General features: G+C 74.2%; 90 protein-coding genes, 1 tRNA gene and 2 pseudogenes (1 of these 93 running past the window's edge). 31 read left to right on the plus strand and 62 right to left on the minus strand.

The window, feature by feature from the left end; all coding sequences use genetic code 11:
* Positions 1–340 carry the 3' end of a restriction endonuclease subunit S gene (locus GCU60_RS08335; protein WP_239520746.1) on the plus strand. The gene continues 833 nt to the left of window position 1, outside the view, so only the last 340 of its 1,173 coding nucleotides appear in the window; its start codon lies beyond the left edge, outside the window; its stop codon occupies positions 338–340.
* A 9-nt stretch (positions 341–349) separates the two neighbouring features.
* On the opposite strand, the gene GCU60_RS08340 is transcribed toward GCU60_RS08335, so the two are convergent.
* Positions 350–1,789: an HNH endonuclease signature motif containing protein gene (locus GCU60_RS08340; protein ID WP_163204121.1), complete on the minus strand. Its 1,440-nt coding sequence runs from the start codon at positions 1,787–1,789 to the stop codon at positions 350–352.
* Positions 1,790–2,051: 262 nt separating this feature from the next.
* Between GCU60_RS08340 and GCU60_RS08345 the strand changes: the two genes are divergently transcribed.
* Complete coding sequence (locus GCU60_RS08345; RefSeq protein ID WP_163204123.1) at positions 2,052–5,468, plus strand: DEAD/DEAH box helicase family protein; 3,417 nt, start codon at positions 2,052–2,054, stop codon at positions 5,466–5,468.
* A gap of 13 nt (positions 5,469–5,481) precedes the next feature.
* Here the strand turns inward: GCU60_RS08345 and GCU60_RS08350 are convergent, their stop codons facing one another.
* Positions 5,482–6,399: a 5'-3' exonuclease gene (locus GCU60_RS08350; RefSeq protein ID WP_163204282.1), complete on the minus strand. Its 918-nt coding sequence runs from the start codon at positions 6,397–6,399 to the stop codon at positions 5,482–5,484.
* A gap of 76 nt (positions 6,400–6,475) precedes the next feature.
* Between GCU60_RS08350 and GCU60_RS08355 the strand changes: the two genes are divergently transcribed.
* Genes GCU60_RS08355 through GCU60_RS08365 form a run of 3 tightly spaced genes read left to right on the plus strand, consistent with a single transcriptional unit; the run spans position 6,476 to position 10,288 of the window.
* The gene (locus GCU60_RS08355) at positions 6,476–7,621 is read left to right on the plus strand and encodes a M24 family metallopeptidase (protein WP_345770482.1); all 1,146 of its coding nucleotides are present in this window, start codon (positions 6,476–6,478) and stop codon (positions 7,619–7,621) included.
* The gene (locus tag GCU60_RS21550) at positions 7,596–8,072 is read left to right on the plus strand and encodes a winged helix-turn-helix transcriptional regulator (RefSeq protein WP_163204125.1); all 477 of its coding nucleotides are present in this window, start codon (positions 7,596–7,598) and stop codon (positions 8,070–8,072) included. Before GCU60_RS08355 ends, GCU60_RS21550 begins: the two co-directional genes overlap by 26 nt.
* Positions 8,073–8,119: 47 nt before the next feature.
* Entirely contained in the window at positions 8,120–10,288 is a 2,169-nt protein-coding gene (locus GCU60_RS08365; protein WP_163204286.1) for an intein-containing Rv2578c family radical SAM protein, read from the plus strand.
* A gap of 7 nt (positions 10,289–10,295) precedes the next feature.
* On the opposite strand, the gene GCU60_RS08370 is transcribed toward GCU60_RS08365, so the two are convergent.
* Positions 10,296–11,150, minus strand: a complete 855-nt coding sequence (locus tag GCU60_RS08370) for a hypothetical protein (protein ID WP_163204127.1) — start codon at positions 11,148–11,150, stop codon at positions 10,296–10,298.
* Between the two features lie 215 nt (positions 11,151–11,365).
* Here GCU60_RS08370 and GCU60_RS08375 point away from each other — a divergent pair, with 215 nt between their 5' ends.
* Together GCU60_RS08375 and GCU60_RS08380 are read left to right on the plus strand one after the other, a co-directional pair.
* Positions 11,366–12,517, plus strand: a complete 1,152-nt coding sequence (locus GCU60_RS08375; RefSeq protein ID WP_163204129.1) for a glutamate--cysteine ligase — start codon at positions 11,366–11,368, stop codon at positions 12,515–12,517.
* A 76-nt stretch (positions 12,518–12,593) separates the two neighbouring features.
* Positions 12,594–13,451 (plus strand): lysophospholipid acyltransferase family protein, encoded by an 858-nt coding sequence (locus tag GCU60_RS08380; RefSeq protein WP_163204132.1) that lies wholly within the window; start codon positions 12,594–12,596, stop codon positions 13,449–13,451.
* Between the two features lie 18 nt (positions 13,452–13,469).
* Here GCU60_RS08380 and GCU60_RS08385 read toward each other — a convergent pair whose 3' ends face one another.
* Both GCU60_RS08385 and GCU60_RS08390 read right to left on the minus strand, forming a co-directional pair.
* Positions 13,470–13,997, minus strand: a complete 528-nt coding sequence (locus tag GCU60_RS08385; protein WP_163204134.1) for a GNAT family N-acetyltransferase — start codon at positions 13,995–13,997, stop codon at positions 13,470–13,472.
* A gap of 38 nt (positions 13,998–14,035) precedes the next feature.
* Positions 14,036–14,596, minus strand: coding sequence for a dihydrofolate reductase family protein (locus GCU60_RS08390; RefSeq protein ID WP_163204137.1), 561 nt, complete (start codon positions 14,594–14,596; stop codon positions 14,036–14,038).
* A 199-nt stretch (positions 14,597–14,795) separates the two neighbouring features.
* On the opposite strand from GCU60_RS08390, the gene GCU60_RS08395 reads away from it, so the two are divergent.
* The 4 genes from GCU60_RS08395 to GCU60_RS08410 all read left to right on the plus strand — a co-directional run bounded on the left by GCU60_RS08395 (position 14,796) and on the right by GCU60_RS08410 (position 19,820).
* Complete coding sequence (locus GCU60_RS08395; protein WP_163204139.1) at positions 14,796–16,310, plus strand: amidohydrolase; 1,515 nt, start codon at positions 14,796–14,798, stop codon at positions 16,308–16,310.
* Positions 16,311–16,848: 538 nt separating this feature from the next.
* Positions 16,849–18,483 (plus strand): apolipoprotein N-acyltransferase, encoded by a 1,635-nt coding sequence (lnt, locus tag GCU60_RS08400; RefSeq protein WP_345770483.1) that lies wholly within the window; start codon positions 16,849–16,851, stop codon positions 18,481–18,483.
* A complete protein-coding gene (locus tag GCU60_RS08405) occupies positions 18,480–19,253 on the plus strand; it encodes a polyprenol monophosphomannose synthase (protein WP_163204141.1) in 774 nt (257 codons plus the stop codon). The genes lnt and GCU60_RS08405 overlap by 4 nt, the downstream gene beginning before the upstream one ends.
* Before the next feature lie 63 nt (positions 19,254–19,316).
* Complete coding sequence (locus GCU60_RS08410; protein WP_163204143.1) at positions 19,317–19,820, plus strand: FxsA family protein; 504 nt, start codon at positions 19,317–19,319, stop codon at positions 19,818–19,820.
* Between the two features lie 50 nt (positions 19,821–19,870).
* Here the strand turns inward: GCU60_RS08410 and GCU60_RS08415 are convergent, their stop codons facing one another.
* The 5 genes from GCU60_RS08415 to GCU60_RS08435 form a co-directional block, all read right to left on the minus strand.
* The gene (locus GCU60_RS08415; protein WP_163204146.1) at positions 19,871–20,215 is read right to left on the minus strand and encodes an RNA polymerase-binding protein RbpA; all 345 of its coding nucleotides are present in this window, start codon (positions 20,213–20,215) and stop codon (positions 19,871–19,873) included.
* A gap of 200 nt (positions 20,216–20,415) precedes the next feature.
* Positions 20,416–21,171, minus strand: coding sequence for a thymidine kinase (locus GCU60_RS08420; protein ID WP_163204148.1), 756 nt, complete (start codon positions 21,169–21,171; stop codon positions 20,416–20,418).
* Entirely contained in the window at positions 21,168–22,520 is a 1,353-nt protein-coding gene (locus tag GCU60_RS08425; RefSeq protein ID WP_163204150.1) for an MFS transporter, read from the minus strand. The genes GCU60_RS08420 and GCU60_RS08425 overlap by 4 nt, the downstream gene beginning before the upstream one ends.
* A 52-nt stretch (positions 22,521–22,572) precedes the next feature.
* Positions 22,573–23,475 carry a lysophospholipid acyltransferase family protein gene (locus tag GCU60_RS08430; RefSeq protein WP_345770484.1) on the minus strand — a complete coding sequence of 301 codons (903 nt, stop codon included), beginning with the start codon at positions 23,473–23,475 and terminating at the stop codon, positions 22,573–22,575.
* A complete protein-coding gene (locus GCU60_RS08435) occupies positions 23,460–24,236 on the minus strand; it encodes a glycerophosphodiester phosphodiesterase (protein WP_345770485.1) in 777 nt (258 codons plus the stop codon). The genes GCU60_RS08430 and GCU60_RS08435 overlap by 16 nt, the downstream gene beginning before the upstream one ends.
* Before the next feature lie 153 nt (positions 24,237–24,389).
* Between GCU60_RS08435 and GCU60_RS08440 the strand changes: the two genes are divergently transcribed.
* Positions 24,390–24,797 (plus strand): hypothetical protein, encoded by a 408-nt coding sequence (locus tag GCU60_RS08440; protein ID WP_239520735.1) that lies wholly within the window; start codon positions 24,390–24,392, stop codon positions 24,795–24,797.
* Between the two features lie 13 nt (positions 24,798–24,810).
* On the opposite strand, the gene GCU60_RS08445 is transcribed toward GCU60_RS08440, so the two are convergent.
* Positions 24,811–25,047, minus strand: a complete 237-nt coding sequence (locus tag GCU60_RS08445; protein ID WP_163204152.1) for a hypothetical protein — start codon at positions 25,045–25,047, stop codon at positions 24,811–24,813.
* A gap of 531 nt (positions 25,048–25,578) precedes the next feature.
* A complete protein-coding gene (locus GCU60_RS08450) occupies positions 25,579–26,661 on the minus strand; it encodes a DNA glycosylase AlkZ-like family protein (RefSeq protein ID WP_163204154.1) in 1,083 nt (360 codons plus the stop codon).
* Between the two features lie 73 nt (positions 26,662–26,734).
* Between GCU60_RS08450 and GCU60_RS08455 the strand changes: the two genes are divergently transcribed.
* The 3 genes from GCU60_RS08455 to GCU60_RS08465 all read left to right on the plus strand — a co-directional run bounded on the left by GCU60_RS08455 (position 26,735) and on the right by GCU60_RS08465 (position 28,027).
* Positions 26,735–27,325: a hypothetical protein gene (locus GCU60_RS08455; RefSeq protein WP_163204156.1), complete on the plus strand. Its 591-nt coding sequence runs from the start codon at positions 26,735–26,737 to the stop codon at positions 27,323–27,325.
* 80 nt (positions 27,326–27,405) lie between these two features.
* Positions 27,406–27,768 carry a VOC family protein gene (locus GCU60_RS08460; protein ID WP_345770486.1) on the plus strand — a complete coding sequence of 121 codons (363 nt, stop codon included), beginning with the start codon at positions 27,406–27,408 and terminating at the stop codon, positions 27,766–27,768.
* Between the two features lie 70 nt (positions 27,769–27,838).
* Positions 27,839–28,027: a hypothetical protein gene (locus GCU60_RS08465; protein WP_163204160.1), complete on the plus strand. Its 189-nt coding sequence runs from the start codon at positions 27,839–27,841 to the stop codon at positions 28,025–28,027.
* 125 nt (positions 28,028–28,152) lie between these two features.
* On the opposite strand, the gene GCU60_RS08470 is transcribed toward GCU60_RS08465, so the two are convergent.
* Positions 28,153–28,749 (minus strand): antibiotic biosynthesis monooxygenase, encoded by a 597-nt coding sequence (locus GCU60_RS08470; RefSeq protein ID WP_163204162.1) that lies wholly within the window; start codon positions 28,747–28,749, stop codon positions 28,153–28,155.
* Between the two features lie 124 nt (positions 28,750–28,873).
* On the opposite strand from GCU60_RS08470, the gene GCU60_RS08475 reads away from it, so the two are divergent.
* A complete protein-coding gene (locus tag GCU60_RS08475; protein WP_345770487.1) occupies positions 28,874–29,578 on the plus strand; it encodes a M50 family metallopeptidase in 705 nt (234 codons plus the stop codon).
* A 153-nt stretch (positions 29,579–29,731) separates the two neighbouring features.
* On the opposite strand, the gene GCU60_RS08480 is transcribed toward GCU60_RS08475, so the two are convergent.
* A complete protein-coding gene (locus GCU60_RS08480; protein ID WP_163204164.1) occupies positions 29,732–32,092 on the minus strand; it encodes a glycosyl hydrolase family 65 protein in 2,361 nt (786 codons plus the stop codon).
* A complete protein-coding gene (locus tag GCU60_RS08485; protein ID WP_163204166.1) occupies positions 32,089–32,832 on the minus strand; it encodes a beta-phosphoglucomutase family hydrolase in 744 nt (247 codons plus the stop codon). The genes GCU60_RS08480 and GCU60_RS08485 overlap by 4 nt, the downstream gene beginning before the upstream one ends.
* 206 nt (positions 32,833–33,038) lie before the next feature.
* On the opposite strand from GCU60_RS08485, the gene GCU60_RS08490 reads away from it, so the two are divergent.
* The gene (locus GCU60_RS08490) at positions 33,039–33,584 is read left to right on the plus strand and encodes a YbhB/YbcL family Raf kinase inhibitor-like protein (protein WP_163204168.1); all 546 of its coding nucleotides are present in this window, start codon (positions 33,039–33,041) and stop codon (positions 33,582–33,584) included.
* An 18-nt stretch (positions 33,585–33,602) separates the two neighbouring features.
* Here GCU60_RS08490 and GCU60_RS08495 read toward each other — a convergent pair whose 3' ends face one another.
* Positions 33,603–34,427 (minus strand): GNAT family N-acetyltransferase, encoded by an 825-nt coding sequence (locus tag GCU60_RS08495; protein WP_163204170.1) that lies wholly within the window; start codon positions 34,425–34,427, stop codon positions 33,603–33,605.
* Between the two features lie 74 nt (positions 34,428–34,501).
* On the opposite strand from GCU60_RS08495, the gene coaA reads away from it, so the two are divergent.
* Positions 34,502–35,503 carry a type I pantothenate kinase gene (coaA, locus tag GCU60_RS08500; RefSeq protein ID WP_345770488.1) on the plus strand — a complete coding sequence of 334 codons (1,002 nt, stop codon included), beginning with the start codon at positions 34,502–34,504 and terminating at the stop codon, positions 35,501–35,503.
* Positions 35,504–35,709: 206 nt separating this feature from the next.
* On the plus strand, positions 35,710–35,913 hold the full coding sequence (locus GCU60_RS08505; protein ID WP_163204171.1) for a DUF5999 family protein: 204 nt from the start codon (positions 35,710–35,712) through the stop codon (positions 35,911–35,913).
* A gap of 54 nt (positions 35,914–35,967) precedes the next feature.
* Here the strand turns inward: GCU60_RS08505 and gcvP are convergent, their stop codons facing one another.
* The 12 genes and pseudogenes from gcvP to GCU60_RS20235 all read right to left on the minus strand — a co-directional run bounded on the left by gcvP (position 35,968) and on the right by GCU60_RS20235 (position 48,274).
* Complete coding sequence (gene gcvP, locus GCU60_RS08510) at positions 35,968–38,964, minus strand: aminomethyl-transferring glycine dehydrogenase (protein WP_345770489.1); 2,997 nt, start codon at positions 38,962–38,964, stop codon at positions 35,968–35,970.
* Between the two features lie 193 nt (positions 38,965–39,157).
* Positions 39,158–39,733, minus strand: a complete 576-nt coding sequence (locus GCU60_RS08515; RefSeq protein WP_104527461.1) for a MerR family transcriptional regulator — start codon at positions 39,731–39,733, stop codon at positions 39,158–39,160.
* Between the two features lie 201 nt (positions 39,734–39,934).
* Entirely contained in the window at positions 39,935–40,426 is a 492-nt protein-coding gene (locus GCU60_RS08520; RefSeq protein ID WP_163204175.1) for a bifunctional nuclease domain-containing protein, read from the minus strand.
* Positions 40,427–40,540: 114 nt separating this feature from the next.
* Entirely contained in the window at positions 40,541–41,269 is a 729-nt protein-coding gene (locus GCU60_RS08525) for a MerR family transcriptional regulator (RefSeq protein ID WP_163204300.1), read from the minus strand.
* 79 nt (positions 41,270–41,348) lie between these two features.
* Positions 41,349–41,864: an oxoglutarate dehydrogenase inhibitor Odhl gene (gene odhI, locus GCU60_RS08530; protein WP_163204177.1), complete on the minus strand. Its 516-nt coding sequence runs from the start codon at positions 41,862–41,864 to the stop codon at positions 41,349–41,351.
* Between the two features lie 259 nt (positions 41,865–42,123).
* Positions 42,124–42,546 carry a glycine cleavage system protein GcvH gene (gene gcvH / locus GCU60_RS08535; RefSeq protein WP_163204179.1) on the minus strand — a complete coding sequence of 141 codons (423 nt, stop codon included), beginning with the start codon at positions 42,544–42,546 and terminating at the stop codon, positions 42,124–42,126.
* 88 nt (positions 42,547–42,634) lie between these two features.
* Positions 42,635–43,435: a DUF881 domain-containing protein gene (locus GCU60_RS08540; RefSeq protein ID WP_163204181.1), complete on the minus strand. Its 801-nt coding sequence runs from the start codon at positions 43,433–43,435 to the stop codon at positions 42,635–42,637.
* Entirely contained in the window at positions 43,432–43,764 is a 333-nt protein-coding gene (locus tag GCU60_RS08545; protein WP_163204183.1) for a DUF1290 domain-containing protein, read from the minus strand. Before GCU60_RS08545 ends, GCU60_RS08540 begins: the two co-directional genes overlap by 4 nt.
* Before the next feature lie 4 nt (positions 43,765–43,768).
* Entirely contained in the window at positions 43,769–44,677 is a 909-nt protein-coding gene (locus GCU60_RS08550) for a DUF881 domain-containing protein (RefSeq protein WP_163204185.1), read from the minus strand.
* Positions 44,674–45,273, minus strand: coding sequence for a CDP-alcohol phosphatidyltransferase family protein (locus GCU60_RS08555; protein WP_345770490.1), 600 nt, complete (start codon positions 45,271–45,273; stop codon positions 44,674–44,676). Before GCU60_RS08555 ends, GCU60_RS08550 begins: the two co-directional genes overlap by 4 nt.
* Positions 45,274–45,489: 216 nt before the next feature.
* The gene (locus GCU60_RS08560) at positions 45,490–47,562 is read right to left on the minus strand and encodes an elongation factor G-like protein EF-G2 (RefSeq protein ID WP_163204187.1); all 2,073 of its coding nucleotides are present in this window, start codon (positions 47,560–47,562) and stop codon (positions 45,490–45,492) included.
* A gap of 184 nt (positions 47,563–47,746) precedes the next feature.
* Positions 47,747–48,274: pseudogene (locus GCU60_RS20235) on the minus strand (DUF2243 domain-containing protein).
* A 55-nt stretch (positions 48,275–48,329) separates the two neighbouring features.
* Between GCU60_RS20235 and GCU60_RS08570 the strand changes: the two are divergent.
* The gene (locus GCU60_RS08570) at positions 48,330–48,530 is read left to right on the plus strand and encodes a hypothetical protein (protein WP_163204189.1); all 201 of its coding nucleotides are present in this window, start codon (positions 48,330–48,332) and stop codon (positions 48,528–48,530) included.
* A gap of 164 nt (positions 48,531–48,694) precedes the next feature.
* Here the strand turns inward: GCU60_RS08570 and GCU60_RS08575 are convergent.
* The 5 genes from GCU60_RS08575 to GCU60_RS08595 all read right to left on the minus strand — a co-directional run bounded on the left by GCU60_RS08575 (position 48,695) and on the right by GCU60_RS08595 (position 52,413).
* Positions 48,695–48,768: transfer RNA gene (locus tag GCU60_RS08575), tRNA-Pro, on the minus strand.
* 85 nt (positions 48,769–48,853) lie between these two features.
* Positions 48,854–50,200 carry a ribosome biogenesis GTPase Der gene (gene der / locus GCU60_RS08580; protein ID WP_163204191.1) on the minus strand — a complete coding sequence of 449 codons (1,347 nt, stop codon included), beginning with the start codon at positions 50,198–50,200 and terminating at the stop codon, positions 48,854–48,856.
* A complete protein-coding gene (gene cmk, locus GCU60_RS08585) occupies positions 50,197–50,886 on the minus strand; it encodes a (d)CMP kinase (protein WP_163204193.1) in 690 nt (229 codons plus the stop codon). The genes der and cmk overlap by 4 nt, the downstream gene beginning before the upstream one ends.
* A 29-nt stretch (positions 50,887–50,915) precedes the next feature.
* A complete protein-coding gene (gene aroH, locus GCU60_RS08590) occupies positions 50,916–51,278 on the minus strand; it encodes a chorismate mutase (RefSeq protein ID WP_163204195.1) in 363 nt (120 codons plus the stop codon).
* A gap of 130 nt (positions 51,279–51,408) precedes the next feature.
* The gene (locus GCU60_RS08595; RefSeq protein ID WP_163204197.1) at positions 51,409–52,413 is read right to left on the minus strand and encodes a helix-turn-helix transcriptional regulator; all 1,005 of its coding nucleotides are present in this window, start codon (positions 52,411–52,413) and stop codon (positions 51,409–51,411) included.
* 125 nt (positions 52,414–52,538) lie between these two features.
* On the opposite strand from GCU60_RS08595, the pseudogene GCU60_RS22065 reads away from it, so the two are divergent.
* Together GCU60_RS22065 and GCU60_RS21555 are read left to right on the plus strand one after the other, a co-directional pair.
* Positions 52,539–52,847, plus strand: a pseudogene (locus GCU60_RS22065) (DUF664 domain-containing protein); the annotation flags it as partial.
* Positions 52,738–53,034 carry a DUF664 domain-containing protein gene (locus tag GCU60_RS21555; protein WP_345770494.1) on the plus strand — a complete coding sequence of 99 codons (297 nt, stop codon included), beginning with the start codon at positions 52,738–52,740 and terminating at the stop codon, positions 53,032–53,034. The pseudogene GCU60_RS22065 and the gene GCU60_RS21555, both read left to right, overlap by 110 nt.
* A gap of 46 nt (positions 53,035–53,080) precedes the next feature.
* Here GCU60_RS21555 and GCU60_RS08605 read toward each other — a convergent pair whose 3' ends face one another.
* The 5 genes from GCU60_RS08605 to GCU60_RS08625 form a co-directional block, all read right to left on the minus strand.
* Entirely contained in the window at positions 53,081–54,157 is a 1,077-nt protein-coding gene (locus GCU60_RS08605) for an ABC transporter ATP-binding protein (protein WP_163204199.1), read from the minus strand.
* A 99-nt stretch (positions 54,158–54,256) separates the two neighbouring features.
* Complete coding sequence (locus GCU60_RS08610; RefSeq protein ID WP_163204201.1) at positions 54,257–55,759, minus strand: alpha-N-arabinofuranosidase; 1,503 nt, start codon at positions 55,757–55,759, stop codon at positions 54,257–54,259.
* Positions 55,759–56,811, minus strand: coding sequence for an acetylxylan esterase (locus tag GCU60_RS08615; RefSeq protein ID WP_163204203.1), 1,053 nt, complete (start codon positions 56,809–56,811; stop codon positions 55,759–55,761). The genes GCU60_RS08610 and GCU60_RS08615 overlap by 1 nt, the downstream gene beginning before the upstream one ends.
* Positions 56,811–59,156, minus strand: a complete 2,346-nt coding sequence (locus GCU60_RS08620) for a glycoside hydrolase family 3 N-terminal domain-containing protein (protein WP_163204205.1) — start codon at positions 59,154–59,156, stop codon at positions 56,811–56,813. The genes GCU60_RS08615 and GCU60_RS08620 overlap by 1 nt, the downstream gene beginning before the upstream one ends.
* A gap of 123 nt (positions 59,157–59,279) precedes the next feature.
* A complete protein-coding gene (locus GCU60_RS08625) occupies positions 59,280–60,551 on the minus strand; it encodes an endo-1,4-beta-xylanase (protein ID WP_163204207.1) in 1,272 nt (423 codons plus the stop codon).
* Positions 60,552–60,689: 138 nt separating this feature from the next.
* On the opposite strand from GCU60_RS08625, the gene GCU60_RS08630 reads away from it, so the two are divergent.
* From GCU60_RS08630 to GCU60_RS08645, 4 genes are all read left to right on the plus strand, one after another.
* Positions 60,690–61,958: an extracellular solute-binding protein gene (locus GCU60_RS08630; RefSeq protein WP_204261682.1), complete on the plus strand. Its 1,269-nt coding sequence runs from the start codon at positions 60,690–60,692 to the stop codon at positions 61,956–61,958.
* 7 nt (positions 61,959–61,965) lie between these two features.
* Positions 61,966–62,949 carry a carbohydrate ABC transporter permease gene (locus GCU60_RS08635; RefSeq protein WP_163204211.1) on the plus strand — a complete coding sequence of 328 codons (984 nt, stop codon included), beginning with the start codon at positions 61,966–61,968 and terminating at the stop codon, positions 62,947–62,949.
* A 37-nt stretch (positions 62,950–62,986) separates the two neighbouring features.
* Positions 62,987–63,823, plus strand: a complete 837-nt coding sequence (locus GCU60_RS08640) for a carbohydrate ABC transporter permease (RefSeq protein WP_163204213.1) — start codon at positions 62,987–62,989, stop codon at positions 63,821–63,823.
* A gap of 108 nt (positions 63,824–63,931) precedes the next feature.
* The gene (locus GCU60_RS08645) at positions 63,932–65,011 is read left to right on the plus strand and encodes a LacI family DNA-binding transcriptional regulator (protein ID WP_204261683.1); all 1,080 of its coding nucleotides are present in this window, start codon (positions 63,932–63,934) and stop codon (positions 65,009–65,011) included.
* Between the two features lie 15 nt (positions 65,012–65,026).
* Here the strand turns inward: GCU60_RS08645 and GCU60_RS08650 are convergent, their stop codons facing one another.
* Positions 65,027–65,875: a pseudouridine synthase gene (locus tag GCU60_RS08650; protein ID WP_163204215.1), complete on the minus strand. Its 849-nt coding sequence runs from the start codon at positions 65,873–65,875 to the stop codon at positions 65,027–65,029.
* Positions 65,876–65,989: 114 nt separating this feature from the next.
* On the opposite strand from GCU60_RS08650, the gene GCU60_RS08655 reads away from it, so the two are divergent.
* On the plus strand, positions 65,990–66,421 hold the full coding sequence (locus GCU60_RS08655; protein WP_163204217.1) for a DUF4175 domain-containing protein: 432 nt from the start codon (positions 65,990–65,992) through the stop codon (positions 66,419–66,421).
* 7 nt (positions 66,422–66,428) lie between these two features.
* Here GCU60_RS08655 and scpB read toward each other — a convergent pair whose 3' ends face one another.
* From scpB to ald, 6 genes are all read right to left on the minus strand, one after another.
* A complete protein-coding gene (scpB, locus tag GCU60_RS08660; RefSeq protein WP_345770491.1) occupies positions 66,429–67,268 on the minus strand; it encodes an SMC-Scp complex subunit ScpB in 840 nt (279 codons plus the stop codon).
* The gene (locus tag GCU60_RS08665; protein WP_163204219.1) at positions 67,265–68,182 is read right to left on the minus strand and encodes a segregation/condensation protein A; all 918 of its coding nucleotides are present in this window, start codon (positions 68,180–68,182) and stop codon (positions 67,265–67,267) included. Before GCU60_RS08665 ends, scpB begins: the two co-directional genes overlap by 4 nt.
* Before the next feature lie 24 nt (positions 68,183–68,206).
* A complete protein-coding gene (locus GCU60_RS08670) occupies positions 68,207–68,725 on the minus strand; it encodes a hypothetical protein (protein WP_163204221.1) in 519 nt (172 codons plus the stop codon).
* Positions 68,722–69,627 (minus strand): ParA family protein, encoded by a 906-nt coding sequence (locus tag GCU60_RS08675; RefSeq protein ID WP_163204223.1) that lies wholly within the window; start codon positions 69,625–69,627, stop codon positions 68,722–68,724. Before GCU60_RS08675 ends, GCU60_RS08670 begins: the two co-directional genes overlap by 4 nt.
* A gap of 211 nt (positions 69,628–69,838) precedes the next feature.
* The gene (gene xerD, locus GCU60_RS08680; protein ID WP_163204226.1) at positions 69,839–70,750 is read right to left on the minus strand and encodes a site-specific tyrosine recombinase XerD; all 912 of its coding nucleotides are present in this window, start codon (positions 70,748–70,750) and stop codon (positions 69,839–69,841) included.
* Positions 70,751–70,800: 50 nt separating this feature from the next.
* Positions 70,801–71,916: an alanine dehydrogenase gene (ald, locus tag GCU60_RS08685; protein WP_163204227.1), complete on the minus strand. Its 1,116-nt coding sequence runs from the start codon at positions 71,914–71,916 to the stop codon at positions 70,801–70,803.
* A gap of 228 nt (positions 71,917–72,144) precedes the next feature.
* Between ald and GCU60_RS08690 the strand changes: the two genes are divergently transcribed.
* A complete protein-coding gene (locus tag GCU60_RS08690; RefSeq protein WP_163204229.1) occupies positions 72,145–72,753 on the plus strand; it encodes a hypothetical protein in 609 nt (202 codons plus the stop codon).
* A gap of 71 nt (positions 72,754–72,824) precedes the next feature.
* On the opposite strand, the gene GCU60_RS08695 is transcribed toward GCU60_RS08690, so the two are convergent.
* Genes GCU60_RS08695 through steA form a run of 8 tightly spaced genes read right to left on the minus strand, consistent with a single transcriptional unit; the run spans position 72,825 to position 83,255 of the window.
* Complete coding sequence (locus GCU60_RS08695) at positions 72,825–73,430, minus strand: NUDIX domain-containing protein (RefSeq protein ID WP_163204231.1); 606 nt, start codon at positions 73,428–73,430, stop codon at positions 72,825–72,827.
* Positions 73,430–75,166 carry a CTP synthase gene (locus GCU60_RS08700; RefSeq protein WP_430537413.1) on the minus strand — a complete coding sequence of 579 codons (1,737 nt, stop codon included), beginning with the start codon at positions 75,164–75,166 and terminating at the stop codon, positions 73,430–73,432. Before GCU60_RS08700 ends, GCU60_RS08695 begins: the two co-directional genes overlap by 1 nt.
* The gene (locus GCU60_RS08705; protein WP_163204233.1) at positions 75,150–77,513 is read right to left on the minus strand and encodes a hypothetical protein; all 2,364 of its coding nucleotides are present in this window, start codon (positions 77,511–77,513) and stop codon (positions 75,150–75,152) included. Before GCU60_RS08705 ends, GCU60_RS08700 begins: the two co-directional genes overlap by 17 nt.
* On the minus strand, positions 77,510–78,655 hold the full coding sequence (locus GCU60_RS08710) for a glycosyltransferase (protein ID WP_163204236.1): 1,146 nt from the start codon (positions 78,653–78,655) through the stop codon (positions 77,510–77,512). The genes GCU60_RS08705 and GCU60_RS08710 overlap by 4 nt, the downstream gene beginning before the upstream one ends.
* A complete protein-coding gene (murJ, locus tag GCU60_RS08715) occupies positions 78,648–80,276 on the minus strand; it encodes a lipid II flippase MurJ (RefSeq protein WP_163204238.1) in 1,629 nt (542 codons plus the stop codon). The genes GCU60_RS08710 and murJ overlap by 8 nt, the downstream gene beginning before the upstream one ends.
* Positions 80,273–81,130, minus strand: a complete 858-nt coding sequence (locus tag GCU60_RS08720; RefSeq protein ID WP_163204240.1) for a hypothetical protein — start codon at positions 81,128–81,130, stop codon at positions 80,273–80,275. Before GCU60_RS08720 ends, murJ begins: the two co-directional genes overlap by 4 nt.
* Positions 81,127–82,071, minus strand: coding sequence for a copper transporter (locus GCU60_RS08725; protein WP_163204243.1), 945 nt, complete (start codon positions 82,069–82,071; stop codon positions 81,127–81,129). Before GCU60_RS08725 ends, GCU60_RS08720 begins: the two co-directional genes overlap by 4 nt.
* Entirely contained in the window at positions 82,068–83,255 is a 1,188-nt protein-coding gene (gene steA, locus GCU60_RS08730) for a putative cytokinetic ring protein SteA (protein ID WP_163204245.1), read from the minus strand. Before steA ends, GCU60_RS08725 begins: the two co-directional genes overlap by 4 nt.
* A 166-nt stretch (positions 83,256–83,421) precedes the next feature.
* Here steA and GCU60_RS08735 point away from each other — a divergent pair, with 166 nt between their 5' ends.
* The gene (locus tag GCU60_RS08735; RefSeq protein ID WP_163204247.1) at positions 83,422–84,423 is read left to right on the plus strand and encodes a TetR family transcriptional regulator; all 1,002 of its coding nucleotides are present in this window, start codon (positions 83,422–83,424) and stop codon (positions 84,421–84,423) included.
* 48 nt (positions 84,424–84,471) lie between these two features.
* Here GCU60_RS08735 and GCU60_RS08740 read toward each other — a convergent pair whose 3' ends face one another.
* The 5 genes from GCU60_RS08740 to GCU60_RS08760 are packed head-to-tail and all read right to left on the minus strand — an operon-like array spanning position 84,472 to position 89,117.
* Positions 84,472–85,185 (minus strand): methylase, encoded by a 714-nt coding sequence (locus GCU60_RS08740; protein ID WP_163204248.1) that lies wholly within the window; start codon positions 85,183–85,185, stop codon positions 84,472–84,474.
* 60 nt (positions 85,186–85,245) lie between these two features.
* On the minus strand, positions 85,246–87,033 hold the full coding sequence (gene recN, locus GCU60_RS08745) for a DNA repair protein RecN (protein ID WP_345770492.1): 1,788 nt from the start codon (positions 87,031–87,033) through the stop codon (positions 85,246–85,248).
* Positions 87,008–88,084 (minus strand): NAD kinase, encoded by a 1,077-nt coding sequence (locus GCU60_RS08750; protein WP_345770493.1) that lies wholly within the window; start codon positions 88,082–88,084, stop codon positions 87,008–87,010. The genes recN and GCU60_RS08750 overlap by 26 nt, the downstream gene beginning before the upstream one ends.
* The gene (locus GCU60_RS08755) at positions 88,081–88,878 is read right to left on the minus strand and encodes a TlyA family RNA methyltransferase (RefSeq protein WP_163204250.1); all 798 of its coding nucleotides are present in this window, start codon (positions 88,876–88,878) and stop codon (positions 88,081–88,083) included. The genes GCU60_RS08750 and GCU60_RS08755 overlap by 4 nt, the downstream gene beginning before the upstream one ends.
* A complete protein-coding gene (locus GCU60_RS08760) occupies positions 88,878–89,117 on the minus strand; it encodes a hypothetical protein (protein WP_163204016.1) in 240 nt (79 codons plus the stop codon). The genes GCU60_RS08755 and GCU60_RS08760 overlap by 1 nt, the downstream gene beginning before the upstream one ends.
* 197 nt (positions 89,118–89,314) lie before the next feature.
* Between GCU60_RS08760 and GCU60_RS08765 the strand changes: the two genes are divergently transcribed.
* The gene (locus tag GCU60_RS08765; protein WP_239520736.1) at positions 89,315–89,632 is read left to right on the plus strand and encodes an SCP2 sterol-binding domain-containing protein; all 318 of its coding nucleotides are present in this window, start codon (positions 89,315–89,317) and stop codon (positions 89,630–89,632) included.
* An 11-nt stretch (positions 89,633–89,643) separates the two neighbouring features.
* On the opposite strand, the gene GCU60_RS08770 is transcribed toward GCU60_RS08765, so the two are convergent.
* Positions 89,644–90,762 (minus strand): HAD-IIA family hydrolase, encoded by a 1,119-nt coding sequence (locus tag GCU60_RS08770; protein ID WP_163204254.1) that lies wholly within the window; start codon positions 90,760–90,762, stop codon positions 89,644–89,646.
* A complete protein-coding gene (locus GCU60_RS21010; RefSeq protein WP_163204256.1) occupies positions 90,759–91,184 on the minus strand; it encodes a tetratricopeptide repeat protein in 426 nt (141 codons plus the stop codon). Before GCU60_RS21010 ends, GCU60_RS08770 begins: the two co-directional genes overlap by 4 nt.
* 108 nt (positions 91,185–91,292) lie before the next feature.
* Between GCU60_RS21010 and GCU60_RS08780 the strand changes: the two genes are divergently transcribed.
* Positions 91,293–92,603 (plus strand): DUF1015 family protein, encoded by a 1,311-nt coding sequence (locus GCU60_RS08780; protein ID WP_163204258.1) that lies wholly within the window; start codon positions 91,293–91,295, stop codon positions 92,601–92,603.
* Between the two features lie 19 nt (positions 92,604–92,622).
* Here GCU60_RS08780 and GCU60_RS08785 read toward each other — a convergent pair whose 3' ends face one another.
* Together GCU60_RS08785 and GCU60_RS08790 are read right to left on the minus strand one after the other, a co-directional pair.
* Positions 92,623–92,982 (minus strand): single-stranded DNA-binding protein, encoded by a 360-nt coding sequence (locus tag GCU60_RS08785; protein WP_163204260.1) that lies wholly within the window; start codon positions 92,980–92,982, stop codon positions 92,623–92,625.
* Between the two features lie 98 nt (positions 92,983–93,080).
* A complete protein-coding gene (locus GCU60_RS08790; protein WP_163204263.1) occupies positions 93,081–94,079 on the minus strand; it encodes a tetratricopeptide repeat protein in 999 nt (332 codons plus the stop codon).
* Between the last annotated feature and the right edge of the window lie 847 nt (positions 94,080–94,926).

Genomic DNA, 94,926 nt, shown 5'->3' on the forward strand with positions numbered 1-94,926 from the left:
TCCTGACGACATCCCGTTGGCCATCAATACGAAGCACCTCTGTGCCATCACGGTCGACCGCCAAGCGATCCACCCAGAGTTCCTACGGGCTTGCTTCCTGTGGCATCCGGAATCCAGGCGGCACCTGAGCTCGCACACTAAGGGTGCGGTGATGGACGGCCTCAACATGGGAATCATTAAGTCGATGCCCCTGCCGCTTCCGCCGCTCAGTGAGCAGGCGGCGTTCGTCGCGAAAGCGCGCCTAATCGCCGAGCAGAAGCAGGCCATGGCCGAGCGTGTTAGTCGCTTTGGTCAGCTTGCAAAGTCGCTTCAGGCGCGGGCGTTCTCGGGGCAGCTCTAAATCGCCCGGCTACTCGCGGAGGATCGGCTCTCCGGGCGCATAGCCGACGATGATTTCAGTGCCGTCCTCGCGGTAGGTGCGCCAGCGCTTCTCCACCGGGTCCCAGGCGATGGAGAAGCCGTGGTGGACCTTGGTGTGGTGGCGTTCGCAGAGCAACGCTGTGTTGGTCACCGATGTCTCACCGTGGCCGGCAATCCACTCCTGGACATGATGGGCGTCGCACCACCAGGTAGGAGCCGAGCAGCCGGCGAAGATGCAGCCGCCGTCGCGGGCGTCGGACGCCTTGCGGATGTGGGCGGGCACCAGGCGCTGCGATCGGCCGATGTTCAGCGGCATGCCGTCGGGGCCGAAGAGCACCCGGGTGATGATCGAGTCGCAGGCCAGCTGGCGGGCCACCACGTTGGACACCCGCTGGCCCGACCCGAGGCGCGCGGCGCCCGCGATCACGTCCGGGTCGAGCAGGTCCTCCGCGGAGACGGTGGCCGCGACCTGCGCGTGGTGCTTGCGCAGCATCGGGGTGTCGGCGGCGGCCAGCGCGTTGTCGGCCAGCTGGACGAGGGCGTCGGCCATCTGCTGAGCGTGGCTGCGGTCGTCGTCAGCCACCCGGCCCGCCTGCTGGTAGGCGGTGAGTGCGGTCGCCACCTTTTCGTAGCCGGCGGCGTCGAGGCGGCCGTGGATGGTCCCGCCACCCTCGGCGCCGGCCGAGGGGGAGAGGTGCAGTTCCCGACGTCGAGTGGGGTCGGGTTCGGGCCCGTCGGGATCGATCCAGTCCAGCATGCGCGCGACCACGGCAGGCAGCGTCTCGGGATGATCGCCGGTCGCGCAGGCAAGGAGCGTCGCGTCGACGCCGTCCTCTCCGTGGACTTCCACGCCGAGCTCGGCCGCGGCGGCCAGCCGGGCCGGGGTGGCGACCTTGGCCACGACCGCGGTCTGGTCGGGGGTCACCCGCCCGGCACGGGCGGCCTCGGCCCACCGCGGCAGGTGCTCCAATGTTCGGCCGGCCCGCGTCAGCCGGGCGGCCGTGGCGGTGGAGACGTTCAGGTGCCCCGACATCCACTGCTTGATGGTCTTGTGCCCGTCGAACTCCGCGGCCTGGGCGGACTCGGCGGCCCGAACGGTCTGGGCCACAGCGGTCTCGATGACGTTCTGCAGCCGGGTCAGCCCGCGGAGCCGGGCCAGCACCGCCGGCGCCTGGCCGGCAGGCGATCCGTCGACGGGGACCGCACCGGCCAGCCCGAGCGCGCCGGCGAGGACTACGGCGACGTCGTCGGGCAGCTCCATCGACGACTGCCGGGCCGCTTCGCGCTCGGCGCCGCGGGCGGCCCGCGCCTCCGTGCCCCGAGCCGAGGCCGCCTCCCGGCCGGCCGCCACGTGCGGAGCCGACACCGGGGCACCGAGCCGGAAAGTTTCGGCGTCCGGGAAGGGGACGAAGCCGTCGTCCAGGCCCATGATTCCCTCCTTCCGACCGCCGCACCGTCTCGAACGTGCGTTCGAAGTTTACCGCGACGGACTGCCCCCGGCAACCCGAAAGCGCAGCTCAGCGCCCTGTTCTTACCGGGTGGAAGCGGCTCTCCGAGCCGGGTCGTCTCGCCCTCCCGGGCGAGCGAGGCGCCGCGATCAGGGCCCCAGTCGGCGTAGATCTCCTAGAGTGACAACTCGGCCACGCACCGACGTCCGCGGCCGCTGGCCGACGGGGATCGGGGGAGGCGCAGTGAGCAACTTCGGATTCCTGCATGCCGAGTGGCCGGCGGTCCACGCCGACTGCGTGCGCGCCGAGTCCTACCTCGCCACTGACCCGCGTTCGGCCTGCTTCTACGCCCGCCGGGCGGTCGAGCAGCTGGTCGGTCACATCTACGCCGTCGATCGGCTGCCCGTGCCGTACCGCGACGACCTGGCCGCACGCATCGCGGATTCCGCGTTCGCCCGCAACGTCCCGCTGGGCATCACGAACAAGCTCACGCTGATCCGCAAGCTCGGCAATACCGCCGTCCACGACCAGCGGCCGATCCCGCCGCAGGCCGCACTGGACGCCGTCCGCGAGCTGTTCCACGTCGTGGTGTGGACCGCGCAGCGGTACTCGCGCGTCCCCGCGGAGACGCCGGTCGCCGCCCGGTTCGACCCTGCTGCAGCCCAGCGCGCCGCCCCGCTCACCCACGCCGACGTCCAGAAGCTGGCCGAGAAGTTCCGGCAGCAGGACGAGGAGTACGCCCGTCAGCTGCGCGAGCGCGACGACCTCGCCGCTGCGCAGGCCGCCGAGATCGAGCAGCTGCTCCAGCAGATCGCCGCCGCGCAGGCGCAGCACACCCTCGCCGACACCCACGACTACGACGAGGCCACCACCCGCACCGCGCTCATCGACGAGCTGCTCCGGGAGTCCGGCTGGCAGCTCAGCGAGGCGCGCGACCGTGAGTACCCGGTCACCGGGATGCCCACCGGATCCGGCAACGGGCGCGCCGACTACGTCCTCTGGGGCGCCGACGGTCTGCCGCTCGCCGTCGTCGAGGCCAAGCGCACTAGCACCGATCCCAACACCGGGCAGTACCAGGCAAAGCTCTACGCCGACGCCCTGCAGACGATGCACAGCCAGCGACCGGTCATCTTCTGGACCAACGGTTACGAGACCTGGCTCTGGGACGACGTTGCAGGCTATCCGCCGCGCCGCGTGCAGGGCTTCCGCACCGCCGACGAGCTCGCCTTGATGGTGCAGCGGCGCAGGGCCCGGGAGCCGCTCGCCGATACCCCGATCAGCGACACGATCGTCGAGCGCCCCTACCAGCAGCGGGCCATCCGCGCCGTCGGCGAGGCGTCCACGGCCAGGCAGCGCGCCGCGCTGCTGGTCATGGCCACCGGCTCCGGCAAGACCCGCACGGTGATCGCCCTGGTCGACCAGCTGGTGCGCGCCGGCTGGGCCAAGCGCGTGCTCTTCCTCGCCGACCGGCAGGTGCTGGTCAAGCAGGCGGCCAACGCCTTCCGCGAGCACCTGCCCAACGTCGTCACCGTGAACCTGCTGGAGGAGAAGTCCGCCGACGGCCGGGTCTTCGTCTCGACCTACCCGACGATGCTGAACCTGGTCAACGTCACCGACGGCGGACGGCGACTGTTCGGTCCCGGCCACTTCGACCTCGTCGTCATCGACGAGGCACACCGGTCGGTCTACCAGAAGTACCGGGCCCTGTTTAGCTGGTTCGACGCGCTCCTCGTAGGCCTCACCGCCACACCCAAGGACGAGATCGACCGCAACACCTACTCGCTGTTCAACCTCGAGGACGGCGTCCCCACCGACGCCTACCCGCTCGACGAGGCGATCGCGGACAAGTACCTGGTCCCGCCCCGGGCCCTGTCGGCACCGACCGCCTTCCTGCGCTCCGGCATCCGGTACGCCGACCTGTCGGAGGACGAGAAGGACGCGTGGGACGCCCTCGACTGGGGCAGCGACGACGGCACCGTCCCCGACGCGGTCGACCCCGAGGAGCTCAACCGCTTCCTGTTCAACTCCGATACCGTCGACAAGGTGCTCGCCACCCTGCACGAGCGCGGCCTCAAGGTGGCCGGTGGCGACCGGCTGGGCAAGACCATCGTCTTCGCCAAGAACCAGGCGCACGCGGAGTTCATCAAGCAGCGGTTCGACGCGCAGTACCCCGGCTACGGCGGCGACTTCGCGGCGGTGATCACCCACGCAGTGACCCGGGCAACCCACCTGATCGACCAGTTCGCGCAGCCCGAGAAGGAACCGCACGTCGCCATCTCCGTCGACATGCTCGACACAGGCGTCGACGTCCCCGAGGTCGTCAACCTCGTCTTCTTCAAGCTGGTGCGCTCCTCGAGCAAGTTCTGGCAGATGATCGGCCGCGGAACGCGGTTGCGCCCCGACCTCTACGGGCCCGGCATCCCCAAGACCGAGTTCCTGGTGCTCGACGTCTGCGGCAACCTTGAGTTCTTCAGCGCTGGCCTGCCCGGAACCCGGGGGTCGGTGCAGAAGTCGTTGACCCAGCGGCTGTTCGAGGCTCGCCTCGGCCTCGTCGCCGGGCTGGACGCGCGGATCGGCCCCGAGGCCGACCTTCCCGAGGTGGGGGAGGGGGAGCAGACCGTGCCTGGCCTGCGCGTGGACGCGGCCTGGGCGATGCACGAGATCGTCCTCGGCATGAACGTGCACAACGTGCTCGTCCGCCCGGCCCGCCAACAGGTGGAGACCTACTCCGACTGGTCGGCCTGGCGACGCCTGGACCAGGCCAAAACCGAAGAGATCGGCCGGCACCTGGCCGGGCTGCCCTCGTCACGGGCCCGCGACGACGAGGGCGCCAAGCGCTTCGACCTCCTCCTGCTGCGGTGCCAGCTAGCCCGCTTGGACGACGACGCACCGACCTTCGAGCGCATGCGCGCGCAGGCGCAGGACATCGCGGCTGCGCTGCTGTCGCAGACGGCGATCCCGTCGGTCAAGGCCGCGGAGCAGCTGCTCGCCTTGCTGGACGACGACGAGTGGTGGGTCGACGTGACGCTGCCGATGCTGGAGACGGCGCGACGGCGCGTGCGCGGTCTGGTGCGCTTCGTGCCACGGGAACGACGCGCCGTCGTCTACACCGACTTCGCCGACGAGACGGGTCCGGTGACCGACGTCGAACTGCCCTTCCTGACCCCCGGCACGAACCTGGAGCGCTTCCGGGAGAAGGCACGGGCCTACCTCCGCCAGCACGAGAACCACCTGGCGCTGCGGCGGCTCCGGAACAACCACCAGCTCACCGACTCCGACCTCGTCGCGCTGGAGGAGATGCTGCTGGCGTCCGGCGCCGGGACCCGCGAAGACCTGGACCGGGCGCGCGAAGCGGCGGAGGGACTGGGGCTCTTCGTGCGCTCGTTGGTGGGACTCGACCGGCAGGCCGCGGAAGCGGCGTTTGCCGAGTTCTCCCGCGGCGCGGGCTTCACCGCCAACCAGCTCCGATTCGTGCAGCTGATCGTCGAGCACCTCACCTCGAACGGCGTCATGGAACCGGGGCGCCTGTTCGAGTCGCCGTTCAGCGACGCCGCCCCGCACGGTCCGCAGGCACTCTTCGACGACGACCAGGTGAACGGGATCGTCGCGGTGCTGGCCGACGTCCGCCGCCGCGCGACCCCCGAGGCGACGGTGGCCTGAGAAGCGAGCCGCCTCAGCCGAGGACGTCTTGTGGCCACCCCAGAGCCGCGCCCAGGCGGCTGAGCGAGGACTGCAGGCCGTGCCGCTCGGCCAGCATGGCGAGCGCGTCGGGCTCGGCGGGGGAGCGGGGGAGGGTGCCCTCGACCGCGGGCATGTCGATGTCCGTGGCGACGGCGACCACCACGGGCGCCGCGTCGAGGTAGTCGGTGGCCGCGTGCAGCTTCTTCAGCACCGCGGCGGTCAGCGGCGGCTTCGGGACGACGGTGCGCGCGACGGCCGCCCGGATGCCGCCGAGGTCGCCGAACTCGTTGATCAGCGCCGCGGCCGTCTTGGCGCCGACGCCCGCCACGCCGGGCAGCCCGTCGCTCGGGTCGCCGCGCAGCACCGCGAAGTCGGCGTACGCGCGGCCCGGGATGCCGTACTTCGCGGCGACGGCGGCCTCGTCGACGAACTCCAGGTCGGAGATGCCCCGGGCGGTGTAGAGGATCCGCACGCCGCGGGCGTCGTCGACCAGTTGGAACAGGTCGCGGTCACCGGTGACGACGTCGACCGGCCCGCGGGCGCGGGTGGCCAGCGTGCCGATGACGTCGTCGGCCTCGTAGCCCGGCGCACCGACGCGGGCGATCCCGGCCGCGGCGAGCACCTCGATCAGGATCGGCACCTGGGGCCCCAGCTCGTCCGGGGTCTCCTCGCCGCCCTCCGGGGCCACCCGGTGCGCCTTGTAGGACGGCAGCGCCTCGACGCGGAACGCCGGGCGCCAGTCGTCGTCCCAGCAGGCCACGAACCGGTCGGGGCCGTGGGTGGTCACCAGCCGGGCGGTCATGTCGAGGAAGCCGCGGACGGCGTTGATCGGCCGCCCGTCCGGCGTGGTGACACTGGTCGGCACGCCGTAGAAGGCCCGGAAGTACAGCGACGCGGCGTCCAGCAGCATGGTGCTCACGACGGCGGACGGTAGCCGCCCGGCAACGCGTGCGGGGGATCGCGGGGCGGCTGGCTAGTCTGCGGTTGTGGGAAACCCGACCGCTTCCGGCCCGCTGGTGACCGTCGATCGCGTGCACGCCGCCCGCTCGATCGCCGCGGAGCTGGGCGTGGACCTCCTCGTGCTCACCCCCGGCGCCGACCTGCGCTACCTCTGCGGCTACGACGCCCACGCGATGGAGCGCCTGACCGCCCTCGCGGTGCCGCGCACCGGTGAGCCGTTCCTGGTGGTGCCCCGGCTGGAGGCGCCGATGGTGGACGCCAGCCCGGCCGGCGCCCTCGGCCTGGAGCTGCTGGCCTGGGACGAGACCGACGACGCGTTCGCCCTCCTCGCCGGCGCGGCGACGGCGCGGCTGGGCTCCTCGCCCATCCGGGTCGCCGTCGGCTCGCGCACCTGGGCCGAGCACACGCTGGGGGTGCAACGTGCGCTGCCCGGTTCCGTGCTCGAGCTGGCGAGCCCGGTGGTCGACCGGCTGCGCATGGTGAAGACCCCGGCCGAGGTGGAGGAGCTGGCGCTGGCCGGCGCGGCCATCGACCGGGTGCACGCGCGGATGGGGGAGTGGCTCCGGGTGGGGCGCACGGAGGCCGAGGTGGGCGCCGACATCGCCGCCGCGATCCTCGCCGAGGGGCACGTCGGGGTGGACTTCACCATCGTCGGGTCCGGCCCCAACGGGGCCAGCCCGCACCACGAGCTGTCGGACCGCACGGTGGAGGCCGGCGACGTCGTCGTCGTCGACATCGGCGGGGAGACGGCGACCGGCTACCGGTCGGACTGCACCCGCACCTACGTGGTCGGCGGGAGCGCATCGGCCGACGTCGCGGAGTGGTACGGCGTGCTGCACGCCGCCCAGCTGGCGGCGACGGCGGCCGTGCGGCCGGGGGTCACGGCCGAGCAGATCGACGCCGCGGCCCGGGAGGTCATCGCCGACGCCGGGTTCGGCGAGTACTTCATCCACCGCACCGGCCACGGCATCGGCCTCGACTCCCACGAGGCGCCCTACATCGTGGCGGGCAACGACCTGCCGCTGGAACCCGGCATGGCGTTCTCCGTCGAGCCGGGCATCTACCTGCCCGGTCGCTGCGGCGCCCGCATCGAGGACATCGTGGTCTGCACCGACGACGGCGTCCGCGTCCTCAACAACGGCCCCCGTGAGCTCGTCGAACTCCCCGGCTGAGGCCGGGGGAGCCGCCGCCATCGACGTCGACCGGGCGCTGATGGCGACGCTGGCCCGCGACGGGCGGGCCAGCTTCACCGAGCTCGCCGAGCGGGTCGGGCTGTCGGTGTCGGCGGTGCACCAGCGGGTGCGCCGGCTGGAGCAGCGCGGGCTGATCACCGGCTACCGGGCGACGCTGGACGCCACGCAGCTCGGGCTGCCGCTGACCGCCTTCGTGTCGATCACCCCGACCGATTCCCAGACCGACGACGCTCCGGCTCTGCTGGCGCACCTGTCCGCGATCGAGGAGTGCCACGCGGTGGCCGGGGTGGAGAGCTACATCCTCAAGGTGCGGGTGGCCTCGCCCGACGCCCTGGAGGCGCTGCTCAAGGAGATCCGCTCGGCGGCCAACGTCACCACCCGGACGGCGGTCGTCCTCTCGACCTCCTACGAGGACCGCCCACCGATCTGAGCCGCGGCGGGGTGGACAACCGTTCGAACACATGTTCGGATGGGTGCATGCGGTGGGAAGCGCAGCGGCTCGACCTCGAGGACACCTCGGCGCTGCCGGGCATGCCGACGATCCGCGGCCTGCTCCGCAGCGTTCAGGTACCGGAGTTCCCCGGGTTGACCTTCCACGAGGTCCGGTCCAAGAGCGCGCTCAACGCCGTTCCCGGTGATTCGGCCATGCCGTTCCCGTACACGATCAACCCGTATCGGGGCTGCAGTCATTCGTGTGTCTACTGCGTGTCAGGCGATACCCGGGTATTGATGGCCGACGGTACCCAGTGCCGCATCGCGGACCTCCGGGTCGGCGACCGCATCATCGGAACGGAGAAGCGCGGGACGTACCGCCACTACGTGACGACGGAGGTGCTGGCTCATTGGTCCACGGTCAAGCCGGCATTCCGGGTGGCGCTCGGGGACGGGACGGAGATCGTGGCGAGCGGGGATCACCGCTTCCTCACCGGACGCGGTTGGAAGCACGTCACCGGTTCGATGAGCGGTGCGGACCGGCGACCCTTCTTGACCACCAACGACACGCTGCTCGGCTTCGGCCGGTCCTCCGTCGATGTCCCGAAATGCGCGGAGTACCGCAATGGGTACCTGACCGGCATGGTGCGTGGGGACGCCCACGTGAAGACCTACCGCTATCAGCGGCCCGGCGGGGCGCATGGAGACGTGCACCGGTTTCGGTTGGCGCTGGCGGACCCTCAGGGGCTGGCGCGCAGTCGGCAGTACCTCTTGAAGGAAGGGGTGCCCACCGTCGAGTTCGACTTCTCACCTGTGACGAGCAATCGCCGCGCGATGCGAGCCATCCGCACGTCGGCCGCCGCCGCCGTCCAGCGGGTCAGAGAACTCGTCGAGTGGCCGGAGAAACCCTCCGATGCGTGGCGCCGCGGCTTCCTCGCGGGAATCTTCGATGCGGAAGGAAGCCGCAGTCGAGGAGTTCTCCGGATCAGCAACGCCGATGACAATATGCTCGCGTACACCCAGGATTCGTTCTCTGCATTCGGCTTCGATTCGGTCCTCGAGGATCCGGGCTTGGCCAATCGCGTCAGGACCGTGCGTCTCCGAGGGGGCCTTCGCGAGCATCTCCGATTCATCCACCTGGTCGACCCGGCCATTCGACGCAAGTGCGGACTGGAGGGCATCGCGGTAAAGAGCGACGCCGACCTCCGCGTCCGCAGCATCGAAGATCTCGGTGTCGAGATGCCGATGTTCGACATCACCACGGGCACCGGTGACTTCGTCGCCAACGGCGTCATCAGCCACAACTGCTTCGCGCGCCGCACGCACGAGTGGCTGGAGTTCGACTCGGGCAGGGACTTCGACACCCAGGTCGTGGTGAAGACCAACCTCGTCGACGTGCTGCGCAAGGAGCTGGCCCGCGCGTCGTGGCAACGGGAACACGTGGCGCTCGGTACGAACACCGATCCGTACCAGCGCGCCGAGGGCCGCTACCGGCTGATGCCCGGCGTCATCACAGCGCTGGCGGACTCCGGCACCCCGTTCTCCATCCTGACGAAAGGCACCCTGCTCCGCCGGGACGTCCCGCTGCTCACGAAGGCGGCCGGACAGGTCCCGGTCGGGCTGGGCGTCTCCATGGCCATCTGGGACGACGAGCTGCACGCCGCCCTGGAACCGGGCGTCCCCGCGCCCCGCGCCCGCCTCGACCTCGTCCGCGCCCTGACCGAGGCGGGCCTGCCGTGCGGGGTGTTCCTCGCCCCCGTCCTGCCCGGGCTCACCGACGACGAGGCGAGCCTCGACGCGGCCATCGGCGCGATCGCGGCCGCCGGGGCCACCGGCGTCACCGTCATCCCGCTGCACCTCCGCCCCGGCGCCCGCGAGTGGTTCATGGCCTGGCTGGCCGGTGCGCACCCCGAGCTGGTCCCGCGCTACGAGCGGCTCTACGCGCGTCGCGCCTACGTGCCGGCGGAGTACCGCAGCTGGCTCTCCCGGCGCGTGGCGCCGCTGCTGGCGCGGCACGGCCTGGACCGCCGCTCGGGCGGCGCCGCGCGGCAGATCGACGGGCCGATCGCCACCGGGGTGCCCGGCGACGAGGAGGTCGGCTTCCCGGACGGCAGCCTGCCGACCGGAGGCCTGCCCGGCGTCCGCCCTCCCTGGGCACCGCGACCAGAACCCCAGCCGCCCGACGAGGTGCCCGAGCAGCTGAGCCTGCTGTGAGCGCCGGTCAGCCGGCGAGGCGGCCGGCGCGCGCGGTCCGGGACACCGTGCGCTCCGCCCGCACCACACCGCGGGCGGAGACCGGGGGAGCGCCGGCCGCCAGGGCCAGCCGCCGGTAGGAGTCGTAGGAGAGCCGGCGGTAGTCCGCTGCGAGCTGCTCCACCGCCTCACGGCGCGAGGGCGTGACAGTGGCACGCAGGTGCCCCACCGTGCTGCGCACGTGCTTGGTGAACGTCGCCTGCAGCGCCTGGGAGGACAGCCGGCCGCCGATGCGCGAGTCCAGCCCAGGACCACGGCGCAGCGCGGGCAGCACCCAGGGGCTCGCGGCCAGCGCCGGGAACCGGTCCCGGCAGGCCTCCCACGCGTGCCAGGCCGTGAGCGCTCCCGGCACCGCCCACTCGCCGTCGTCGGTGGAGAGGAGCAGCCGCCGGGACGTGACGCGCACCTGGTCCCGCCGCAACGACCGGAAGACCCCGACCGGGGCCGGCCACCCCAGGGCCAGGGCGCACCACGCGACCGAACGGAGGTGCTCCGGGTCGTCGCCGCGCAGCTGGGTCAGCGGGCGGAGGTCGAGCGCCACCGGGTCCGGCTCCGGCGTCGCGGGCAGCGGGAGCGCCAGGCCGCCGTACCGGGCGACCTTGCTGTAGAGCGCCACGGTGGCGGGCTTCCACTCGCGGACCTGCGCGACGGCGTCCAGCCCACCGGCCGCCAGGTCGTCGGGACCGAGGTCGAGTTCGAGTGCGGCGTCCACCAGCCGGCGCCACTGCGGTTCGTAGCCGGAGGGCGGGGTGATCCGGCTCCACGCCGACGGCGGCGGAGGGGCCGGCATCTCGGGCAACGGCTGCTGCCAGGCACGTGCCATGGACGAATACTACCGTTATCCCCAACAACAATGCGATCCCTGCTTGGCGTCACCTGCCGAGAGCAGAGTCACGGGCGCCCTGCGGGCGCCAGCAGCAACGCCGGGGGGCTTCCCCGGCGCCGGGCCGGCACCGGATGAGCGGGATCTCAACCCACGGGGTGAGCCCGCTGCCCGCACGACTGCGCTCCGGTCCCGCACTCGCAGATCATGGACGCGTGCGAACCGTGGGCGTCGAGGAAGAGCTGCTGGTCGTCGATGCGACCGGCCGCCCGGTGCCCAAGGGGCCGGAAGCCCTGGCCATCGCCGCGCGGACCGGCGAGGGCGAGGACGTCGAGCAGCACGACCGCGCCGAGCGCGGGGAGGCCGACACCCCGGACACCGCGCACCTCATGCCGGAGCTCAAGGCGCAGCAGCTCGAGCTCGGCACCGCCGTCTGCGGAACGCTCGACGAGGTGGGACGGGAGCTCCGGTACTGGCGGAGTCGCGCCGATGCCGCGGCGACCGCTGTCGGCGCCCGCGTCGCGGCGCTGGCCACCTCGCCGGTGGCCGTGGAGCCGGTGCCGACCGAGGGGGAGCGGTACGCCCGCCTCGAGGCCGCCTTCGGGCAGACCGCCCGGGACGTGCTCACCTGCGGCTGCCACGTGCACGTCTCGGTCGAGGACGACGAGGAGGGCGTGGACGTCCTCAACCGGATCCGCGTCTGGCTGCCGGTCCTGACGGCGATCAGCGCGAACTCGCCGTTCTGGCGCGGCAACGACACCGCCTACGCCAGCTTCCGGTCCCAGGTGTGGCACCGGTGGCCCTCCGCCGGCCCGAACGGCCCGTTCGCCGATGCCGCGGACTACCACCGGCTGGTCGACGACGTCCTCGCCACCGGGACGGTCCTGGACACCGGCATGGTCTATTTCGACGCCCGCCTGTCTGCCAAGTGGCCGACCGTCGAGGTGCGCACCGCCGACGTCGTCCTCCGGGTGGAGGATGCCGTCACCCTCGCCGGCCTGGTCCGCGGCCTGGTGGAGACGGCGGCGCGCGACGCCCGGGCCGGTGGCGCCGCACCGGACATGCGCCCGGAGGTGCTGCGCCTGGCCGCGTGGCGGGCCGGCCGCTCCGGACTGGCCGACGACCTGGTCCACCCGCGCACCGGGCGCCCCGCCCCGGCCGCCGACGTCCTGGGTGACCTGCTGGAGCACGTCCGCCCCGCGCTGGCCGACGCCGGTGACGAGCGGGTCGTCGACGGCGGCCTGACGGCGCTGCTGGCCCGGGGCACCGGCGCCGACCTGCAACGCCGCGTGCACCAGGAGACCGGCGAGCTCACCGCGGTGGTGCGCGCCGCCGTCGCCGTGACCAACGGCGAGGACCCGAGCTGACCGCAGGCGGCCCCACGGGTCACCCGGCAGTGCGCCGGGGCGGCGGGCGGCAGGGGCACCCGCTAGATTCCGCGCCATGCACACGGTGAGCTGGCGAGACGTGGTCCGGCCAGGGCTGTACGGCCCGAGACCCGATCCCCGCGACCGGCCCTACCGGTTCGTCATCCGCATCGCGCTGGTCGTGTTCCGGCTGTTCCGCTTCCGGTTCGACGTCCGCGGCTCGCAGCACGTGCCGGTCACCGGTGGCGCGATCATCTGCAGCAACCACGTCAGCTACTTCGACTTCACCTACCTCGGGCTGGCCGCGCTGCCCCAGCACCGCCTGGTCCGGTTCATGGCCAAGAAGGCGGTGTTCGACAACGGCGTGGCCGGACCGTTCATGCGCGCGATGCGACACATCCCGGTCGACCGGAAGGCCGGATCGGCCGCCTTCGAGGCGGCGGTCCGCGCCCTCAAGGACGGCGAGGTCGTCGGCATCTTCCCCGAGGCGACGATCAGCACCAGCTTCACCGTGAAGGACCTCAAGGCCGGCGCCGCGCGCATGGCCATCGACGCCGGCGTGCCGATCATCCCGGCTGCGGTCTGGGGCGGGCACCGGGTCGCCACCCGGAACCGCAAGGTCGCGTGGCGGCGCGGCATCCCCGTCACCGTGATCGTCGGGGACCCCCTCGTCCCGCAGCCGGGCGAGAAGATCCCGGCCCTGATGCAGCGGACGCGGGAGGCGATGGAGGCGCTCCTCGACGAGGCGCAGCGCACCTATCCCGACCAGCCGGTCGACGGTGAGGGCTGGTGGCAGCCGGCCCACCTGGGCGGCACCGCCCCCACGCCTGCCGAGGCAGCCGTCGGCGACGCCGCCCGGGCGGCCGGCGAGGTGGTGAAGAAGCGCCGGAAGTCGCCGCTGCAGCGGGTGACCAGCCGTCTGCGGCGCCGCTGAGGCGTCGCACCGCAGCGGTCAGTCGACGACGTCCGGCGCCATGAGCCGGAAGGCCTCCAGCTCGACGCCGTACCACCGGCACATGCGGCCCAGCGGCTCCATGCCCAGCCGCCGGCACACGCCCATCGAAGCCTCGTTGCCCGGCCGCACGACGGCGTAGACCTCGGGCAGCCCCAGGCCGAAGGCCCGGTCGATCACCGCCCGGGCCGCCTCGGTCGCATAGCCGTGGCCCCACGAGTCGGGGTGGAGGTGCCAGCCGATCTCGACCTCGCCCACGCCGTGGGGCAGGGGCTTGAGCAGCAGCGTCCCGCCGGGCACCCCGTCGGGCCGTTCCACCGCCCAGCAGCCGAAGCGCTCATCGGTCCGGTGGACGCCCTGCCAGCGGGTCACCAGCTCCGGCAGCGAGACGGTCGGCGGCCCGCCGAGCCAGCGCGTGACCTCCTCCCGGCCGTAGATGTCGGCCAGGCGCGCCAGGTCGGCAGGGGAGGTGGTCCACGGGCGCAACCGCAGCCGGCCGGTGCACAGCAGCTCGCCTTCGCCTCCCATCCGGAAGGGCTACCGCCGGACCCGCACGGCAAACATGCTCAGGGGCGGCCGTGGCGCAGCAGCACGACGCCGTTGCCGAAGGCCCGGGTCTCCAGCAATCGCAGCGGGGTCCGCCGATCCGTCGGCGGGAACATCGGCCGGCCCCGACCGATCAGCACAGGGTGGACGTACAGCCGGTACTCGTCGACCAGGTCGTGCTCGGCGAACGCAGCAGCCAGGGTCGCGCCACCCACGATCACCGGTCCGTCCAGCCGCGCCACCCGTGCCCGCACCTCCTCGGGGACGACGTCCCGCAGCAGCTCGGCGTTCGGCCCCACGCGCTGCAGGGTGCGGGAGAAGACCACCTTGGGCGTCTCCCGCCAGATGCCGGCGAAGTCCCGCTCAGCGGCCGAGGCGCCGGGGTCGTCGTCCGCCGTCGGCCAGTGACCCTCCATCAGCTCGTACACGACCCGCCCCTCGTAGAAGGCCGCGGCGGCGCGCAGCTCGTCGTTGAAGTGGCTGTGCAGCTCCTCGTCGACCACGTGCCAGTCGATCTCGCCGTCCGGACCGGCGATGAAGCCGTCGAGCGAGAACCCCATGTGCACCACGACGTAGCCCATGACCGCCGAGGATGCACCGTCCCGGTCGCCGGGGGAACCCGGTCGGCGCCGGGGCGGGTCCGGAGACGTGGTCTTCTTCTCCCGCACCCGCCTGCCGGCGGGGCCTGGACCGAGCGAGGGAGTGACCGGGGACGTGACGACGCGAGCAGGGAACGACTTCCCGTCGGGGGCGCACCACGGCGGTCCCGGGGGAGACGGCATGAGCATGGTGATCACCGACGTCACCGTGGGCGACCGGCCCGGTCGGGCGTTGCTCGTGGAGAACGGGCGGATCGCCTGGCTGGGCGCGGCGGCCGACGCGCCGGGCGCAGACCGGGTGGTGACGGGGGAGGGGGCGCTGCTCACCCCGGCCTTCGTCGATGCGCACGTGCACGCCACGGCGACGGGGCTGGCGCTGACCGGTCTCGACCTCCACTCGAGCCTGAGCGTTGCCGACGCCGTCACCGACCTCCGAGCGCACGTCGACCGCTCGACCAGCGGGATCGTCCTGGGCACCGGCTGGGACGAGACCGGCTGGCCCGAGCGGCGCGGGCTCACCCGCCACGACGTCGACGCGGTCGTGGGGGACCGCCCGGCGTACCTGGCACGGGTCGACGTGCACTCGGCCACGGTCTCCACGGCGCTGCTGGACCGGATCCCGGGCATCGCCGAGCTGCCCGGCTTCTCGACGGACGGGCGGCTGCGGCTCGACGCCCACCACGCCGCCCGGCAGGCCGCCTACGGCTCGGTCGACGCCGTCCAGCGCCGGGCGGCGCAGGAGGCCACCCGGGCGGCAGCTGCCGCGTTGGGCATCGGCAGCCTGCACGAGATGGCCGGCCCGGAGGTCTCCTCGGCCGAGGACCTGCGGGAGCTGCTGGCGCTGGCCGCAGGCAGCCCGGGCCCGCGGGTGCTCGGCTACTGGGGTGAGCTGTCCGAGCGCGGTGGGCTGGACCTGGTGCGCGAGCTCGGCCTGGCCGGCGCGGGCGGTGACCTGTTCTGCGACGGCGCCTTCGGCTCGCACACCGCCGCCCTGAGCAGTCCCTACAGCGACAGGCCCGACACGGCGGGCGCGCTGCGGTTCGAGACGGCGTCCCTCGTGGCGCACGTCCGGGACTGCACCGTCGCCGGGATCCAGGCGGGCTTCCACTGCATCGGCGACGCCGCCGTCGGCCAGGTCCTCGACGCCGTGGGCGCCGTCGTCGACGAGCTGGGTGTCGCCGCCGTCCGGGCCTGCCGGCACCGGCTGGAGCACCTGGAGATGGTGACCGGCGACGTCATCGACCGGATGCGCGCGTGGGGCATGGTGGCCAGCGTCCAGCCCGCGTTCGACGCGGCCTGGGGCGGGGACGCCGGCATGTACGCCGAACGGCTCGGCCGAGAGCGGGCCCTGGCCACCAACCCGTTCGCCGATCTGGCCGAGGGGGAGGTCGTGCTGGCGCTGGGCAGCGACGCCCCCGTGACGCCGCTGGACCCCTGGGGTGGGGTGCACGCCGCCGTCGACCACCGGACGCCGGCCTCCGGGCTGCGACCCTTCGACGCCTTCGACGCCGCCACCCACGGCGGCTGGTCCGCCGCGCGCAGCGAACACCCGGCCGGCCCCCTCGCCGTGGGGGCGCCGGCCGACCTCGCGCTCTGGGCGACGACGGATGGACTGTCCCGGGTGCTCGCCGACCGGGGCCGGCCGGAGTGCCGACTGCTGGTCGTCGACGGGCTCACGGTGGGCGGGCAGCCGTGAGCTCCGACCGCCGTCCGACCGGGAACGGCGAAGAGTAACGATCCGGTCACACTCCGACTCTCAGCCCTCGAAGGTCTCGATTCCGCCGGGGTGCACTTCTTACAGTGCCTGGAGTTCCTGACCGGGCGCACCGCTGGTGCTCCTCCGGACGGGCGCGTCCGGTCCGCCTGGCCGGCGCCGGCGGCCGCGTGCCGCCTGCGCCGCACCTGGCACAGGAGGAGCGGCGGGCCGTCGGGGGAGTGCGTGCGGGCATCCCGGTGGAGCCCGCGTGGACCCGCGCCATCAGACAACGGTCGCGCCGCTCGCAGCCAGCGAGCGGCCGTCCGGCCCGAAGGCGCGCCGCCCGCGTGGTGCATCCGCCGGCGCTCCTCGGTCACGGGTCGCGGTCCGTGCGGGCACGTCGGCGTACTCCGCCGCCGGGCCGGGCCGGAATGGGATGCTGGGTCGGGACCGCGCACCACCGGCGGTCCGGACCCCGCCCGAGCGGTGCGGGGAGGATCCGCCCCGTCCGGGCGCGGCAGCATCCAGGAGGCAGCGCGTGCCTGCAGGCAGAGGCGGGCCGGCGACGGGCACCCTGCCGCCCCCCACCGTCCCCGGTGGGGACAGCGGGGTCACGGAGTCCCCGGTCCCGCGGCGCTCGCGCGCCCTGCCGTGGCGCACCCTGCTGGCGGTCGTCGGCGGGCTCGGCACGATGCTGGCGTTCCCCGGTCCCGCTCTCGTGCCCCTCGCCGTCCTGGGTCCCATGGCGCTGGCGCTGGCCGTGCACGGGCAGCGCGTCCGCGCGGGGCTGTGGCTGGGCCTGGTCACGGGCCTCGCCTTCTTCGTCCCGCTGCTGTCGTGGACGGGTACCTACGTCGGCGCCTTCCCGTGGCTGGCGCTCGCCGTCGTGCAGGCGCTGTACCTCGCTCTGCTGGGCGGCGCCGCCGCCCTGATCAGCCGGCTGCCCGGCTGGCCGGTGTGGACAGCGGCGCTGTGGGTCGCCCAGGAGGCGCTCCGCGGTCGCGCGCCCTTCGGCGGCTTCCCCTGGGGACGCCTCGGACTGAGCCAGACGGAGGGGCCGCTGCTGTCCCTGGCCGCCTACGGCGGGGTGCCGCTGGTGAGCTTCGCCGTCGCCCTCACCGGGACGCTGCTCGCCGCGGCCGTCCTGGGGCTGGTCCGCACCGGTCGGGCCGGGTGGATCCGGGTGGCCACCACGGGGCTGGCCGCCGCGGTCGCCGTCCCGCTGGTCGGCGCGCTCGCCTGGCTGCCCCTGCCAGGACCGTCGCTCACCGCGGGCGGCCCGACGGCCACCGTGGCCGTGATCCAGGGCGACGTGCCCCGTGCCGGCCTGGACTTCAACGCCCAGCGCCGGGCCGTGCTGGACAACCACGTGCAGCGCACGCTGGAGCTCGCCGCGGCGGTGGACGCGGGGGAGCAGCGGCAACCGGACCTGGTCCTCTGGCCGGAGAACAGCTCCGACATCGACCCGTACACCAACGCCGACGCCGCGCGGCAGATCGACCGGGCGGCAGCGACCATCGGCGTCCCCATCCTCGTGGGCGCGGTGGTCGAGGGGCCGGGCCGCAACGTCAGCAACACCGCCATCGTCTGGGACCCCCAGAACGGGCCGGGCGACACCTACGTCAAGCGCCACCCCGTGCCGTTCGCCGAGTACATCCCCTACCGCGGCTTCTTCCGGTTCTTCAGCGACAAGGTCGACCTCGTCCGCCGGGACTTCGCCGCCGGCGACGAGGTCGGCCTGCTCGACGTCGGCGGGGTCCGCGTCGGTGACCTGATCTGCTTCGAGGTCGTCTACGACGGGCTGGTCGCCGACGTCGCCGACGCCGGGATGCTCGTGGTCCAGACCAACAACGCGACCTTCGGCTACACCGCCGAGAGCGAGCAGCAGCTGGCGATGAGCCGGGTGCGCGCGGTCGAGCACGGCCGCACCGTCGCCATCGCGGCCACGAGCGGCATCTCGGCCGTCGTCGCGCCCGACGGGACGGTCGTGCGCTCCTCCGAGCTGTTCACCCCGGACGTGTTCGTGGAGGAGATCGCTCAGCGCAACAGCCGCACGGTGGCCGCCCGGCTGGGGTCGGCGCCGGAGTGGCTGCTGACGGCCCTGGGCGTCGGTGCGCTGCTCGTGGTGGCTCGCCGCCCGCTCGCCCGGCGCCGGGCGGGCGAGACCGCATGAGCGAGCGCGTCCTGGTCATCATCCCCACCTACGACGAGGCGGAGAACGTCGAGCGGATCCTGCGGCGCCTGCACGACAGCGTGCCGTCGGCGCACGCCCTCGTGGTGGACGACGGATCACCCGACGGGACCGGGCAGATCGCCGACCGGCTGGCCGCCGCCGACCCCCGGGTGCACGTGCTGCACCGCGCGGCCAAGGCCGGCCTCGGGCGGGCCTACGTCGCCGGCTTCGGGTGGGCCCGCGAGCACGGGTACGACGTGCTGGTCGAGATGGACGCCGACGGCTCGCACCCGCCGGAGCAGCTGCCCCGGCTGCTGGACGCCCTCGCCGACGCCGACCTGGTGCTGGGTTCCCGGTACGTCGACGGTGGCCGGGTGGAGGACTGGCCGGCCCACCGCCTGCTGCTCTCGCGCGTGGGGAACCGCTACACCCGCTGGGCGCTGCGGCTGCCGCTGCAGGATGCCACCGGCGGGTTCCGGGCCGCCCGGGCCGAGCTGATCGACCGGCTGCCCTTCGATCAGGTGTCCAGCGAGGGCTACTGCTTCCAGGTCGACTGGGCGTGGCGTGCGCAGCGGGCGGGTGCCCGGATCACCGAGGTGCCCATCACGTTCACCGAACGGGCGTACGGCCGGAGCAAGATGAGCAGTTCGATCGTTGGAGAGGCATGGGCACGGGTGACCGTGTGGGGCGTGCAGGACCGGCTGGCCGGCTGGCTGCCCGGGAGGGTCGCCCCTCCGGTCTCGGGCCCGGACGGCGACACCCGTCGCTGACCGGGGGCTCCGGACTCCCGGCCCTGCGACGGAGAGGCGGAACGACCATGAGGAGGAACCGACGTGGCTGACCTGGTGCGCCGGCGGCTGCGGCTGGTGGTGGGGCTGACCGCCCTGGCCGAACTGGTGGTCTTCGTGCTCGTCGCCGCCTGGATCGGGGTGGGGGCCACGGTGCTCGCCACGCTGGCCACCAGCGCGCTGGGCTTCGTACTGCTGGGGCGGCAGGGCACGCGCGCGCTCACCGACCTGCGCGAGCGGGCGCGGACCCGCCGGTCGCCCGGGGCCGAGCTGGGCAACGCCGGGCTGATCGCCGTCGGCGGCCTGCTGATGGTGCTGCCGGGCTTCATCGGCGACGTCGTCGGGCTGCTGTGCCTGCTGCCGGGCACGCGGGGGCTGGTGCGCCGGGCGCTGGGACGCCTGGTCCTGTCGCGGCTGCCCGACCGCATGCGGGGACCGGTGCGCGTCCAGAGCGTGCGGACCGCCCAGATGCCGGGCGACGACGTCCCGGGGGAGCGGCGGCCCGTCATCGAGGGCGAGGTCCTGGGCGATCCGCACCGGCGCCCCTGACGCAGAACGGCCCCGGTGGGATCCACCGGGGCCGTTCCGTCATCCGTGCGTCAGCTGGCGCGGGTACGCCGTCCGCGCAGCACCTCGAGGCGCTCGGCGAGGACCTCTTCGAGGTCCTCGACGCTGCGGCGCTCGAGCAGCATGTCCCAGTGGGTCCGCGGAGGCTTGACCTTCTTGGGGGCCGGCTCCGAGCCACCGACGAGCTTCGCGGCGGACCCGTCGAACTTGCACTCCCACGTGTCGGGGAGCTCGGCGTCGTCCGCGAACGGCACCGTGAACAGGTGGCCGGAAGCGCACCGGTACTCGGCGTACTGCCGCTCGATCGGAGCGGTGTTCCGCTCGGTCTCGTAGCTGACGCTGCCCAGTCGGCTGCCGCGCAAGGAACGCTCACCCATGGCACACCGTCCTCTCGTCTTGTGTCGGTCGGGACTCGACGTCCGATCGCCCAGGGGCTTACCCAGTGATCGGGGAGTCAGAGAGATAAACGACGAAAAAGGCGGAGAGATTCCGCCGAATCGGCTGCTCATCATCGCATGGGGTCAGATTCGGGGCTCCGGCGGCCCCTGAGCGCCCCCCGCAGGGGTGAGTCCCGGGCTCAGGGGAGGGCGAGCTGCCCCGGTCCGGCCGCCGTCGGGCCGAGTTCACCGCGCATGTGGTGCCGCCGGCAGAGCACCTGGTAGCGGACGGCGGGGGAGGAACCGGTGGGTTCACCGGGCAGCTCCGCCGGCGCGGTGTCGGCGACGACGACGGTCTCGCCGGAGCGCACCATCGCCCCGTCCACCACCCGGGCGTTGAGCAGTCCGGGCAGCCCGCACCAGCACAGCACCTCGACCTGGATGCGCTGCACGTCGTCGGCGACCTCCAGCAGGCGCTGCGTCCCGGGGAACAGCCGGGTGCGGAAGTCGGTGGTGAGCCCGAAGGCGTAGACGTCGACGTGCGACTCGTCGACCAGCTCGGCGAGCTGGTCGACCTGGCCGGGGGAGAGGAACTGGGCCTCGTCGACGATCAGGTAGTCCACCCGGTGGCCGTCGGCCCAGCGGTCGCGGACCAGCAGCCGCAGGTCCGTGGCGCCGTCGATCTCGATCGCCGACCGGCACAGCCCCACCCGGGAGCTGATCTGCGGGGCGGCCGATCGGTCGCCCTGGGTGACCAGCAGGCCGTGCCGGCCCTGCCGGCTCTGGTTGTGGTCGACCTGCAGGGCCAGCGTCGACTTCCCGCAGTCCATGGGCCCGTGGAAGAACCGCAGGTGCGCGGGAGCGGGATGCCGGCGCCGGTCGCCCGACGCGGGTACGGCCGCCGGCCCGGGCAACGGCAGGGGAGTGGCCGGCTGAACGGCCTCCACCGCGGTCACAGACGCTCCGGTGGGGTGTTGCCCGCAGCCAGGACGGCGCGGCGCATCGGGAGCGCGGCCAGCGCGATGAAGCCGCCCACGAAGAAGATCACCAGGCTGATGATCGCGAGCCGGTAGGACCCGGTGAGCTGGTAGGTGAGCCCGAACGCGAGCGGTCCGAGCCAACTGGTGCCGCGGTCGCTGATCTCGTAGAAGCCGTAGTACTCGGCCTCCTTGCCCGCCGGGATCAGCTGGCTGAACAGCGAGCGGGACAGCGCCTGGGTGCCGCCCTGCACGAGGCCGATGACCGCGGCGAGGGCGTAGAACTGGGCGACCGCCCCGGTCTGCAGGAAGAACGCGGCGAACAGCACGCCGATCCAGGCCACCAGCGCGCCCAGGACCACGCGCTTGGCCCCGTAGCGCCCGGCCATGCGACCCAGCCCGAGAGCGCCGAAGATCGCCACCACCTGGACCATCAGGATCGCGCCGGTGAGCACGTCCTGGGCCAGGTCCAGCTCCTCGGTCGCATAGGTCGCCGACAGCGAGATGACGGTCTGCACGCCGTCGTTGAACAGCAGGTACGCGCCGAGGAACCACAGGGTCAGCGGGAAGGCACGCATCTCCCGGAACGTGGTCGCCAGCTGCCGGAAGCTGCTGCCGGAGCGCAGCGCGGACGCCGCGACCGGGCGGTTGCGCAGCCGGGAGTAGGAGAACAGGGTGAACGCGCCCCACCACAGGCCGGCGGTGGCCAGGCAGATCCGGACCGCCTCGCCGGTGGTCAGCCCCAGGTCCTCGGCGGCGACCACCAGGCCGAGGTGGACGGCGAGCAGCAGCGCACCGCCGACGTAGCCGAACGCCCAGCCCCGGCTGGAGACCTTGTCCCGGTCGTCGGGGCCGGCCAGGTCGGGCAGCCACGAGTAGTAGACGACGGTGGCCGCGCCGAAGCTGATGTTGGCGAGGACGAAGAGCAGGGCCGCCATCAGCCAGCGGCCGTCCCCGGCGAAGAACAGCGCCGTCGTGGCGAGCGCGCCCAGCAGGGCGAAGCCCAGGAGCATCTCCCGCTTGCGCCCGGTGCGGTCGGCGACGGCGCCGGTGAGCGGCAGCACGAGGACCTGCAGGACCACCGAGGCCGAGAGCACGTAGGAGAACCAGCTGCCGGCCGCGATGGACAGGCCGAGGAACGACAGCCGCTCGTCGGGACCGGCGGCGTCCCGGGCGATGGCGGTGAGGTACGGGCCCAGGAAGACGGTCGTCACCGAGGTGTTGAAGACCGACATCGCCCAGTCGTAGGAGTACCAGCCGAACCGTTCGCGCTTGAGCGCGTCATCGACCGGGGGCACCGACGGGGCGGCGGGCGGAGCAGAGGTCACCGCGGCAGATTTCCAGTCCGGCCGCGGCCGGTCCAGCACCGGTGCGGTTCCGTCACGGAATGTCCTCCGGCACGACGCCGCCCGGGAAGGCGGCGACGGCGGTGGTCGGGCGCGTGGGATCGGCGAAGGCGGGGGCGTCCAGCTCGCCGGCGCGCAGCGGCCGCAGCCCACGGGTGAGGGCCGCGGCGATGCGGGTCCGCGCGCGGTTCGCGTCCCCCACCCGGCCCATCTCCAGGTCGTCGAAGTGGACCGGCGGGCCGACGTGGACGCGCAGGACCGGACGCCGGACGACCGCCCGGACCAGGGTGCGCAGCTTGCCCCAGTCGTTGCCGTACTGGAGCACCTCGTGGGCGCCCCACTGGCTGACCGGGATGACCGGCACCCGCAGACCCAGGGCCAGGCGGGCCATCCCTGTCCGCCCGCGCTCCGGCCAGAAGTCCGGCGCCAGGCCGACCCGGCCCTCCGGATAGGCGACGACGTGGCCGCCGTGGACCAGGGCGACCTCGGTGACCCGGACGGCGTGCCGGGCGAGCTCGGTGCCCCGCTCCACCCGGATGGCGCCGGTGCGCTCCAGCAGCGGCCCGGCCACGGGCGCGGACATGATCCCGCCGGTCGCCATGATGCGCGGCATCACGCCCACCCGGTGCAGGGCGACGGCGATGACGAACGGGTCGAAGTCGCCGATGTGGTTCGCGGCCAGGAGGAGCGGGCCGCGACGGAGCTCCTCGGGGATGCCGCCGGTGACCTCGACCCGCCCGAAGATGCTCACCAGCCAGGGGAAGCGGCTCAGCAGGAACCGCCACACCCACCACGGCGGGGCCACCGCGATGGCCAGTTCGCGGGCGAACCACTCCGGGTCGTCCGGGCGGACGAGGTCGGCGAGGTCCTGGGGCAGGGGAGGCGTGCGCGGGTGCCAGCTGCGCAGCCGCTCGCCGAGGCTCACCGCGGTGTCCACTGGCCGCGCTTCTCCAGCACCTCGCGCAGCATGGCGGGCCGGTCGGTCATGATGCCGTCCACACCGAGGTCCAGCATCGCCTCGGCCTCGGCAGGGTCGTCCACGGTCCAGACGTGCACCTGCAGACCACGGGCGTGCGCGGCGGCGATGAAGCGCTCGTCGACCAGCGCGCGGCCGCCCAGCTGCAGCGGCACCTGGGCGCAGCCGGCCTGGATCCGGACCAGCCCGGCGGCGCGCGGCGAGTAGGACGACAGCCGCAGCGCGGCGACCCCGCGGGGCCCCAGCGACGTGCACACCGAGGGTCCGAACAGCCGCCGGGCGGCGGCGATCCGCGCGTCGGAGAAGGAGCCCAGGCAGATGCGGTCGGCCACCTGCATCCGGCGCACCAGCCGGACCAGCGGGGCGAGCACCCCCGCGGCCTTGATGTCGAGGTTGAACCGGACGTCCGGCCAGGCGGCCAGCAGGTCCTCGAGCCGCACGACGGGCTCCCGGCCGCCGATGCGCGCCTCGCTGATCTGCTTCCACGGCAGGGCGTCGATCCGGCCGGGCTGGGAGGTGACGCGCTCCAGCGTGTGGTCGTGGAATGCCACCAGGACGCCGTCCGCGGTCACCTGGACGTCGGTCTCCAGGTACCGGTAGCCCATGTCCACGCAGGCCTGGAAGGCCGGCATCGTGTTCTCCAGGTGCTCGATCGCGCCGCCGCGGTGGGCCATGGCCAGCGGCGTCGGTGCGTCGAGGTAGGCGAACCGCGCGGGGAGCACGCGTTCACGCTAGTGGCAGCGCCCCCGACGCCTGCGGGGCCCCGGCACGGGTGGCCGGGGACGAGCGCCGAGGCGGTGCAGGAGCGCGGTTCCAGGGCGGCGTTGTGGCGTGTCACCCCCGGCTGTCGGTACCGGCGTCTACCGTCCCGAGGCGTGGCACAGCAGCACGCGTCCGGCAGCACGGCGTCCCTCCCCGTCCAGCCCCTCCCCAGCCGGGGGAGCGGTGAGCACCGCCGCTGCGGCTGGTGCCGCCGGGTGTTGCCCGAGCAGGGTTCGGTCGGCCGACCCCGGCTGTACTGCGGCCAGGCCTGCCGTCAGCGTGCCTACGAGCAGCGGGCCGCCACCCAGAAGGCCGGACTGCCCGGTGACGTGGTGCTGGTGTCCCGCGCCGACCTCGACGGCTTGCAGGACCGGTTGTTCCAGCTGCGCTGCGCCTTGGAGGACGTGCAGACCATGCTGGCCGAGCGCCCGACCAAGGCCGAGCTCGAGCGCTCGCTGGCCGACCTGGTGCATTCCACCGGCCGGCTCGACCGCCTGTGGGTCACCGAGCGCTCGAGCTGACGACCTCCCGGACTCAGTCCGGGTCGCTGGTGTCGTCGTCCAGGTCGTCCTGGTCCTGTTCCGGGTTGCTGTTGTCCGGCAGGTTGCCCTGGTCCTCGCTGCCCGGCTCGCCACCGCCGGTGTTCTCGCTGTCGTCGGTCGTCCCGTCGTTCTGGTCCTGTCCTGCGGCCTGGCAGGCGGTCATCGTGGCGCCACCGCCGAAGAGCGCCAGTGCGGCGAACAAGGCGGCGAGCGGGCGTCGGATCTGCATGTCCCGACCCTACGAACACCAGCTGCCGACCGCCCGTCGAACCTGCTGCACCCTTGTACTTACGTCACTGTTACGTAAGTACAAGGGTGCAGCGGGATGGGGGGAGAGGGGCCCTGAGTGCCGCTGGGCGGGATTCGGGCACCGTCGAAGTGCCGATCGACGTACGGCGCCGGACCGAAGATCGACGAACGACCATCAAGATCATCAGGGATCAAGATCGACACATGGGGGAGTCGGACAGACCCGGAGCGACTCGACGAGGCGCAGCGGGTCGGAAGTCGACGCACGGCCACCGAGCGAGAGCCTCGGAAACGGTTGCCGGTGCGACCGACGCTGAGTGCAGGAGCTGCGCGGTCGACGGTGGATCGTCGTCGTCACAGCGACCGCACAGCGCAGGGATGATCCAAGATCACCAACCCCTTCCGTGCCCGTGCAGCTGGCGCCGATAATCGACGTTATGTCAACTAATGTGGAGCGGACGCCGGCGCGAGGCCTCCTGACGCACTCCCCGCCGGTCGCACCGCCCGCACGTCACCGGCGATCCTCGACGGACAGGCCGAGCCAGCCGGCGAGCGCGTCGATCTCGCCTGCGACGTCGTCCCGCATCTCCCGGGTGAACGGCACGTCCTCGTGGAGGCCGCTGACCACCAGCCGGCCCGTCGCCCGGTCGGCACGGACATCGAGCTTCCCCACGAGTCGGTCCCGGTGCAGCACCGGCAGGGCGAAGTAGCCCCACCGGCGCTTGCCCGCCGGCTTGTACATCTCCAGCTGGTACTCGAACCCGAACAGCTCCAGCGTCCGCCGGCGATCGTGCACCAGGCGGTCGAACGGTGAGAGCAGCGCGGTGCGTCCGGTGAACGGCTGCCCGACGGCACCGGGGTCGACCCGCCAGGTCCCGGCCACGCCCTCGACGGTCGCGGGCTCCCCTGCCTCCCCCACGTCCACCGGCTCGACGGGCACGGAGGCGCCCTTCTGGCGGGCGATCCCCAGGGCTCGCAGCCGACGTCCGTCCCGCATGCGTCGCGCCTCCTCGGCCGGCACGACCGGCGTCCCGGCCGGATAGACCCGCTCGGCGAGGTCCCAGAGCCGCTGACGGCCGCGGCGGCCGGCGATCGCCACTTCCCCGCGCATCATCAGGAACTCGAGCATCTGGGTGACGTTGCGGTCGTTGGTCCACCCCGTCGAGGCCCACGGCACCACGCAGGTGTCCGGGACGTCGCGTGACGGCAGCGGGCCCGCCCGGCCGAGCAGGTCCAGCACGTCCCGCCGGAACCGGTCGTTGACCCGCAGCCACTCGCGGGAGGCCTCGCGGCCGGGCCAGACGGACATCGCGGCGAGATACAGCCGCAGATCCTCCATCGGGCGGACCATCGCGTTGTGCTCGAAGAGCGTCCGATCGCGCTCCAGCGCCGTGGTCAGGTGCTCCGGGTGGTAGCCGTCCCCGAGGCGGCTCCACGCGACGAGATCCGCGCTCGGTGCGACGGCGGACGTCGGATCGATCTGCAGCAGCGTCAGGTGACGCACGGTTGCCAGCAGGTCCGAGGGCCGCCGGCCGTCCAGCAGCTGCGCGCGCACGGCGATCGCGCGGGCCTCGTCCCGGCTCAGCCTGTGCACCGCCGAACCCTAGCGAGAGCCGGAGCTGTCGCACATTCCGTCGCGACGGAGCCCACCCAGGAATGATCGGTGCATGCACCGCTCCTGGACCCATGTGGGTCGCTGCTGGACCAACGGCGAGCCGTTCCTCGCTCTGGACTCCGACCTCCTCCCCTCGTGGCGCGGCATGTCGGAGCAGGCGTACGAGGCGCTGGTGCCGCACCTGGCCTACGACCTCACCGCGGTCGCCGTGGGAACGGGCACCGCAGGGCTGGTGCTCACCGACCCGGAGATCGGCGACGAGGGCTGGCTGGAGGTGTTCCGCGCCGACGACGGCAGCATCGCCGTCGTCCAGGTGAACGCCGGGGACTACCGCGGCACGCTGGACGCCGCGCTCGCCTTCCCCACGACCGACGACCAGGAGGGCGACGTCGTCGCGGTGCCCAGCGGGCGGCTGGCTTTCGTCAGCGCGGCTCTGGACGGCACCGGGGAGGACGGCGCCTTCCTCCTGCCCGAGTCCCCCGGGCCGACGCCGGTGTCCGACGAGCTGGGCGACGACTCCGCCACCGACGCCAGCCCGCTGCTCGTCGTCCCGCCGGGTTCGTTCCGGCTGTCGGTCCGCTGGCGCACGGAGCTCTACGCGGACGCCGCCTTCGCACGCTGGCTGCTCATCCGCACGGACTGACCGCCGAGCGGCGCGACCGATGAATGCCGTGGCTGCCGGCAGTCACACGAGCAGACCATCTCGATCCCGCTGGAGGACCCGTGAGCCCGACCATTCGCCCGATCCTCGTCACGCCCGACATCGAGCGGCTGCGCGCCTTCTACGTCGAGCTGCTCGACGCCACGGTCGCCGAGCGCTTCCCCGAGGAGGGGCCCGCGTTCTACCTCGGGCTGCGGATCGGCGACTCCGAGCTCGGCCTCACCGCCGACGCCGCGGTCCAGCCGGGCACGCCCGGCCGGGTCCTGCTCAGCATCGACGTGCCCGACGTCGACGCCCTCCTCCCCCGCGTCGAAGAACTCGGTGGCCGCTCCCCCGGACCGTCGAACGACATGCCCTGGGGTCAGCGCGTCGCGCACGTCTCCGACCCCGACGGCAACGCGCTCAACCTGACGCAGCAGCTGTGACCCGATCCCCGGTTCCGTCCCTCGCCCGCGGGTAGCGCCTGTCAGGACATCCACGCGCCGAGGAGGACGAATGACCGAGCAGCGCCCCGACACCGACGAGAAGCACGAGCCCGGCGGCACCCCCTCCCCCGGGCCGGACAACCTCATCGACAAGCCGGTCACGCCCGGCGACGACGGCAAGGCCACCACGGTGCCCGGCGTCTACGAGGCCGACGAGGCGGAGCGGGAGCGGGGCAAGGCGGTCAAGCCCGGCAACTAGCCGGTTCGGTCCTGCGGGAGGCCGCCGAGGACGGCGTCCAGGGTCCGGGCCATCCTCGTCGACGGCCGGCCCGGCCTTGCCGCCGATCCAGGTGAGCGACCGCACCGCCCCCCGGCGCCGCTCCCCTACCTGTCGCGCCACCGACGGCCCTGCAGCCACCACTGAAGCCGTGCGGTGATCCAGGGCAGCACCACGTAGACCATCAGCGGCGTGAGGACCGCCGTCGTCACGAGCACCCGCAGGACCACGTGCCGGTCCGCCAGCGCTGTCCCGAGGGTCACGGTGGCCAGCAGGTTCATCGGGAAGAAGACCAGCCAGATGGTCAAGGACTGCTTCCACCGTGGCGGGGCGACGGCGGCCCCGCCGGCGCTGACCTCCTCGACCACCGGGGAGTCGAACCAGCCCTCGATGCCCGTCCGGCGCTCGGTGCGCGTCACCTCGGCCAGCCCCTCGCCCGAGCGCAGCCACCACTGCCGTTCGGCGGAGGCCTCCCAGGCCGCCAGCGTCGGCTGGTCGGCGAAGCGGGCGAGCATGTGCCACTCGTCGGCGTCGCGGCGGGAGCGGACCCAGCCGCCACCGAGGAAGCCGGGAAAGCTCTCGGCCATGCTGAGACCGGCGCGGATCCACGCCGTCATCTCGCGCACGTGCGCCGGGTCGGCCCGGCGCGTGAAGGACACCGTCACCGGGAGGTCGTCCCGGGTGACAGGTGCGGACGTCGTCATGCCTCCAATATCGGGCCTCCCGGTGCCCGGGGTGTCACCCGAGGCGGTGTGAGTCCGGACTCCCCGGGTTCGACACCCCCGCCGCTCCCCCGCCGCTGCCAGGTCGGTGCGCGAGACTCCGGGCGTGGAGGCCCTCGCCCGGTTCTGGGAACGCGTGACGGCGACGGTCCCGGATCTCTCGACGACGGTGCTCCTGGTGACCGCCGCGGCCGCGGCCGTACTCGTCCTCTCCCCCACGCTCTGGCGGCCGGCCCGCAACGTCGTGACGATCGCCCACGAGGGCGCCCACGGGCTGGTGGCGCTCGCGGCCGGGCGGCGGCTGTCGGGCATCCGACTGCACTCGGACACCTCCGGCCTGACCGTCTCCGCCGGTCGGCCGACCGGCCTCGGCATGGTGCTGACCTGCGCCGCCGGGTACATCGGACCCGGGCTCTTCGGGCTCGGCGCTGCCGCCCTGCTGGCCGCCGGGCACGCCATCGGGCTGCTGTGGGCGCTCCTGCTCCTGCTCGCGCTGCTGCTCGTGCAGATCCGCAACTGGTACGGCCTGTGGTCGGTCCTGGTCACCGGCGGCATCGTCTTCGCCGCCACCTGGTGGCTGCCGCCGGCCGGGCAGGCCGTGTTCGCCGCGGTGGCCACCTGGTTCCTCCTGCTGGCCGCACCACGCGCCGTGCTGGAGCTGCAGACGGCCCGGCGCCGGCGTGGGGGCTCGGACTCCGACGCCGACCAGTTGGCCCGGCTCACGCCCTTCCCGGCGCTGTTCTGGGTCGGCGTCTTCCTGGCCGTGGACGTTGCTGCTCTCGTTCTGGGCGCGAGGTGGCTGCTCGGCTGACCCCGGTGAGACGCGGCTTGTTGTTGGGGATAACGGTCGTACACCGTCGAGCTGTCCATGTCTGGGCCGGCCTCGGAGTGCTCTGCGAGCGCACTGCCTGCTCCGGGCGCTGGGCAGCACACGCAGAGCGCCCGCTGAACCCCCAGAGCCCGCTCAGATGCGGGAGCGGCGCCGCGGCGCGCAGCCGGGTGGCTGGCGCACCGGCTCCACCTGCGGCGCGGGTGGGATCACGAGGACCATGTCGGCGTGGTCCACGACCACCTGCCGGCCGTGGTGGCGGATCTCCAGCGGGTCGCCGTCCACCAGCCGGTAGGTCGCCTGCCCCGGCTCCACGGTGACCGTGAGCTTGCGTCCCCGGTACACGACCCGGAACCGCAGCCGGGTGATCCGGCTGGGCAGCCGAGGGGCGAACGTCAGCTCCCCGCCGTGGTCGCGCAGGCCCCCGAAACCGGCGACCGCGACGGTCCACCCGCCGGCCAGCGAGGCGATGTGCAGCCCGTGGCCGGAGTTGGAGTGCAGGTTCTGCAGGTCGGTGAGCGCCGCCTCGGCCCAGTACTGGTGCGCCAGCTCGAGGTGCCCGGTCTCCGCGGCGACGACCGCCTGCTGGCTGGCCGACAGCGACGAGTCCCGGGTCGTACGCGCCTCGTAGTAGGCGAAGTCGGCGATCTTCTCCTCGAGGGTGAAGGCGTCACCGCGCAGGTGCAGGGCCATCACCAGGTCGGCCTGCTTGACCACCTGCTTGCGGTAGAGCTCGAAGTAGGGGTAGTTCAGCAGCAGCGGGTAGTGACTCTGCGGCGTGTTCTGGAAGTCCCACTCCTCGTGGTGGGTGAACCCGTCGGACTGCATGTGCACGCCCCGCTGGGTGTCGTACGGCACCGCCATCAGCGACGCGGCCCGCAGCCACTCCTCGACCTCCCCGCCGGTCACCTCCAGGCGGCCGGCCACCTCCGGTTGCCGGTCCACCGCCGCGGCCGCCTCGCGCAGGTTCCGCTGCGCCATCAGGTTCGTGTAGACGTTGTTGTCCACGACGGCGGTGTACTCGTCCGGGCCGGTGACGCCGTCGATGCGGAAGCCGTGCTCGGCGTCGAAGTGCCCGAGCGAGGCCCACAGCCGGGCGGTCTCCACCAGCAGCTCGGCGCCGAAGTCGCGGTCGAAGTCGTCGTCGAGGGTGGCGTGCACGTACCGCGCGACGGCGTCGGCGATGTCGGCGTTGATGTGGAAGGCCGCCGTCCCCGCCGGCCAGTAGCCGGAGGTCTCCTCGCCCCGGATCGTGCGCCACGGGAACGCCGCCCCCCGCAGGCCCAGCTCCTGGGCGCGCTCCCGGGCCAGCGGCAGCGTGGAGTGCCGCCAGCGCAGCGCGTCCCGCGCCGCCGACGGCGCCGTGTAGGTGAGCACCGGCAGCACGTAGGTCTCGGTGTCCCAGAAGGTGTGCCCGTCGTACCCCGGCCCGGTGAGCCCCTTGGCCGGAATGGCCTGGCGCTCGCCGCGCAGGCCCGCCTGCAGGACGTGGAACATCCCGACGCGGACGGCCTGCTGCAGCTCGTCGTCGCCCTCGATCTCGACGTCGGCGTCGTCCCAGTGCTGGGCCAGCAACTCCCGCTGCTCCTGGAGCAGCCGGTCGAATCCGGCCAGCTTCGCCGTGGCCAGCGCCGCCTCCACCTGGTCGCGCAGCGCCGCGCCGGACCGCCGGGAGGACCAGCCGTAGGCCAGGAACTTGACCAGCTTCAGCGATCCGCGCGGCGGGATCCGGGCGGCGAGCGAGTAGCGCGCCAGGTCGCCGACGGCCTCGACGTCCTCGGTGCAGCTGTCCGGGATCTCGATGACGTGGTCCATGCCGGCGGCCAACCGCAGCCGGCTGCGCTTGGTGCGGTGCACGAGCACCGCCCGCCGGCCCCGGGCGGCGGCCAGCTCGCACTGCAGCGGGGAGGCCAGCGCCGCGGCGGCCCGGGGGTCGTCGGAGTCGGCGGCCGCGCCGTCCTCGTTGGCCAGCAGGTCCGACTGCAGCGCGACGTAGAGGTCACCGAGGTCGTCGGTGACCTCCACCTGGTACTCGATGGCGGCGATGGACCGCCGGGCGAGCGACACCAGCCGCGTGCTGGTGACCCGCACGCAGCGCCCGCCGGGCGAACGCCACTCGGTCGACCGGCGCAGCACCCCGGCGCGCAGGTCCAGCGTGCGCCGGTGGTCGATGATCTCGCCGTAGTCCAGGTCCAGCGGCGAGTCCTTGACCAGCAGCCGGATGAGCTTGCCGTCGGTCACGTTGACGACGGTCTGCCCCATCTCGGGGAAGCCGTAGCCGGCCTCGGCGTAGGGCAGCGGCCGCTCCTCGAAGAAGCCGTTGAGGTAGGTGCCCGGCACGACGACCGGCTCCCCCTCCTCGAACGAGCCGCGCATCCCGATGTGCCCGTTGGCCAGGGCGAACACCGACTCGTGGACGGCGAGCGAGGCGTGGTCCAGCCCGACCTCGGTCAGCGACCACGGCTCGATCGGGAAGACCGCGCGCCCTTCGGTCACCGCTCCCCCAGCAGCTGCTCCAGGTCGGTCACGACGACGTCGGCGCCGGACTCGCGCAGCCCGTCGGCCTGGCCCACCCGGTCGACACCGACCACGAAGGCGAACCCGCCCGCGCGCCCGGCGGCGACGCCGGAGAGCGCGTCCTCGAACACCACGGCCTCCCCCGGCTCCACGCCCAGGGCGCGCGCTCCGGCGAGGAACGTGTCCGGCGCCGGCTTCCCCCGCAGCCCGTCGCGCTTGGCGACCACGCCGTCGACGCGGGTGTCGATCAGGTCGGCGAAGCCACCGGAGGCCACCACCTGCTCACCGTTGGCCGACGCGGTCACCACCGCGGTGGCCAGCCCCGCCTCCTTGACCGCGCGCAGATAGCGCACCGAACCCTCGTAGACCTCGACGCCGTGCTCCTCGAGCTCGCGCAGCACCAGTTCGTTCTTGCGGGTGGCCACGCCCGCCACGGTGGCCGCGTCCGGACCGTCCCCGTCGGCGCCCTCGGGCAGCGTGATGCCGCGAGAGGCCAGGAAGTCGCGGACGCCGTCGGCGCGCGGCTTCCCGTCGACGTGGCGGTTGTAGTCCTCCTGCGTGAACTCCTGCGCGTCCGGGTCCCGGCCGCGGAGGAACTCGTCGAAGGTCCGCTTCCACGCCGCCATGTGCACGGTCGCGGTCCGCGTGAGGACGCCGTCGAGGTCGAACAGGCAGGCGCGGACGCCGTCGGGCAGGCCGAGCTCTCGCGGGGTGGGCACGTCCCGACGCTACCGGCGTCCGGTGACGGGCACGTGCTGGAGCTGCGGCGATCCGATGTCCTGGCCGATGTCCTGGCCGATGCGTGGCCGATGCGCCGGCCGGCGACGGCCGACGGGCGGACGGGCCGGGCCCTGCCTAGGGTCGCGACGGGACGGCGAACCGCATCCGACCAGCCGCCCCGCCAGCGATCGAGGGAGAGACCACCATGGCCGACCGGCCCACCCCGCCGAACCCGTACGACTTCCTGCCCCGGGTGCCGGGTTTCCAGGTCACCAGCAGCGACGTCGCCGGGGGGCAGGCGCTGCCCGTGCCGCACGTCAGCGGCGTGATGGGCGCCGGCGGCGAGGACCGCTCCCCGCAGCTGTCCTGGTCGGGCTTCCCCGAGGGCACGAAGAGCTTCGCCGTCACCGTGTACGACCCCGACGCGCCCACGGCCAGTGGCTTCTGGCACTGGGCGGTCGCCAACCTCCCCGCGGACACCACCGAACTGCCGTCGGGCGCCGGCGACAAGGACGCCCCGCAGCTCCCCGGGGGCGCGCTCCAGCTGCGCAACGACGGCGGCTTCGCCGGTTACGTGGGCGCCGCTCCCCCGGCCGGGCACGGCCCGCACCGGTACTTCGTGGTCGTGCACGCCGTGGACACCGAGCGGCTGGACGTCGACGCCGACACCACGCCCGCCGTCCTCGGCTTCAACCTGTTCTTCCACACCCTGGCGCGGGCGACGCTGGTCGCCACCTACGAGCAGGAGTGAGGTGCGGCGCCGGGGGCCTCAGACCTCCGGCGCCGGCAGCTCCGCGACCCCGGTGGTCGCGATCCGGGCGAAGCCGATGCGCTCGTACACCCGGGCGACGTCGTCGTCCCCGGCGGCGAGGAACACCAGGTCGGCGGTCTCCTGGGCGTGGGCGACGAGCGCCGACACCAGCCCGGCGCCCAGTCCGCGGCCGCGCAGCCGGGGCAGGGTCGCCACCCCCACGATCTCGCTGACCTGCGAGTCGTCGTCGATGTCGATCGGCTGGTGGGACCCGACGGCCACCGGCTCGCCGTCCTCCATCGCCACCATCATCACGGTGCGGCCGTCGGCGATCCGCTCGCGCAGCACGGCGGTGCGCGCAGCGGCCTCGGCCGCCGTGTCCACGGGCGCCTCCCCCACGTCGGCGGCCCCGCCCGGGTGGGCGAAGGCGATGGCCGCGACCCGCTGGTAGTCGGCCAGGGCCGGGTCGTCGGCGCCGACCAGGAACAGCCGCACACCGCTCGGCAGCACGAGGTCGACGGGGTCGTCGGCCACCAGCAGGGGCAGGTCCTCCACCGGCATGCCGGCCGCGCGGGCGGCGGCCGCCACCTCCGGGGAGCACTCGGGGATCCACTCCAGCGCCGCGGGCAGGCCCGCCGCCTGCTGCAGGGCGATCGCTGCCCGCACGTCGGCGACGGTCACCGGGGCACCGTCGCCGTCGCGGCGCGGGCGTGCCGGATAGGGCCAGGCCGGATCGGCGAGGGGCACGTCGAGCGCGCCGGCGCGCTCGACGCGGGCGTCCGGCAGCGGGGCGACGGCGAAGTAGCGCTCGATGCACTCGAGCAGTCCCGGGCGGGAAGGCACGGCACGACCCTAGACGTGCTGCGCCGTCCCGGGGCCCGCGCACCGCCCCGGGACGGCCGGCCACACCCTCGCGGGTGACCCGCACGCACGTCCGCGGCGGGCGGGACGGCACGATGGTCGCCGTGACGGCTGGGACGCGTGGCTCCATCTCGCCCTACGCGGTGTTCGACCGGGATTCCTGGCGGGCACTGGCGGCGGGTTCCCAGCTGCCCCTGGACGAGGCCGATCTCGCGGACCTGGCGTCCCTGGGCGACCGGATCGACCTCGACGAGGTCGCCACCGTCTACCTGCCCCTCGCCCGGCTGCTGGACCTGCACGTCACCGCCAGCCGCCGGCTGTGGGCCGCGCAGAGCGAGTTCCTCGGCGACTCCACGGCCAAGGTGCCCTTCGTCGTCGCCGTCGCCGGCAGCGTCGCCGTCGGCAAGAGCACGACCTCGCGGCTGCTGCAGACCCTGCTCGCCGCCGGCCCCGGCTCGCCCCGCGTCGACCTGGTCACCACCGACGGGTTCCTGCTGCCCAACGCCGTGCTGGAGGAGCGGGGGCTGCTCGGGCGCAAGGGCTTCCCGGAGAGCTACGACCGGCGGGCGCTGCTGCGGTTCCTCGCCGACGTGAAGTCCGGCCGCGAGGAGGTCTTCGCGCCGGTCTACGACCACCAGTCCTACGACATCGTCCCCGGCGGGGTGCAGGCCGTGGACCGGCCCGACATCCTGGTCGTCGAGGGCCTCAACGTGCTGCAGGCCGGCCGCCGCCAGGACGGGTCGGCGCCGGAGGTTTTCCTCTCGGACTTCTTCGACTTCTCCGTCTACGTCGACGCCTCCGAGGCCGACATCCAGCGCTGGTACGTGGAGCGCTTCCTGGCGCTGCGCCGGACGGCGTTCCAGGACAGCGACGCCTACTTCCACCGCTTCGCCGGCCTGACCGACGACCAGGCGCGGGAGACCGCGCTGGACATCTGGTCGGCGGTGAACGGCCCGAACCTGCGGGACAACATCGCCCCCACGCGCTCGCGTGCCCGGCTGGTGCTGCAGAAGGCGACCGACCACTCGGTGCGCCGGGTGCTGCTGCGCAAGCTCTGAGCGGGCGCGACACGCCGTCCCCACCGGCCGACCCACGCGGCGGCGCGTGTCGCCATGGCAGGAAGTGACGACCCCTTCGGGTGATCAGGTGACCTGGATCACGTGACCTCGACCCCCCGACGTGCCGACACTAGGGATGTCGCGTAAGCGGCCATGTACTGCCAGTGATTGGCCGGCTTCCTCCCGGCCGAACGGATGTGATCGCCATGTGTGCCCACCGCACCCCCTGTCCAGAGCCGACCAGCGAGGCGCGCGACCTCGCCGCCGTGGTCCGCAGCCACCCCGAGCAGGGCTGGCGGCTGCTGTGCAACGGCGTCGTCCTCTTCGACGACGACGGCGAGCTGCTGCCCGACGGCAGCGCCGTCGTTGACCACCACGTGTGGCTGGCCCCGGAGCTCGCCAGCGCCTGAGCACGACCGTTCCCCCGCCCGTCCGTCGCGGGCGGGGGACGCCGGACCGCTGAGCTAGACCCCGGCGCCCACGACGTCGGCCGCGGTGCCCAGGTCGTCCGGCGCGCCCTCGGCCCGGTCCGGCACGGCCCCCGGCCCCTCCTGCGGGTCGGCGAACGCCTCCGGCGGCGGGCACGAGCAGACCAGGTTGCGGTCGCCGTAGGCCTGGTCGATCCGCCGCACGGGGCTCAGGTAGCCCCGGCCGCGCAGCGCCGGCAGCGGATGGACCGCCTCGCTGCGCGGATAGGGCCGGTCCCACTCCCCCGCCACCATCGCCAGCGTGTGCGGCGCGTTCCGCAGCGGGTTGTCCGTCCGGTCGAACTCCCCCGTCGCCACCTTCTCGATCTCGCCGCGGATGTGCACCATCGCGTCGACGAACCGGTCGAGCTCGGCCAGGTCCTCGCTCTCGGTGGGCTCCACCATCAGCGTCCCGGCGACCGGGAAGCTCATCGTCGGGGCGTGGAGCCCGAAGTCGATCAGCCGCTTGGCGATGTCGTCGTTGGTGATGCCGGTGGCCTTGGTGAGCGGCCGGATGTCGAGGATGCACTCGTGGGCCACGAGCCCGTCGGCGCCGGTGTAGAGCACCGGGTAGTGCTCCCGCAGGCGGGTGGCGAGGTAGTTGGCACCCAGGATGGCGTGCTGGGTGGCCCGGGTCAGCCCGTCGGGACCCATGAGGCGCAGGTAGGCCCAGGAGATCGGCAGGATGTCCGCCGAGCCCCACGGCGCCGCCGACACCGGTCCGGGGCCGGTCTCGGGCCCGGCGGGCACCACCGGGTGGTTGGGCAGGAACGGCACCAGGTGCTCCCGGACGCCGATCGGGCCGACGCCCGGTCCACCGCCCCCGTGCGGGATGCAGAACGTCTTGTGCAGGTTCAGGTGGCTGACGTCGGAGCCGAAGCGGCCGGGCCGGGCCAGGCCCACCATCGCGTTGAGGTTGGCGCCGTCGACGTACACCTGACCGCCGGCGTCGTGCACCGCGCCGCAGATCTCCTGGATGTCGGTCTCGAACACCCCGTGCGTCGACGGGTAGGTGATCATGAGCGCGGCCAGGCGCTCGGCGTGCTGGAAGACCTTCGCGTGCAGCTCGGCGAGGTCGACGTTGCCCGCCTGGTCGCAGGCGACCACGACCACCCGCATGCCGGCCATGACGGCGCTGGCGGCGTTCGTGCCGTGCGCCGAGCTCGGGATCAGGCAGACGTCGCGCTGGTCGTCCCCGCGGGACCGGTGGTACCCGCGGATGGCCAGCAGGCCGGCGAACTCGCCCTGGGACCCGGCGTTGGGCTGCACGCTGACCGCCGCGTAGCCGGTGATCTCGGCGAGCGCGGCGCACAGCTCGTCGATCAGCTGCGCGTAGCCACGGGCCTGGTCCGCCGGGACGAACGGGTGGAGGTTCGCGAACTCCGGCCAGGTGATGGCGGCCATCTCGGTCGCGGCGTTGAGCTTCATGGTGCACGAGCCCAGCGGGATCATCGTGCGGTCCAGCGCCAGGTCCTTGTCCGACAGGGCGCGGAGGTAGCGCATCATCGCCGTCTCCGAGCGGTGCGCGGAGAAGACCGGGTGGGTGAGGAAGGGCGTGCGCCGCCGCAGGTCCGCGGGCAGGGCGTCCGCGCCGTCGTCGTCGAGCCCCGCCTCGTCCGCGGTCACCCCGAAGGACTCCGCGACCGATCGCAGGACGGCCGGCGTCGTCGTCTCGTCGCAGGCGACTGCCACCGTGTCGGCGTCCACCGGTCGCAGGTTGATCCGGCGGGCGGCAGCGGCGTCGACGACGTCGGCGGCACGGCCGGGCACCCGGACCTGGATCGTGTCGAAGTAGGAGTCGTGCACCAGCCGCAGCCCACCGGCGGTCAGCCATCCGGCCAGGGTGGTGGCGCTGCGGTGCACCCGCGCCGCGATCGCCGCCAGCCCCTCGGGACCGTGGTAGACCGCGTAGGCACCGGCCATGACCGCCAGCAGGACCTGGGCGGTGCAGATGTTGCTGGTGGCCTTCTCCCGGCGGATGTGCTGCTCGCGCGTCTGCAGCGCCAGCCGGTAGGCGACGTCGCCGTCGGCGTCCACCGAGACGCCCACCAGCCGGCCGGGCAGCTGCCGGGCCAGCCCCTCGCGGACCGACAGGTAGCCGGCGTGCGGGCCGCCGAAGCCCATGGGGACGCCGAAGCGCTGCGTGGTGCCGCAGGCGACGTCGGCCCCCCACTCCCCCGGCGCCTCGAGCAGCGTCAGGGCCAGCAGGTCCGCGGCCACGACGACGGACGCGCCGGCCTCGTGCGCGGCGGCGGCCAGCGCCCCGTGGTCCCGCACGGCGCCGCTGGCACCCGGGTAGGACAGCAGCACCCCGAAGGCGCCCGCCTCGGGCAGGTCGGCCGGCCAGCCCCGCGAGAGGTCGGTGACGTGCAGCCGGATGCCCAGGGGCTCCGCGCGGGTCCGCAGCACGCCGAGGGTCTGCGGCAGGGTGTCGGCGTCGACGACGAAGACCGCGTCCGGGGCCGCCCTCCCGGCGCGCCGGACCAGGGTCATCGCCTCCGCCGCGGCGGTCGCCTCGTCGAGCATCGACGCGCCGGCGACAGGCAGGCCGGTCAGGTCCGCGACCATGGTCTGGAAGTTGATCAGGGCCTCGAGCCGGCCCTGGCTGATCTCGGGCTGGTAGGGCGTGTAGGCGGTGTACCAGGCCGGGTTCTCCAGGACGCCGCGCTGGATCACCGGCGGGGTGGTGGTGCCGGAGTAGCCCAGGCCGATCATCGAGGTGAAGACCTGGTTGGCCGACGCGCGCTCGCGCAGCAGGGCCAGCACCGCGGCCTCGTCCTCGGCGGGCGGCAGGGCCAGCGGCCGGCGGTCCCGGACGGCCTCCGGGACGCAGGCGTCGACCAGCGACTCCAGCGACGGATGACCGACGACGGCCAGCATCCGGGCCGTCTCGTCGGGGCGGGGCCCGATGTGCCGGCCGGCGAAGGATCCGGCGGTGTCCAGCGACATCAGGGAGGGCAACGGGCCGGCGAGCGGCGGAGGGGTCTCCCCCACCAGCTCACCTACGGCCCCGGGAGGGTCCACCATTCGACCGACGCTACCAGCGACATTTGTCGCATACGGGCGCGGCGGTCAGCTCGATCCCGGGGCGTCTCGGGCGGGGCAGGGCCCGGGCACGCGGACGGTCCCGACCCCGCAGGGGGGCCGGGACGTGGGCGGGCCGCCGGGGGCCGGGAGGACGTCGAGGTCAGGCGGTCGCGGCGCGGCGACGACGGCGCATGGAGAGCTCGTCGTCCGACGGCACGACCTGGCCACCGTCGATGCGCTCGGCCGGCAGCTCGGCCAGCTCGCCGGACAGCTCGCGCAGCGCGCCGGAGACGGCGATGCCGAAGACGCCCTGGCCGCCGGCCAGCAGGTCCACGACCTCCTCCGCGGAGGTGCACTCGTAGACGGTGGCGCCGTCGGAGAAGAGCGTGACGTTGGCCAGCTCCTTCACCCCGCGCTGGCGGAGGTGGTCGACGGCCTTGCGGATGTTCTGCAGGGAGACGCCGGTGTCCAGCAGCCGCTTGACGACCTTCAGCACCAGGATGTCGCGGAAGGAGTACAGACGCTGGGTGCCCGAGCCGGTGGCGCTGCGCACCGACGGGGCCACCAGACCGGTGCGGGCCCAGTAGTCCAGCTGGCGGTAGGTGATCCCGGCAGCGGCGCAGGCGGTCGGGCCGCGGTAACCGACCAGGTCGGTGTCGACCTCGTCGTACTGCGGCGCCCCGACGGCGGCGTCGCTGAACAGCTGACCCTGGGAGCCGTTGCTCTGGTCGCTCACGTCCAGCGTCCTCCTCTGTCCCACCGCGTCAGCGGCAGGTCGACGGTCCATCTCCCGGGGAACCCAGGAGTCACACCGCTGTTGTCCGCCGACGGTAAGCCGGGCCAGGATGCCGGTCAACTGAGCGAGGCGGCGTGTCGCCACACCTGCCCCATTTCGGGTGATGGTCCGGCGGCGCCTGCCGATAGGAACCTGTTGGGCTCAGGTCGGGCCGCCACCGGAGCCGGAGCCGGCGCCGAAGTCCTCCGGCGAGATCTGGTCGAGGAACTCGCGGAACTTCTCGACCTCGTCCTCCTGCTCGTCGGGGATCTCGATCCCCACCTCGTCGAGCAGGTCGTCGGCGCCGAAGATCGGCGCGCCGGTGCGCACCGCGAGGGCCACCGCGTCGGAGGGCCGGGCGCTGACCACTCGCTCGTCGCCGAACACCAGCTCGGCGATGTAGATGCCGTCGCGCATCTCCGTGATGTTGACCGCCTCGAGCTCCGCACCCAGGGTGCGCACGACCTCCCGCAGCAGGTCGTGGGTCATCGGGCGGGCCGGGCGGACCCCCTGCTGCTCGAAGGCGATGGCGGCCGCCTCGACGGCGCCGATCCAGATGGGCAGGTAGCGCTCACCCTGCGTCTCCTTGAGCAGCAGGATGGGCTGGTTGCCCGGCAGTTCGACGCGGACGCCGACGACTCGAAGCTCCTGCACGGTGCGGCTCCTCGGCTGCGGCCCGGGGGGCGGGCGGGGACGGTCTGGACAGGCGGCCGGTCACTGTCGGGCCGTCGGACGGCCCGGACGGCGACGGGTCCACGGTACGCCCGCTCAGGGGCGCAGGAGGTCCCGCAGGCGCGTCTCGAGCAAGGCGGTGTGCAACTGCGCCGACAGCGCCGCGAGCTCGCCCAGCTTCTCGGTGGCGCGCGTGCGCGCCTCCTCCGAGCGGGCCCGCAGGACCGGCGCGACGAGCTGCTCGACGAGCCCGGCCTCGCGCTCCACCGCACTGCGGTAGACGCGCAGGTGCCGGGGCTCGATGCCGTGCCTGGCCAGCCCAGCGGCCGCCCGCGCGATCGGCAGGTCGCCGGCCGGGTGGCGCCCGTCGGCGTCGGTGGAGAGCAGGCCGAACTGCACGCAGTCGGCGAGCTGCTCGGGCTCCAGCCCGGCCGCTCGGGCGAACTGCTCCGGGGTCAACGGGGCCTCGCCGGGCTCCCCCGTCGACTCCGGGGGCGGCGGCGACGCGGGCACCGCGCCGGGCAGCGGCTCGCCGCGGTCCAGCGCGTCCAGGTGGTCCTTGATCACCCGCAACGGCAGGTAGTGGTCCCGCTGTGCCGTCAGCACGTAGCGCAGCCGGCTCACGTCGGCCTGGGAGAACTTGCGGTACCCCGACGGCGTGCGCTGCGGGTGGACCAGGTCCTCGGACTCCAGGTAGCGGATCTTGCTGATCGTCACGTCGGGGAAGTCGTCGCGAAGAACGGCCAGCACCTCGCCGATGGTCAGGCGTGGCGTGTGCTGACCGGCGGCGTCCCCGAGCGCACGTTCGCGCTCGGGCACCACCATCACGCCCCTCTCTCGCCGGGACGCCGTCTCCGGGTCCCGGTCCGCGCTCCCCGACTGCGGAGGATCGCCGGACGGTCCACTAGCGAGCGGCCGGCTCGCCGGTGCGCGGGCCGGTGAGGTACACGAGCCGGAACTTGCCGATCTGCACCTCGTCGCCACCGGCCAGGTTCGCCACGTCGACCGGCTCACGGTTGACGTAGGTGCCGTTGAGGCTGCCGACGTCGTGCACCGAGAAGCCACCGCCCTCGCGGTGGAACTCGACGTGCCGGCGGCTCACCGTGACGTCGTCGAGGAAGATGTCGCTGTCGGGGTGGCGACCGGCGGTCGTCACGTCCTGGTCGAGCAGGAACCGGCTGCCGGCGTTGGGGCCGCGCTTGACCACCAGCAGCGCCGACCCGGCGGGCAGCGACTCGACGGCACCGGCGTGCGCGTCGGGGGTCTCGGTGGCCTCCGGCTGCTCGCCGGAGTCGTCGCCACCGACCTTGGGGATCACGCTCGTCGACTCGCCGATGCGCTCGGGAGAGAGCGCCGAGCCGCACTGCGCGCAGAAGCGACTGCCCTCGGGGTTCTCGTGGCCACAGCGAGTGCAGTGCACGTTGCGTCTCCTCCGGTGCGAGGGGCCCGCCGCGGGCCTCGGTACGGGCCGCGGGCGGCCGGCGGACGGTGGGCCAGTCAGCCCTCCGTGGTCGGCCGCCGCGGGAGCGGCGGACCGTGGGTCATGGAACCAGCCGGTCGGCCCGAGGGTCAACCGGACGTGCAGTGTGGGACGAACGGGTTTCCCGCAGGTGACCCCGCGGATCGCCCCTCCGCGATCATAGTGAGCCCCGCCAGGAGTCAGCCTCCCGGCGGCCCGGTCACCGACCGTCGAGCAGCGCCTGGTAAGCGGCCGCGTCGAGCAGTTGTCCGACCGGGTCCCCACCCTCCCCCGGAACGGCGATGTCGACCAGCCAGCCGTCCCCGTAGGGGTCGGAGTTCACGGTCTCGGGGGCGTCGGCCAGCCGCTCGTTGACCGCGGTGACCGTGCCGGCGACCGGCGCGTAGAAGTCCGACACGCTCTTGGTGGACTCCACCTCCCCGATGGCCGTCCCCGGCGCCACCTCGGCGCCGACCTCGGGCAGCTGGACGAAGACGATGTCGCCCAGCGCGTCCTGGGCGTGGTCGGTGATGCCGATCCGGACGACGATCCCTGCTCCCGCAGTGGCCGAGGCGCCGTCGGCGCCCTGGACCAGCGCCCATTCGTGCTGGTCGGTGTAGCGGCGGTCGTCGGGCGAGCTCATCGTCGATCGTCTCCTGGTGCGGGAATGGAACGGCGTCGGCGCAGGGGCGCGCCTCGAGCGGAGCGAGAGGTGGGGGCCGTCGAGGTCCTCACTCGGTGTCGGGCGAAGCGTATTGAGGGCGGTCGAGCGGTCGCAACGCGTCCACGACCACCAGGTCGGACTGGGTGATCTGCACGGAGCCGCCGCGGCCCTCCACGAGCTGCACGACCCCGCCGGGGATGTTCATCGCCGTCGCCATGTTCTGCGGCTCGCCGATGACGACGAACTCGTAGGGGGACGTGAGCGCGGTGCCGTCGACCCGCAGGTTCCCCGGCTTTCCGGTCACGGCGGTCGACAGCCCGATCCGGATGCCGTCGACCTGCATGGTCTCCGCCCCCGCCCCCCGCAGCTCCTGGACGACCTCGATGAGGTCGGTGACCCGCACGTCCCCCGAGGGGTCGCGGACGGTGAGCGTCATCCCCTCGCCCTGGGCGGGGAGCGTGCCGTTGAGGATGCCGAGGGCCTGGGCACGGCGCCGCGCCTCCTCGAGCGCGGTGCCGGTGCGGCTCCCGGACCCGTTGAGCTCCTGCAGGGCCGACCGCTGCTCGGAGAGTTGCTGGCGGAGCCGGTCCTCGCGCAGGTTGAGCTCGTCGAGGATGCGCACGAGGTCCTCCTCCCGCGCGCCGGCGAGCACTTCCGCCTCGTCGGCGTTGCGCACCTGCACGGCCAGGGCGAACCCGAGCGCCAGCGTCAGCACGCCGATGAGCGCGGCCGCGACCAGGTCCAGCCGCCGGCGGGCGTTGCGCGGCGCCGCCCGGGCCGTCGCCGGCTCGGGGGACGCCTCCGGGGACGCCGGCTCCGGCGCCACCCGCTCCGGCTCGGGCGTCGCCGCCGGTCCCGGCCCGGTCATGCGCGGAAGATGTGCCGTCGGATGGCCGCGGCGTTGCCGAAGATGCGGATGCCCAGGACCACGACCACCGCCGTCGACAGCTGGGCGCCCACCCCCAGCTGGTCGCCCAGGAAGACGATGAGCGCGGCCACCACCACGTTCGAGACGAACGAGATGACGAACACCTTGGCGTCGAAGATGCCGTCCAGCCGGGCCCGGAAGCCGCCGAAGACGGCGTCGAGCGCGGCGACCACCGCGATCGGCAGGTAGGGCTGCAGCCACAGGGGGACCGTGGGGTCGAAGACCAGCCCGAGGAGCACGCCCGCCGCGAGTCCGAGGATCGGGATCACGGGGTCAGCCTCCGGGGGTGGGGTCGGTGCCGGGGTCCCGGCGGGTGTCCAGCGGTTCGGCGGAGCGCAGCTCGGGTGAGCCGGCTGCGGGCAGGGACAGCTCGTCCTCCTTGGCGAAGTCGAACCGGAGGCCGAAGTTGATCGAGTCCTCGGCGAGGGCCCGGATCTGCGGATTGAGGATGAACGCCGCGGCGAGCGCGTCGGGGTCGCCGATCGCGCTGACCTCGTAGGGGTTGGTGACCGGTCGGAAGTCGACGAGCACCGCCTCCCCGGCGAACCGGATGGCGCTGGTGGGACCCAGCCGCTGCCGGTTGATGCTGATCGCCTCGGCGCCCGCCGCCCACAGGGCGTTGACGACCCGCTGCAGGTCGCCGTCCTGGATCCGGCCGCGGGGATCGGCCGTGGCGGTCCCTCCGCCCACGGGGTCGTCATCGGCCTCGGCCTCGGCGTTGGCGAGCGTGACCAGCAGGCCGGGCCCGGTGACCGGGACGGCGCCGGTGCCCTGCTCGGCACGCGCGAGCGCGTCCAGCGCCCGCTGTCCCACCGCGGTCGCGGCCAGGAGGTCGTCGCTGGTCCGGCTGACCTCCACGCGGAGGTCCTCCAGCTGCGCGGCGAGCTCGTCGCTGAGCTCGGACCGATCCTGGATGTCGCCCACCAGCGCGGAGCGGATCTCCTGCCGGCCCTGCTGCTTGGCCGCGGCCTGGTCGTAGGTGACGGCCACGAGCAGGCCCGCCACCGCCATCGTCAGCGCGACGAGCACCTGCCCACCGCGGCGGGGGGCGTCCTGCTCCCCGCGGGCGGCCCGCGCCTCGGCGGCCTGCGCGTAGGCCGGGTCGAGCGTCTCGGCGAGCACGTCGTCGAGCAGCGAGGCGCCCAGCGAGCGGACCCCACCGGGTGGGCGGTCGGCGGTCACGCGCGGCTCGCCGACCGGGCGGAGCGCTCGGCCGCGACGATCCCGACGACCTGCACGACGTAGAAGGCGCCGGCCAGCAGGTACAGCGCGGTTCCCCAGATGGTGAACGCCCACGCGAACGGCGCGGCGATGGTGGCCAGCAGGCTGTCGCCGTCGGCCAGCAGCAGGCCGGGGAAGGCGTAGAGGAGCAGGAACGTGGCGGCCTTGCCCAGGTAGTGCACCTGGAGCGGCGGATAGCCGTAGGCCCGCAGCACCAGCAGCATCACGCCCAGGACGAGCTCCCGGCCGAGCAGCAGCAGCACCAGCCACACCGGGATGAAGTCGCGCAGCGCCAGCGCGATCAGCGTGGAGACGATGTAGAGCCGGTCGGCTGCGGGGTCCAGCAGCGCGCCGAGGCGGCTGCCCTGGTCCAGCCAGCGGGCGATCTTGCCGTCGGCCCAGTCGGAGATGCCCGCGGCCATCAGCACGAGCATCGCCCAGAGGTCCTCCTCGGGTCCGAGCAGGAGCCACAGGAAGAGCGGCACGCCGAGCAGCCGGAGGACCGACAGCGCGTTCGGCACGGTCCAGATCCGGTCGGGCAGGTCCTCGCGGTCCACGACCCGTGGGGCGCCTACGCCGTCCCCGGGTACGGATGGGGGCGCCGACGGCCCGTTCGACGACGTCACGACTCCTCCAGCCCCTGCACCAGCGCGTCCGAGGCTAGCCGAAGGACCCCGTCCCCCTCACCGCGCGCATGCTCACGGCGAGCCTCTGGACGGGACCGCCCCGCCCTCACCACTCGACGCTGCGCGGCGGGTCCGGTCCGCCGCCGCTCAGGCCGGGGCGAGGGTCGCCGGCGCCGGCTCGTAGCCCAGCGGACGCCGGTCGAAGCAACCCGTGCCGTGGCTGACCGAGCGCAGCACCCCCGGATAGCCGAGCAGCTCCACCTCCGGCACCTCGGCGCGCACCGTGACGCGGTCCCGCTCGGGGTCGGCCTCGCTCCCGGTGACGCGGGCGCGCCGCGCGGACAGGTCGCTCATCACCGCCCCGACGTACTCGCCCGGCACCCGCACCTCGACCTCGCACCACGGCTCGAGCACCCGGGTGCCCACGGCCGTCGCCAGCTCCCGCAGGGCCAGGGCCCCGGCGGCCTGGAAGGCGGCGTCGGAGGAGTCCACCGAGTGCGCCTTGCCGTCGACCAGCGTCACGTGGACGTCGACGACGGCGCGGTCTCCGTGCACCCCGCGCTCGGCCTGCGCGCGGATCCCCTTCTCCACGCTCGCGTGGTACTGGGCCGGGACGGTGCCGCCCACGATCCGCTGGTCGAAGACCACGCCCGAGCCCGGCGGCCCGGGCCGGCCTTCCACGACCACCACCGCGTACTGGCCGTGGCCCCCGGACTGCTTGACGTGCCGGCCGGTCACCCGAGCCGGTCCGCACAGGGTCTCCACGAGCGGTACCCGGACCGGCACCGTCGTCACCCCCACCCCGTGCCGGGTCCGCAGCCGGTCGAGCAGCACCTCCGCGTGCCCCTCTCCCACGCACCACAGCAGCAGCTGACCGGTCTCCGGCCGTCGCTCGAGACGCAGGGTGGGGTCCTCGGCCACGAGCCGGGACAGCGCCGTGGCCATGCGGTCCTCGTCGGCGTGGGAGGCGGCCTCCACCGCGACCGGCAGCTGCGGCACCGGCAGCTCCCAGGCCGGCACCAGCCGCGGGTCCCCCGGCGAGCTCAGGGTGTCACCTGTCTCCGCCGTCGTCAGCCGCGCCACCGCGCAGATGTCCCCTGCCGGGCAATGGCTCACCGGCCGCAGCGCGGCGCCCAGCGGGGCCGACAGCACACCGATCCGCTCGTCGCTGTCGTGGTCGGGATGGCCCCGATCGGCGAGGCCGTGACCGGACACGTGCACGGCGACGTCGGGCCGCAGCGTGCCGGAGAAGACGCGGACCAGCGACACCCGCCCCACGTAGGGGTCGGTCGTCGTCCGGACCACCTCGGCCACCAGCGGCCCGTCGGGATCGCAGGACAGCGGCGGTGCGGGTGAGCCGTCGGGACGGGTGACCGGCGGGCAGCCGTGCTCCATCGGGCAGGGAAAGGCCGAGACCAGCAGGTCGAGCAGCTCCTCGGTGCCCACGCCTGTGAGCGCGGAGACGCAGAGCACCGGGTGGAAGTGCCCCCGCGCGACGGCGGTCTCCAGGTCGGTGACCAGGTCGGGCAGGGACAGGGCGTCACCGGCGAGGTAGCGCTCCATCAGCGTCTCGTCCTCGCTCTCTCCGATGATGCCCTCGATGAGCTCGGCACGGAGCCGGTCGGCGTCCGGGGCGCCCGCGGTCTCCCCGGGGGGCTCGAGGAGGGAGAGGAGCCCTCGCGCGGCGCCGTCGGGGCCCCGGTCGACCAGGTGCATGGGGTAGACCCCCTCCCCCAGCATCAGCTGGCAGAGCCGCACCGCCTCGTCCACGTCGGCCCGTGGCCGGTCGATCTGAGTGAGCACCACGGCGCGCGGCATGCCGACGGCGGCGCACTCCTCCCAGAGCGCGAGGGTGCCGGCGTCCATGCCGCCCAGGGCGGAGACGACGAACAGCGCGCTGTCGGCCGCCCGCAGGCCGGCGCGCAGCTCGCCCACGAAGTCCGGGGACCCAGGGGTGTCCAGCAGGGTGATCCGGTGGTCCGCGCGCTCGACGGTCGCGACGCCGAGGGAGACCGACCGCTGCTGCCGGACCTCGATCTCCTCGCTGTCCAGGCACGTCGTGCCGTCCTCCACACGGCCCGCCCGGGGCACGGCGCCGGTGGCGGCCAGCAATGCCTCGGCGAGCGTGGTCTTGCCCGCACCGGAGTGGCCGACGAGCGCCACGTTGCGCACCCGCTGGGCCGGTCGCGGTGCCGGAGCCTGCGGCAGATCCCTCCCCATGGCCGCTCAGCCCTGGCCGGCCGGCGTCACGGCCGGCGTCGGACGTTGTCGGGACGGAGCGGCGACGATGCGCTCGGCGTGGACGTCCACGGTGCCTCCCGGGGGCGGTGATGTGGTCTGCGTCACAGCCTGCCGCGTGGGTGCGCCGCCCGACAAGACCCGGCGCCCCGCTCACCGCGCCCGCTCACCCTGCTCGCGCGGCCGCTCTCGCCGCCATCCGGGCCACACCACGGCGGTGCAGCAGCCAGCCGCCTCCGATCAGCAGCACCCCGAGACCCAGGAAGCCGAGATCCCAGCTCAGTGGTGCGCCGAGGTCGTCGCGCACGTGGTGGACGCCGAGGAGCTGGTGGTCGATCAGCCCCTCGACGAGGTTGAAGATCCCCCAGCCGACGAGGACGAGCCCGATGTGGAAGCTCCAGCTGGGTGCGATCCGCCCCTGGCGTCAGGAGACGATCGCGGTGACGGTGCCGGCGAAGGCCAGCACCCAGGTGGCGAGGTGGAAGAAGCCGTCGGCGACGGTGTTGATCTCCAGCCCGGCGAGGGTGGTCGGTTCCCGCCCCTCGACGGAGCTGAGCATGTGGTGCCACTGCAGGATCTGGTGCAGCACGATGCCGTCGACGAACCCGCCGAAGCCCAGCCCGTAGAGCAGCCCCGTCGCCCGGGAGGGCAACCGCTGCGGGCTGCCGGCTGTCGGATCCAGTCGCTGCGCCATGCCGCTGCGCTACCCCGTCGCCGCCGCCGCACGCCCGCGTCGCATGCTGGAGGGCATGAGCTCCGATCACGCGGCCGGCCGCGACCAGGCCACCGGGCAGGCACACGCGGTCCTGCGCTCCACGGCCGATCTCCCGGCACCGTGGGCCGCGCTCTGCGGGGCGCCGGTCGGCGTCGTCCAGGGCAGGTGGGACGGACCACGGGGCACCGGATCGGCCGACCCCTGCCCCGAGTGCCTCCGGCTCGCCGTCGGCTGACCGGGCCCCGTCCTCGATGAGCGTCGTGCGTTCGTCGACCGGGCCGCCTCGTTGTTGGGGATAACGGTTCTGGGACCCGCAGCGCGGGGGTCGAGGACGGCTGCCCCCCGGGAACGCAGCAGGGGCCGTTCCCGGATGTCCGGGAACGGCCCCTGACCACTCTGTCGGGCTGACAGGATTTGAACCTGCGACCCCCTGACCCCCAGTCAGGTGCGCTACCAAGCTGCGCTACAGCCCGCACGCCGCACGCCTGCCGGGAAACCCCCGGGCCGCGCGGCCGCCCCGGAAGATTACCGCACGTCCGGAGCCGGCCTCGACGGTGGTCAGCCGCGCTTGGCGTCCTTGTCCCGGCCCTCGCGGACCTTCACCGAGATCTCGATCGGCGAGCCGGCGAAGCCCCACTGCTCGCGCAGCTTGCGCGTCAGGAACCGGCGGTAGCCGGCCTCCAGGAAGCCGGTGGAGAAGACGACGAACCGCGGCGGCCGGACGTCGGCCTGCGTGACGTACTTGATCTTCGGAGCGCGACCACCGCGGGCCGGCGGCGGCGTCTCCTGCACCAGCGCGCGGACGAACGTGTTCAGCTCCGCCGTCGGCACGCGGGTCTCCCACGACGCGATCGCGGCGCGCAGGTGGTCGGCCAGCTTGCCGACGCCCCGGCCGGTGGAGGCCGAGATGTTGACCCGCGTGGCCCACTTCACGTGCGCGAGGTCGCGGTCGATCTCCCGCTCGAGCTGGGCGTGCCGGTCCTCGTCGAGGGTGTCCCACTTGTTGAAGGCCAGCACCAGCGCGCGGCCGGCGTCCACGACCTGGGTGATGACCCGCTGGTCCTGCTCGCTGATGACCTCGTCGGCGGCCAGCAGGACGACGCAGACCTCGGCGGCCTGGATGGCTGCCTCGGTGCGGAGGCTGGCGTAGTACTCCATGCCGCTGGCGGTGTTGACCTTGCGGCGCAGGCCGGCGGTGTCGACGAACCGCCACTCCTCGCCACCGAGGCTGACGATCGAGTCGACCGGGTCGACGGTGGTGCCGGCGACGGAGTCGACGACCGAGCGCTCCTCCTTGGCCAGCCGGTTGATCAGGCTGGACTTGCCGACGTTGGGCCGGCCGACGAGCGCGACCCGGCGCGGGCCGCCCTCCTCCAGCTGCTCGCGGGGCGCGGTGGGCATCGCCTCGAGGACGAGGTCGAGCAGGTCGCCGCTGGAGCGGCCGTGCAGCGCGCTGACCGGCTGCGGCTCCCCCATGCCGAGGCTCCACAGCTCGGCGGCGTTGGCCTCGCTGCGCTCGTCGTCGACCTTGTTGGCCACGAGGATCACCGGCCGGTCGCTGCGCCGCAGGATGCGGGCAGCCGCCAGGTCGGTGTCGGTGGCGCCGACCTGGCTGTCGACGACGAAGACGATGACGTCGGCCGTCTTCATCGCGTACTCGGCCTGCCGGCTGATCGCCCCGCCCAGCCCGGCCGCCTTCGGGTCCCAGCCGCCGGTGTCGACGACGGTGAACCGCTTGCCGTTCCACAGCGCCTCGTAGCTGATCCGGTCGCGCGTGACCCCCGGTACGTCCTGCACGACGGCGGCGCGGCGGCCGAGGAACCGGTTGACCAGCGTCGACTTGCCGACGTTCGGCCGACCGACGATCGCGACGACCGGCAGCGGGCCGGTGCTCTCCTCGGTCATGCCTGCCTCCCGGCGGGAACGGTCGACGTGGCCAGCTCGACGACGCGGTCCACGACGCCCTGCTGGTCCAGGTCGGTGCTGTCGACGACGACGGCGTCGGCGGCCGGGCGCAGCGGGCTGTCGGCTCGGCTGCTGTCGAACTCGTCGCGGCGGCGCAGGTCGGCGGCGAGCACGGCCACCTCGTCCGGCGCGGTGATGGCGAGCTGGCCGGCGCGACGCTGTGCCCGCGCCTCCGGGCTCGCGGTCAGGTAGATCTTCACCGTGGCGTCGGGCAGCACGACGGTGCCGATGTCCCGGCCCTCCACGACCACCGCGTCGGCCGAGCCGACCAGCGAGCGCTGCTGGTCGACGAGCTGCCGGCGCACGGCGGGCACCGCCGAGACGGCGGACACCGCGCGGGTGACCTCGACGCCGCGGATCCGGGTGGCGACGTCGACGCCGTCGACGCGGACCGTCTCGGTGGCCGCGTCGGTGCCGACCTCGATGCGGGAGGCGGCCACGGTGCGGGCCACCGCCTCGGCGTCGGCGGGGTCGACACCGGCGTCGAGCACCGCGACGGTGGCCGCCCGGTACATCGCGCCGGTGTCGAGGTAGGCCGCACCCAGGCGGGCGGCGACGCCGCGCGCCACGCTGGACTTGCCGGTGCCCGACGGTCCGTCGAGGGTCACCTGGCCTCGGAAGGTCATCTGCTCACTCACTGCTCTCTCGGGTGCGCTCACTGCGCGATGTCCCTGCGCAGCGCGACCGCGCCCCGCAGGTAGACGTGCTGGATGTCGGGGCGGGCCTTCGGTGTCTCGGCGTGCGCCATGAGCCGCAGCACCCGCGGGAGGGCGTGCGGCACCGCGATCTCCGTGGCGCACATGAGCGGCACGTCACCAAGGCCCAGCTCCCGCGCGGCCAGCGCCGGGAACTCCGAGACGAGGTCGGGGGTGGCCGTGAACAGGATGCTGATCAGGTCCTCGGGGTCCAGGCCGTTGCGGTCCATGACCGTCCGCACCAGCTCACGGGTCGCCTCGAGCACCTGCTCGCGATCGTCGGCCTCGACCTGGGTCGCGCCTCGGATGGCTCGGACGGCCATGCACTCTCCTCGTTCGGCAATGCCACACGACGCCTCCGCGGTCGCTCCGCTCCTCGCTCGTTCCTCACTGCGATGCTCACGACCTGTCGGCTCCGTCGGCACGCCGGATCGCCGGGTGCCTCGGACGAGTCTAGGTAGCGTCCGCCACCGGCCTCCCCCCTCCGGGTCGGTCGCCCGACTCCTCCCCCGCTGCCGCCAGCCGACGACCCAGCTCGCGAGCCGCCTCCCGCAGCTCCGGGCAGCGCACGATCCGGTACGGCACGGGCAGCACCACCAGCTGCTCCGCGTACCAGACCGGGTTGCTGGTGCTGCCCAGCACGCGGGCCCGGTCGCGGTCCACGGCCTCCACGCGGCCCATCGCCGGCGGCAGCCACCGCGGGACCACCTCGGCCGGCGCGTCCACGACCACCTCGACCTCGAACTCCCAGCCCACGGACAGGTGCACCTCCAGGTCCCGGACGGGGTCCAGGTCCTCGGGGGGCACGACCGCCGCGTCGAGCAGCACGACGTGGCCGATGCGGTCGACCCGGTAGGCGCGGCGGGCGCCGGCGCCGTGCGACCAGCACAGCAGGTACCAGCGTCCGTGCCGCACCACCAGCGCCCACGGGTCGACGTCGAGCTCCCGTCCGGACGACCCCGCGGCCGACCGGTAGCCGATCCGGACGGCCCGCCGCGCGGCGCACGCCTCGACGAGGGCGGCGGTCGTGCCGGGGTCGGGCCGGACCGCGGCCCGGTCCGGGGCCGCGGTCGTCGTCCGCCGCACCGCCTCCACCTGCGCCGAGAGCCGCTCCGGCAACGAGCGCACGATCTTGCCCAGCGCGCTGCCGACGTGGGCCGTCGGGTCGTCGGCCGCGTGGTGGCCGTCGAGCACCGCCATGACCAGTCCCAGCGCCTCGTCCGCGGTGAAGACGAGGGGCGGTGGCCGGTGCCGTCGCCCGAGGCGGTACCCGCCGTAGGGCCCGCGCACCGACTCCACGGGGACGCCCGCCTCGCGCAAGATGGCGACGTAGCGGCGCGCGGCTCGCTCGGTGACGCCCAACGCAGCGGCCAGCCCACCGGCCGTCACGCCCGGCCGGCTCTGGATGCACTCCAGGGCCAGCAGCGCGCGTGCGGTCGGGCTCGTCTCGGCAGGCATGGCAACCTCTCGCCCAGAACCGGCAGTAGATCGTCCGGAATGGACCCTAGCGTCGCGGCATGACCGACGACACCCATCTGGACACCGCCGTCACCGAGCCCGGCCCGGACGCCGGCGAGGCAGAGATGCTGCTCTTCGCGCTGGACCGCTCCCGGGCGCAGTTCGCCTGGAAGGCGGGGAACCTCGACGCGGCCTCCCTCCACCGGCCCGCTCCCCCGTCGGCCATGACGCTCGCCGGCCTCCTCAAGCACCTGGCCTGGGTCGAGGAGAGGTACGCCATCGACGTCACGGGCCGTCCGCCCGGCGAACCGTGGCGCTCGGTGGATTGGGACGCCGACCCCACGTGGGACTGGCGGTCGGCGGCCGAGGACGGCCCCGCGGAGCTGTACGCCCTCTGGCGCGGAGCCGTGCAGCGCTCCCGGGCGGCCTGGACGGCGGCGCTGGAGGCCCGGGGGTCTCGACCGGCCGGCGTCGTTCACCACCGACGCCGGCGGCCGGTCCCCTGTGCTGCGACGGATCCTGGTCGACCTGCACGACGAGTACGCCCGCCACGTCGGCCACGCGGACCTGCTCCGCGAGGCGGTCGACGGACTCGTGGGCGAGGACCCACCCCAGGGATGAGCCGGATGGTCCGGGACCTGGAGTTCCGGGTTCCTGGGCGGGGAACTCAGTCGCCCAGGCGCCGGCCGCTCGAGACGTCGAACAGGTGCACGTGCCCCTGCCGCGGGAGGACGTGCAGGATCTCGCCGCGCTGGGGCGGGCGACGCCCGTCGACGCGGGCGGTGATCAGCTGCTCGGTGCCGTCGAAGACGGTGCGCCCGTACACGTAGGCGTCGGCGCCCAGCTCCTCCACGACGTCGACCTCGACGGCCAGCCCGCGGTCGGAGACCTCCAGGTCCTCGGGCCGGACGCCGACCTGCACGGTGGGGTCCGTGGCCTGGCTGAGCACGTCGCGCGGCACCGGGTGGACCTCGTCGCCGAACCGCACGCCCCCCTCGGCCTGGGGCAGCGTGAAGAGGTTCATCGCCGGGGAGCCGATGAAGCCGGCGACGAAGGCGTTCACCGGGCGGTCGTAGAGCTCGCGCGGCCGGCCCACCTGCATGAGCAGGCCGTCCTTGAGCACCGCCACCCGGTCCCCCATCGTCATGGCCTCGACCTGGTCGTGGGTGACGTAGACGGTGGTGATGCCCAGGCGGCGCTGCAGCTGGGCGATCTGCGTCCGCGTCTGCACCCGGAGCTTGGCGTCGAGGTTGGACAGCGGCTCGTCCATGAGGAACACCTGGGGCTGGCGGACGATCGCCCGGCCCATCGCCACCCGCTGCCGCTGCCCGCCCGAGAGCTTGCCGGGCTTGCGGTCGAGGTAGTCCTCGAGGTCCAGCAGCTTGGCCGCCTCGCGGACCCGCTCGCCGATCTCCGCCTTGCCCATGCCGGCGATCTTCAGGGCGAAGCCCATGTTGTCGGCCACCGTCATGTGCGGGTAGAGCGCGTAGTTCTGGAACACCATCGCGATGTCCCGGTCCTTGGGCGCCACGTCCGTGACGTCCCGGTCACCGATCAGGATCCGGCCGTCGGTGACCTCCTCCAGGCCGGCCAGCATCCGCAGCGACGTCGACTTGCCGCAGCCCGACGGGCCGACCAGGACGAGGAACTCGCCGTCCTCGACCGTCAGGTCGAGCGCGTCGACCGCGGGCCGCTCGGTACCGGCGTAGACCCGTGTCGCCTTGTCGTAGGTGACCGATGCCATCTCGTGCTCCTGATCTGCTCCCCCGGCGTCGTCGCCGGGATCGGGCTGTCGGATAGGTGGTGCGTCGTGCTGCGGTACGTCGGGCGGGAGGTCCCGCGGTCAGTGGAGGGCGAGGGCTGTCCAGGACACCGGGGGCAGGGTCACGCACAGCGTGCCCTCGACCACGGTGGCGCGGGGGTTCGGTCGCAGCCCGACCCGCTCCGGCCGGTCGGTGGTGTTGGCCGCGTGCGGGTCCGGATCGGACAGCGTCAGTGCCTCCTCGACGGTGCTCACCCCGAGTCCGGCGAGGTCGAGGCGGACCTCCACCTCGTCGGCCTGCGAGCGGTTCACGAGGAAGAGCGCGAGCGCACCGCCCTCCCTCGTGGCGGCGGCGTCCACGACGGGCACCTCGCCGTACGCCGCGGTGTCGTACGCCGGGCCGTCGACGCGCACGTCCAGGGCGTCGCCGCGCGCCAGGCGGGAGGTGGTCGCGAAGGGGAAGAACGTCGACTTCCGCCACGCCGGACCCTGCGGCTCGGCCGCGATGGGGGCGATCACGTTCACCAGCTGCGCGATCGAGGCACTGGTCACCCGGTCGGCGTGCCGGAGCAGCGACATCAGCAGGCTGCCCACCACGACGCCGTCGGCCACCGTGTAGGGCTCCTCGCTGATCGGCGGCGCGAGGGGCCAGTCGTCGATCCGCTTCGCCAGGTCCGCCGGGACCCGGGACAGGTACCAGACGTTCCACTCGTCGAAGGAGATCGCGAGGCTCTTCGAGCTGCCGCGCACGGCCTTCACGTGGTCGGCGGTCGCGAGGACCGACTCGATGAACCGGTCCATGTCCGTCGCCGAGGCGAGGAATGAGCCGAGGTCGCCGTCCTTCTCCTCGTAGTACGCGTGGCAGGAGATGTAGTCGACGTCGTCATAGGCGTGGGTGAGCACGGTGCGCTCCCACTCGCCGAAGGTCGGCATGGCCGCGCCCGACGAGCCGCAGGCGACCAGCTCGAGGTCCGGGTCGAGCTGGCGCATCGCCTTCGCCGTCCGGGCGGCAAGCTTGCCGTAGTCCTCTGCCGACCGCTGGCCGAGCTGCCACGGCCCGTCCATCTCGTTGCCGAGGCACCACATCCGGACGTCGAAGGGCCGCTGCCGCCCGTTGCGGATCCGCTGGTCGGCCAGCGTCGTGCCGGAGGGCACGTTGGCGTACTCGAGGAGGTCCAGCGCCTCCAGCGTGCCGCGGGTGCCGAGGTTGAGCGCGAGCATCAGCTCGGCGCCGACCTTCTCCAGCCAGGAGGCGAACTCGTGCAGCCCGACCTCGTTGGTCTCCGTGCTGTGCCAGGCGAGGTTGAGCCGGACCGGGCGCTGGTCCCGGGGGCCGACGCCGTCCTCCCACCGGAACCCGGAGACGAAGTTCCCGCCGGGGTACCGGACCGTGGTCACCCCCATCTCCGTGACGAGGTCGATCACGTCCCGGCGGAACCCCTCCTCGTCCGCCGTCGGGTGGCCCGGCTCGTGGATGCCGCCGTACACGCCGCGTCCCATGTGCTCGACGAAGGCGCCGAAGAGCCGGCGGGACACCGGGCCCACCGGTCGCGCCGGGTCGATGGTCAGGCGTGCACGCAGCATCAGACCGCCCGCGTCCGGGCGGCGGGCGGGCCGGCGGGCGGGCCGGCGGGCGGGCCGGCGGGCAGTGCGGCGGACGGGGCGGCGAGGACGCCGCGCAGCCAGTCGAGCTGCTCGCGCTGCTGGTGGGCCTCCCCGCCCTCGTGGTCGTTGAACGGGTACACCGTGATGTCCTTCGGTCCGGCGTACGCGGCGTGGGCGGCGAAGACGGTCGAGGGCGGGCAGATCTCGTCCATGAGGGCGACCGAGAACAGCGCCGGGGCCGACGACAGGCGGCCCAGGACGGCGGCGTCGAAGTAGCTCAGCGTCGCGAAGACGCGCTGCACGCGGTCCCGGTGCGCCTTGAGGTACCGGACGATCTCCCCGTACGGGTCCCCGGCGGCGATGCGCGTGGCGCGCGGGAAGTCGCAGAGGAAGGGCACGTCGGCCATGACCGCCCGCACCCCGCCGGCGAGCGCCGAGACGGCGAGCGCGACCCCGCCGCCCTGGCTGATGCCGGCCACGGCGACCCGGTCGGCGTCGACCTGCGGGTGCCCGCGCAGCACCTCGAGGGCTCTCGTGGCGTCGGTGTACACGCGCCGGTAGTAGTAGTCCCGCGGGTCCAGCACGCCGCGGGTGAGGAAGCCCGGCTGCGCGGCCGCCGAGCCCACCGGGTCCGCGGTGTCCCCGACCGTCCAGCCGCTGCCCTGCCCCCGGGTGTCGACGACGAGGTGCGCGAACCCCGCCGACGCCCAGAAGACGTGCTCGTGCGGCAGCCCCCGCCCGCCGTTGTAGCCCATGAACTGGACCACGCCGGGCAGCGGCCCGTCCCCGCGCACCGCGCCGGCCGGCAGGTGCAGCCAGGCGCGGACCGGGGAGCCGCCGGCGCCGGCGAAGGTCACGTCGTGGGTCTCGACGGTCACCAGCCCCGAGTCGACCGGGGTCCAGGTCGCGTCCAGCGGCCACTCCCCCGCCTCGTCGAGGGTCGCCCGCCAGAACTGCTCGAGGTCCGCGGGCGCGGGGAGCTGCGGGTCGTAGCGCCGCAGCTCCTCCAGCGACAGGTCGGCCTGCGGCATCAGGCGGTGACCTCCAGGGGCTCGACCACGGTCTGCGGGTGCAGGACCCGGTCGAACCCGACCGTGCGACGGGGCCCGGCCAGCGTGTACCGGAGGGTCTCCCGCACGTCGGCGCTGGAGGCGCCCACCCGGAGTTCCACCTCGCCCGGCTCCACGATCCGCGAACCGGCCCGGCCGGTGAAGGAGGTCAGGTCGGCGTGCAGGGCGAAGCGGACGGTCGCGGCCGCTCCCGGCGCCAGGTCGACCCGGCGCGCGGCCACCAGTGCCTGCACCGGCCGGACCACCTCGGCCACCGGGTCGTGCAGGTAGACCTGCACGACCTCGGTCACCTCGCGGCCGGTCTCGTTGCGGAGCTCGACCGCCAGCTCGGCGGTGCCGTCGGTCGCCCACTCCGGGCCGCCGGCCGCCCGGACGCCGGACCAGGTGGCGGCGCCGTAGCCCAGGCCGTGCCCGAAGGGGAACAGCGGCGTGGGGTCCACCGTGCTCACGTCGGTCCTGCGGCCCAGCGGCGAGGCGAGGTAGGTGCTCGGCTGGCTGCCGCCCTCCCGCGGGAAGCTCACCGGCAGCCGGCCCGAGGGGGCCACCCGGCCGCTGAGGACGTCGGCGATCGCCGGGCCGCCCTCCTCGCCGGGGAAGAACCCGCACAGCACCGCGGCGAGCCGGTCGACCTGGCGCGAGAGCTCGTAGGGGCGGCCGCTGAGCAGCACGAGCACCACCGGCTTCCCCGTCCCGAGGAGCGCCTCCAGCAGCTCCTCCTGACGACCGGGCAGCCGCAGGTCCACCGCGTCGCAGCCCTCGCCCGAGGTGCCGTTGCCGAACAGCCCGGCCTTGTCCCCCAGGACGGCGACCACGACGTCGGCCTCCGCCGCGACGCGCACGGCGGCCTCGATCGCCTCGTCGTCGCCACCGACCACCGGGCACCCCTCGGCGACGACGACGTCGAAGGCCTCCGGCGCCTTCTTCAGCGCGTCGGCCAGGGTCGGGATGTCGACGCCCACGGGCACGTCGGGGTGGTGCACGCCGACGTGCATCGGGAAGGAGTAGCAGCCCAGCATCGCCTCGGCGGTGTCGGCGCGGGGACCGACGACCGCCAGCCGCGCCCCGGCCGCCAGCGGCAGCGTGCCGTCGTTGGCCAGCAGCACCACCGACCGGCGGGCGAGGTCGCCGGCCACGGCCCGCGACTCCTCCGGGTCCAGGTCCACCTCGCCGTCGAGCACCGCCGGCGAGTCGGGCGACCAGTCGGGGTCCAGCAGGCCCAGCTCGCACTTCTGCAGCAGCACGCGGCGCAGCGCCCGGTCCACCAGCGCCTCGTCCACGGCACCGGCGCGCACCGCCTCGACCAGCGGCTCGCCGTAGCAGGCCACGGTCGGCAGCTCGACGTCGATCCCGGCCTCCAGGGCCAGCGCGGCGGCCTCGCCGGGCGAGCCGGCCACGGCGTGCAGCGTCTGCAGGAAGGCGACCGAGAAGTAGTCGGCGACCACGGTCCCGGTGAAGCCGTAGGTCTCGCGCAGCAGGGTGGTGAGCAGCGCGGCATCGCCGGCCGCGGGCACGCCGTCGGTGTCGGTGTAGCTGTTCATCACCGAGCGGGCGCCGGCCCGCAGGGCCATCTCGAACGGCGGGAGGAACACGTCGGCGATCTCGCGGGGTCCGGCCGAGACCGGGGCCAGGTTGCGGCCCGCCCGCGAGGCGGAGTAGCCGACGAAGTGCTTGAGCGTCGCCACGATCCCGCTGGACTCCAGGCCGCGGACGTACGCGCTGCCGATGGTGCCCACCAGGTGCGGGTCCTCGCCCATGGTCTCCTCGACCCGCCCCCAGCGCATGTCCCGGGCGACGTCGAACACCGGGGCGAGCCCCTGGTGGACGCCCAGCCGGCGCATGCTCGCGCCGATCATCGCGCCCATCCGTTCGACGAGCTCCGGGTCGAAGCTGGCCGCCCAGCACAACGGCGAGGGGAAGACCGTCGCCGTCCACGCCGCGAGCCCGGTGAGGCACTCCTCGTGCACCAGCGCCGGGATGCCGTGCCGGCCGGCGGCCATGATCTGCCGCTGGCTCTCCGCCAGGCCCTTGGCGCCCAGGAAGGGGTCGACGGGGGCCGTGCCGAACGGCCGGGTCAGCTGGCCCAGGCCAATGCCGATCAGCTGGTCCCAGTCCGCCGGCGCCGCGGCCATGTCGTGCTGGTGCGGGGCGACCTCGCCCTCGGTGGCGTCGATGCCGACCCACACGCCGTACAGCTGGGCGACCTTCTCCTCCAGCGTCATGCGGTCGACGAGGTCGGCGACCCGGTCCTCGGCGGGGACCTCCGGATCGCGCCAGAGCGCAGCGTCGTTGTCGGGGTTGAGAACCATGCCCGTGGAAGTCCGTCCTGTCTCGTGGTTGCTGGTGCGGCGGACCGGGCCGCCTGTGCCGGGGACGGGTGCGTCAGGGCGCCGCGCTCGCAGCATCCTGCCCCGGTCCCGGGTGGTACGCGGTCAGGCCAGGACGACCTCCGGCGTCGGCGCGTCGTGCCGCAGCGCCCACGTCGCGGAGCCGCCCGCCACCGACACGGAGTAGTCGCCGGCCCAGCCGCGCACCCGGACCCGGCCCTCGCCGTCGGTCCGCATCGGCGTCGGGGCGAGCCACCACTCCTCCTTGACCAGCCCGCGCAGGGCGTCGTAGGCCGGCTTGGGGGTGCCGTCGGCACGCACCAGCCCGGCCGGGGCGCCCAGCCAGGCGCCGCGGTCGGTGATCCCCCAGTAGGTCACCGCCTCGACGGCCGGGTGTCCCAGCAGGGTGCGGTAGTGGCGGACGACGTCGTCGGCCTGGCGGGCCTCGCCCTCCGGGGTGGAGGGCCACTCCGGGACCTGGTGGTCGTTGAGGTCCACGATCTCCGGCGGCATGAGGTCCCCGGAGACCAGGGTGGTCTCGGTCCAGTGCAGCGGCAGGCCGTAGCGGGCGAACCGCTCGAGAACCTCCAGGGTGCGTTCCTCGCCCCAGTAGCCCTGGTGCATGTGGCTCTGCAGGCCGATCGCGTCCACCTGCACCCCGGCCTCGAGGACGCCCTCGACGAGGCACTCGTAGGCCGTGGAGAGGTTGAAGTCGTTGAGGACGAGGGTCGCGGCGGGGTTCGCCGCCCGCGCCTCCTCGAAGGCGAGCCGGACGGTCGGGATGCGACCGATGCTGCGGCACAACCGGGTGATCGCGTTCTGCTCGGGCTCGTTGGCGAAGACCGGCATGATCACGACCTCGTTGATCGCGTCCCAGGTGTCGATCAGGCCGGCCATGCCGGCGGCCTCCCGCCGGACCCGGGCCCGCACGATCTGCTCGACGTCCTCGTCGGAGTAGGCGCGCAGCCAGTCCGGGGCCAGGGTGTGCCAGACCAGCGGATGACCCTTGACCGTCACCCCGCGGTCGCGGAACCACTCGGCCGTGACCTGCAGCCGGCGGGTGTCGGGCCGGCCCTGCTCCGGCTCGAACCCGGCCCAGTAGAACGGCAGCGTCGCGGTGTTGAACACGTCGAGCCAGAGCTCCTCGAGCCGCTGGGCGGCCTCGGGCTCGGCGCCGCCGAAGACGTTCTCCCGCGCCCCGTCCTGCTCCTCGTTGGCCAGTCCCACGAAGTCGAAACCGATGTTGCCGAACCCGAACCCGTGCCGCACCTGCTCGACGGTCACGTCGCTGTCGGCGCAGGGCGAGCCGTCGGCACGGCGCACGGTGAGGGTCGCCTCGACGCTCCGGACGGCGTCGAGGGACGTGGCAGGGGTCATGGCGCGAAATCGTTATCGACAACGATTGACAGCGCAAGCCCTTGCTGCAACCTTCTCGTTGCGTGTCCCACGCCACAGGCGGCGTGCGGCGAGACGAAGGGGTCAGACATGCGGCGTTCGGGGCGAGCAGCTCTCTCGGTGCTCTGCAGCAGCGCGGTGCTGCTGACAGCCAGTGCCTGCGGCAGTGGCGATGACAGCAGCGCATCGGGGGGCGACGAGAACACGATCACCTGGTGGCACAACTCGAACAACGAGCCCGGCAAGGGCTACTACGAGCAGGTCGCCGCGGACTTCGAGGACGCCAACCCCGGCGTCGAGGTCGAGGTCGTCGCCATGGCCCACGAGGACATGGTCGACAAGCTGGCGGCGGCGTTCCAGAGCGGCGACGTGCCCGACGTCTACATGGAGCGTGGCGGCGGCGAGCTCGGCGACCACGTGGAGGCCGGCCTCGTCCGTGACATCTCCGAGGCCGCCTCCGAGGAGATCGACAAGCTGAACCCCGGCACCCTGGCCGGCTGGCAGGTCGACGACAAGACCTACGCGCTGCCGTTCTCCGTCGGCGTCGTCGGTTTCTGGTACAACACCGAGCTCTTCGAGCAGGCGGGCATCACCGAGCCGCCGGCCACGATGGAGGAGCTGGCCACCACCGTCGAGCAGCTCAAGGCGGCCGGGATCACCCCGCTCTCCGTCGGCGCCGGCGACAAGTGGCCCGCCGCGCACTACTGGTACTACACGGCGCTGCGTGCCTGCTCCGAGGACGTGCTGACCGACGCCGTCAGCAGCCTGGACTTCTCCGACCCATGCTTCGTCGAGGCGGGTGAGGCGCTCGCGACCTTCATCGAGACCGAGCCCTTCAACCCCGGCTTCCTGACCACGCCGGCGCAGGAGGGTGCCACCTCGGCCTCCGGCCTGCTGGCCACCGGCCAGGTCGCCATGGAGCTCGCGGGCCACTGGGAGCCCGGCGTCATGCAGGGCCTCACCGACAACGGCGAGGGCCTCGGCGACAAGACCGGCTGGTTCCCGTTCCCCGCGATCGAGGGCGGCGAGGGTGACCCCGAGGCCGCGCTCGGTGGCGGTGACGCGTGGGCGGTCGCCCAGGAGGCGCCCGACGCCTCGGTCGACCTGGTGAAGTACCTGCTCTCCGACGAGGTCCAGCAGGGCTTCGCCGAGAACGACATGGGTCTGCCGACCAACCCGGCCGCGGCCGACTCGGTCACCGACCCGGCTCTCGCGGAGCTGCTCGAGGTGCGCGACACCGCTCCGTTCGTCCAGCTCTACTTCGACACGGCGTTCGGCACGTCGGTCGGCAACGCGATGAACGACGCGGTGGCCCTGCTCTTCGCCGGCCAGGCGACGCCGGAGGAGATCGTGGAGCAGACGCAAGAGGCCGCGGACCGGGAGAAGTGATCCGTCCATGACCTCACCGGTGACCGCTGCGCCGGAGGAGACCGACCCCGGCGCAGCGGTCACCCGGCGCGCGGAAGCGCGCCGGGTGACCGGCAGATCCAGCGCCGGGAAGCGGCGTCAGCGCCTGGAGATCGCCATGTTCGTGGCGCCGGCGCTGGCGCTGATGGCGATCTTCGTCGTCTACCCGGTCTACTCCGCCGCCCGGATGTCGATGTACCGCTGGAAGGGCTTCGGCCCGCTGGTGGACTTCGTCGGGCTGCAGAACTACGTGCGCGTCCTGACCGACGACGTCTTCACCGACGCCGTCGTCCACAACTTCATCATCGTGTTCGCCTCGATCCTGGTGCAGCTGCCGCTGGGCCTGGCCCTGGCGCTGCTGCTCAACCGGCGCATCCGCGGCCGGGGCCTGCTGCGCACGATCATCTTCGTCCCGTACGTGCTGGCCGAGGTGATCGCCGGCGTCGTGTGGTTCCAGATGCTCCAGCCGCGCACCGGTCTCCTGGAGACCGTGCTCGGCTCGGTCGGCATCCCGGTTCCCGAGCAGGGCTTCCTGGGCACCCCCGACCTGGCCCTGGCGACGGTGTTCGTGGTGCTCACCTGGAAGTACCTGGGCCTGGCGGTGCTGCTCTTCCTCGCCGGGCTGCAGGGGGTCCCCGACGAGCTGCACGAGGCCGCTCAGCTCGACGGCGCCTCGTGGTGGCAGGTCCAGCGCCGCATCGCGATCCCGTTGATCGCCCCGACCATCCGGACGTGGGTCTTCCTGTCGATGATCGGGTCGCTGCAGCTGTTCGACATGGTCTGGATCCTCACCGGCGGTGGACCGGCGAACGCGACGACCACGATGGCCACCTACCTGATCAGCCAGGGCACGCAGAGCGGCAACTTCGGCATCGCCGGGGCGGCGTCGGTCGTGCTGTTCCTGATCGGTTTCGTGATGGCGGTGGCCTACCAGTTCCTGGTGCTGCGCCGCGACACGAAGGCAGACGCGTGATCCCCCCGGGGCACGCCCGCGAGAGGAGGACCCGCTGATGGCACGGCGGTCGACGGCGTACGGGCGGGGCGGCCCGCTCGTCTACCTGATCGCGGCCCTGGTCGTGGCCCTCACGCTCGGGCCGGTGCTCTACGGGGCGCTCGGTGGCTTCCGCAGCAACGAGCAGCTCGCGCGCGATCCCGCCGCGCTCCCCGATCCCTGGGTGTTCGGGAACTACGGGAACGTCCTCTCGAACTCCTCGTTCTGGACCTACGCGCTCAACTCCACGGTCATCGCCCTCATCACCACGGCGGTGGCGGTGCTGGCCGGTGTCATGGCCGCGTACCCGCTGGCGCGGTACCAGTTCAAGCTCCGGGAGCCGCTGTTCCTGGTCTTCGTCCTGGGCCTGCTCTTCCCGGCGGCGGTGGCGATCGTGCCGCTGTTCATCCTGATCACGCGCGATCTGCAGCTCGGCAACACCTGGTGGGGCGTGGCGCTGCCGCAGGCGGCCTTCGCCCTGCCGGTGACGGTGGTGATCCTGCGGCCGTTCCTGATGGCGCTGCCCAAGGAGCTGGAGGAGGCCGCCATGATCGACGGCGCCTCGCGGATCCGGATCTTCTGGCGGATCGCGCTGCCGCTGTCCATGCCCGGCCTGGTCACCGTCGGCGTCCTGGCGTTCGTCGCGTCCTGGAACGCCTACCTCCTGCCGCTGCTGCTCCTGCAGGGGGACACGCGCACCCTCCCGCTGGGCGTGGCGGACTTCTCCACGCAGTACTCGGCCGACACGGCCGGCGTGCTGGCGTTCACCACCATTGCGATGATCCCCGCGCTGATCCTGTTCCTCGCCATGCAGCGGCGGATCGTCAGCGGGCTGCAGGGAGCGGTGAAGGGCTGAGTCCGGCACCAGCCGGGATGCGGTACCCACGGTCCATCGACACCCGCCGGTCACCCCGGCGGTCAGGCCCGGCCTGACCGCCGGGGTCCGGACGACGAGAGGTTGCACATGACGCTCGACTCCACGCGTGACCCCGTCGCGGGCGCGCGCGTCGTCCCTCAGGTCGTTCCCTCCCCCTCGCTGCGCGGCCGAGTGACCATGCAGCAGGTGGCCGCGGAGGCCGGCGTCTCCATCTCCACGGTGTCCAAGGTGATCAACGGGCGCTACGGGGTGTCGGCGGAGACGATCGAGCACGTCGGCTCGGTCATCGACCGGCTCGGCTACGAGGCGAGCCTCGTCGCGCGCAGCCTGCGCAACCACCGGACCAACGTCATCGGCGTGCTGGTCATGGACTTCGAGCCCTTCAGCACCGAGGTGCTCAAGGGTGTCGCCGACGCGATCCACGGCTCCGGGTACGAGCTGATCGCCTACTCCGCGGGTGGCCACCTGGGGGCCCGCGAGGGGTGGGAGCGGCGGTCACTGAGCCGGCTCATGGGCAGCCTCGTCGACGGCGCCGTCCTGGTCACCCCCACCGTGACCGACGTGCAGGCCGACGGGCCCGTGGTGGCCGTCGACCCGCACACCGGCCCCGCCGGGTTGCCCTCGGTGGCGGCGGACAACCTGCAGGGAGCCCGCCTGGGCGTGGAGCACCTGCTCGCGCTGGGTCACACCCGTATCGGCATGATCACCGGTCGTGCGGACCTGATCTCCGCGCAGCAGCGCGAGCAGGGCTACTGCGAGGCGCTGCACGCGGCCGGGCTGGCGGCCGACCCGGCGCTGCGGCGCTCGGGTGGCTTCGAGCCGGAGCTGGCCCGGGAGGCGGCCCGCGAGCTGCTGTCGCGCCCCGACCGGCCCACCGCCGTGTTCGCGGCGAACGACCTCTCCGCCCTGGCCACGCTCGAGGTCGCGGCCGAGCTCGGGCTCGACGTGCCCGGGCAGCTGTCCGTCGTCGGCTTCGACAACATCCCGGAGTCGGCGCTGGCCGAGCCCCCGCTGACCACGGTCCAGCAGCCGATCCGGCGGATGGGTCAGGAGGCGACCGCGATGCTGCTGGGGCTCATCGCCGGCGAGGAGCTCACCGGCCCCCACCGCACCCTGACCACCTCTGTGGTCGTGCGGGCGTCGACCGCCCCTCCCCGCGAGGCCTGACCGGACGGTCCGGGCTCAGAGGCCGACGAGCTCCTCCAGGGAGCCGACCTCGCCCCGGGTGAGCTTGCGGATCGAGCCGCTGCGCATGCGCTGCAGCTGGACCGGACCGACCGCCGTGCGGGTCAGCCGCGAGACGGGCAGGCCGACGTGGGCCAGCAGCCGGCGCACGATGTGCTTGCGCCCCTCGTGCAGGACGACCTCGACCACCGACTGGCCCGCGTGGGTGTCGACGACGCGGAAGGAGTCGACCTTCACCGGGCCGTCCTCCAGCTCGACACCGGACCGCAGCCGGCGGAACAGGTCCCGCGGCACCGAGCCCGAGACCTGCGCCAGGTAGGTCTTGCGCACCCCGTAGGAGGGGTGCGCCAGCCGGTGGGCCAGCTCGCCGTCGTTGGTCACCAGCAGCAGGCCCTCGGTGTCCTGGTCGAGGCGGCCGACGTGCACCAGCCCGGGGGCGAGGTCGCCGACCATGTCGCCGACGGTGGGCCGGTTCCGGTCGTCGGTCATGGCCGTGATGACCCCGGAGGGCTTGTTGATCGCGTAGGTGACGCGGTCGTCCCGGATCTCCAGCCGCACCCCGTCGACGGAGATCTTGTCGGTCTGGGCGTCCACCCGCATGCCCTGCACGAGGACCTGCTTGCCGTTCACGCTGATCCGGCCGGCGTCGATCATGTCCTCGACCACCCGCCGCGACGCCACACCGGCCCGCGCCAGCACCTTCTGCAGCCGCTCGCCCTGCCGGTCGTCGTCGCCGTCGTCGGCCGCGGGCCGGTCGCCGGGGTGCGCCGGGGCCAGTTCCATGTCCTCGGACCAGCCGTCGCCGGCGTCGGTGGTGCTCTCGTCGTTCGGGGTCCCGGTGCTCATCGCCGTCCAGTGTCCCATCGGTTGCCCGCTCCCCCGACCGTCGCACCGCTGAAGAGGGTGACCGGCCCGCCGGGAGGGTGGTGCAACGCACACGCCTGCGCCAGGATCCGGCCCGTGGACCGACGCCCCGAGCCCGCCTCGCCGCGCGCCCTGCGGGCCTGGCGGCGGATCGGCCTGACCCTGGGGCCTCCCGGTGCCGGCCTGCTGAGCGCTGCGGCCGCGGCCTGGCTGATCACCGGCCGGCTGGGCGGCTGGCCGGCCGCGCTGGTCGTGTCCGGGCTCGCCGCCGGTCTCCTCGCGGTCGTCTTCCTCCGGCGGGTGTGGTCCGAACCGACGTGGCGCGGTACAGCGCGCAGCCGCAGGGCCGAGTCGTTCTCCACGGCCTTCCTCGGCCTGTGCGGCCTCGCGGTGGCGCTCGGGCTGGTCGGCCGCTGGGTCACCGTTCCGCCCTGGCTCCGGGCCGTGCTCGCCTGCGCCATCGGCGTCGCCCTGGTGGCCACGATGGTGGCGGCCCTGCGGGCAGGCCCCGAGCCCGCACGGGACTGACCGCGGCTCAGGCGTCGGGGTGCTCGTCCAGCACCGTCGAGGCCTCGGGCAGCAGCGGTGCCAGCTCCGGGAGCTCGGTGAGGCTGGTCAGGCCCAGCCGTTCCAGGAACAGCGGAGTCGTGCCGTAGAGACCGCCGCCGGTGTCGGGGTCGGAGCCGACCTCGTGCACGAGCCCACGGGTGAGCAGGGTCCGCATCACGCCGTCCACGCCCACGCCCCGGATGGCGGAGACACGGGCACGGGTCACCGGCTGGCGGTAGGCGATGACGGCGAGGGTCTCCAGCGCGGCCTGGGTGAGCCGGCTCCGCTGCCCCTCCCCGAGGTACCGCTCGACGACGGCGGCGTGGTCGTCGCGGGTGTAGAGACGCCACCCCTCCCCCACCCGCCGCAGCGTGATCCCGGCCGACCGCTCGTCGTAGCTCGTCGCGAGCGCGGCCAGCCCGTCGCGCACCTGCTCCTCCGGGCAGCGCAGCGCCGCGGCGAGCGTCTCCTCGTCGACCGGGTCGTCCACGACGAACAGCAGCGCCTCCAGCCCGCCCTGCAGCTCCACCGGGTCCAGCAGCTCCATGGGCGCGAGCTCGGGGTCCGGCTCGGGCTCGGGCTCCTGCGACGGCTCCGGTGCCGTCGCGACCAGTGGCAGCTCGTGCTCCTCCGGTACCGCGGGGACCTGCTCGTCGGGCACCGGGCGCTCCCCCACGCGGGAGGCCAGCGCGGCGGCGACGGCGTCCCAGGTGGCGGGGTCGGCCTCGCCGCGCTGCTCGGCCTCCTCCCGGGTGGCCGCGAGCTCGGCGGCCAGCGCGTCCCAGGAGATGGGTGCGCGCTCCTGGTCGGGACGTTCCTCGGTCACCGGTACTCCTCGTCGGGGTCGTGCGCGGCCGGTCCGTCGTCCGTCCGGTCGTCCGTGTCGTCCTCGCCCCCGCCGCCCTCGACCGGGTCGCCGACCGGGTCGTCGACCGGGTCGTCGTCCCGACCGGGGTTCCCGGTCCACCGGACGTGCAGCTCACCCAGGGGCGTCAGCTGCTCGAACACCACGCGCTGCTGGCGGTACAGCTCCAGCAGCGCCAGGAAGCGGGCCACCACCTCCATCGTGTGCTCGCAGTCCGCGGTGAGGGCCCGGAAGCTGGCGGTGCCGGAGCGCCGCAGGTGGTTGCGCACCGTCAGCAGCTGCTCGGCGACGCTCACCGGCGGCGCGTGCAGGTGCGAGACGCTGACCGTCTCGGGAACCTTGGGTGCCAGCGCCCGTGCGGCGAGGGCGGCGAACTGCTGGGGCGTGAGGTCCAGCAGCACCTCGGGCACCAGCTCGGCGAAGCGGGGTTCCAGCGCGGCCTGCCGGGGATGCCGCAGCGCCGCCTCCGCCTCCCGCTCGCGCAGGAACGCCGCCGCCTGCTTGTAGGCCTTGTACTGCAGGAGCCGGGCGAAGAGCAGGTCCCGCGCCTCGAGCAGCTCCAGGTCCTCCTCGTCGTCGATCTCGGCGGCCGGCAGCAGGCGCGCGGCCTTGAGGTCCAGCAGCGTGGAGGCGATCACGAGGAACTCGCTGGCCTGGTCGAGGTCGAGCTCGTCGCCCAGCGCCCGCAGGTGCGCGATGAACTCGTCGGTGACCTGGGAGAGTGCGATCTCGGTGACGTCGAGCTTGTGCTTGCCGATCAGCTGCAGCAGCAGGTCGAAGGGACCCTCGAAGTTGGTGAGCCGGACCGTGAAACGCGCAGGAGCGGCTCCGTCGGCCGGTTCGGCCGCCGGAACCGCTCCAGCGTCGGTGCTCACGGAGTGCGAGCGTAGGCCCCTGGGTCAGTGACCCCGGAGCCGGCGGACGAGGACGGAGTCCTCGCCGCGCTCGTCCAGGTCGGCCAGCAGGACCGAGACCGCCTCGCGGACGATGCGGCCGCGGTCGGCCGCCAGACCGTGCTGCGCGCGCAGGCTCAGCCGGGCGGTCTCGAGGGCGACGAGGTCGTCGGCGGAGATGTAGACCGTGATCTTCTCGTCGTGCTTGGTGCGCTCGGCGCGCCCCCGGGCCGGGCGGCCGCGGGTGGGGACCTTCGGCTGCAGGACCGCTGCCGGGGCCTCCTCGGCCGGGTTCCCCCGGAAGGACGCGAGGTCGTCCCCGCCGTCGGCTCCGCCGGGGACGAGCGTCAGCGGCATGCCGCTGTCGGGGGTCTCCCCGGCCCGCCGGGCGCCACCGGCGCTGCGCAGCGCCGGGGAGCTGGCCGCCGTGGGCAGGCTGGGCAGCTCGGTGACCTCCGGCACCGATGCGGTGTCGGTGCGGCGGAAGAGCTCCGAGGCACCGGGCAGAACAGGCCTGCGAGTCACAGGGCCAGCACCTCCTTGGCGAGGTCGCGGTACGCCGCGGCGCCCGTCGACGTGGGGGCCCACGTGGTGATCGGCTGACCGGCGACCGTGGTCTCCGGGAAGCGCACCGTGCGGGTGATGACGGTCTGGAAGACGGTGTCGCCGAAGGCCTCGACGACCCGGCTGAACACCTCCCGGCAGTGGACGGTCCGGGAGTCGTACATGGTGGCGAGGATGCCGTTGATCTCCAGCGACGGGTTGAGCCGCTCCTTGACCTTGTCGATCGTGTCGACGAGCAGCGCGACACCGCGCAGCGAGAAGAACTCGCACTCCAGCGGGATCACCACGCCCTGGGCGGCGGTCAGCGCGTTCACCGTCAGCAGCCCGAGCGAGGGCTGGCAGTCGATGAGGATGAAGTCGTAGTCGTCCCGCACGTCGGCCAGGATCCGCAGCAGCGTCTGCTCCCGGGCCACCTCGCTGACCAGCTGCACCTCGGCGGCCGACAGGTCGATGTTGCTGGGGACCAGGTCCAGGCCGGGGACGTCGGTGTGCACGAGGACGTCGCGGAGACTGGTCCGCCGCTCCATCAGCGCGTTGTAGATCGTGCGGTCCATGTTCTGCGCCGGGATGCCCAGGCCCACCGACAGCGCACCCTGCGGGTCCAGGTCGATGAGCAGCACCTTGCGGCCGAACTCGGTCAGCGCCGCGCCCAGGTTGATGGTCGACGTGGTCTTGCCGACGCCACCCTTCTGGTTGCACATCGCGATGATGTGCGCGGGCCCGTGAGAAGCCAGCGGCTTCGGGTCCGGAAGACGGCGCTGCCGCGCCTTGGCCGGGTCCAGCCGCAGCGCAGCCGCCCCCATCTCGGGGTCGGTGTCGTGCGGCCGCGCGACGGCATGGGCCGCGTCCGCTCGGATCGCCATGGGTCTGATGCCTCCACCTCGTCCCCGATCCGGACGTTCCGGGCGCGGTCAGCCGTCCTGTCCGCTCGGGTGACACAGACGCTAGGGAGAAGGAGACACCTACCCAAGGCGGCACGCCGTCGACGTGTCGACATGGCGACGAATGCCAACCAGTGTGACTGCTCAAGCCGAAGCGAGCCCAAATTCTGTCCAAGCAGCGGCTCGCTGGCTGTCAGGTCAGGGCACGGGGGTGACTCGTCGCATAGACCTCGCGCAACCGGTCGACGGTGACCAGCGTGTAGACCTGCGTGGTGGTCACCGACGCGTGCCCGAGCAGTTCCTGGACCACGCGGACGTCGGCGCCGCCGTCGAGCAGGTGGGTGGCGAAGCAGTGCCGCAGCGTGTGCGGGCTCAGCTCCGCGGTGAGGCCGGCGCGTTCGGCCGCCGTCCGGAGGATCGACCAGGCGCTCTGCCGGGACAGCGGTCCACCGCGCGCGTTGAGGAACAGCGCGCCGCCCCGGACACCGCCGCGGCTGTTCGCCACCAGCTCCGGGCGGGCCCGCACCAGGTACTCCTCGACCGCCCGCAGGGCGTAGCTGCCGACGGGGACGACCCGTTCCTTGCCGCCCTTGCCCGACAGCCGGACCGTCGCCTGCCCGCGGTCGAGGTCGTCGACGGCGAGCCCGACGGCCTCGGAGATGCGCGCCCCGGTGCCGTAGAGCACCTCGAGCAGCGCACGGTCCCGCAGCCCGCGGGGACCCTCCAGGGAGCCGGCCGCCTCGATCAGCGCGACCACCGACTCCACCGGCACCGCCTTCGGCAGCCGGCGGGCCGGCGTGGGCGGCCGGACCTCGTGCGCGACGTCGTCGGGCACCAGGCCGTCGAGCAGGGCGAACTTGTGCAGCCCACGGACGGCGACCACCGCGCGGGCCGCCGACGTGGCCGACAGCGGCGGGTGGTCGTCGTCGCCCCGGCGGAGCGCGGCCAGGAAACCGGCGACGTCGGACTCGGCCACCTCGCCCAGCCCGCGCACCCCGGCGGTGGCCAGGTACTCGGTGTAGCGCCGCAGGTCCCGCCGGTAGGAGGCGATGGTGTTCTGCGCCAGGCCCCGCTCGACGGTGAGGTGGTCCAGGTAGCCGGTCACGACCCGCTCGACGCCGGGCCCCGCCGACGTCGATGCTCCCGTCGCTGTCGTCAGGTCAGCACCTCCTCCAGTGGGACGGCATCCATGCCGTGGGCCTCGGCGACCTCCGGGAGCACCACGTGCCCGCCGACGACGTTGACGCCGTGGGCCAGTGCCCGATTGTGGCCGACGGCCGCGACGGTGCCCTGCCCGGCCAGCGCCATCACGTACGGCAGCGTCACGTTGGTCAGCGCGTGGGTGGAGGTGTTGGGAACGGCACCGGGCATGTTGGCCACGCAGTAGAAGACCGACCCGTGCACGCGGAAGGTCGGTTCGTCGTGCGTGGTCGGCCGGGTGTCCTCGAAGCACCCGCCCTGGTCGACGGCGATGTCGACCAGCACCGAGCCGGACTTCATGCGGGAGACCAGCTCGTTGCTCACCAGCGTCGGCGCCTTGGCCCCGGGTACCAGCACCGCGCCGATGACGAGGTCGGCGTCGAGCACCGCGCGCTCCACCTCGTAGGAGTTGGAGGCCACGGTCCGCAGGTGCCCCTGGTAGATCCGGTCGGCGGCCCGCAGCTTGTCGATGTCCCGGTCCAGGACGACGACCTCGGCCTGCATGCCCAGCGCGATGGCTGCGGCGTTCATCCCGGACACCCCGGCGCCGATGACCACCACCTTGGCCGCGTAGACGCCCGACACCCCGCCGAGCAGCACGCCGCGCCCGCCGTGCGCGCGCTCCAGGCAGTGGGCACCGACCTGCGGCGCCATCCGCCCGGCGACCTCCGACATCGGGGCCAGCAGCGGCAGCGCCCCGTCGGGCGTCTGGACCGTCTCGTAGGCGATCGCCGTCGTCCCGGAGGCGACCAGCGCGTCGGTGCACTCCCGGGAGGCCGCGAGGTGGAGGTAGGTGAAGAGGGTCTGGCCCGCCCGCAGCCGCCCGTACTCCTCGGCGACGGGCTCCTTCACCTTCAGCAGCAGCTCGGCGTCGGCCCACACGTCGTCGGCGGAGGCGAGGATGCGGGCACCGGCGGCGGTGAAGTCCTCGTCGGGGATCGAGGAGCCCTCCCCCGCGCCCTGCTCGACGAGCACCTGGTGCCCGGCCCGCGTCAGCTCGGTCACCCCGGCCGGCGTGAGCGCCACCCGGTACTCCCGGTTCTTGACCTCTCGGGGAACCCCGATCCGCATCGACTGTCTCCTGGTCCCGGCGTCCGGCGCGTCGAGGGTGACGACGGCCTTCCCACCGCATCGTGGGCGCACCCGGTCCGGGCGCGCCTCGGCCGGAGTGTGGCATGCGACACGTGCTGGACCGCGCACCCTCGGGTCGACGGCTTCCCGGGGACGAGCCGGACTGCCGGAGCGAGCGGCCTGCCCCACGATGACGGGGCCCGCCCGTCCCGTTCCCCGGAGGCCTGGATGCGCTTCTACGCCGAGCAGCCCGCACTGCGCAGCCGCCAGCTGGCGGCCGACGCCGGCGTCCTGCTGTGGACCGTGTTCTGGGTGCTGGTCGCCCGCGTCGTCCACGGTGCGGTGCTGGTGCTGGCCGAACCCGGCCGCGCGGTCGAGGACCTCGGCCGGTCGGTGGCGGGTTCGATGGGGTCGGCCGCCGAGGCCGCCGAGGACGTGCCGGTCGTCGGCGACGAGCTGGCCGCACCGTTCGAGGCCCTGGCCGGCGCGGGCGGCTCGGTCGGCGGCGCCGGGCGGTCCGCGCAGGACGCGGTGGACACCCTGGCCCTCGTGCTCGCCGTCGTGCTCGTGCTGCTGCCGGTCGGCTGGCTGGTGTCGCGCTGGCTGCCCTGGCGGCTGCGCTACGCGCGGGAGGCAGGGGCCGCCCAGGGGATGCTCACCACGCCCGGCGACCTGGAGATCCTCGCGGCGCGCGCCCTCGCCACCGCCCCCCTGCCGGAGTTGGCCACGCTCCCCGACGGCACCGGCGCGGCCTGGCGTCGCGGTGACCCGACCGCGGTCCGTGCCCTCGCCGCCGTCGAGCTGGCCCGGCTGGGCCTGCGGCCGCCCCCCAGGTGACGGACTGGAACGGCCACCCTTCAGGGGCCCGCGCCGAGCCTGCGAGGCGTGGGGGGAAGGGTGGTCCTCTTTCAGCTGGCGTCGACCGGGCGCAGCGGGGGCTGTACCGCGCGCGCCTGGGCGGCGGCGAGCAGGCCGACGACGGCGGCGGCGTTGCGGATGTCGCCGTCGAAGACCCGCTGCACCGCGTCGGTCAGCGGCACCCGCTCGACGGTCAGGTCGAGCTCCTCGTGCTCCACCGTGAAGCCCTCGGGCCGGTCGACCGGGGACAGGTCCTCGGCGAGGTAGACCAGCACCATCTCGTCGCAGAAGCCCGGGCTGCTGTAGTGGGTGGTGAGCAGCGACCAGCGGCCGGCGGCGAGCTGGGCCTCCTCGGCGAGCTCGCGCTTCGCCGTCGCCAGCGGCGGCTCGCCGTCGGCGTCGCGCAGGCCGGCCGGGAGCTCCCACAGATACCGGCCCACCGGGTGCCGGTACTGGCGCAGGAGCACCACGCGGCCCTCGTCGTCGACGGCGACCACGGCGACGGCCCCGGGGTGGCGGACGAGGTCACGGACGCTCTGGTCGCCACCGGGCATGGCCACCGTGTCGCGGTGCAGCGAGATGATCGGCCCGTCGAACACCGTCTCGCTGGCCAGCACGCGGTACTCGTGCGCCGGCTGCTCCTCCGCCGCGGGCATCAGATGCCGACCTTCTCCGACTCGTCCAGCGGCACCGGGATCCGGGTGGCCTCGGAGTAGTCGATCGCCGCCTGCACGAACCCGGCGAACAGCGGGTGCGGGCGGGTGGGCCGGCTCTTGAGCTCCGGGTGCGCCTGCGTGCCGACGAAGAAGGGGTGGGTCTCCTTCGGCAGCTCGGCGAACTCGACCAGCGTGCCGTCGGGCGAGGTGCCGGAGAAGACCAGACCCGCCTCGGTCAGCCGGTCACGGTAGGCGTTGGCCACCTCGTAGCGGTGCCGGTGCCGCTCGGTGATCTCGGTGCCGCCGTACACGCCGGCGACGACCGAGCCCTTCTGCAGCTGCGCCGGGTAGCTGCCCAGCCGCATCGTGCCGCCCATGTCCCCGCGCCCGGCCACGACGTCGAGCTGGGTCGCCATGGTGGAGATCACCGGGTCCGGGGTCTCGGGGTCGAACTCGGTGGAGTTGGCCCCCTCGATGCCGGCCAGGTTGCGGGCGGTCTCGATGACCATGCACTGCAGCCCCAGGCACAGCCCCAGCGTCGGGATGCCGTTGGTCCGCGTGTGCCGGATGGCGCCGAGCTTGCCCTCGATGCCGCGGACGCCGAAGCCGCCGGGGATGCAGACGCCGTCGACGCCGGCCAGCGCCTTCGCCGCCCCCTCGGGGGTCTCGCAGTCGTCCGAGGGCACCCAGCGGATCTGCACCCGGCTGCGGTGGGCGAAGCCGCCGGCGCGCAGGGCCTCGGTCACCGACAGGTAGGCGTCGGGCAGGTCGATGTACTTGCCGACCAGCGCGATGGTCACGGTCGCCTTCGGCGAGTGCACCCGGTCGAGCAGGTCGCCCCACACCGTCCAGTCGACGTCGCGGAACGGCAGGCCCAGCCGGCGGACGACGTAGGCGTCCAGGCCCTCCCGGTGCAGCACCTTCGGGATGTCGTAGATCGACGGGGCGTCGGGGCAGGAGATGACCCCTTCCTCGTCGGTGTCGCACATCAGGCTGATCTTGCGCTTGAGCCCCTCGGAGATCTCCCGGTCCGACCGGCAGACGATGGCGTCGGGCTGGATGCCGATGCTGCGCAGGGCGGCGACGGAGTGCTGGGTCGGCTTGGTCTTCAGCTCGCCCGACGGCGCGATGTAGGGGATCAGCGAGATGTGCAGGAAGAAGCAGTTGTCCCGCCCGAGCTCGTGCCGGACCTGGCGGGCGGCCTCGAGGAAGGGCAGCGACTCGATGTCGCCGACCGTGCCGCCGATCTCGGTGATGACGACGTCGACCCGCTCGGCGCTGTCGGCGCCCGCGAGGATCCGGGACTTGATCTCGTTGGTGATGTGCGGGATGACCTGCACCGTGTCGCCCAGGTACTCCCCGCGGCGCTCCTTGGCGATCACGTCCGAGTACACCTGCCCGGTCGTGACGTTGGCGCGCCCGGAGAGGTCGATGTCGAGGAAGCGCTCGTAGTGGCCGACGTCGAGGTCGGTCTCGGCGCCGTCCTCGGTGACGAACACCTCGCCGTGCTGGAACGGGTTCATCGTCCCGGGGTCGACGTTGAGGTAGGGGTCCAGCTTCTGCATCGTGACGCGGAGGCCCCGGCCGGCGAGGAGCGCGCCGAGCGAGCTGGCGGTCAGCCCCTTGCCGAGAGAGGAGACGACCCCGCCGGTGACGAAGACGAACTTCGTCGGTTGGCTGTTGTGCAGGAAGCTGTAGTTCCCGGCGCTGTCACGTGTCTCAGACGGTCGACCCACGGGAGACGACCGTAACACGACCGGGACCGTCGGCCGGGCCGGAGTGGGCAGCGCCACCCCGGGGCTCCCCCCTGCCGGGAGGGTCCGCCGCCGGGGACGCCACCAGCCACACCAGGAGGGGCACGAGCAGCGCCGCAGCGGTCGCCGGGAGGGCGACGCCGGAGTCGTTGACCGCCGCCCCGATGGTCAGGCTGAGCAGGACGGCCAGCAGCGTGGCGCGCACCACCGCGGCGTCGCCGGCGGGCAGCCCCGCGGGGGTGCGGGCGGGACGCCCGTCCGCGGCCGGCGCGGAGCGCAGCGGCCCGCCGGCGCGGAGCAGCCAGAAGGCGGCGACCAGCGCGACCGGCAGCAGGTAGGCCAACGGGCTGTTGAGCAGGATCCCGACGTTGGCGGCCGCCTTGCGGCTGATCACCGTCCAGGCCTCGCCGGTGAGGACCTGCTCGACGAACCGCCCCAGGTGGGTCCGCTCCCCCGGCGGCCGCAGCCAGTCCAGGACGGCGACGCTGCCGACCGCGACCACCGCGGCGGCGAGGATCGCGACCAGCCGGACCACGGTGACCCGGATGCCGCTGAGCAGCATGGCCAGCAGCAGGAAGCCGGGCAGGGCCGCCAGGACCCCGCCGAAGTCGCGGCCGAGGGCCGGGGCGCCGATCACCGCGACGGCCGGCAGCCCCGCACCGACGACCACTCCCCCGGTGACCAGCCGTCGTCGGGCGGCCGGCGCCCGGCGGCCGAGCGCGGTGGCCAGCGCGGCGGTGACGGCGAGCAGGCTGACCGCGAGCAGGCCGAAGGACAGGTTGCCGTACCCGGTGAACCGGCCGGCGACGACGGCGTCGTACCCCAGCGGCCCGTCGAGCTCCAGGGACGAGCCGGTCAGCACGTCGCCCACCAGGGTCGCCAGCGTGACGGCGAGGACCGCCAGCGGCGGGCCCAGCCGGCGACGCCGCCAGGGGCCGAGCGAGGCGAGGGCGACGACCGCGAGGTCGGCGACGACGACCGCAGCGACGAGGCCCTGCAGGGGCGCGGCGGAGCGCTCCCAGGGCCAGAGTCCGGCCAGGTAGGTGGCCACCGGCAGCGCGGCGACGGCCAGGCAGAACACCCGGAGGGCGGGCCGCGCCCGCGGGCGCCCGCCGCGCCCGCCGTGCCCCACGACCAGAACGCCGGCCGCGACGACCAGCGCACCCGCGGCCACGAAGGTCCAGAAGAAGCCGCCGGTGTTGCGGTGGTGCGTGATCGCGGCGGTGTTCACCCGCTCCAGCTCCGCCACGGTCTCGGCGAGCCCCGGCCGCTCCCCGGTGGCCCGTACCGGCTGCCCGTTCATCGACGCCGGGGGGTCCAGCCCGAGGGCGCGCAGCACGGTCGGCGCCAGGTCGATCAGCTGAACGAACGGCACCCGGCCCGTGCTCGCCGACACCAGCCAGCCGTCGCCGAAGCCGGGGCCCTGCGCCATCCCGACGTGCAGCTGCGCGCGGCCGTCGTTCACCTCGGAGATGCCGGCGACCAGCAGGAGCGTCTCCCCCGGCAGCGCGGCGACCGCGTCGCGCAGGCGCCCCACGGCCTCGTCGATGCGAGCCAGCGCGGTCGCCCGCGGGGAGGGCTCGGTGCCGTCGTCGGTCTGCTCGGCGCCGGGGCGTCCGGCGTCGGTGAGCTGGTCGAGGGACACCAGCGTCAGGGGGCAGGCGGTCAGGAGGGTCGCGAACTCCTCCGGATCGGGCGGGAGGACGCGCGCCGTGGTCAGCTCCACCCCCGGCACCGCCACCGCGAGCGCCGCGGCGCGCCCCACGGTGGCAGCGCACCCGACCTCGGCGCCCAGCGCGCCCGGCTCCGCGCCGAACCGGACCGTGCCCGGGTCCTCGGCGATGCGGGCGACGGTGGCCTGCGGGTCGCCCAGGGCCGCCCCCGCGACGCGCTCCTGCAGCCCGCAGTGGGTCAGCGAGGTGTCCAGCACCGGCTCCTCCGGCTCCGGCTGCTCGACCGGGGGGGCCTCCCCCGGCTCCGCCGGCGCCGGCGGCAAGGGCACCGGGGGCAGCCCCTCGTCCGTGCCGGGGAAGCGTGCCCGGTTGCCGGCGCCGAGGGTGGCCCAGCCGTCGAGCAGGCAGCTGGTGGACCGCGCGGCCCGCACCGACACCGCCCCGACGCTGGACTCCTCCGCCGTCGCCCACAGCTCCGGGGTGCGCTCCGGATCCAGGTCGGCCCAGGTCAGGCCGGGGACGCCGACCACGACGACCCGGTCGGCGGTGTGGTCGACCGCGGCCGTGGCGGGAGCGGCCCGGCCGGCGAGCGACCCGGCGAGCAGGCCGAGGACCAGCAGCAGGAGCGCGGCGGCACGACGCGCCGGGACGCTCATCGTCGCGGCCGGGCAGGCGCCTCGAGCAGCTCGCGGTAGAGCTCGGCCAGCCCGGCGGCCGTGGCCTCCTCGTCCGGCCAGGTCGCGGCCTGCCGCAACCCGGCCTCGGCGAGGTCGGTGGCGTGGGCGCTGTCGCAGAGGACCCGGACGACCGCCCCGGCGAGCGCCGCGGCGTCCCCGACCGGCACGAGCTCGGCGGCGTCGCCGAGGAGCTCGGGCAGCCCGCCGGTGCGGGTGGCCACCAGCGGGGTGCCGGCCCGCAGCGCCTCCTGGGCGGTGAGCGAGCGCGCCTCCCACCGCGAGGGCAGCACGCACAGGTCCGCGGCACCGAGCAGGTCGGCGACGTCGTCGCGGCGGCCCAGCAGCGTCACGGGCAGCAGCTCGCGCTGGATCCGCGCGGCCAGCTCGTCGTGCAGCGGGCCGTCACCGGCGACGGCGACCAGCGGTGCGGGACGCAGCCGGGGATCGGCCGACCACCGGGCGACCGCGTCGAGCAGCACGTCGTAGCCCTTCTGCGGGTGCAGCCGGCCCACCGCGACGACCAGGGCGCGGTCGTCGACGATCCCGAGCTCCTCGCGCACCTCGGTGCGGGTGCGGGTCGCCGGGGGCAGCGGCGGGGCGGACACCGGCGCGAGGCGGACGTCTCGGGCGCCCAGGCGCCGGGCGTTCTGCGCGAGGTCGGTCGACGCCGCCAGGACGACGTCGGCGGCACGCACGGTGACCCGTTCCAGCTGCTCCAGCACGCGGCGGCGGAGCCCGCCGCCGTCCTGGAGCGCGTTGTGCAGGGTGAGCACGAACCGCGGCCGGCCACCGGCGAGGCGCCGGGCGGCGGCGGTGACCAGCCCGGCCCGCAGCCCGTGGGCGTGCACCAGGTCGGTGCCGACCAGCGCGCGGCGGAGGGCCGCGGTGGCCCGGGCGTCGGCGGCCGGGGCGAGCCCGGCGGAGATCTCCACGGGGGTGAACCGCGCGCCCCGGCCGGAGAAGCCGAACAGCTCGTCGGTGGCCCGGGGCCCGGAGACGGTCAGCTCGGCCCCCGCGGCCGCCAGGGACGGCAGGATCGACCGCACGTGGGTGCCCACGCCGCCGGTGCTGGTGGCGAGCACCTCGGTGACCCGGCGATCGAGCAGCGGCCGCTCAGCCACCGTGCACCTCCTGCTCCCCGGACGACCGCAGTTCGCGCAGCGCCTGCCGCAGCGGGGCGCCCACGGTGCCCATCATGACCGCCGCGGCGACGACGAGCACGGTGCCTCCGGCGGCGATCCCCGCGGCCAGCGTGCCGATCAGCGTCCCGTCGGGCACCGGGTCGGCGTCCAGCGCGCGGGCCACCCACAGCCCCGCGGCGACGCCGAGGCCGGCGGCCAGGAGCGCCACCGGACCGGTGCGGCCCAGGCCGCGCAGGGCCGCCGGACCGGCCGCGCGCACCACCACGAGCACCAGGCCCAGGCCCGCCACGGTGACCCCGAGCGTGTGCCCGGCGGCCAGCGCGAGGGCGCGGTCCTCGGGAGGCAGCGCGCCGGCCAGCAGGATGTCGGCGGCGACGGCGAGCAGCCAGCCGCCCAGCACGCACACCGTCGGCGCCTTCCAGAGGCCGCGGGCGTAGAGCGCACGGGTCAGCAGCGCGACCAGCCCGTAACCGACCAGGCCGGGCGCGAAGGCCAGGATCGTGTCGCGCAGCGCGGCGACCCGGGCCGCCTCCTCCCCGCCGAGGAAGACCCGCGCCAGCGGTCCGGCGGCCGCCGCGACGGCCGCCGCCGCGACCGCGGTGGCCGTCACCGTGAGGACGGCGACCGGCGCGAGCGCGCGGCGGTAGCCGGCGTCGTCGCCGCTGTCGGCCCGCTCGGCGAGTCCGGGGTAGGCCGAGGTGGCCAGCGGCACGGCCAGGGCCGCCCAGGGCAGCAGGAAGACGGTCAGCCCGGCGACGTACACGACCTGGGTGCCGTTGGGGGCGCCGTCGTTGGCGAGCCGGATGGCGACGGCCGCGACCAGCTGCTGCCCGGCGAGGGTGAGGACGCCGGCCACGGCCAGCCGGCGCACGCGGGGTGCCGCGCCGACCGGGAAGCGCAGCGCGGGACGCAGGCCCAGCCGCAGGCCGCGCATCGGCAGCAGCAGGCTGAGGCTGAGCGCCACCACGCCGAGCGTCGTCCCCACGCCGAGGACCAGCTCGGCCGGCGTGCTGAGGTCGGCCGCCTCCCGGGCGCCCCCCATGCCGGCGAAGATCAGATACGCCCCTGCGACGACGACGCTGGACAGGAGCGGGGCGAGCGCCGGACCGGCGAAGCGGCGGTGGGCCTGCAGCACGCCGGTGAGCACGATGCCGATGCCGTAGAGCACCACCTGCGGTGCGAACACCAGCAGGAAGCGGCTGGCCAGCTGCACCTCGGCCTCCGATCCCCCGCCGCCGAGGAGGAGGCGGGCGATCGGCTCGGCGAGCACCGCCACGAGCACGGCCAGCGGGACGAGCAGCAGCAGCGTCCAGCCGAGCAGGGCCGACGCCGTCCGGCGCACCTGTTCGCGGTCGCCGGACGCGATGCCGCCGGCGAGCATCGGCACCACGAGGCTGGCCAGCGCCCCGCCGGCGACCACCTCGAACACGATGTTCGGGACGTTGTTGGCCGCCAGGTAGGTGTCGCCGGTGCTGTCGGCGCCGACGGTGTTGGTGAAGACCAGCGTCCGCCCGAAGCCGGCGAGCCGGGCGATGACGGTGAGCACCGCGATGAGCGCCGCGGCCCCGGCCACCCCGCGGGCCACCTGGCGCGCACTCACGACGGCAGGCGGCCGAGCCGGTCCAGTTCGCGGAGGCCCGGCGTGGCCTCGATGACGCGGGTGAAGCTCACCTTCTCGCTGGCCAGGGTCAGCGCCGTGATCACGGCCAGCGCGCCGGTGCGGGCGCCGCGGCCGGGCATCGCCGCGAGCCGCAGGCCGAGCAGCGCACCGAGGCCGTTCGCCCCGCAGTCGCCCAGCATGATCCGCTCGGTGAGGTCCGCGGGCAGCACGGCGACCGTGGCTCCGAGCGGTCCGGCCACCAGTCCTCCGGACCGGCCGGCCAGGGCGGCGGCGGCCGCGATCGAGCCGGCCTTCGCCGCGCGGCCGGGCCGCAGGTCGAGCAGGTTCAGCAGGTTCGCCGTCCCGGCCACCAGCCCGGTGGTGAGCACGCCGTCGACCAGGGCAGCGGCGCCCCGTGACCGCCCACGGGTGAGCACGGCGGCGACGGCCGCGGCGGTGCCGATCCCGGCCACCTTGACCGCTCCGGCCGACACCCGGCCCTCGCGCAGGGCCCGCAGGTGACCGGCCAGCCCCTTGTCACGCGCCTGCTCCGGCCGTGCGCCGGCCAGGTCGTCGTAGCCGCCGACGAGGCCGGACACCGTCCCGACCACCGCGGCGGCCGCCCGGGCACCCGCGGGTGCGCCGAGCACCGCCGTGGCGGTGGCCGACAACGCCAGGGCCGGCCCTCCGAGCAGGGTCACCGGCCGCCCGGCGTAGTTGGTGCGCCGCCAGGGCGCGCCGGCGGGACGGTCGGTGAGCGCGGCGGCGCCGGCGAGGGTGGCGCGGGCGGCACCGGCCCCGGCCAGCGCCAGCAGCAGGCGGGACGGGCCGGTCCCCGGCGTCCGGGACGTCATGGCGCGGCGGGCACCGGGGGCACCGGCTGGGTGTCCTCGCCGGTGCCGAAGCTGCCCGAGGTGCCCTCCGCCTCGCGCGGCAGCGCCAGGACCGCGCTGATCCGGCCGACGGCGGTGCCGATGTTGTCGACCGTGGAGACGGCCGCGGCCAGCTCCGGGTCCGCGCGGATGACCCCGACCAGACCGGCCTCGCCGGCCGAGGCGGCGTTGCCGGCCACGACGGCGCCGGCGCCGGTGGCGTCCAGCGCGGTCACGAGCTCGAGCAGGGCAGCGTTGCGCAGCTCGGCGTCGTCCCCCTCGGTCTCACCGGAGGTGAGGACGACGGCGAAGTCGGCGGGCGCGACGGTGGTGCTCTCCTGGGTCAGCACGTCCAGCGAGACCAGGCCGGCGAGCACCGAGGACGCCGCGGCGGAGTCCGGCGCGGCACCGCCCGGGGGCACCATGAGGACCTGGGCGAGCAGCGAGGCGACGAGCGCACCGGCGTCGCCGTCCTCGGGGAGCTGGACGCCGGCCGGTCGACCGGAGCCGGTCACGTAGCTCTGCAGGGCGGCCTCCGACGACGGGTCGGTGTAGCCCGGGAGCAGCCGGACGACGCCGCTGACCGACCCACCCGCCTCGGCGATGAGCGCCGTCACCTCCTCGATCGTCTCGGGGCCGACCTCCTCGCCGGTGGCGACGACGAGCACCGAGCGACCCTCGAGGGCGTTCCCGACCAGGGGCCCGGCGACCTCGTCCTGGAAGGCGTTGGCGCTGTCCACCTGCGTCTGCAGCGCCTGGGTGCGGTCCTCCAGCGCGCGCTTGTCCTGCTCCAGGTCGGTGACCTGGTTCTGGATGTCGTTGAGGATCGGCTGGTTGAGCTGCGTCGTGCCGATGACGATGCCCAGCGCCACCGCCAGGAAGACGGCGATCAGCGAGACCAGGTGGTAACGGAAGTCGATCACGAGAGAAGGTTCTCCAGCCAGAACATGAAGCTGTTCCATTGGTCGAGCAGCAGGTCCAGGTAGACGCGCCCGGCGGCGGAGACGGCCAGCGCCGATCCGATCGCGAGGAAGGCGGCGAGGACGAGGACCACGAGGGCTGCGGTAGAGATCCGACTGCGGTACAGCCGGCTGACGCCCTTGGCGTCGACGAGCTTGCCGCCCAGGCGCAGCCGGGTGAGGAAGGTGGAGGCCATGCCGCCACGCCCCTTGTCGAGGAACTCGATGAGGGTGGCGTGGGTGCCGACGGCGACGATGAGCGTGGCGCCCTTCTCGTCGGCCAGCAGCATCGCGATGTCCTCGCTGGTGGCCGATGCCGGGAAGGTGATGGCGTCCACGCCCAGGTCCTGGACGCGCGAGAGCCCGGGCGCACGTCCGTCGGCGTAGGCGTGCACGACGACCTCGGCGCCGGAGCGCAGGACGTCGTCGCTCACCGAGTCCATGTCGCCGATGATCATGTCCGGGGAGTAGCCGGCCTCGACCAGGGCGTCCGCCCCGCCGTCCACGCCGATGAGGACGGGCCGGTAGTCGCGGATGTAGGGGCGGAGGGCGTGCAGGTCCTCCTTGTAGTCGTAGCCGCGGACCACGACCAGGACGTGCCGGCCCTCGATGGAGGTGGTGACGTCGGGGACTCCGACGCCGTCGAGCAGGAGCGCACGCTCCCGCTTCATGTACTCCATCGTGTTGGCGGCGAACGCCTCCAGCTGCACCGACAGCCCGGCCTTGGCCTCGGTCATGGCGGCGGAGACCGACGCCGTGTCGTGGGCCAGGCCCTCGGCGACGACGGTGCCGTCCTCGGTGACCAGCTGCGCGCCGTCGAGGCGGACGTGCGCGCCCTCCTTGAGCTTGGCGAACACGTCCTTGCCGACGTCGTCGAGCAGCGGGATCCCGGCGTTGATGAGGATCTCGGGACCGAGGTTGGGATAGCGGCCGGAGATGCTCGGCGCGGCGTTGACTACCGCGGCGACCTTGCAGCCCACGAGGGCGTCGGCGCTCACCCGGTCGATGTCGACGTGGTCGATGACGGCGATGTCGCCGGGGCGCAGTCGCTTCGTCAGGTTCTTGGTGCGGCGGTCGAGCCGGGCGGTGCCCGAGACGCCGGACCCCGCTTCCTGTGCCCGGCCGCGGCGAACGGTGCCGATGCGCATGACAACGCATGCTGCCACGCAGAGCTGTCCGTCCGATCCTCCGACGCGCGTCCGCGATCTTCCGGTCACGCACCGTGTCCGACACCACGGTGCCGCCGACACGCCCGCGCCGGCCGCGCAACCGGTCCAGCGTCACCGTTACCGAGTCGTGACTAGCGTTGCCCACGTGACTGGAGTGGCGGGTGCCCTGACGACGGCGTTGAACCTTCCTCAGGAGAGCGAGGACGCCGCCGGGCCTGCGGGCCCGGCCGTCATCCGTGCGGTTCCCGCACCTGACCTGGGCGAAGACCGTGCCCCCGGCGCCGGCGCGGAGCCCGCCGACGAGGCCCGTCCCGGGGCCGGCCCCGCCACGACCGCCGAGGCCCCGGCGTCCCCTCCGCCCGCGTCGCCCGGCGCCGCGCCGCGTGGCGGGGTGGTGGGGGACGTGCCGGCCGACGCCCTGCCGGCCGGCTCGACGCCCGCCGCGGCCGCCGCAGCGCCCGTCGCCGTGACCGAGGGTGAGTCGACCGGCCCGCGCCGCGCCCGCCGTGCCCTGCGCGGCACCGGCATCCGGGAGCGGCGGCGGCAGCAGACCCGCCTGCGCATCGTGGACGCCGCCACCGAGCTGTTCGCCGAGCGCGGCTTCGACTCCGTCAGCGTGGTGGAGATCGCGCAGCGCGCGGGTGTCGTGGAGAAGACTGTGTTCAACCACTTCCCGGTCAAGGAGGGCCTGGTCTTCGACGCCGACCCGCCGATGCGGGCCGCCCTGCTGGACGCCGTCCGCCGTCGCCCGGCGGGCGAGTCGGTGTCCGCGGCGGCCGGCAGCTTCGTGGTCGCGGCGGTGAGCATGCTGGGTGCGCCGGAGGCCGCCGACGGCGTGGCGCAGATGGCACGCGTGATCCGCGGCAGCCGCACCCTGCTGACCCGGGAGCGGGAGATCCTCGGCGACCTGACCGACGCCCTGGCCGAGCTCATCGCCGAGGAGACCGGCGCCCGCCCCGGCCAGATCGAACCGTGGCTCGCCTCGCACGCGGTGCTCGGGCTGTACGCCTCGCTGCTGGAGCTGGCCCGCGACCGCGTCCTCGCGGGGGTCAGCGGCCCGGAGCTGGGCGCGGAGCTGCGCCGCCAGGGGCGCCGAGGCCTCGCGCTGCTGCAGTTCGGCCTCGCCGGCTACGCCAAGCGGCGGTGACCCCCGGGCCGGGCGGCGGACCCGCCCGGGCCCGACCGGCCGTGCGGCTCAGGACAGCTGCAGCGCCGTCAGCAGCTGGTCGCCGCGGTCGCCCGGCAGCTCCGGGTCCCGGGTGAACAGGGCGACGGCCACCATGTAGTCGGCCTCCCCCGCCCATCCCCGCCCCTCGGCGCAGAGCCGGCGGATGTGGTCGCGGACCTTCGGCTCGCTGCTGTACGGGCCGAAGTCCAGGCCCATGGCGAGGAAGTTGACCACCCGGTAGCCGAGGTCCTCCGCCGTCCGCACGGAGCCCTCGGGGTCGGAGTAGCTGGGCACGGCGGCGATGACGTTGTCGTAGCCGGCCTTGAACAGCTGCAACAGCAGGTCGTTGCCGTGGACCCCGCCCCACAGCTCGGGCATCAGGATGTCCCGGTCGGGCGCGGGGATGTAGGGCGGGTTGGCGATCACGGTCCGCGCCTGGACGCCACCGGCCGAGTCGCACTGGTCGAAGAAGTCACCCAGCTCCACCGTGTAGCGGTCGGCCACGCCGCGCTCGGCGATGTTGGCCCGGGCCTTCTCCACCGAGGGGGCGCTGATGTCGTAGCTGCGCACCCGCAGCCCCGGCAGCGCGTCGACGGCGTCGGCGATGGCCGACGCGTCACCGGTGCCGAGCTCGTCGACGCCGCCGTCCTCCCACCGCAGCTGCTCGCGGTACTGGCCGAGCATCATGCAGACCGACAGGCCGTAGTGCGCCGACTCGTCGGCGGAGGAGAAGCAGCTCACGCCTCGCCCCCTACCCCGCCGGCGATCACCGCACGCACAGCTCACCCGACCGGGGCGGCCTCAGCCCGCGTCGGAGGCGACGGCCAGCAGCTCCCGCGCGTGGGCCTGCCCGGTGTCGCTGTCGGCCAGCCCCGACAGCATCCGGGCCAGCTCCCGGACCCGGTCCTCGCCCTGGACCGAGCGGATGTCGGTGGCGGTCACCCCGGCGCCGGTGTCCGGTGACTTGTCGACGACGAGGTGGGTGTCGGCGAACGCGGCGACCTGCGCCAGGTGGGTGACGACCACGACCTGGTGGTCGCGGGCCAGCCGGCCCAGCCGGCGGCCGATCTCACCGGCGGCCTGGCCCCCGACCCCGGCGTCGACCTCGTCGAAGACCATGACCGGGACCGGGTCGGCCCCGGCGAAGACCACCTCGATCGCCAGCATGACCCGGGAGAGCTCACCCCCGGATGCGCCCTTGTGCACCGGCCGGGCGGGCGCGCCCGGGTGCGCGGCCAGGAGCAGCGCGACGTCGTCGATGCCTTCGGGGCCGGGCTCGTCGGGGTGGCTGTCGACGGAGAAGGAGACGCGGGCGCTCTTCATGGCCAGGCCGGCGAGCTCGGCCCCGACCTCGGCCGCGAAGCCCTCGGCGGCGGCCCGCCGGCCGGCCGACACCGCCGCGCCGAGCCGGTCGACCTCGGCGCGGGCGGCGTCGCGCTCGGCGGCCAGCGCCTCGAGCGCCTCGTCGGAGACGTCCAGCTCGGACAGCTTCCGCTGCGCCTCCTCGGCCCAGGCGAGCACTCCCGACGCGCCGGTGCCGACGTCGGCGTACTTGCGGACCAGCGCCGTGATGGCCGCGCGGCGGTCCTGCACCTCGGCCAGCCGGGCGGGGTCGGCGTCGAGGTCGGCGACGTAGCCGGCCAGCTGACCGGCGACGTCGGACACGACGGCCACCGCGTCGGCGAGGTCCTGGGCGAGCATGACCAGCGTCGGGTCGTCGGAGGACGCCAGGGCGCGTTCGGCGATGGCGAGCGCGGCGGTGGCGTCCTGCGGCGGCTCTCCGCCGCCGAGGTCGCCGGTGACGTCGCCGATGAGTGCCAGCCGCGCCTCGTCGGCGGCCGCGCGGAGGGCGTCGGCGTCGCTGAGCCGCTTGGCCTGGGTGGCCAGCGCCTCGTCCTCACCCGGCTCGGGCGCGACCGCCTCGATCTCCTCGAGGCCGAGCCGCAGCACGTCGGCGGCCTGCGCCAGCTCGCGGGCCTGGCCGTGCCGCCGGTCGAGGTCGGCCGAGAGCGCCCGCCACCGCTGGTGGGCCGCCCGGTAGCGCTCGAGGAGCGCCAGGTGGTCGGTGCCGGCGTACCGGTCGAGGGCCCGGCGCTGCTCGGCCGGTCGGGAGAGCCGGAGCTGGTCGGTCTGGCCGTGCACGGCCAGCAGGCTCTCGGAGAGCTCGGCGACGACACCGACGGGGACGCTGCGCCCACCGAGGTATGCCCGCGACCTGCCCTCGGCGCTGACGGTGCGCGCCAGGATGAGGCTGCCGTCCTCGTCGGGGTCGGCGCCGGCGTCGGCCGCGCGCTCCCACACCGGCGAACCCGGCGGGAGCTCGAGGCGCCCCTCCACGCCGGCCCGGCCGTTGGCCCGGACCCGGCCGGGGTCGGCGCGGCCACCGAACAGCAGGGTGAGGCCGGTGACGACCATGGTCTTGCCGGCGCCGGTCTCGCCGGTGACCACCGTGAGGCCGCGGCCGAGCTCGAGGGTGACGTCGTCGATGGCCCCCAGCCCGCGGATGCGCAGCTCGGAGAGCCGGCCGGGGGCCGGGCGGCCGGTGTCCCGGGCGTCGCGGGCCTCAGTCGTCGCCGTTCGTGCCGCCACCCCTCACCTCCCGCACAGGGGTCTGCTGGTCGGCGGACCGGCCGTCTGCGACGTCGCCTCCGTCGGCGGTCACGACGTCCCGCGCCAGCACGTTCCGGCTGGTGAACAGCTCGTGCCCGGGACCGGCGTGCCGGGCGTCGCGGAAGCCGCGCACGGGGAGCCCGAACTTGGCCACCAGCCGGTCGCCGAAGGTCGCGGCGTGCACCCGGGCGATGCGGACCGGCCGGTTGGCCCGCCGGACGTCGACCCGGCCGCCGTCGGGGATGTCCACCATGCGGCGGCCGTCGGCCGAGACCCGCGCCTTGTTGCCGTCGGCCGGAACGGCCACGGTGAGCACGGAGTTCGGGGAGGTCACCAACGGGCGGGCGAACAGGGCGTGGGCGTTGGTGGGCACCAGGAGCAGCGCCTCGACGTCGGGCCAGACCACCGGTCCCCCGGCGGAGAAGGCGTAGGCGGTGGATCCGGTGGGGGTGGCGCACAGGACGCCGTCGCAACCGAAGCTGGTGAGCGGGCGGCCGTCGATGGCGATGACGACGTCGAGCACGCGGGAGCGCTCGGCCTTCTCCACCGAGACCTCGTTGAGCGCCCAGGTGCCGCCGACGACCGTGCCGGCGGAGTCGAGCACGTCGACCCGGATGGCCAGCCGCTCCTCGACGGAGTACTCGCACTCCTCGATGGCGATCAGGGTCTCCTCGACCGCCTCGGGTTCGGTCTCGGCGAGGAACCCGACGCGGCCGAGGTTGACGCCCATCAGCGCCGCGTCGGTGTACCGGGCCAGCTCCGCGGCACGCAGGAACGTGCCGTCGCCGCCGAAGACCATCACGATCTCGGCGCCGTGGGCCGCGGACGCGTCGGGCGGGACGACCTCGGCGCCGGGGATGTCGAGCTCCTCGGCCTCGTCGTCGAGGACCCGCACACCGATACCGCCCTGGAGCAGCCGGGTGGCCGACGTCCGGGCGAGGTCGACGATGTCGCGCCGGCCGGTGTGCACGGTGAGCAGGACCCGCCGGCCCTCCTGGCCGTCGCGTCGTTCCGTGCTGGGGTTGCTCACTGCGGTCCCTCCTGGACTGCTCGACGGACGGCGTCCTCCTCGATCGGCGCGGCGTCGGCCCGCAACCAGAGGAAGAACTCGACGTTGCCTGCCGGGCCCGGCAGCGGGCTGGCGACCACCCCGGCGGTGCCCCAGCCCAGCTCCTGGGCGGCGCGCCCGACCTCCAGCACGGCCTGGACGCGCAGCTCCGGATCGCGCACCACCCCGCCGGCGGGCAGCCGCGCCTTGCCGACCTCGAACTGCGGTTTCACCATCGGCAGCAGGTCGGCATCGGGGCGGGCGCAGGCGGCGAGCGCGGGCAGGACCTTGGGCAGGGAGATGAAGGACAGGTCGGCGACGACGAGGTCCACCGGTCCGTCGATGTCCTCGGGGGTCAGCGTGCGGACGTTGGTCCGCTCGTGCAGCCGCACCCGGTCGTCGGTGCGCAGCGACCAGGCCAGCTCCCCGTAGCCGACGTCGACCGCGACCACCTCGGCGGCACCGCGGCGCAGCAGGACGTCGGTGAACCCGCCGGTGGACGCACCGGCGTCGAGTGCTCGGCGACCCTCCACGGCCACCGGGAGCGCCTCCAGCGCGCCGAGCAGCTTGTGCGCCCCGCGGGACACCCACGTCGGCTGGTCGGGGTCGGTGCGCACGACCACCGGCGTGCCGGGCTCGACACCGGTGGCCGGCTTCGTCGCGGCCTGCCCGCCGACGGTGACCCGGCCCTCCCCGATCAGCGCGACCGCGTGCTCCCGGGAGCGGGCCAGCCCTCGGCGGACGAGCTCGGCGTCGAGCCGACTGCGACGGGCCATCAGAGCGGGTCGATCGTGCCGAGCTCGCGCTGCAGCCGCTCGTGCTCGGCCTCGAACACGGCGACGTGCTCGGCCACGGGCCGGGAGTCCAGCCCGGCCAGCCGCTCGCCCGGACCATGGGCCACGGCCGCGGCCCGCTCCTCCGACGGCTCGGCGGTGGCGGACGCGGGCGCGGCCGACGGCACGGGGCCGGGCCGCGGGGGCCCCGGCACCGGTCGTTGCGCGCTCGGCTCGGTCATCGTGCGCCTCTCGGGAGTCGTTCGGGTCGATCGGCCGGACGTGGCCGGGAGCACCCGGCCGGAGGCCGTCGTCCTCTGCGGAGGTTACCGGCCGGGGACGACGGGGCGGGTCCGACGGCGGGGAGATAGCGTCGTCCGGACCGCTGCAGCCGCCGACCTCTGGGAGACCCGCCCGCGTGGCCACGATGGATCAGTGCATGACCGCTCTCCGGGGGATCCTCGGCGATCTCGCCTCGAACCCGGCAGCGGCCGGGCTGGACCGCAGCCTGTCGTGCCGGCTGACGGACCTGGAGCAGGTGGTGCTGGGTCGGCTCAGCTCCGGTGCCGTGCGGGATCTGCACGCCGTCGAGGACGGCCCGGGTGTGCCGAAGGCCGACATCCGGCTGACCATGACCAGCGATGACCTGGTCGCGCTGACCGACGGCACGCTGTCCTTCGGCTCGGCCTGGGCCGGCGGCCGGGTCAAGCTCGAGGCCGGCCTGCGCGACATGTTGCGGCTGCGCAAGCTGCTCTGACCCGCCGCCGCTCACCGGGGCCGGGTCGTCAGACCCCAGTCGGCGAGCAGCGCCCCGGCCGCGGGGTCGGCGGCCACCACCCGCGCCGGCACACCGTCGTCCGGGTGCCGTGTCCAGTGGGCCACGCACAGGGCCCGCAGCGCCTCGAGCCCGTCCGGGTTGGCGCCCGTCCGGGCCGGCGCGACCCCGCCGTCGCCACGGGGGCCGGCCAGCTCGAGTGCGTCGCCGCCCTCGGCCGGGCGCACCGTCCAGTCCCCGCACGTCCATGCCCGTCCGATGTCGTCGACCCGCGGGTGCGGTACCAGCAGGCCGGTGGCGTCGGCGGCGAGCAGGTCGGGACGGCGGACGGGCTCCGCGGCCAGCAGGAGGCCGGGGTCGGTGACGCCGGACAGGACGAGCAGGCTGTCGGCGCCGGCACGCCGCGCCCCCTCGATGTCGGTGTCGAGGCGGTCGCCCACGACCAGTGGACGCCGAGCGCCGGTCCGCCGGACGCACTCGGCGTGCATCGCCGGGTCGGGCTTGCCGGCGACCAGCGGCGTCTGGCCGGTGACGTCCCGGACGACGCCCACCATGGCCCCGTTGCCGGGCAGGGGGCCACGCGGCGACGGGATGGTCGCGTCCGCGTTGGTGGCGACGTGCCGGGCACCGTTGCGGACGGCGACGACCGCCTCTGCCAGCTGGGCCCAGCCCACCTCGGTGCCGTAGCCCTGGACGACCGCCTCGGGCTGCTCCCCGGCGGTGCCGACCACGACGAGTCCCGCGGCGCGCAGGGCCGCGGCCACTCCCGGACCGCCCACGGGGAGCACGCGGCCCCCCGGGCCGAGCAACCCGGAGACGACCGTGGCCGCCGCCTGGGAGCTGGTGATCACGTCCTCGGAGCCAGCGGGGACCTGCAGGGCGGTCAGGTGCTCGGCCACCTGATCCGGTGTCCGTGCGGCGTTGTTCGTGACGAAGCCCAGCCGCATGCCGACCGCCCGGGCGGCCGCCAGCGCTGCGGGCACTCCCGGCACCGCATCGGGCCCGACGTAGACGACGCCGTCGAGGTCGAGCAGCGCCACGTCGTAGGACTCGCTCGGCGGCGTCGGGCACCCGCTGGACAAGGGCACCGTCCCGGCCGCCGGGGGGTTCATGCCGGGTTCCGGGCGATGCGAGCCCGGACCCCGCGCAGCGCCCGGCCGTAGTGCGGCTGGTCGGGTCGCATGGCGACCGCCAGGGCGAGGTGCTCGGCGGCGAGGACCAGCTCCCCGGCCTTGTCGGCAGCCAGCCCGAGCCCGAAGTGCGCGTAGTCGTCGGCGGGGTCGTCGGCGATGAGGACGGTGAAGCTGTCGATGGCGTCGGCGTACCGGCCGGCGTCGTACTGGGCGCGCGCGAGCGCCTCGCGGATGCTGCGCGACCCTGGCTCGGCGTCGGCCGCCCGGGCCAGCAGGGTGGCGGCGGCGTCGGGGTGCCGCTCGGTCAGCAGCTGCCGGCCGCGCTGGAACCAGTCGTACACGTCCCCGCCGGGCACGGTCGGGCTGCCGGCCCCGTCCCCCGGGGAGCTCGTCTCCGACACCGTCGTCCCCCTCCGTCGCCGATCCGCCGCTGACGCGCGCCGCTGCCGGGACCCCGTGCGGGTGAGCGCCCCGCGGCACTGGACCGCGACGCTCCTACGATCCTGGACGTGCTCCCCTCGTCGGCAGGTCCCCCGTCGCACCGGCCGGCTCCTGGGCTGGAGGTCCGGCCGTTCCGTGCGCTGACCTACGGGCAACGGGATCCCGCCTACCTGGCTCGCGTCAGCTCGCCAGCCTACGACCTGGTGACCCCCGCCGGCCGCGACCGCCTGGCCGAGGCCGATCCGCACAACGTCGTGCGGCTGATCCTGCCCCGGGTGGGCCCCTCTGCCACCGACTCGCCCGGCTCCGTGGAGCTGGCCGCCACCACGTTGCGGGCCTGGGAGGAGACCGGGGTGCTGCTGCGCGACGAGGAGGCGGCGCTGTGGCTCTACGACCTGGTGCCGGGTGGCGCGGCCGCGCCGACCACCGGCTGGCTCGGCGCGGTGGCCCTCCCGCCCGCGGACTCCTCGGCGGTGCTGCCCCACGAGGACACCTATCCGGACGCGGTCGAGGGCCGGCGGGCGCTGCTGGCGGCCACTGGCACCGACCTCGAGCCGATCGTCCTGGCCCACGACCCCGAACCGCAGCTCGCGGACCTGGCCGCGGCCGCGCGGTCGGCACCGCCCACCCTCGAGCTCACCGACGCCGACGGTGTGCTGCACCGGCTGTGGCGGGTGGCCGAGCCCGGACTGGTGGCCCGGGTGGTCGCAGCTCTCGGCCGGACGCGCGCCGTCATCGCCGACGGCCACCACCGCTTCGCCGCCGCACGGGCCAACTCCCGTGCTCACCGCGGGGTGCACGGATCCGATGCCGTGCTGGCCCTGGTGACGCCGATGGGCCCCGGCGGGCTCAGGGTCGACCCGATCCACCGGGTGGTTCCCGGGGTGGCGTTCCCGGATGCGGTCCTCGCCGCCGGCCGGGGTTTCGTCACAGCGGACGTGCCGGTCGACGGGGCGGGGTGGGAGCGGGTGGTGGTCGCCGCGCGATCGTGGCTGGACGACCCGGCCGAGCGCGGGCTGCTGATCACGGACGGGCGACGGCTCGTGCGGCTCTCCGCGCCGTCGTCCGACGTCCGGGCGGCCGTCCCGGCCGAGGCGCCGCCGGCGTGGCGGGAGCTGGACGTGGTCCTGGCCCACCACGGGCTCATCGGGGGGCTCTGGGGCCGGCCCGACACCGCTGACGCCGTGCTGATCGCGCACCGGCTGGAGGAGGCGGTGCGCTCGGCTGCGGAGGGTGCGGGAGTCGCGGTCCTGCTGCGTGCTGCCTCGCCCACCGACGTCGCGGCCGTGGCCCGGGCGGGTGCCCGGATGCCGCGGAAGTCGACGCTGTTCGTGCCCAAGCCCCGCACCGGGCTGGTGCTGCGTCCCCTGGAGGGCTGAGCCGCCACCACGGGCCGCATCAGGCCGTCTCCTCCGCCGCGCGGGACGAGGATCGTGGCACCTTGCGGCCCCGCCGGCAGTTGACCTCGCAGACGGAGGCGGTGCCGTTACCGGTCCGCCAGAAGCGTCGCTGCAGGGCCCCCTCGACCTCGACGACGTCTCCGGGCTGCCAGGCGGCGATGCGCCGCTGGAGGGCGCGGTCGTAGGTGATGCAGGTGAGGACGTCGACCGACTGGCCCCGCACCTTGAGGACCGGCCTTCGCACGACGAGGCGGAAGGTCAGCAGGGGGTCCCCGCTGGGCAGGGTGCGCAGCTCCGCGGGGGCGGACATCCGCCCCCGCAGAACCACGTCGTTGCGATCGATCAGGGCCACGGTCATGACCGCAGCCTGACCCGCTGCCGCTGCCGGCGACGACCGGCGCGGTCATCTGTGGACGCCGCCTCCGGGTGTGGACGGAGGCGGCGACCCTCGACGAGTCAGTTGGCGCTGTCGCCCTCGGGACCGTTCTCGCCGAGGAGCTCGGCGACCTCGGCCTCGACCTCCTCGTCGAAGGTCATCGAACCCGCGGCCGCCACCGGGCGCTGCTCGGCGTCGGCGACGTCCTCGTTCTCCTCGTCGTCGAGCTCGCCGTCGTCGCTCGCGTCGTCGAGGGGGCTGTCCTCGTCCACGTCGTCGAGGGGGCTGTCCTCGTCCACGTCGTCGAGGGGGCTGTCCTCGTCCACGTCGTCGAGGTCGTCCTCGTCGACGACGGCGCCGTCCTCGTCCTCGAGGTCGTCCTCCGCGAGGTCATCGTCCAGTTCGCTGAACTCGACGCCGAGGTCCTCCCCCGCGAGCTCGGGGTCGAACGCGGCGACGGCAGCGAGCCAGGCGTCGGCGCGCTCCTCCTCGCCCTGCCCGCGCAGGAGGTCGGCGTACGCGGCCGCGAGACGCAGCTGCCCCTCGTCGGTGCCGTCGAGTCCCTCGGGCTCCGGGCGGCCACCGAGCGCCGCCTCGAGCACGAGACGTGCGGCGGCGTCCTCGCCGAGGTCACGGCGAGCCCCCGCCTCGACCAGGCGCAGCTCGACGATCTCCTCGGCGTCCGGGCTCTCGGCCAGTGCCTCAGCGACCAGACGGAGGGCGACATCGGCCCGCCCGAGGGCCCGCTCGCAGTCCGCGAGCACCGCTCGGTACGAGTCGTCCCCGCTCATGCGCCGGTAGGCACGCAGCTCGCGGGCCGCCTCGGCGTAGTCCTCGGCGTGGTAGGCCGCCACACCCACGGCCTCACGGACCACGGCGAGCCGGGAAGCACGGTCCCGCGCGGCGCGAGCGTGGGCCAGAGCGGTCTCGGGGTCTTCCTCGACCAGCGTGCCGGCGACGACCAGGTGTCCCGCGACCTTCTCCGCGTTGCGCGGGTCGAGCCCGCGCAGGGCCCCGCGCACCGCGGGGTCCAGCTCCCGCGGGTCGGCCCACTCGGGGATCTCGGGTCCGGCGGGCACGGGCGGACGGCGATCGACGCCCTCGCCGGAGCGCCCGGCAACGGAAGGGCGACGATCATCGGAGGGACGGCGGTCGCGCCAGTCACCACCAGGACGGTCGCCCTGCGGACGGTCGGAACGCTGCGGACGGTCCGAACGCTGCGGACGGTCCGAACGCTGCGGACGGTCCGAACGCTGCGGACGGTCGCCCGCGGGGCGTCGGTCCTGCCACGCGCCCTGCGGACGGTCCGAACGCTGCGGACGATCGCCGGAGGGGCGACGGTCCTGCCAGTCACCACGGGGACGGTCACCCTGCGGACGGTCGGAACGCTGCGGCCGGTCGCCGGAGGGGCGGCGGTCCTGCCAGTCACCACGCGGCCGGTCGCCCTGCGGACGGTCGGAACGCTGCGGACGATCGCCGGCGGGGCGACGGTCCTGCCAGTCACCACGGGGACGGTCGCCCTGCGGGCGGTCACCTGAGGGGCGTCGGTCCTGCCACGCGCCCTGCGGCCGGTCGGAACGCTGCGGACGGTCACCTGAGGGGCGACGGTCCTGCCAGTCACCACGGGGACGGTCGCCCTGCGGGCGGTCACCGGCGGGACGTCGGTCCTGCCAGCCACCACGGGGACGGTCGCCCTGCGGGCGGTCACCTGAGGGGCGTCGGTCCTGCCACGCGCCCTGTGGACGGTCCGAACGCTGCGGACGGTCACCTGAGGGGCGTCGGTCCTGCCACGCGCCCTGCGGACGGTCCGAACGCTGCGGACGGTCACCCGAGGGACGTCGGTCCTGCCACGCGCCCTGCGGCCGGTCCGAACGCTGCGGACGGTCACCGGAGGGGCGACGGTCCTGCCAGTCACCACGGGGACGG

The organism is Blastococcus saxobsidens (genome assembly GCF_010682065.1).
In the GTDB taxonomy this organism is placed as follows: domain Bacteria; phylum Actinomycetota; class Actinomycetes; order Mycobacteriales; family Geodermatophilaceae; genus Blastococcus; species Blastococcus saxobsidens_B.

Excerpts from the sequence above, each read along its gene's own strand:
- GCU60_RS08690 (WP_163204229.1), top strand. The coding sequence starts at position 72,145 with ATGCGCTTCTACGCCGAGCAGCCCGCACTGCGCAGCCGCCAGCTGGCG.
- GCU60_RS08470 (WP_163204162.1), bottom strand. The coding sequence starts at position 28,749 with ATGACGACGTCCGCACCTGTCACCCGGGACGACCTCCCGGTGACGGTG.
- GCU60_RS08570 (WP_163204189.1), top strand. The coding sequence starts at position 48,330 with ATGAGCTCCGATCACGCGGCCGGCCGCGACCAGGCCACCGGGCAGGCA.
- GCU60_RS08645 (WP_204261683.1), top strand. The coding sequence starts at position 63,932 with ATGACGCTCGACTCCACGCGTGACCCCGTCGCGGGCGCGCGCGTCGTC.
- GCU60_RS08390 (WP_163204137.1), bottom strand. The coding sequence starts at position 14,596 with ATGGGCTACGTCGTGGTGCACATGGGGTTCTCGCTCGACGGCTTCATC.
- GCU60_RS08350 (WP_163204282.1), bottom strand. The coding sequence starts at position 6,399 with ATGCTGCTGGACGCCGCGTCGCTGTACTTCCGGGCCTTCTACGGCGTG.
- GCU60_RS08415 (WP_163204146.1), bottom strand. The coding sequence starts at position 20,215 with ATGGGTGAGCGTTCCTTGCGCGGCAGCCGACTGGGCAGCGTCAGCTAC.
- GCU60_RS08650 (WP_163204215.1), bottom strand. The coding sequence starts at position 65,875 with ATGAGCACCGGGACCCCGAACGACGAGAGCACCACCGACGCCGGCGAC.
- GCU60_RS08695 (WP_163204231.1), bottom strand. The coding sequence starts at position 73,430 with ATGCCCGCGGCGGAGGAGCAGCCGGCGCACGAGTACCGCGTGCTGGCC.
- GCU60_RS08595 (WP_163204197.1), bottom strand. The coding sequence starts at position 52,413 with ATGCCTGCCGAGACGAGCCCGACCGCACGCGCGCTGCTGGCCCTGGAG.
- GCU60_RS08760 (WP_163204016.1), bottom strand. The coding sequence starts at position 89,117 with ATGACCGAGCCGAGCGCGCAACGACCGGTGCCGGGGCCCCCGCGGCCC.
- GCU60_RS08755 (WP_163204250.1), bottom strand. The coding sequence starts at position 88,878 with ATGGCCCGTCGCAGTCGGCTCGACGCCGAGCTCGTCCGCCGAGGGCTG.
- aroH (WP_163204195.1), bottom strand. The coding sequence starts at position 51,278 with ATGGCCGTCCGAGCCATCCGAGGCGCGACCCAGGTCGAGGCCGACGAT.
- GCU60_RS08540 (WP_163204181.1), bottom strand. The coding sequence starts at position 43,435 with ATGACCGGGCCGGGACCGGCGGCGACGCCCGAGCCGGAGCGGGTGGCG.
- GCU60_RS08610 (WP_163204201.1), bottom strand. The coding sequence starts at position 55,759 with ATGCTGCGTGCACGCCTGACCATCGACCCGGCGCGACCGGTGGGCCCG.
- cmk (WP_163204193.1), bottom strand. The coding sequence starts at position 50,886 with ATGACCTTCCGAGGCCAGGTGACCCTCGACGGACCGTCGGGCACCGGC.
- GCU60_RS08505 (WP_163204171.1), top strand. The coding sequence starts at position 35,710 with ATGTGTGCCCACCGCACCCCCTGTCCAGAGCCGACCAGCGAGGCGCGC.
- GCU60_RS08395 (WP_163204139.1), top strand. The coding sequence starts at position 14,796 with ATGAGCATGGTGATCACCGACGTCACCGTGGGCGACCGGCCCGGTCGG.
- GCU60_RS08445 (WP_163204152.1), bottom strand. The coding sequence starts at position 25,047 with ATGCAGATCCGACGCCCGCTCGCCGCCTTGTTCGCCGCACTGGCGCTC.
- GCU60_RS08625 (WP_163204207.1), bottom strand. The coding sequence starts at position 60,551 with ATGACCCCTGCCACGTCCCTCGACGCCGTCCGGAGCGTCGAGGCGACC.
- GCU60_RS08765 (WP_239520736.1), top strand. The coding sequence starts at position 89,315 with ATGACCGCTCTCCGGGGGATCCTCGGCGATCTCGCCTCGAACCCGGCA.
- gcvH (WP_163204179.1), bottom strand. The coding sequence starts at position 42,546 with ATGAGCTCGCCCGACGACCGCCGCTACACCGACCAGCACGAATGGGCG.
- GCU60_RS08490 (WP_163204168.1), top strand. The coding sequence starts at position 33,039 with ATGGCCGACCGGCCCACCCCGCCGAACCCGTACGACTTCCTGCCCCGG.
- GCU60_RS08465 (WP_163204160.1), top strand. The coding sequence starts at position 27,839 with ATGACCGAGCAGCGCCCCGACACCGACGAGAAGCACGAGCCCGGCGGC.
- GCU60_RS08560 (WP_163204187.1), bottom strand. The coding sequence starts at position 47,562 with ATGGGGAGGGATCTGCCGCAGGCTCCGGCACCGCGACCGGCCCAGCGG.
- GCU60_RS08380 (WP_163204132.1), top strand. The coding sequence starts at position 12,594 with ATGCACACGGTGAGCTGGCGAGACGTGGTCCGGCCAGGGCTGTACGGC.
- GCU60_RS08405 (WP_163204141.1), top strand. The coding sequence starts at position 18,480 with ATGAGCGAGCGCGTCCTGGTCATCATCCCCACCTACGACGAGGCGGAG.
- GCU60_RS08770 (WP_163204254.1), bottom strand. The coding sequence starts at position 90,762 with ATGAACCCCCCGGCGGCCGGGACGGTGCCCTTGTCCAGCGGGTGCCCG.
- GCU60_RS08525 (WP_163204300.1), bottom strand. The coding sequence starts at position 41,269 with ATGGTGGTGCCCGAGCGCGAACGTGCGCTCGGGGACGCCGCCGGTCAG.
- GCU60_RS08620 (WP_163204205.1), bottom strand. The coding sequence starts at position 59,156 with ATGGTTCTCAACCCCGACAACGACGCTGCGCTCTGGCGCGATCCGGAG.
- GCU60_RS08455 (WP_163204156.1), top strand. The coding sequence starts at position 26,735 with ATGCACCGCTCCTGGACCCATGTGGGTCGCTGCTGGACCAACGGCGAG.
- GCU60_RS08705 (WP_163204233.1), bottom strand. The coding sequence starts at position 77,513 with ATGAGCGTCCCGGCGCGTCGTGCCGCCGCGCTCCTGCTGCTGGTCCTC.
- ald (WP_163204227.1), bottom strand. The coding sequence starts at position 71,916 with ATGCGGATCGGGGTTCCCCGAGAGGTCAAGAACCGGGAGTACCGGGTG.
- GCU60_RS08720 (WP_163204240.1), bottom strand. The coding sequence starts at position 81,130 with ATGACGTCCCGGACGCCGGGGACCGGCCCGTCCCGCCTGCTGCTGGCG.
- GCU60_RS08635 (WP_163204211.1), top strand. The coding sequence starts at position 61,966 with ATGACCTCACCGGTGACCGCTGCGCCGGAGGAGACCGACCCCGGCGCA.
- der (WP_163204191.1), bottom strand. The coding sequence starts at position 50,200 with ATGACCGAGGAGAGCACCGGCCCGCTGCCGGTCGTCGCGATCGTCGGT.
- GCU60_RS08340 (WP_163204121.1), bottom strand. The coding sequence starts at position 1,789 with ATGGGCCTGGACGACGGCTTCGTCCCCTTCCCGGACGCCGAAACTTTC.
- GCU60_RS08785 (WP_163204260.1), bottom strand. The coding sequence starts at position 92,982 with ATGACCGTGGCCCTGATCGATCGCAACGACGTGGTTCTGCGGGGGCGG.
- GCU60_RS08615 (WP_163204203.1), bottom strand. The coding sequence starts at position 56,811 with ATGCCGCAGGCCGACCTGTCGCTGGAGGAGCTGCGGCGCTACGACCCG.
- steA (WP_163204245.1), bottom strand. The coding sequence starts at position 83,255 with ATGCGCATCGGCACCGTTCGCCGCGGCCGGGCACAGGAAGCGGGGTCC.
- GCU60_RS08675 (WP_163204223.1), bottom strand. The coding sequence starts at position 69,627 with ATGGCGATCCGAGCGGACGCGGCCCATGCCGTCGCGCGGCCGCACGAC.
- GCU60_RS08385 (WP_163204134.1), bottom strand. The coding sequence starts at position 13,997 with ATGGGAGGCGAAGGCGAGCTGCTGTGCACCGGCCGGCTGCGGTTGCGC.
- GCU60_RS08605 (WP_163204199.1), bottom strand. The coding sequence starts at position 54,157 with ATGGCATCGGTCACCTACGACAAGGCGACACGGGTCTACGCCGGTACC.
- GCU60_RS08365 (WP_163204286.1), top strand. The coding sequence starts at position 8,120 with ATGCGGTGGGAAGCGCAGCGGCTCGACCTCGAGGACACCTCGGCGCTG.
- GCU60_RS08370 (WP_163204127.1), bottom strand. The coding sequence starts at position 11,150 with ATGGCACGTGCCTGGCAGCAGCCGTTGCCCGAGATGCCGGCCCCTCCG.
- GCU60_RS08640 (WP_163204213.1), top strand. The coding sequence starts at position 62,987 with ATGGCACGGCGGTCGACGGCGTACGGGCGGGGCGGCCCGCTCGTCTAC.